119 protein-coding genes, 1 tRNA gene and 1 pseudogene (2 of these 121 cut by a window edge) are annotated in these 111,903 nt (G+C 70.4%); 93 read left to right on the forward strand and 28 right to left on the reverse strand.

Annotated features, from left to right (window positions below):
• Both ACFW47_RS06240 and ACFW47_RS06245 read left to right on the forward strand, forming a co-directional pair.
• A protein-coding gene (locus ACFW47_RS06240) for a DHA2 family efflux MFS transporter permease subunit (RefSeq protein WP_386281637.1) crosses the window boundary here: on the forward strand, positions 1-456 show its 3' end. 1,020 nt of this gene lie to the left of the window's left edge; only the last 456 of its 1,476 coding nucleotides appear in the window; its start codon lies off the left edge, out of view; the stop codon is at positions 454-456.
• A 109-nt stretch (positions 457-565) separates the two neighbouring features.
• On the forward strand, positions 566-1,621 hold the full coding sequence (locus tag ACFW47_RS06245) for a UDP-N-acetylmuramate dehydrogenase (RefSeq protein WP_386304999.1): 1,056 nt from the start codon (positions 566-568) through the stop codon (positions 1,619-1,621).
• Between the two features lie 4 nt (positions 1,622-1,625).
• Here the strand turns inward: ACFW47_RS06245 and ACFW47_RS06250 are convergent, their stop codons facing one another.
• Positions 1,626-2,258 (reverse strand): NAD(P)-dependent oxidoreductase, encoded by a 633-nt coding sequence (locus ACFW47_RS06250; RefSeq protein ID WP_386281631.1) that lies wholly within the window; start codon positions 2,256-2,258, stop codon positions 1,626-1,628.
• A gap of 104 nt (positions 2,259-2,362) precedes the next feature.
• Here ACFW47_RS06250 and ACFW47_RS06255 point away from each other — a divergent pair, with 104 nt between their 5' ends.
• The gene (locus tag ACFW47_RS06255) at positions 2,363-2,968 is read left to right on the forward strand and encodes a TetR/AcrR family transcriptional regulator (protein WP_386281629.1); all 606 of its coding nucleotides are present in this window, start codon (positions 2,363-2,365) and stop codon (positions 2,966-2,968) included.
• Between the two features lie 147 nt (positions 2,969-3,115).
• Here ACFW47_RS06255 and ACFW47_RS06260 read toward each other — a convergent pair whose 3' ends face one another.
• Positions 3,116-4,147, reverse strand: a complete 1,032-nt coding sequence (locus ACFW47_RS06260; protein WP_386281627.1) for an adenosine deaminase — start codon at positions 4,145-4,147, stop codon at positions 3,116-3,118.
• A 121-nt stretch (positions 4,148-4,268) separates the two neighbouring features.
• The gene (locus tag ACFW47_RS06265; RefSeq protein WP_386281625.1) at positions 4,269-5,495 is read right to left on the reverse strand and encodes a pyridoxal phosphate-dependent aminotransferase; all 1,227 of its coding nucleotides are present in this window, start codon (positions 5,493-5,495) and stop codon (positions 4,269-4,271) included.
• A gap of 248 nt (positions 5,496-5,743) precedes the next feature.
• On the opposite strand from ACFW47_RS06265, the gene ACFW47_RS06270 reads away from it, so the two are divergent.
• From ACFW47_RS06270 to ACFW47_RS06345, 16 genes are all read left to right on the forward strand, one after another.
• A tRNA-Trp gene (locus ACFW47_RS06270) sits at positions 5,744-5,816 on the forward strand.
• Positions 5,817-5,924: 108 nt separating this feature from the next.
• Entirely contained in the window at positions 5,925-6,212 is a 288-nt protein-coding gene (gene secE, locus ACFW47_RS06275; protein WP_043381098.1) for a preprotein translocase subunit SecE, read from the forward strand.
• 80 nt (positions 6,213-6,292) lie between these two features.
• Positions 6,293-7,168 carry a transcription termination/antitermination protein NusG gene (nusG, locus tag ACFW47_RS06280; protein WP_386281623.1) on the forward strand — a complete coding sequence of 292 codons (876 nt, stop codon included), beginning with the start codon at positions 6,293-6,295 and terminating at the stop codon, positions 7,166-7,168.
• Positions 7,169-7,337: 169 nt separating this feature from the next.
• Entirely contained in the window at positions 7,338-7,772 is a 435-nt protein-coding gene (gene rplK, locus ACFW47_RS06285) for a 50S ribosomal protein L11 (RefSeq protein ID WP_073725164.1), read from the forward strand.
• Positions 7,773-7,853: 81 nt separating this feature from the next.
• Positions 7,854-8,579, forward strand: coding sequence for a 50S ribosomal protein L1 (rplA, locus tag ACFW47_RS06290; protein ID WP_272587077.1), 726 nt, complete (start codon positions 7,854-7,856; stop codon positions 8,577-8,579).
• A 117-nt stretch (positions 8,580-8,696) separates the two neighbouring features.
• Positions 8,697-9,500, forward strand: a complete 804-nt coding sequence (locus ACFW47_RS06295) for a hypothetical protein (RefSeq protein ID WP_386305001.1) — start codon at positions 8,697-8,699, stop codon at positions 9,498-9,500.
• Positions 9,501-9,661: 161 nt separating this feature from the next.
• Entirely contained in the window at positions 9,662-10,510 is an 849-nt protein-coding gene (locus ACFW47_RS06300; protein ID WP_386281616.1) for a DUF1396 domain-containing protein, read from the forward strand.
• A 292-nt stretch (positions 10,511-10,802) separates the two neighbouring features.
• Positions 10,803-11,333: a 50S ribosomal protein L10 gene (gene rplJ / locus ACFW47_RS06305; RefSeq protein WP_052839547.1), complete on the forward strand. Its 531-nt coding sequence runs from the start codon at positions 10,803-10,805 to the stop codon at positions 11,331-11,333.
• A gap of 115 nt (positions 11,334-11,448) precedes the next feature.
• Positions 11,449-11,838 carry a 50S ribosomal protein L7/L12 gene (gene rplL, locus ACFW47_RS06310; RefSeq protein ID WP_386281614.1) on the forward strand — a complete coding sequence of 130 codons (390 nt, stop codon included), beginning with the start codon at positions 11,449-11,451 and terminating at the stop codon, positions 11,836-11,838.
• A 588-nt stretch (positions 11,839-12,426) separates the two neighbouring features.
• Positions 12,427-15,912 carry a DNA-directed RNA polymerase subunit beta gene (gene rpoB, locus ACFW47_RS06315; RefSeq protein ID WP_386281611.1) on the forward strand — a complete coding sequence of 1,162 codons (3,486 nt, stop codon included), beginning with the start codon at positions 12,427-12,429 and terminating at the stop codon, positions 15,910-15,912.
• Between the two features lie 97 nt (positions 15,913-16,009).
• Complete coding sequence (locus tag ACFW47_RS06320; RefSeq protein ID WP_386281609.1) at positions 16,010-19,909, forward strand: DNA-directed RNA polymerase subunit beta'; 3,900 nt, start codon at positions 16,010-16,012, stop codon at positions 19,907-19,909.
• Between the two features lie 378 nt (positions 19,910-20,287).
• On the forward strand, positions 20,288-20,659 hold the full coding sequence (gene rpsL, locus ACFW47_RS06325) for a 30S ribosomal protein S12 (protein WP_003948652.1): 372 nt from the start codon (positions 20,288-20,290) through the stop codon (positions 20,657-20,659).
• 2 nt (positions 20,660-20,661) lie between these two features.
• On the forward strand, positions 20,662-21,132 hold the full coding sequence (gene rpsG / locus ACFW47_RS06330) for a 30S ribosomal protein S7 (RefSeq protein WP_003974303.1): 471 nt from the start codon (positions 20,662-20,664) through the stop codon (positions 21,130-21,132).
• A gap of 39 nt (positions 21,133-21,171) precedes the next feature.
• A complete protein-coding gene (fusA, locus tag ACFW47_RS06335; RefSeq protein ID WP_386281605.1) occupies positions 21,172-23,298 on the forward strand; it encodes an elongation factor G in 2,127 nt (708 codons plus the stop codon).
• A gap of 173 nt (positions 23,299-23,471) precedes the next feature.
• Complete coding sequence (tuf, locus tag ACFW47_RS06340) at positions 23,472-24,665, forward strand: elongation factor Tu (protein WP_073725144.1); 1,194 nt, start codon at positions 23,472-23,474, stop codon at positions 24,663-24,665.
• A gap of 198 nt (positions 24,666-24,863) precedes the next feature.
• A complete protein-coding gene (locus ACFW47_RS06345; RefSeq protein WP_386305002.1) occupies positions 24,864-25,787 on the forward strand; it encodes a hypothetical protein in 924 nt (307 codons plus the stop codon).
• Positions 25,788-25,809: 22 nt separating this feature from the next.
• Here ACFW47_RS06345 and ACFW47_RS06350 read toward each other — a convergent pair whose 3' ends face one another.
• Complete coding sequence (locus ACFW47_RS06350) at positions 25,810-26,145, reverse strand: FtsX-like permease family protein (RefSeq protein WP_386305003.1); 336 nt, start codon at positions 26,143-26,145, stop codon at positions 25,810-25,812.
• Here ACFW47_RS06350 and ACFW47_RS06355 point away from each other — a divergent pair.
• Positions 26,123-26,401: pseudogene (locus ACFW47_RS06355) on the forward strand (response regulator transcription factor); the annotation flags it as partial. The gene ACFW47_RS06350 and the pseudogene ACFW47_RS06355 sit on opposite strands and share 23 nt — an antisense overlap.
• 137 nt (positions 26,402-26,538) lie before the next feature.
• Positions 26,539-27,726, forward strand: coding sequence for a hypothetical protein (locus ACFW47_RS06360; protein ID WP_386281598.1), 1,188 nt, complete (start codon positions 26,539-26,541; stop codon positions 27,724-27,726).
• Between the two features lie 128 nt (positions 27,727-27,854).
• Here ACFW47_RS06360 and ACFW47_RS06365 read toward each other — a convergent pair whose 3' ends face one another.
• The 6 genes from ACFW47_RS06365 to ACFW47_RS06390 all read right to left on the reverse strand — a co-directional run bounded on the left by ACFW47_RS06365 (position 27,855) and on the right by ACFW47_RS06390 (position 34,608).
• A complete protein-coding gene (locus tag ACFW47_RS06365) occupies positions 27,855-29,231 on the reverse strand; it encodes a carbohydrate-binding protein (RefSeq protein ID WP_386305004.1) in 1,377 nt (458 codons plus the stop codon).
• A gap of 135 nt (positions 29,232-29,366) precedes the next feature.
• A complete protein-coding gene (locus ACFW47_RS06370; protein ID WP_386281593.1) occupies positions 29,367-30,314 on the reverse strand; it encodes a LysR family transcriptional regulator in 948 nt (315 codons plus the stop codon).
• Between the two features lie 86 nt (positions 30,315-30,400).
• Positions 30,401-32,161: an NlpC/P60 family protein gene (locus tag ACFW47_RS06375; RefSeq protein ID WP_386281591.1), complete on the reverse strand. Its 1,761-nt coding sequence runs from the start codon at positions 32,159-32,161 to the stop codon at positions 30,401-30,403.
• Between the two features lie 67 nt (positions 32,162-32,228).
• Entirely contained in the window at positions 32,229-33,026 is a 798-nt protein-coding gene (locus tag ACFW47_RS06380) for a hypothetical protein (RefSeq protein WP_386281589.1), read from the reverse strand.
• A gap of 35 nt (positions 33,027-33,061) precedes the next feature.
• Positions 33,062-33,934, reverse strand: a complete 873-nt coding sequence (locus ACFW47_RS06385; protein WP_386305006.1) for a helix-turn-helix domain-containing protein — start codon at positions 33,932-33,934, stop codon at positions 33,062-33,064.
• 242 nt (positions 33,935-34,176) lie between these two features.
• Positions 34,177-34,608 carry an ATP-binding protein gene (locus tag ACFW47_RS06390; RefSeq protein WP_386281585.1) on the reverse strand — a complete coding sequence of 144 codons (432 nt, stop codon included), beginning with the start codon at positions 34,606-34,608 and terminating at the stop codon, positions 34,177-34,179.
• A gap of 156 nt (positions 34,609-34,764) precedes the next feature.
• Here ACFW47_RS06390 and ACFW47_RS06395 point away from each other — a divergent pair, with 156 nt between their 5' ends.
• Both ACFW47_RS06395 and ACFW47_RS06400 read left to right on the forward strand, forming a co-directional pair.
• Positions 34,765-35,613, forward strand: coding sequence for a helix-turn-helix domain-containing protein (locus ACFW47_RS06395; protein WP_386305007.1), 849 nt, complete (start codon positions 34,765-34,767; stop codon positions 35,611-35,613).
• Positions 35,610-35,801 (forward strand): DUF397 domain-containing protein, encoded by a 192-nt coding sequence (locus ACFW47_RS06400; protein WP_386305008.1) that lies wholly within the window; start codon positions 35,610-35,612, stop codon positions 35,799-35,801. The genes ACFW47_RS06395 and ACFW47_RS06400 overlap by 4 nt, the downstream gene beginning before the upstream one ends.
• Here ACFW47_RS06400 and ACFW47_RS06405 read toward each other — a convergent pair.
• Positions 35,770-36,651: a helix-turn-helix transcriptional regulator gene (locus tag ACFW47_RS06405; protein ID WP_386305010.1), complete on the reverse strand. Its 882-nt coding sequence runs from the start codon at positions 36,649-36,651 to the stop codon at positions 35,770-35,772. The genes ACFW47_RS06400 and ACFW47_RS06405 overlap by 32 nt on opposite strands.
• Before the next feature lie 77 nt (positions 36,652-36,728).
• On the opposite strand from ACFW47_RS06405, the gene ACFW47_RS06410 reads away from it, so the two are divergent.
• From ACFW47_RS06410 to gdhA, 3 genes are all read left to right on the forward strand, one after another.
• A complete protein-coding gene (locus ACFW47_RS06410; RefSeq protein ID WP_386305011.1) occupies positions 36,729-37,502 on the forward strand; it encodes an SDR family oxidoreductase in 774 nt (257 codons plus the stop codon).
• A 1-nt stretch (position 37,503) separates the two neighbouring features.
• Complete coding sequence (locus ACFW47_RS06415; protein WP_386305012.1) at positions 37,504-37,713, forward strand: 4-oxalocrotonate tautomerase family protein; 210 nt, start codon at positions 37,504-37,506, stop codon at positions 37,711-37,713.
• 268 nt (positions 37,714-37,981) lie between these two features.
• Complete coding sequence (gene gdhA / locus ACFW47_RS06420; protein WP_386305014.1) at positions 37,982-39,340, forward strand: NADP-specific glutamate dehydrogenase; 1,359 nt, start codon at positions 37,982-37,984, stop codon at positions 39,338-39,340.
• Between the two features lie 116 nt (positions 39,341-39,456).
• Here gdhA and ACFW47_RS06425 read toward each other — a convergent pair whose 3' ends face one another.
• Positions 39,457-39,894, reverse strand: coding sequence for a hypothetical protein (locus tag ACFW47_RS06425; RefSeq protein WP_386305015.1), 438 nt, complete (start codon positions 39,892-39,894; stop codon positions 39,457-39,459).
• Positions 39,895-40,409: 515 nt separating this feature from the next.
• Here ACFW47_RS06425 and rpsJ point away from each other — a divergent pair.
• The 32 genes from rpsJ to ACFW47_RS06585 all read left to right on the forward strand — a co-directional run bounded on the left by rpsJ (position 40,410) and on the right by ACFW47_RS06585 (position 59,704).
• On the forward strand, positions 40,410-40,718 hold the full coding sequence (gene rpsJ / locus ACFW47_RS06430; protein WP_003948644.1) for a 30S ribosomal protein S10: 309 nt from the start codon (positions 40,410-40,412) through the stop codon (positions 40,716-40,718).
• A gap of 16 nt (positions 40,719-40,734) precedes the next feature.
• A complete protein-coding gene (rplC, locus tag ACFW47_RS06435; protein WP_219184289.1) occupies positions 40,735-41,379 on the forward strand; it encodes a 50S ribosomal protein L3 in 645 nt (214 codons plus the stop codon).
• An 8-nt stretch (positions 41,380-41,387) separates the two neighbouring features.
• Entirely contained in the window at positions 41,388-42,044 is a 657-nt protein-coding gene (gene rplD / locus ACFW47_RS06440; protein ID WP_043381026.1) for a 50S ribosomal protein L4, read from the forward strand.
• The gene (gene rplW, locus ACFW47_RS06445; RefSeq protein ID WP_073725079.1) at positions 42,044-42,463 is read left to right on the forward strand and encodes a 50S ribosomal protein L23; all 420 of its coding nucleotides are present in this window, start codon (positions 42,044-42,046) and stop codon (positions 42,461-42,463) included. Before rplD ends, rplW begins: the two co-directional genes overlap by 1 nt.
• A 41-nt stretch (positions 42,464-42,504) precedes the next feature.
• Positions 42,505-43,341 carry a 50S ribosomal protein L2 gene (rplB, locus tag ACFW47_RS06450; RefSeq protein WP_019329639.1) on the forward strand — a complete coding sequence of 279 codons (837 nt, stop codon included), beginning with the start codon at positions 42,505-42,507 and terminating at the stop codon, positions 43,339-43,341.
• Between the two features lie 12 nt (positions 43,342-43,353).
• On the forward strand, positions 43,354-43,635 hold the full coding sequence (gene rpsS, locus ACFW47_RS06455) for a 30S ribosomal protein S19 (RefSeq protein WP_003974263.1): 282 nt from the start codon (positions 43,354-43,356) through the stop codon (positions 43,633-43,635).
• A 44-nt stretch (positions 43,636-43,679) separates the two neighbouring features.
• Positions 43,680-44,027, forward strand: a complete 348-nt coding sequence (gene rplV, locus ACFW47_RS06460; RefSeq protein WP_019329637.1) for a 50S ribosomal protein L22 — start codon at positions 43,680-43,682, stop codon at positions 44,025-44,027.
• Positions 44,027-44,857: a 30S ribosomal protein S3 gene (gene rpsC, locus ACFW47_RS06465; RefSeq protein ID WP_382717252.1), complete on the forward strand. Its 831-nt coding sequence runs from the start codon at positions 44,027-44,029 to the stop codon at positions 44,855-44,857. Before rplV ends, rpsC begins: the two co-directional genes overlap by 1 nt.
• Before the next feature lie 5 nt (positions 44,858-44,862).
• Positions 44,863-45,282, forward strand: a complete 420-nt coding sequence (gene rplP, locus ACFW47_RS06470) for a 50S ribosomal protein L16 (RefSeq protein WP_019329635.1) — start codon at positions 44,863-44,865, stop codon at positions 45,280-45,282.
• Complete coding sequence (rpmC, locus tag ACFW47_RS06475; RefSeq protein WP_003974259.1) at positions 45,282-45,506, forward strand: 50S ribosomal protein L29; 225 nt, start codon at positions 45,282-45,284, stop codon at positions 45,504-45,506. The genes rplP and rpmC overlap by 1 nt, the downstream gene beginning before the upstream one ends.
• The gene (gene rpsQ / locus ACFW47_RS06480) at positions 45,506-45,793 is read left to right on the forward strand and encodes a 30S ribosomal protein S17 (RefSeq protein ID WP_019329634.1); all 288 of its coding nucleotides are present in this window, start codon (positions 45,506-45,508) and stop codon (positions 45,791-45,793) included. The genes rpmC and rpsQ overlap by 1 nt, the downstream gene beginning before the upstream one ends.
• A gap of 101 nt (positions 45,794-45,894) precedes the next feature.
• A complete protein-coding gene (gene rplN, locus ACFW47_RS06485; RefSeq protein ID WP_003998823.1) occupies positions 45,895-46,263 on the forward strand; it encodes a 50S ribosomal protein L14 in 369 nt (122 codons plus the stop codon).
• A gap of 2 nt (positions 46,264-46,265) precedes the next feature.
• Complete coding sequence (rplX, locus tag ACFW47_RS06490) at positions 46,266-46,589, forward strand: 50S ribosomal protein L24 (RefSeq protein ID WP_003992365.1); 324 nt, start codon at positions 46,266-46,268, stop codon at positions 46,587-46,589.
• Positions 46,589-47,146 carry a 50S ribosomal protein L5 gene (gene rplE, locus ACFW47_RS06495; protein ID WP_019329632.1) on the forward strand — a complete coding sequence of 186 codons (558 nt, stop codon included), beginning with the start codon at positions 46,589-46,591 and terminating at the stop codon, positions 47,144-47,146. The genes rplX and rplE overlap by 1 nt, the downstream gene beginning before the upstream one ends.
• Before the next feature lie 5 nt (positions 47,147-47,151).
• Positions 47,152-47,337, forward strand: a complete 186-nt coding sequence (locus ACFW47_RS06500; protein ID WP_003948630.1) for a type Z 30S ribosomal protein S14 — start codon at positions 47,152-47,154, stop codon at positions 47,335-47,337.
• 209 nt (positions 47,338-47,546) lie between these two features.
• Entirely contained in the window at positions 47,547-47,945 is a 399-nt protein-coding gene (rpsH, locus tag ACFW47_RS06505; RefSeq protein WP_026248232.1) for a 30S ribosomal protein S8, read from the forward strand.
• A gap of 24 nt (positions 47,946-47,969) precedes the next feature.
• Positions 47,970-48,509 (forward strand): 50S ribosomal protein L6, encoded by a 540-nt coding sequence (gene rplF, locus ACFW47_RS06510; protein ID WP_073725075.1) that lies wholly within the window; start codon positions 47,970-47,972, stop codon positions 48,507-48,509.
• A 3-nt stretch (positions 48,510-48,512) separates the two neighbouring features.
• Positions 48,513-48,896 carry a 50S ribosomal protein L18 gene (rplR, locus tag ACFW47_RS06515; protein WP_043381015.1) on the forward strand — a complete coding sequence of 128 codons (384 nt, stop codon included), beginning with the start codon at positions 48,513-48,515 and terminating at the stop codon, positions 48,894-48,896.
• Positions 48,897-48,937: 41 nt separating this feature from the next.
• Entirely contained in the window at positions 48,938-49,543 is a 606-nt protein-coding gene (gene rpsE, locus ACFW47_RS06520) for a 30S ribosomal protein S5 (protein ID WP_004927232.1), read from the forward strand.
• A gap of 2 nt (positions 49,544-49,545) precedes the next feature.
• A complete protein-coding gene (rpmD, locus tag ACFW47_RS06525; RefSeq protein ID WP_003974250.1) occupies positions 49,546-49,728 on the forward strand; it encodes a 50S ribosomal protein L30 in 183 nt (60 codons plus the stop codon).
• 2 nt (positions 49,729-49,730) lie between these two features.
• Positions 49,731-50,186, forward strand: coding sequence for a 50S ribosomal protein L15 (rplO, locus tag ACFW47_RS06530; protein ID WP_023547373.1), 456 nt, complete (start codon positions 49,731-49,733; stop codon positions 50,184-50,186).
• A gap of 241 nt (positions 50,187-50,427) precedes the next feature.
• Positions 50,428-51,741 (forward strand): preprotein translocase subunit SecY, encoded by a 1,314-nt coding sequence (gene secY / locus ACFW47_RS06535; RefSeq protein WP_386281558.1) that lies wholly within the window; start codon positions 50,428-50,430, stop codon positions 51,739-51,741.
• Positions 51,741-52,394 carry an adenylate kinase gene (locus ACFW47_RS06540; RefSeq protein WP_217245477.1) on the forward strand — a complete coding sequence of 218 codons (654 nt, stop codon included), beginning with the start codon at positions 51,741-51,743 and terminating at the stop codon, positions 52,392-52,394. Before secY ends, ACFW47_RS06540 begins: the two co-directional genes overlap by 1 nt.
• A 155-nt stretch (positions 52,395-52,549) precedes the next feature.
• Positions 52,550-53,386, forward strand: a complete 837-nt coding sequence (gene map / locus ACFW47_RS06545) for a type I methionyl aminopeptidase (protein ID WP_386281555.1) — start codon at positions 52,550-52,552, stop codon at positions 53,384-53,386.
• Positions 53,387-53,668: 282 nt separating this feature from the next.
• Entirely contained in the window at positions 53,669-53,890 is a 222-nt protein-coding gene (infA, locus tag ACFW47_RS06550; protein WP_003948620.1) for a translation initiation factor IF-1, read from the forward strand.
• Positions 53,891-53,958: 68 nt separating this feature from the next.
• Complete coding sequence (gene rpmJ / locus ACFW47_RS06555; protein ID WP_003974245.1) at positions 53,959-54,072, forward strand: 50S ribosomal protein L36; 114 nt, start codon at positions 53,959-53,961, stop codon at positions 54,070-54,072.
• 204 nt (positions 54,073-54,276) lie between these two features.
• Positions 54,277-54,657 carry a 30S ribosomal protein S13 gene (gene rpsM, locus ACFW47_RS06560; protein WP_004984507.1) on the forward strand — a complete coding sequence of 127 codons (381 nt, stop codon included), beginning with the start codon at positions 54,277-54,279 and terminating at the stop codon, positions 54,655-54,657.
• Between the two features lie 66 nt (positions 54,658-54,723).
• The gene (gene rpsK / locus ACFW47_RS06565; protein ID WP_007443997.1) at positions 54,724-55,128 is read left to right on the forward strand and encodes a 30S ribosomal protein S11; all 405 of its coding nucleotides are present in this window, start codon (positions 54,724-54,726) and stop codon (positions 55,126-55,128) included.
• Positions 55,129-55,251: 123 nt separating this feature from the next.
• Positions 55,252-56,274 (forward strand): DNA-directed RNA polymerase subunit alpha, encoded by a 1,023-nt coding sequence (locus ACFW47_RS06570; protein ID WP_003966937.1) that lies wholly within the window; start codon positions 55,252-55,254, stop codon positions 56,272-56,274.
• A gap of 200 nt (positions 56,275-56,474) precedes the next feature.
• On the forward strand, positions 56,475-56,975 hold the full coding sequence (gene rplQ, locus ACFW47_RS06575) for a 50S ribosomal protein L17 (protein ID WP_386281551.1): 501 nt from the start codon (positions 56,475-56,477) through the stop codon (positions 56,973-56,975).
• Between the two features lie 140 nt (positions 56,976-57,115).
• On the forward strand, positions 57,116-57,970 hold the full coding sequence (gene truA, locus ACFW47_RS06580; protein WP_386281549.1) for a tRNA pseudouridine(38-40) synthase TruA: 855 nt from the start codon (positions 57,116-57,118) through the stop codon (positions 57,968-57,970).
• A gap of 225 nt (positions 57,971-58,195) precedes the next feature.
• A complete protein-coding gene (locus ACFW47_RS06585) occupies positions 58,196-59,704 on the forward strand; it encodes a polysaccharide deacetylase family protein (RefSeq protein WP_386281547.1) in 1,509 nt (502 codons plus the stop codon).
• 68 nt (positions 59,705-59,772) lie between these two features.
• Here the strand turns inward: ACFW47_RS06585 and ACFW47_RS06590 are convergent, their stop codons facing one another.
• Entirely contained in the window at positions 59,773-59,979 is a 207-nt protein-coding gene (locus ACFW47_RS06590) for a hypothetical protein (RefSeq protein ID WP_386281544.1), read from the reverse strand.
• A gap of 4 nt (positions 59,980-59,983) precedes the next feature.
• Positions 59,984-61,066: a glycosyltransferase family 2 protein gene (locus ACFW47_RS06595; protein WP_386281541.1), complete on the reverse strand. Its 1,083-nt coding sequence runs from the start codon at positions 61,064-61,066 to the stop codon at positions 59,984-59,986.
• Positions 61,067-61,574: 508 nt separating this feature from the next.
• Between ACFW47_RS06595 and ACFW47_RS06600 the strand changes: the two genes are divergently transcribed.
• A complete protein-coding gene (locus tag ACFW47_RS06600; RefSeq protein WP_386305018.1) occupies positions 61,575-62,948 on the forward strand; it encodes a cellulose binding domain-containing protein in 1,374 nt (457 codons plus the stop codon).
• An 11-nt stretch (positions 62,949-62,959) separates the two neighbouring features.
• On the opposite strand, the gene ACFW47_RS06605 is transcribed toward ACFW47_RS06600, so the two are convergent.
• Positions 62,960-63,856: a hypothetical protein gene (locus tag ACFW47_RS06605; protein WP_386281536.1), complete on the reverse strand. Its 897-nt coding sequence runs from the start codon at positions 63,854-63,856 to the stop codon at positions 62,960-62,962.
• 74 nt (positions 63,857-63,930) lie between these two features.
• Between ACFW47_RS06605 and ACFW47_RS06610 the strand changes: the two genes are divergently transcribed.
• The 4 genes from ACFW47_RS06610 (at position 63,931) to glmM (ending at position 67,913) form a co-directional block, all read left to right on the forward strand.
• A complete protein-coding gene (locus tag ACFW47_RS06610) occupies positions 63,931-65,136 on the forward strand; it encodes a glycosyltransferase family 87 protein (RefSeq protein WP_386281534.1) in 1,206 nt (401 codons plus the stop codon).
• A 207-nt stretch (positions 65,137-65,343) separates the two neighbouring features.
• On the forward strand, positions 65,344-65,787 hold the full coding sequence (gene rplM / locus ACFW47_RS06615) for a 50S ribosomal protein L13 (protein ID WP_043380986.1): 444 nt from the start codon (positions 65,344-65,346) through the stop codon (positions 65,785-65,787).
• 42 nt (positions 65,788-65,829) lie between these two features.
• Positions 65,830-66,342, forward strand: a complete 513-nt coding sequence (gene rpsI / locus ACFW47_RS06620; RefSeq protein WP_043380984.1) for a 30S ribosomal protein S9 — start codon at positions 65,830-65,832, stop codon at positions 66,340-66,342.
• A 212-nt stretch (positions 66,343-66,554) separates the two neighbouring features.
• The gene (gene glmM, locus ACFW47_RS06625) at positions 66,555-67,913 is read left to right on the forward strand and encodes a phosphoglucosamine mutase (RefSeq protein ID WP_386281529.1); all 1,359 of its coding nucleotides are present in this window, start codon (positions 66,555-66,557) and stop codon (positions 67,911-67,913) included.
• A gap of 10 nt (positions 67,914-67,923) precedes the next feature.
• On the opposite strand, the gene ACFW47_RS06630 is transcribed toward glmM, so the two are convergent.
• Complete coding sequence (locus ACFW47_RS06630; protein ID WP_386281527.1) at positions 67,924-68,865, reverse strand: DUF389 domain-containing protein; 942 nt, start codon at positions 68,863-68,865, stop codon at positions 67,924-67,926.
• A 31-nt stretch (positions 68,866-68,896) separates the two neighbouring features.
• The gene (gene coaA, locus ACFW47_RS06635) at positions 68,897-69,865 is read right to left on the reverse strand and encodes a type I pantothenate kinase (protein WP_386305019.1); all 969 of its coding nucleotides are present in this window, start codon (positions 69,863-69,865) and stop codon (positions 68,897-68,899) included.
• A gap of 274 nt (positions 69,866-70,139) precedes the next feature.
• Between coaA and ACFW47_RS06640 the strand changes: the two genes are divergently transcribed.
• Both ACFW47_RS06640 and glmS read left to right on the forward strand, forming a co-directional pair.
• Complete coding sequence (locus ACFW47_RS06640; protein WP_386281525.1) at positions 70,140-70,952, forward strand: hypothetical protein; 813 nt, start codon at positions 70,140-70,142, stop codon at positions 70,950-70,952.
• 99 nt (positions 70,953-71,051) lie between these two features.
• Positions 71,052-72,899 carry a glutamine--fructose-6-phosphate transaminase (isomerizing) gene (glmS, locus tag ACFW47_RS06645; protein WP_386281523.1) on the forward strand — a complete coding sequence of 616 codons (1,848 nt, stop codon included), beginning with the start codon at positions 71,052-71,054 and terminating at the stop codon, positions 72,897-72,899.
• 307 nt (positions 72,900-73,206) lie between these two features.
• Here the strand turns inward: glmS and ACFW47_RS06650 are convergent, their stop codons facing one another.
• Positions 73,207-74,658, reverse strand: a complete 1,452-nt coding sequence (locus ACFW47_RS06650) for an NAD(P)H-hydrate dehydratase (RefSeq protein WP_386281521.1) — start codon at positions 74,656-74,658, stop codon at positions 73,207-73,209.
• 69 nt (positions 74,659-74,727) lie between these two features.
• On the opposite strand from ACFW47_RS06650, the gene ACFW47_RS06655 reads away from it, so the two are divergent.
• A complete protein-coding gene (locus tag ACFW47_RS06655; RefSeq protein WP_386305020.1) occupies positions 74,728-75,366 on the forward strand; it encodes a helix-turn-helix domain-containing protein in 639 nt (212 codons plus the stop codon).
• Between the two features lie 15 nt (positions 75,367-75,381).
• On the opposite strand, the gene ACFW47_RS06660 is transcribed toward ACFW47_RS06655, so the two are convergent.
• Complete coding sequence (locus ACFW47_RS06660) at positions 75,382-75,753, reverse strand: holo-ACP synthase (protein ID WP_386281516.1); 372 nt, start codon at positions 75,751-75,753, stop codon at positions 75,382-75,384.
• Between the two features lie 81 nt (positions 75,754-75,834).
• On the opposite strand from ACFW47_RS06660, the gene alr reads away from it, so the two are divergent.
• From alr to ACFW47_RS06680, 4 genes are all read left to right on the forward strand, one after another.
• On the forward strand, positions 75,835-77,001 hold the full coding sequence (alr, locus tag ACFW47_RS06665) for an alanine racemase (protein WP_386281514.1): 1,167 nt from the start codon (positions 75,835-75,837) through the stop codon (positions 76,999-77,001).
• 87 nt (positions 77,002-77,088) lie between these two features.
• Positions 77,089-78,348, forward strand: coding sequence for an alpha/beta fold hydrolase (locus ACFW47_RS06670; RefSeq protein ID WP_386281512.1), 1,260 nt, complete (start codon positions 77,089-77,091; stop codon positions 78,346-78,348).
• On the forward strand, positions 78,314-78,856 hold the full coding sequence (gene tsaE / locus ACFW47_RS06675) for a tRNA (adenosine(37)-N6)-threonylcarbamoyltransferase complex ATPase subunit type 1 TsaE (RefSeq protein WP_386281510.1): 543 nt from the start codon (positions 78,314-78,316) through the stop codon (positions 78,854-78,856). The genes ACFW47_RS06670 and tsaE overlap by 35 nt, the downstream gene beginning before the upstream one ends.
• A 126-nt stretch (positions 78,857-78,982) precedes the next feature.
• The gene (locus ACFW47_RS06680) at positions 78,983-79,144 is read left to right on the forward strand and encodes a hypothetical protein (protein WP_386281508.1); all 162 of its coding nucleotides are present in this window, start codon (positions 78,983-78,985) and stop codon (positions 79,142-79,144) included.
• A gap of 23 nt (positions 79,145-79,167) precedes the next feature.
• Here ACFW47_RS06680 and ACFW47_RS06685 read toward each other — a convergent pair whose 3' ends face one another.
• Positions 79,168-79,722 carry a hypothetical protein gene (locus tag ACFW47_RS06685; protein ID WP_386281505.1) on the reverse strand — a complete coding sequence of 185 codons (555 nt, stop codon included), beginning with the start codon at positions 79,720-79,722 and terminating at the stop codon, positions 79,168-79,170.
• Positions 79,723-79,982: 260 nt separating this feature from the next.
• Here ACFW47_RS06685 and tsaB point away from each other — a divergent pair, with 260 nt between their 5' ends.
• The 9 genes from tsaB (at position 79,983) to ACFW47_RS06730 (ending at position 86,689) form a co-directional block, all read left to right on the forward strand.
• On the forward strand, positions 79,983-80,636 hold the full coding sequence (tsaB, locus tag ACFW47_RS06690) for a tRNA (adenosine(37)-N6)-threonylcarbamoyltransferase complex dimerization subunit type 1 TsaB (protein ID WP_386281503.1): 654 nt from the start codon (positions 79,983-79,985) through the stop codon (positions 80,634-80,636).
• A gap of 47 nt (positions 80,637-80,683) precedes the next feature.
• Positions 80,684-81,169, forward strand: a complete 486-nt coding sequence (gene rimI, locus ACFW47_RS06695) for a ribosomal protein S18-alanine N-acetyltransferase (RefSeq protein ID WP_386282138.1) — start codon at positions 80,684-80,686, stop codon at positions 81,167-81,169.
• Positions 81,162-82,271 (forward strand): tRNA (adenosine(37)-N6)-threonylcarbamoyltransferase complex transferase subunit TsaD, encoded by a 1,110-nt coding sequence (tsaD, locus tag ACFW47_RS06700; RefSeq protein WP_386281500.1) that lies wholly within the window; start codon positions 81,162-81,164, stop codon positions 82,269-82,271. The genes rimI and tsaD overlap by 8 nt, the downstream gene beginning before the upstream one ends.
• Positions 82,268-82,525, forward strand: coding sequence for a hypothetical protein (locus ACFW47_RS06705; protein WP_386281497.1), 258 nt, complete (start codon positions 82,268-82,270; stop codon positions 82,523-82,525). Before tsaD ends, ACFW47_RS06705 begins: the two co-directional genes overlap by 4 nt.
• A gap of 112 nt (positions 82,526-82,637) precedes the next feature.
• The gene (locus ACFW47_RS06710; RefSeq protein WP_386305022.1) at positions 82,638-83,690 is read left to right on the forward strand and encodes a LacI family DNA-binding transcriptional regulator; all 1,053 of its coding nucleotides are present in this window, start codon (positions 82,638-82,640) and stop codon (positions 83,688-83,690) included.
• Between the two features lie 183 nt (positions 83,691-83,873).
• Positions 83,874-84,908: an LCP family protein gene (locus ACFW47_RS06715; RefSeq protein WP_386282136.1), complete on the forward strand. Its 1,035-nt coding sequence runs from the start codon at positions 83,874-83,876 to the stop codon at positions 84,906-84,908.
• Positions 84,890-84,985, forward strand: a complete 96-nt coding sequence (locus tag ACFW47_RS06720) for a hypothetical protein (RefSeq protein ID WP_386281493.1) — start codon at positions 84,890-84,892, stop codon at positions 84,983-84,985. The genes ACFW47_RS06715 and ACFW47_RS06720 overlap by 19 nt, the downstream gene beginning before the upstream one ends.
• A gap of 43 nt (positions 84,986-85,028) precedes the next feature.
• On the forward strand, positions 85,029-85,385 hold the full coding sequence (locus tag ACFW47_RS06725) for a YciI family protein (protein WP_386281491.1): 357 nt from the start codon (positions 85,029-85,031) through the stop codon (positions 85,383-85,385).
• A gap of 44 nt (positions 85,386-85,429) precedes the next feature.
• Complete coding sequence (locus tag ACFW47_RS06730) at positions 85,430-86,689, forward strand: RNA polymerase sigma factor (RefSeq protein ID WP_386281489.1); 1,260 nt, start codon at positions 85,430-85,432, stop codon at positions 86,687-86,689.
• Here ACFW47_RS06730 and ACFW47_RS06735 read toward each other — a convergent pair.
• A complete protein-coding gene (locus tag ACFW47_RS06735; protein ID WP_386305023.1) occupies positions 86,686-87,969 on the reverse strand; it encodes a methyltransferase domain-containing protein in 1,284 nt (427 codons plus the stop codon). The two genes, ACFW47_RS06730 and ACFW47_RS06735, sit on opposite strands and share 4 nt — an antisense overlap.
• Before the next feature lie 54 nt (positions 87,970-88,023).
• Between ACFW47_RS06735 and ACFW47_RS06740 the strand changes: the two genes are divergently transcribed.
• The 6 genes from ACFW47_RS06740 (at position 88,024) to ACFW47_RS06765 (ending at position 93,015) form a co-directional block, all read left to right on the forward strand.
• The gene (locus ACFW47_RS06740) at positions 88,024-88,893 is read left to right on the forward strand and encodes a polysaccharide deacetylase family protein (RefSeq protein WP_386281485.1); all 870 of its coding nucleotides are present in this window, start codon (positions 88,024-88,026) and stop codon (positions 88,891-88,893) included.
• Positions 88,890-89,609, forward strand: a complete 720-nt coding sequence (locus ACFW47_RS06745; protein ID WP_386305025.1) for a polysaccharide deacetylase family protein — start codon at positions 88,890-88,892, stop codon at positions 89,607-89,609. The genes ACFW47_RS06740 and ACFW47_RS06745 overlap by 4 nt, the downstream gene beginning before the upstream one ends.
• Positions 89,610-89,847: 238 nt before the next feature.
• Complete coding sequence (groES, locus tag ACFW47_RS06750) at positions 89,848-90,156, forward strand: co-chaperone GroES (protein WP_019329594.1); 309 nt, start codon at positions 89,848-89,850, stop codon at positions 90,154-90,156.
• Positions 90,157-90,274: 118 nt separating this feature from the next.
• A complete protein-coding gene (groL, locus tag ACFW47_RS06755; RefSeq protein ID WP_073724986.1) occupies positions 90,275-91,900 on the forward strand; it encodes a chaperonin GroEL in 1,626 nt (541 codons plus the stop codon).
• A 148-nt stretch (positions 91,901-92,048) separates the two neighbouring features.
• The gene (locus tag ACFW47_RS06760; protein ID WP_386281479.1) at positions 92,049-92,360 is read left to right on the forward strand and encodes a cold-shock protein; all 312 of its coding nucleotides are present in this window, start codon (positions 92,049-92,051) and stop codon (positions 92,358-92,360) included.
• Positions 92,361-92,451: 91 nt separating this feature from the next.
• Positions 92,452-93,015 (forward strand): hypothetical protein, encoded by a 564-nt coding sequence (locus ACFW47_RS06765; protein ID WP_386281477.1) that lies wholly within the window; start codon positions 92,452-92,454, stop codon positions 93,013-93,015.
• A gap of 270 nt (positions 93,016-93,285) precedes the next feature.
• On the opposite strand, the gene ACFW47_RS06770 is transcribed toward ACFW47_RS06765, so the two are convergent.
• The 5 genes from ACFW47_RS06770 to ACFW47_RS06790 all read right to left on the reverse strand — a co-directional run bounded on the left by ACFW47_RS06770 (position 93,286) and on the right by ACFW47_RS06790 (position 99,047).
• Positions 93,286-94,527 (reverse strand): hypothetical protein, encoded by a 1,242-nt coding sequence (locus ACFW47_RS06770; protein WP_386305027.1) that lies wholly within the window; start codon positions 94,525-94,527, stop codon positions 93,286-93,288.
• 154 nt (positions 94,528-94,681) lie between these two features.
• A complete protein-coding gene (locus ACFW47_RS06775; RefSeq protein WP_386281473.1) occupies positions 94,682-95,746 on the reverse strand; it encodes a hypothetical protein in 1,065 nt (354 codons plus the stop codon).
• 51 nt (positions 95,747-95,797) lie between these two features.
• Entirely contained in the window at positions 95,798-97,366 is a 1,569-nt protein-coding gene (locus ACFW47_RS06780) for a hypothetical protein (RefSeq protein ID WP_386305029.1), read from the reverse strand.
• Between the two features lie 141 nt (positions 97,367-97,507).
• Entirely contained in the window at positions 97,508-98,281 is a 774-nt protein-coding gene (locus ACFW47_RS06785) for an SDR family NAD(P)-dependent oxidoreductase (RefSeq protein ID WP_386281469.1), read from the reverse strand.
• Positions 98,282-98,378: 97 nt separating this feature from the next.
• Positions 98,379-99,047: an MOSC domain-containing protein gene (locus ACFW47_RS06790; RefSeq protein ID WP_386305030.1), complete on the reverse strand. Its 669-nt coding sequence runs from the start codon at positions 99,045-99,047 to the stop codon at positions 98,379-98,381.
• An 81-nt stretch (positions 99,048-99,128) separates the two neighbouring features.
• Between ACFW47_RS06790 and ACFW47_RS06795 the strand changes: the two genes are divergently transcribed.
• Positions 99,129-100,049: a LysR family transcriptional regulator gene (locus ACFW47_RS06795; protein ID WP_386281465.1), complete on the forward strand. Its 921-nt coding sequence runs from the start codon at positions 99,129-99,131 to the stop codon at positions 100,047-100,049.
• A 50-nt stretch (positions 100,050-100,099) separates the two neighbouring features.
• On the opposite strand, the gene ACFW47_RS06800 is transcribed toward ACFW47_RS06795, so the two are convergent.
• On the reverse strand, positions 100,100-100,438 hold the full coding sequence (locus ACFW47_RS06800; RefSeq protein WP_272587148.1) for a WhiB family transcriptional regulator: 339 nt from the start codon (positions 100,436-100,438) through the stop codon (positions 100,100-100,102).
• A gap of 388 nt (positions 100,439-100,826) precedes the next feature.
• On the opposite strand from ACFW47_RS06800, the gene ACFW47_RS06805 reads away from it, so the two are divergent.
• The 4 genes from ACFW47_RS06805 (at position 100,827) to ACFW47_RS06820 (ending at position 105,186) form a co-directional block, all read left to right on the forward strand.
• Positions 100,827-101,438: a response regulator transcription factor gene (locus ACFW47_RS06805; protein WP_003948568.1), complete on the forward strand. Its 612-nt coding sequence runs from the start codon at positions 100,827-100,829 to the stop codon at positions 101,436-101,438.
• A gap of 275 nt (positions 101,439-101,713) precedes the next feature.
• Positions 101,714-102,301, forward strand: a complete 588-nt coding sequence (locus tag ACFW47_RS06810; protein ID WP_019329587.1) for a sigma-70 family RNA polymerase sigma factor — start codon at positions 101,714-101,716, stop codon at positions 102,299-102,301.
• A gap of 139 nt (positions 102,302-102,440) precedes the next feature.
• A complete protein-coding gene (gene guaB, locus ACFW47_RS06815) occupies positions 102,441-103,946 on the forward strand; it encodes an IMP dehydrogenase (protein WP_386281461.1) in 1,506 nt (501 codons plus the stop codon).
• Positions 103,947-104,061: 115 nt separating this feature from the next.
• Positions 104,062-105,186, forward strand: a complete 1,125-nt coding sequence (locus ACFW47_RS06820; protein ID WP_161327658.1) for a GuaB3 family IMP dehydrogenase-related protein — start codon at positions 104,062-104,064, stop codon at positions 105,184-105,186.
• Positions 105,187-105,254: 68 nt separating this feature from the next.
• On the opposite strand, the gene ACFW47_RS06825 is transcribed toward ACFW47_RS06820, so the two are convergent.
• Positions 105,255-106,463 (reverse strand): nucleotide sugar dehydrogenase, encoded by a 1,209-nt coding sequence (locus tag ACFW47_RS06825; RefSeq protein ID WP_386281458.1) that lies wholly within the window; start codon positions 106,461-106,463, stop codon positions 105,255-105,257.
• Between the two features lie 303 nt (positions 106,464-106,766).
• Between ACFW47_RS06825 and ACFW47_RS06830 the strand changes: the two genes are divergently transcribed.
• From ACFW47_RS06830 to ACFW47_RS06840, 3 genes are all read left to right on the forward strand, one after another.
• A complete protein-coding gene (locus tag ACFW47_RS06830) occupies positions 106,767-108,473 on the forward strand; it encodes a glycerol-3-phosphate dehydrogenase/oxidase (protein ID WP_386281456.1) in 1,707 nt (568 codons plus the stop codon).
• Between the two features lie 148 nt (positions 108,474-108,621).
• The gene (locus tag ACFW47_RS06835) at positions 108,622-110,709 is read left to right on the forward strand and encodes a serine/threonine-protein kinase (protein WP_386305233.1); all 2,088 of its coding nucleotides are present in this window, start codon (positions 108,622-108,624) and stop codon (positions 110,707-110,709) included.
• A gap of 152 nt (positions 110,710-110,861) precedes the next feature.
• Positions 110,862-111,903, forward strand: partial view of a protein kinase gene (locus ACFW47_RS06840; RefSeq protein WP_386305032.1) — the 5' end (the start) only. 1,733 nt of this gene lie beyond the right edge of the window; the window shows 1,042 of its 2,775 coding nt (coding positions 1-1,042); it begins with the start codon at positions 110,862-110,864; its stop codon lies off the right edge, out of view.

The raw sequence follows: 111,903 nt of genomic DNA on the forward strand, positions 1-111,903 counted from the left end.
CTCTTCCTCCAGGCGGCCGGACTCGGTTACCTCGCCTCCGTGGTCACCGCCGACGTCACGTACGCCGCCCAGCTGCCCGGCCTGATCCTCAGCGGCATCGGCATGGCGCTCTTCTTCGCCCCGGCCTCCGCCCTGGTGATGTCCAGCGTCGTCCCGAGGGAACAGGGCATCGCCTCGGGCGCCAACAACGCCCTGCGCGAGGTGGGCGGCGCGCTCGGCATCGCCGTGATGTCGTCGATCTTCGCGGCCCAGGGCGGCTACGGGTCCGCACAGTCCTTCGTCGACGGGCTGCGGCCCGCGATCGCGGTGGGCGCCGCGGTCGTCGCCCTCGCGGGCGTCGCGGCCCTGCTGATCCCGGCCCGCCGCGGGAACGGCGCGGCACCCAAGGACCATCGCCGGACCCAGGCACCCACCGACCCGGCGCTCCTCCCGCCCGCCGAAGCGGCCACCCGCTGACCACCGGAGCACGAGAACGCCCGACCCGAACCGAGGAACGCCCCGGCCGACCGGCCGGGGCGTTTCCCGCTGCCCGGCCCTGTCACCACCGTCTCGTACTCTTGACCGCGTGCAGGAACTCCACGACGCCCCCCTCGCCCCGCTGACCACCTTCCGGCTGGGCGGCCCCGCGACCCGCCTGATCACGGCCACCACCGACGCCGACGTCATCGCCGCCGTCCGCGAGGCCGACGACACCGGCACGCCCCTGCTGCTCGTCGGCGGCGGGTCCAACCTGGTCATCGGCGACAAGGGCTTCGACGGCACCGCCCTGCACATCGCCACGCGCGGCCTCTCCCTCGACGGTACGACGCTCGTCGTCGCGGCCGGCGAGATCTGGACCGACGCCGTCGCCCGCACCGTCGAGGCCGGCCTCGCCGGCGTCGAGTGCCTGGCCGGCATCCCCGGATCGGCGGGCGCCACCCCGATCCAGAACGTCGGCGCGTACGGCCAGGAGGTCTCCTCGACGATCACCGAGGTCACCGCCTACGACCGCAGGAACCGCGAGAAGGTCACCCTCACCAACGCCGACTGCGCCTTCTCCTACCGCCACAGCCGCTTCAAGGCGGAGCCCGAGCGGTACGTGGTCCTGCGCGTCCGCTTCGAGCTGGAGGACGCCGGGGGGCTCTCGGCACCCCTCCGCTACGCCGAGACAGCCCGCGCCCTGGGCGTCGAGGCCGGCGACCGGGTACCGCTGACCGCCGCCCGTGACACCGTGCTGAAGCTCCGCGCGGGCAAGGGCATGGTCCTCGACCCCGAAGACCACGACACCTGGTCGGCCGGCTCGTTCTTCACCAACCCGATCCTCACGGACGACGAGTTCGCCGCCTTCCGCTCCCGCGTGGCCGAACGCCTCGGCGACGCCGTGGAACCGCCCGCCTTCCCCGCGGGCGAGGGCCGGATCAAGACCTCCGCCGCCTGGCTGATCGACAAGGCGGGCTTCACCAAGGGCTACGGCACCGGCCCCGCCCGCATCTCCACCAAGCACACCCTGGCCCTCACCAACCGCGGCGAGGCGACCACGGAGGACCTGCTCGCGCTGGCCCGCGAGGTCGTCGCCGGCGTCCGGGACGCCTTCGGCGTCACGCTGGTCAACGAACCGGTGACGGTCGGCGTCAGCCTTTAGGGGCTCAGTAGGCCACACCCACCCCCTGCTTCACGGTCGCCGCGTCCTCGGTCAACGCCAGCATCGCGTGTGCGACGTCGGCGCGGCCGACGAAACGCCCCTTGGCCGGGAAGCCGCCGACCACCGTCCGGTACCGGCCGGAGAGCGGCTTGTCCTGCAGCCGCGGCGGCCGGACGACCGTCCAGTCCATGCCGCTGCGCGCCAGCTCCTCCTCCATGGCACGCAGGTCGGCGTACACGTCCTTCAGCACGGCGGAGACGATGCCGCGCACCGTCCGGTCCAGGGGGCCGTCGTCCTGCGGCGGCGGCCCCACCGGGGCCGCGCTGACCACCAGCACCCGGCGCACGTCCTGCGCCCGCATCGCGCCGAGCACCGTCCGGGTCAGCCGGGTCGCGACGCCCGCGTCCTTCCGGCTGCGGGCGCCGAGCCCGGACAGCACGGCGTCCCGCCCGGCCACCGCCGGACGCACCGACGCCGGGTCGCTCAGATCCGCGCGGAACACGTCCAGGCGCTCCCCGCTCACGGACAGCCGCGCGGGGTCCCGGACGACGGCGGTGACGTGGTGCCCCGCGCCGAGCGCCTGGCGTACGACTTCCTGGCCGATGCCTCCGGTGGCACCGAAGACGGTGAGTTTCATGGCGTACCCCATCCGACGGTCCGGTGGGTGAGTGCTCACTCACCCCGGTCTCTTCTATAGTGAGTAAGCACTCACCCACCGGTCAAGCCCCGACTGGAGCAGCCATGCCGCCCACCAAGCCGGCCCGGGAACGCCTCCTGGACGCCGCACACGAACTGATGCTCACCGTCGGGCTCGCCCGTACCACGACCAAGGAGATCGCCAAGGGGGCGGACTGCTCCGAGGCGGCGCTGTACAAGCACTTCACGAGCAAGGAGGAGCTGTTCATCCGCGTCCTCTCCGAGCGGCTGCCCCGGCTGGCGCCCCTGCTGCACAGCCTGGCCGCCGAGCCGGAGCGGAGCTCACTCGAGGAGAACCTCACGGAGATCGCCCACCGCGCGGCGCTCTTCTACGAACAGAGCTTCCCGATCGCCGCGTCGCTGTACGCCCAGACGGAACTGAAGCGACGGCACGACGAGGCGATGCGGGAGCTGGGCACCGGCCCGCACCTGCCCATCGAGGGCCTGGACGCCTACCTGCGCGCCGAGCAGGCCGCGGGGCGGGTGCGGGGGGACGCGGACACGTTCGCGGCGGCGTCGCTGTTGCTGGGTGCTTGTGCGCAGCGGGCGTTCGCGTACGACGCGGTGGGAGAGGGCGGGATGCCGCCGGCCGACGCCTTCGCGCGGCGGCTGGTGCGGACGGTGCTGGTGGGGATCGGCGAGGGTGGGTGACGGCACCCGGGTTTCCCTCTCACCCGGCGTGAGCATGTGAGCGATTCCGCGTCGTTCCGAGGACGGACAACGCAACCGGCGCGGCCCGGCCCGCCCACCACGCACCGCGCTACCCGCACCCCCACCGCCGCAGGCACCCCGCCGCCCCTATCCCACCAGCCACTCATCCACCCCCGCCAGCAACTTCTCCTTCTCCGGCTCCGGCGCAGCCGACCCCCGCACCGACTGCCGCGCCAGTTCCGCCAGTTCCTCGTCCGTGAACCCGTGGTGCTCGCGCGCGATCTCGTACTGCGCCGCCAGCCGCGCCCCGAACAGCAGCGGATCGTCCGCGCCCAGCGCCATCGGCACCCCCGCCTCGAACAGCGTCCGCAGCGGCACGTCCTCCGGCTTCTCGTACACGCCCAGCGCGACGTTCGACGCCGGACACACCTCGCACGTCACCTGCCGGTCGGCCAGCCGCTTCAGCAGCCGCGGATCCTCCGCCGCCCGCACCCCGTGCCCGACCCGGTCGGCCTCCAGGTCGTCCAGACAGTCCCGCACCGACGCCGGCCCGGTCAGCTCACCCCCGTGCGGTGCGCTCAGCAGCCCCCCGTCCCGCGCGATAGCGAACGCCCGGTCGAAGTCCCGCGCCATCCCCCGCCGCTCGTCGTTCGACAGCCCGAACCCGACGACACCCCGGTCCGCGTACCGCACCGCCAGCCGTGCCAGCGTCCGCGCGTCCAGAGGATGCTTCATCCGGTTCGCCGCCACCAGCACCCGCATCCCGATCCCGGTGTCCCGCACGGTCGTCTCGACCGCGTCGAGGATGATCTCCAACGCCGGGATCAGCCCGCCCAGCCGCGGCGCGTACGACGTCGGGTCCACCTGGATCTCCAGCCACCGCGACCCGTCCCGCAGATCCTCCTCCGCGGCCTCCCGCACCAGCCGCTGGATGTCCTCCGGCTCCTGCAGACACGACCGCGCCGCGTCGTACAGCCGCTGGAAGCGGAACCACCCCCGCTCGTCCGTCGCCCGCAGCTTCGGCGACTCCCCGCGGCCCAGGGCCTCGGTCAGCGTCTCGGGCAGCCGCACACCGTGCTTGTCGGCCAGTTCCAGCAGGGTCGTGGGCCGCATCGACCCGGTGAAGTGCAGGTGCAGATGGGCCTTCGGCAGTTCAGAGAGATCACGTACACGCTCCATTCCGTGATCCTGCCGCACGGCACGCCCGACCCGACAGCACTTTCCCCGTACGTGGTCTTGCTCGCACAAACAAACAGGGCACCCCGTAACGTCACGGGGTGCCCTGTCGCGGTGGGCGGGATCAGTCCCGCGCCTCCGCCAGCAGCTTCTGGATCCGGCTCACGCCCTCCACGAGGTCCTCGTCCCCGAGCGCGTACGACAGCCGCAGGTACCCGGGCGTGCCGAACGCCTCACCCGGCACCACCGCGACCTCGGCCTCCTCCAGGATCAGTGCGGCCAGCTCCACCGTGTCCTGCGGACGCTTGCCGCGGATCTCCTTGCCGAGCAGTCCCTTCACCGACGGGTAGGCGTAGAACGCCCCCTCCGGCTCCGGGCACAGCACGCCGTCGATCTCGTTGAGCATCCGCACGATCGTCCTGCGGCGCCGGTCGAAGGCCTCCCGCATCTTCGCCACGGCGTCCAGGTCACCGGAGACCGCGGCCAGCGCCGCCGCCTGGGCGACGTTGGACACGTTGGACGTGGCGTGCGACTGGAGGTTCGTCGCGGCCTTGACCACGTCCTTCGGGCCGATGACCCACCCGACCCGCCAGCCGGTCATCGCGTACGTCTTGGCGACGCCGTTGACCACGACGCACTTGTCGCGCAGCTCGGGCAGGACCGCCGGCATGGACACCGAGGAGGCGTCGCCGTAGACGAGGTGCTCGTAGATCTCGTCCGTCAGCACCCACAGCCCGTGCTCGACGGCCCACTTGCCGATCGCCTCGGTCTCGGCCTCGCTGTACACCGCGCCCGTCGGGTTCGACGGCGACACGAAGAGGACGACCTTCGTCTTCTCGGTGCGCGCGGCCTCCAGCTGCTCCACGCTCACCCGGTAGCCGGTCGTCTCGTCGGCGACGACCTCGACCGGGACACCGCCGGCCAGCCGGATCGACTCGGGGTACGTCGTCCAGTACGGCGCCGGGACGATGACCTCGTCGCCCGGGTCGAGGATCGCGGCGAACGCCTCGTAGATGGCCTGCTTGCCGCCGTTGGTGACCAGGATCTGCGACGGGTCGACCTCGTAGCCGGAGTCGCGCAGCGTCTTCGCGGCGATCGCGGCCTTCAGCTCGGGCAGGCCGCCGGCCGGCGTGTAGCGGTGGAACTTCGGGTTCTTGCAGGCCTCGATCGCGGCCTCGACGATGTAGTCCGGCGTCGGGAAGTCGGGCTCACCGGCGCCGAAGCCGATCACCGGTCGCCCGGCGGCCTTGAGGGCCTTGGCCTTGGCGTCCACGGCGAGGGTGGCGGACTCGGAGATCGCACCGACTCGGGCGGAGACCCGGCGCTCGGTGGGAGGGGTTGCAGCGCTCATGGCCCCATCGTTCCAGACCGGAAACCACCCGGGCACAGGGGTTTCACGGACTGAACAGAACCGGACCGGGCCCCGCACGGGGTCCGGCACCGGGCCGGGCGGAGCCCTGAACATCAGTCCGGACGTCCTTTCTGTTCGACGCCCGGCCGTTGAGCACGTACACTCTCACCTCGTTGGCCTTCAGCGGCCCGCACTCATCCGGTGCACACCGAGCATCCGGGCGGATGCGGTACGTTGGGGACACACAAAGGGTCGTAGCTCAATTGGTAGAGCACTGGTCTCCAAAACCAGCGGTTGGGGGTTCAAGTCCCTCCGGCCCTGCTACACACACCTTCGCCAGGATGTGTGCGCATGTACGTACAGCAATGCACCGCCGTGCGGCTCAGACCGGGCGCGGCACGGCCACGACCCGGAATCAGGTGAGGACGAGTGACGGACGCCGTGGGCTCCATCGACATGCCTGATGCCGAGGACGAGGCTCCGGACTCCAAGAAGAAGTCCCGCAAGGGCGGCAAGCGCGCCAAGAAGGGCCCGCTGAAGCGGCTGGCGCTCTTCTACCGCCAGATCGTCGCGGAACTGCGCAAGGTTGTCTGGCCCACTCGGAACCAGCTGTCGACGTACACCACCGTGGTGATCATCTTCGTGGTCATCATGATCGGCCTGGTGACTCTGATTGACTATGGCTTCTCTCACGCCGCCAAGTACGTCTTCGGCTGAGTCGAGAGCGAAGGGCGCCGAGGTACCCGGCGCCCCTTTCGCGTGTTCCACCCCTATGTATCCAGGAAGAAGCAGCCACCGTGTCTGACCCGAACGTGAACGACGCCATCGAGCCGGTCGAGTCCGTCGAGGACGAGCTCGGCACCATCGAGGGCGCCGACAACGAGGACACCCAGGTCTCCGCCGAGACCGAGGCTGCCGACGACGCCGCCGCGGACGCGGACGGAACCGCCGAGGCCCAGGACGAGGCCCCCGGGACCGGCACCGCGGACGCCGGCGAAGCCGAGACGGACGAGGCCGGGACCGACGAGGCCGAGGCCGCGCCCGAGGAGCCCGAGCTCGACCCGATCGAGGCGCTCCGCCGCGAGCTGCGCGTCCTCCCCGGCGAGTGGTACGTCATCCACACGTACGCCGGTTACGAGAACCGCGTGAAGACCAACCTCGAGCAGCGCGCGGTCTCCCTCAACGTCGAGGACTACATCTTCCAGGCCGAGGTGCCGCAGGAAGAGGTCGTCCAGATCAAGAACGGCGACCGCAAGACGATCCGCCAGAACAAGCTGCCCGGTTACGTCCTCGTCCGCATGGACCTGACCAACGAGTCCTGGGGGGTCGTCCGCAACACCCCCGGCGTCACCGGCTTCGTCGGCAACGCCTACGACCCGTACCCGCTGACGCTGGACGAGATCGTCAAGATGCTCGCCCCGGAGGCCGAGGAGAAGGCCGCCCGCGAGGCCGCCGAGGCCGAGGGCAAGCCGGCTCCGCAGCGCAAGGTCGAGGTCCAGGTCCTGGACTTCGAGGTCGGCGACTCGGTCACCGTCACCGACGGCCCGTTCGCCACGCTGCAGGCCACGATCAACGAGATCAACGCCGACTCGAAGAAGGTCAAGGGCCTCGTCGAGATCTTCGGCCGCGAGACCCCGGTCGAGCTGAGCTTCGACCAGATCCAGAAGAACTAGCGGTTCTCTGGACGCACCGCTTCCGACCAGGTCAGGCGAACGCTCAGGCGTCGTCTGACCTGCTCGGTTTTTGGCCGCGCATCTATACCCGTTATCGTTGTGCGGTATGCCTGTGTCCCGGTCGCTCCGGTACGCGGGCAGGACCCGAATCGAAAGGACCCGGAGAGCTATGCCTCCCAAGAAGAAGAAGGTCACGGGGCTCATCAAGCTCCAGATCCAGGCCGGTGCCGCCAACCCGGCTCCGCCGGTCGGCCCCGCGCTGGGTCAGCACGGCGTGAACATCATGGAGTTCTGCAAGGCCTACAACGCCGCGACCGAGTCGCAGCGTGGCTGGGTCATCCCGGTGGAGATCACGGTCTACGAGGACCGCTCCTTCACCTTCATCACCAAGACGCCGCCGGCCGCCAAGATGATCCTCAAGGCCGCGGGCGTGGAGAAGGGCTCCGGCGAGCCGCACAAGACCAAGGTCGCGAAGATCACGCGCGAGCAGGTCCGTGAGATCGCCACCACCAAGATGCCCGACCTCAACGCCAACGACCTGGACCAGGCGGAGAAGATCATCGCCGGTACCGCGCGTTCCATGGGCGTCACGGTCGAGGGCTGACCTCCACCCCCGTAACCAAGCAGAAGTGGCAGGGCCTGCTCGGCCCGGACCACGACTCCTAAGAAGCCAACAGGAGCAGTAGTGAGCAAGCGCAGCAAGTCTCTCCGCGCTGCGGACGCCAAGATCGACCGGGAGAAGCTCTACGCCCCGCTCGAGGCCGTCCGTCTCGCCAAGGAGACCTCCACGACCAAGTTCGACGGCACCGTCGAGGTCGCCTTCCGCCTGGGTGTCGACCCGCGCAAGGCCGACCAGATGGTCCGTGGCACCGTGAACCTCCCGCACGGCACCGGCAAGACCGCCCGGGTCCTGGTCTTCGCGACCGGTGACCGTGCCGAGGCCGCGCGTGCCGCGGGCGCCGACATCGTCGGCGCCGACGAGCTGATCGACGAGGTGTCGAAGGGCCGCCTGGACTTCGACGCCGTCGTCGCCACCCCTGACCTCATGGGCAAGGTCGGCCGCCTCGGCCGCGTGCTCGGTCCCCGTGGTCTGATGCCGAACCCGAAGACCGGCACCGTGACCCCGGACGTCGCCAAGGCTGTCAACGACATCAAGGGCGGCAAGATCGAGTTCCGCGTCGACAAGCACTCGAACCTGCACTTCATCATCGGCAAGACGTCGTTCGACGACACCAAGCTGGTGGAGAACTACGCCGCGGCGCTGGAGGAAGTCCTCCGTCTGAAGCCGTCGGCCGCCAAGGGCCGGTACATCAAGAAGGCCGCCATCAGCACCACGATGGGCCCCGGCATTCCGCTGGACTCCAACCGCACCCGCAACCTCCTCGTCGAGGAGGACCCGGCCGCGGTCTGAGCCAACGGCTCGCCCCACCGGTTCACGGGCCCCGCACCTTCCGAGGTGCGGGGCCCGTTCCGTTTTCCGTACGGGTGTCGCAGCCCTGCGTTAACGTGCGGGGCAGGGGGTGGGCGGATGACGGGCACGAACAGCACCAGTTCACGTCGTACGGTCGTGTCGATCGCGGTGGCGGTGGCGCTGGGGTGCGTCACGGCCTGCACCTCCTCCGGGGGATCTCCCGGCTCCACGGCGTCCGCCGACCCGTCGACCGAGCCCCTGCGCTCGGTGGAACGGGCAACCGCGCGGGCGGGCTCCGCGCGGGTCGAGTCCACGACCGTCATGGGCGGCGAGCTCTCCCTGGAGGCCACGGGGGCCCTCGGCTGGGACGACGGTCTCACCGGCACCCTGAAGATCACCTACACGGGCGGTACGACCGCCGAGACCATGCGCGAGCTGGGTACCACCGCCATGGAGGCCCGGTACCTGCCCGACGCGTACTACGCCCGGATGGGTGACGAGTTCGCCGACCGGGTGGGCGGCCGGCACTGGATCAAGTACGGCTACGCCGACCTGGAGGACCTCTCAAGCGGCGCGGCCGGTGTCGCGGACGGGATGCGCGGGACCACGCCGGACCGGACGGTGAAGCGGCTCCTGGCCTCCGACGACGTGCGCAGGGTGGGGGAGGAGACGACCCGCGGCCGGCGCACCACGCACTGGACCGGCACCGTGGGCGGCACGGCCGGGCAGACCGTCGACATCTGGGTGGACGACCGGGACCTGCTGGTCAAGAAGGTCGAGCGGGGGCGGACGGAGAAGGGGGAGCTGACCCAGACCGCTTACTACAGCGACTACGGCGTCGCGGTGGCCGCCGAGCGCCCGCCGGCCTCCGACACGGCGGACTTCACGGAGCTGCTGCGGCAGACACGGGACGACGGCTGAGCCCCGGAAGGCACAAGACGGTTCGCAAATCACAAGATCGTTCGAACCATTCCGGATAAGCTCACGTCCTTGCTGATGAGAAGCGGCTGTGGAGAAGCGATCTCCGTGCTGTGGAGAAGCCGTCTGTCTCCCGTGCTCACTGATTCCCGTGGGGGGAAAGCATGAAGACTTCCGTACGTGTGCCCGTCGGTGCCGGACTGGCCGCGCTGTTGCTCGCCGCCGGTGCGGTGGGCTGCTCCAAGGGGGACGAGGCCGGTCAGTCCCCGAAGATGACGCCGGCGGCGGCCGTCGCCAAGGCGGCGAAGAACACGGAGGAGATCGACTCCCTCCGCTACCGCATGACCGGGCGGGCCCCCGAGGAGGGCCGGGTCGAGGCCGAGGCCCAGATGCAGATCAAGCCCACGCTCGCGATGAGCATGAAGATGTCGGCGCTCGACCAGGGCGCCGACGCCAAGGCGGAGATCCGGATCGTCGACAAGGCCATGTACCTCGGCGGTGGAGCCGCGGCGGCCAAGGAGATGGACGGCAAGAGCTGGATCAAGTTCGACCTGGCCGCGATGGGCGCCGGCGACGAGCTGAACCAGCTGGGCGGCGCCTCCCAGGCCGACAAGAACCCGGCGACCGAGTCCACCTTCCTCACCGGCGCCAAGGACGTGGAGAAGGTCGGCACCGAGACCGTCGAGGGCGTCGAGACCACCCACTACAAGGGCACCGTCACCCTCGCCGACCTGGAGAAGTCCCTCGCGGACGAGGACAAGGCCACCCAGGAGAAGCGGCAGAAGAGCATCGAGCAGTACGAGAAGATGGGCATCGACAAGCTCACGATGGACATGTGGGTCGACGGCGACGACCAGACCAAGCAGTTCCGGATGCGCGGCGACGCCGACAAGGGCCCGCTGGACATGACCATCACCTTCCTCGGCATCAACGAGCCCGTGAAGGTCACCGCCCCGCCGGCCAAGGACACGGTCGACCTGGCGGAGATGATGGAGGAAGCCCAGCAGGGCTGAGTCGCCGTACGGGTGGATTTGCTTGACACTGCCCCGTTCACGTACGCTCTTCGACGAAGCCAAAGACCGCTGGTCGTTGCCGTGTGCTCGCGAGAGTAACGGTGGCCGAAGGATCCGCTGAACTGCGGACGACCCGCGCAGGTGACTGTGGATGAGCTCCCGGAATGCCCGCCCCGTGCGGTAGCCGACCGGTCGAGTCACGCCCCGTGCGCCTGCGCCGGGGCGTTTCGTTTTCCCCAGTCCTCCTTCGGGTCCGCGCGGTCCGAATCACCCGGAAGGAGGCCGAGGCTCTATGGCGACGCCCGAAAAGGCTGCCGCGGTTGCCGAGCTGACGGACAAGTTCCGCAGCTCCAACGCCGCCGTGCTGACCGAGTACCGCGGTCTCACCGTGGCGCAGCTCAAGACGCTGCGCCGGTCGCTCGGTGAGAACGCCCAGTACGCCGTGGTGAAGAACACGCTGACCAAGATTGCGGCCAACGAGGCCGGGATCACGCTCGACGACCAGCTCTTCGCTGGTCCGACGGCCGTCGCCTTCGTCACCGGTGACCCGGTGGAGTCGGCGAAGGGTCTGCGCGACTTCGCCAAGGACAACCCGAACCTCGTCATCAAGGGCGGTGTCCTTGACGGCAAGGCGATGTCCGCCGACGAGATCAAGAAGCTTGCGGACCTCGAGTCCCGCGAGGTTCTGCTCTCCAAGCTGGCCGGTGCCTTCAAGGCGAAGCAGTCCCAGGCTGCCTCCGTCTTCCAGGCGCTGCCCTCGAAGCTCGTCCGCACCGTGGACGCGCTCCGTGCCAAGCAGGACGAGCAGGGCGGTGCCGAGTAATTCGGCTCGCTTTCTGACCCACGCCGCCTAGCGGCACGGGTCGCAGCGGGCCCGACGTACGCCCGCCTCACCCCGTACATCCGGCACCTGCCGAATTAGTGGAAGGACCGCCATCATGGCGAAGCTCAGCCAGGACGACCTGCTCGCCCAGTTCGAGGAGATGACCCTCATCGAGCTCTCCGAGTTCGTGAAGGCCTTCGAGGAGAAGTTCGACGTCACCGCCGCCGCGGCCGCCCCGGTCGTCGTGGCCGGTGGCGGTGCCGCCGCCGGTGGCGCCGAGCAGGCCGAGGAGAAGGACGAGTTCGACGTCATCCTCACCGGCGCCGGCGACAAGAAGATCCAGGTCATCAAGGTCGTGCGCGAGCTGACCTCCCTGGGTCTGAAGGAGGCCAAGGACCTCGTGGACGGCACCCCGAAGCCGGTCCTCGAGAAGGTCAACAAGGAGGCCGCTGACAAGGCCGCCGAGTCCCTCAAGGGCGCCGGCGCCTCCGTCGAGGTCAAGTAAGACCGCACCGGCGCCACGGATCCGTCAGGGTCTGTAACGCCGTAGCACCGAAGAGCGATCATCCATCCGGGTGGTCGCTCTTCGGCGTACCGGGGGTTGGGCGGCGGCTGCCTTGCACGTGCGACGGCGAAGAGTATGGTGATCTTCGTCGTGCCGTCTCCGGGGCCCTGAGAGCCGCTGGAGGCAACCGGTTCGGGCCAAGGGGGGCCTTGACGAACCGCACGCAGCGCGCAATTCTCAGGGCGTCGTCAAAGGATCCGAATCCGAGGCATGGATCGACGGCGAAGAGGGCAGTATCTGGGTGCGTTGAGGGCGAGGCCTTGCCGCACAGGTGGTGAGAACAACGAGGAGTGAACACGGTCCCCGAGAACCGCACTGGACATCAGTGTGCCAAGTGGCTACACTGACCCTTTGCGCTGCCTGTTAGCTGCCCCCTGCCCGTCACCAGGGGTCTGCCCTCGCCCGAGCACTGACGACCAGAGCATGTCTGACCTGGCATTTCAGCCACATCAGACACCCCCTGTCTCCGTGTGAGGAAGAGGGGCCGGTACGCGCGTAGTGAGTCCGAGCCCTCGGAAGGACCCCCTCTTGGCCGCCTCGCGCAATGCCTCGACCGCGAATACGAACAACGCTGCCAGCACCGCCCCGCTGCGCATCTCCTTTGCAAAGATCAAGGAGCCCCTCGAGGTTCCGAACCTTCTCGCGCTGCAAACCGAGAGCTTCGACTGGCTCCTCGGCAACGACGCCTGGAAGGCTCGCGTCGAGTCGGCTCTGGAGTCCGGTCAGGACGTCCCCACCAAGTCCGGTCTGGAAGAGATCTTCGAGGAGATCTCGCCGATCGAGGACTTCTCCGGGTCGATGTCGCTGACGTTCCGCGACCACCGCTTCGAGCCCCCCAAGAACAGCATCGACGAGTGCAAGGACCGTGACTTCACGTACGCGGCCCCGCTCTTCGTCACCGCCGAGTTCACCAACAACGAGACCGGCGAGATCAAGTCCCAGACGGTCTTCATGGGCGACTTCCCGCTCATGACCAACAAGGGCACCTTCGTCATCAACGGCACCGAGCGTGTCGTCGTGTCGCAGCTGGTCCGTTCGCCGGGCGTCTACTTCGACTCCTCCATCGACAAGACGTCCGACAAGGACATCTTCTCCGCCAAGATCATCCCGTCCCGGGGCGCCTGGCTGGAGATGGAGATCGACAAGCGCGACATGGTCGGTGTGCGCATCGACCGCAAGCGCAAGCAGTCCGTGACCGTCCTCCTCAAGGCGCTCGGCTGGACCACCGAGCAGATCCTCGAGGAGTTCGGCGAGTACGAGTCCATGCGCGCCACCCTGGAGAAGGACCACACCCAGGGCCAGGACGACGCGCTGCTCGACATCTACCGCAAGCTGCGTCCGGGCGAGCCCCCCACGCGTGAGGCCGCGCAGACGCTCCTGGAGAACCTGTACTTCAACCCGAAGCGCTACGACCTCGCCAAGGTCGGCCGCTACAAGGTCAACAAGAAGCTCGGCGCGGACGAGCCGCTGGACGCCGGCGTGCTCACCACCGACGACGTCATCGCCACCATCAAGTACCTGGTGAAGCTGCACGCCGGTGAGACCGAGACGGTCGGCGAGTCGGGCCGGGAGATCGTCGTCGAGACCGACGACATCGACCACTTCGGCAACCGCCGCATCCGCAACGTCGGCGAGCTGATCCAGAACCAGGTCCGTACGGGTCTCGCCCGTATGGAGCGCGTCGTGCGCGAGCGCATGACCACCCAGGACGTCGAGGCGATCACGCCGCAGACCCTGATCAACATCCGGCCGGTCGTCGCCTCCATCAAGGAGTTCTTCGGCACCAGCCAGCTGTCCCAGTTCATGGACCAGAACAACCCGCTGTCGGGGCTGACGCACAAGCGTCGTCTGAACGCCCTCGGCCCGGGTGGTCTCTCCCGTGAGCGGGCCGGCTTCGAGGTCCGTGACGTTCACCCGTCGCACTACGGCCGCATGTGCCCGATCGAGACGCCCGAAGGCCCGAACATCGGTCTGATCGGCTCGCTCGCCTCGTACGGCCGGATCAACCCGTTCGGTTTCATCGAGACGCCCTACCGCAAGGTCGTCGACGGCCAGGTCACGGACGACGTGGACTACCTGACCGCCGACGAGGAGGACCGCTTCGTCATCGCGCAGGCCAACGCCACGCTCAACGACGACATGCGCTTCTCCGAGGCCCGCGTCCTGGTCCGCCGTCGTGGCGGCGAGGTCGACTACGTCCCCGGTGACGACGTCGACTACATGGATGTCTCGCCGCGCCAGATGGTGTCGGTCGCGACCGCCATGATCCCGTTCCTCGAGCACGACGACGCCAACCGTGCCCTCATGGGCGCGAACATGATGCGTCAGGCGGTGCCGCTCATCAAGAGCGAGTCCCCGCTGGTCGGCACCGGCATGGAGTACCGCTCCGCCGCCGACGCCGGCGACGTGGTCAAGGCCGAGAAGGCGGGTGTGGTCCAGGAGGTCTCCGCGGACTACATCACCACCACCAACGACGACGGCACGTACATCACGTACCGCCTGGCCAAGTTCTCCCGGTCCAACCAGGGAACCTCGGTCAACCAGAAGGTCATCGTCGCCGAGGGCGACCGGGTCATCGAGGGCCAGGTCCTGGCCGACGGTCCGGCCACCGAGAACGGCGAGATGGCGCTCGGCAAGAACCTGCTGGTCGCGTTCATGCCGTGGGAGGGTCACAACTACGAGGACGCGATCATCCTGTCGCAGCGCCTCGTGCAGGACGACGTCCTCTCCTCGATCCACATCGAGGAGCACGAGGTCGACGCCCGTGACACCAAGCTCGGCCCCGAGGAGATCACCCGGGACATCCCGAACGTCTCCGAGGAGGTCCTCGCCGACCTCGACGAGCGCGGCATCATCCGCATCGGTGCCGAGGTCGTCGCCGGTGACATCCTCGTCGGCAAGGTCACGCCCAAGGGTGAGACCGAGCTGACCCCGGAGGAGCGTCTGCTCCGCGCGATCTTCGGTGAGAAGGCCCGCGAGGTCCGCGACACCTCCCTGAAGGTGCCGCACGGCGAGATCGGCAAGGTCATCGGCGTCCGCGTCTTCGACCGCGAGGAGGGCGACGAGCTGCCGCCCGGCGTGAACCAGTTGGTCCGCGTCTACGTCGCGCAGAAGCGCAAGATCACCGACGGTGACAAGCTCGCCGGCCGTCACGGCAACAAGGGCGTCATCTCCAAGATCAACCCGATCGAGGACATGCCGTTCCTGGAGGACGGCACGCCCGTCGACATCATCCTGAACCCGCTGGGTGTCCCGTCCCGGATGAACCCGGGACAGGTCCTGGAGATCCACCTCGGCTGGCTCGCCAGCCGCGGCTGGGACGTCTCCGGCCTCGCGGACGAGTGGGCGCAGCGCCTCCAGGCGATCGGCGCCGACAAGGTCGAGCCCGGCACCAACGTCGCCACCCCGGTGTTCGACGGTGCGCGCGAGGACGAGCTGGCCGGCCTGCTCCAGCACACCATCCCGAACCGGGACGGCGAGCGCATGGTGCTGCCCTCCGGCAAGGCGCGGCTGTTCGACGGCCGCAGTGGTGAGCCGTTCCCGGACCCGATCTCGGTCGGGTACATGTACATCCTCAAGCTCCACCACCTGGTCGACGACAAGCTGCACGCCCGGTCGACCGGCCCGTACTCGATGATCACCCAGCAGCCGCTGGGTGGTAAGGCCCAGTTCGGTGGCCAGCGCTTCGGTGAGATGGAGGTGTGGGCGCTGGAGGCTTACGGCGCCGCGTACGCCCTCCAGGAGCTGCTGACCATCAAGTCCGACGACGTCACCGGCCGCGTGAAGGTCTACGAGGCCATCGTCAAGGGCGAGAACATCCCTGAGCCCGGCATCCCCGAGTCCTTCAAGGTGCTCATCAAGGAGATGCAGTCCCTGTGCCTCAACGTGGAGGTGCTGTCCTCGGACGGCATGTCCATCGAGATGCGTGACACCGACGAGGACGTCTTCCGCGCTGCGGAGGAGCTCGGCATCGACCTGTCCCGGCGCGAGCCGAGCAGCGTCGAAGAGGTCTGACGGGAGTCAGGCGGGGCCTCTCCCGCAGAGGCCCCGCCGATCCCGCGACCCCCGTTTCAGACCACAGACTTACAACCCTGAGAGGGATTGACGCATAGTGCTCGACGTCAACTTCTTCGACGAGCTCCGGATCGGTCTGGCCACCGCTGACGACATCCGTCAGTGGAGCCACGGCGAGGTCAAGAAGCCCGAGACCATCAACTACCGCACCCTCAAGCCCGAGAAGGACGGACTCTTCTGCGAGAAGATCTTCGGTCCGACCCGGGACTGGGAGTGCTACTGCGGCAAGTACAAGCGCGTCCGCTTCAAGGGCATCATCTGCGAGCGCTGTGGCGTCGAGGTCACGCGCGCCAAGGTGCGCCGTGAGCGGATGGGCCACATCGAGCTGGCCGCCCCCGTCACCCACATCTGGTACTTCAAGGGCGTTCCGTCGCGGCTGGGCTACCTGCTCGACCTTGCCCCGAAGGACCTGGAGAAGGTCATCTACTTCGCCGCGTACATGATCACGTACGTGGACGAGGAGCGCCGCACCCGCGACCTGCCCTCGCTGGAGGCCCACGTCTCCGTCGAGCGCCAGCAGATCGAGAACCGTCGCGACGCCGACCTCGAGGCCCGCGCCAAGAAGCTCGAGACGGACCTCGCCGAGCTGGAGGCCGAGGGCGCCAAGGCCGACGTGCGCCGCAAGGTGCGCGAGGGTGCCGAGCGTGAGATGAAGCAGCTGCGCGACCGTGCGCAGCGCGAGATCGACCGCCTCGACGAGGTGTGGAACCGGTTCAAGAACCTCAAGGTCCAGGACCTGGAGGGCGACGAGCTGCTCTACCGCGAGCTGCGCGACCGCTTCGGCACCTACTTCGACGGCTCGATGGGCGCCGCCGCGCTGCAGAAGCGCCTGGAGTCCTTCGACCTCGACGAGGAGGCCGAGCGCCTCCGCGAGATCATCCGCACCGGCAAGGGCCAGAAGAAGACCCGTGCGCTCAAGCGCCTCAAGGTCGTCTCCGCGTTCCTGCAGACCAGCAACAGCCCCAAGGGCATGGTGCTGGACTGCGTGCCGGTCATCCCGCCGGACCTGCGTCCGATGGTGCAGCTGGACGGTGGCCGCTTCGCGACCTCCGACCTGAACGACCTGTACCGCCGCGTCATCAACCGCAACAACCGCCTGAAGCGGCTTCTCGACCTCGGCGCGCCCGAGATCATCGTGAACAACGAGAAGCGCATGCTCCAGGAGGCCGTGGACGCCCTCTTCGACAACGGCCGTCGTGGCCGCCCGGTGACCGGTCCGGGTAACCGCCCGCTGAAGTCCCTGAGCGACATGCTCAAGGGCAAGCAGGGTCGTTTCCGTCAGAACCTGCTCGGTAAGCGTGTGGACTACTCCGCGCGTTCCGTCATCGTCGTCGGCCCGCAGCTGAAGCTGCACCAGTGCGGTCTGCCCAAGGCCATGGCGCTGGAGCTCTTCAAGCCGTTCGTGATGAAGCGCCTGGTCGACCTGAACCACGCGCAGAACATCAAGAGCGCCAAGCGCATGGTCGAGCGCGGCCGCACGGTCGTGTACGACGTGCTCGAAGAGGTCATCGCGGAGCACCCGGTTCTGCTGAACCGCGCGCCCACGCTGCACCGCCTCGGCATCCAGGCCTTCGAGCCGCAGCTGGTCGAGGGCAAGGCCATCCAGATCCACCCGCTCGTCTGCACCGCGTTCAACGCGGACTTCGACGGTGACCAGATGGCCGTCCACCTGCCGCTCTCCGCGGAGGCGCAGGCCGAGGCCCGCATCCTGATGCTGTCCTCGAACAACATCCTCAAGCCGGCCGACGGCCGTCCGGTGACGATGCCGACCCAGGACATGGTCCTCGGTCTGTTCTTCCTCACCACCGACGGCGAGGGCCGCGACCTCAAGGGCGAGGGCCGTGCCTTCGGTTCCGCCGCCGAGGCGATCATGGCGTTCGACGCGGGCGACCTGTCGCTCCAGTCGAAGGTCGACATCCGCTTCCCGGTGGGCACCATCCCGCCCCGCGGCTGGGAGCCCCCGGCCCGTGAGGAGGGTGAGCCGGAGTGGCAGCAGGGTGACACCTTCACGCTGAGGACCACGCTGGGCCGCGCGCTCTTCAACGAGCTGCTGCCCGAGGACTACCCCTTCGTCGACTACGAGGTCGGCAAGAAGCAGCTCTCGGAGATCGTCAACGACCTCGCCGAGCGCTACCCGAAGGTCATCGTGGCGGCGACGCTCGACAACCTGAAGGCGGCCGGTTTCTTCTGGGCCACCCGTTCCGGCGTGACCGTGGCCATCTCCGACGTCGTCGTTCCCGAGGCGAAGAAGGAGATCGTCCGCGGCTACGAGGCGCAGGACGAGAAGGTCCAGAAGCAGTACGAGCGCGGTCTGATCACCAAGGACGAGCGCACGCAGGAGCTCATCGCGATCTGGACCAAGGCGACCAACGAGGTCGCCGAGGCGATGAACGACAACTTCCCGAAGACCAACCCGATCTTCATGATGGTGAACTCGGGTGCACGAGGCAACATGATGCAGATGCGTCAGATCGCCGGTATGCGTGGTCTGGTGTCGAACGCGAAGAACGAGACGATCCCGCGTCCCATCAAGGCTTCCTTCCGTGAGGGCCTGTCCGTGCTGGAGTACTTCATCTCCACGCACGGTGCCCGTAAGGGTCTGGCGGACACCGCTCTGCGTACCGCCGACTCGGGTTACCTCACGCGTCGTCTGGTCGACGTCTCCCAGGACGTCATCATTCGCGAGGAGGACTGCGGCACCGAGCGCGGCCTCAAGCTGCCGATCGCCACGCGCGACGCGGACGGCACGCTGCGCAAGGCCGAGGACGTCGAGACCAGCGTGTACGCCCGCATGCTCGCCGAGGACGTCGTCATCGACGGCAAGGTGATCGCGCCGGCCAACGTCGACCTCGGTGACGTGCTCATCGACCAGCTCGTGCGCCACGGTGTGGAGGAGGTCAAGACCCGCTCGATCCTGACCTGTGAGTCCCAGGTCGGCACCTGCGCCATGTGCTACGGCCGCTCGCTGGCCACCGGCAAGCTGGTCGACATCGGTGAGGCGGTCGGCATCATCGCCGCCCAGTCCATCGGTGAGCCCGGTACCCAGCTGACGATGCGTACCTTCCACACCGGTGGTGTGGCCGGTGACGACATCACCCAGGGTCTGCCGCGTGTCGTCGAGCTCTTCGAGGCCCGTACCCCGAAGGGTGTCGCCCCGATCTCCGAGGCCTCCGGCCGCGTCCGGATCGAGGAGACCGAGAAGACCAAGAAGATCGTCGTCACCCCGGACGACGGCAGCGACGAGACGGCGTTCCCGATCTCGAAGCGCGCCCGTCTGCTCGTGGGCGAGGGCGACCACGTCGAGGTGGGCCAGAAGCTCACCGTGGGTGCCACCAACCCGCACGACGTGCTGCGCATCCTGGGTCAGCGTGCCGTCCAGGTCCACCTGGTCGGCGAGGTCCAGAAGGTCTACAACTCGCAGGGCGTGTCGATCCACGACAAGCACATCGAGATCATCATCCGGCAGATGCTGCGCCGTGTGACGATCATCGAGTCCGGCGACGCCGAGCTGCTGCCCGGCGAGCTGGTGGAGCGCTCGAAGTTCGAGACCGAGAACCGTCGTGTGGTCCAGGAGGGCGGTCACCCGGCCTCCGGTCGTCCGCAGCTGATGGGTATCACCAAGGCCTCGCTGGCGACGGAATCCTGGCTGTCGGCCGCCTCCTTCCAGGAGACGACCCGAGTCCTGACGGACGCGGCGATCAACGCCAAGTCCGACAGCCTCATCGGCCTCAAGGAGAACGTCATCATCGGTAAGCTCATCCCGGCCGGTACGGGTCTGTCCCGCTACCGCAACATCCGGGTCGAGCCGACCGAAGAGGCCAAGGCCGCGATGTACTCGGCCGTCGGCTACGACGACATCGACTACTCGCCGTTCGGCACGGGCTCCGGCCAGGCCGTTCCGCTGGAGGACTACGACTACGGTCCGTACAACCAGTAAGCGAGTCGCCTGACAAGGCAGCCAAAGCCGTAGGGCGGCCACCCGCGTGGGTGGCCGCCCTACGGCGTGCCATGCCCGTAGGGGGCCGGATACGGGCCGGCACGGGCGTGCGCAAGGCGGGGCGAAACCGGCGTCGCCGTCGGTCCCGCCCATTTGTTTTGACCGCAGCGAATGCGATAGGTACGCTCAGACCTTGTGCCTGGGGTGTGCCCTGGCCCTCGTGCGTGCCTACGACCGCACCGGGGCGTGCGTGGCCACCGCAAATCGCGTCTTCTTCCGCCTTGCGGCCGGAGCTCGCGGCTTCGACACACCCGACCGCGTGGGTCGGCGATGTTCCAGGTTAGCTTTACCATTCGGCACACAGAAACCGGAGAAGTAGTGCCTACGATCCAGCAGCTGGTCCGCAAGGGCCGGCAGGACAAGGTCGAGAAGAACAAGACGCCCGCACTCGAGGGTTCCCCTCAGCGTCGCGGCGTCTGCACGCGTGTGTTCACGACCACCCCGAAGAAGCCGAACTCGGCCCTGCGTAAGGTCGCGCGTGTGCGTCTGACCAGCGGGATCGAGGTCACCGCTTACATTCCGGGTGAGGGGCACAACCTGCAGGAGCACTCCATCGTGCTCGTGCGCGGCGGCCGTGTGAAGGACCTGCCGGGTGTTCGCTACAAGATCATCCGCGGTTCGCTTGACACCCAGGGTGTGAAGAACCGCAAGCAGGCCCGCAGCCGCTACGGCGCCAAGAAGGAGAAGTAAGAATGCCTCGTAAGGGCCCCGCCCCGAAGCGCCCGGTCATCATCGACCCGGTCTACGGTTCTCCTCTGGTGACCTCCCTGATCAACAAGGTGCTGCTGAACGGCAAGCGCTCCACCGCCGAGCGCATCGTCTACGGTGCCATGGAGGGTCTGCGCGAGAAGACCGGCAACGACCCGGTCATCACGCTCAAGCGCGCTCTCGAGAACATCAAGCCGACCCTCGAGGTCAAGTCCCGCCGTGTCGGTGGTGCGACGTACCAGGTGCCGATCGAGGTCAAGCCCGGTCGCGCCAACACCCTCGCGCTGCGCTGGCTGGTCGGTTACTCCCGCGCCCGTCGCGAGAAGACCATGACCGAGCGGCTGCTCAACGAGCTCCTCGACGCCTCCAACGGCCTCGGTGCCGCTGTGAAGAAGCGCGAGGACACGCACAAGATGGCCGAGTCCAACAAGGCCTTCGCGCACTACCGCTGGTAGTCGCTACCCACATCGAGACCGAGAGAAGACTGAAGCCTTATGGCTACCACTTCACTTGACCTGGCCAAGGTCCGCAACATCGGGATCATGGCCCACATCGACGCGGGCAAGACGACCACCACCGAGCGGATCCTGTTCTACACGGGTGTGTCGTACAAGATCGGTGAGGTCCACGACGGCGCCGCCACGATGGACTGGATGGAGCAGGAGCAGGAGCGTGGCATCACGATCACGTCTGCTGCGACCACCTGCCACTGGCCGCTCGAGGACAACGACTACACGATCAACATCATCGACACCCCGGGGCACGTCGACTTCACCGTCGAGGTGGAGCGTTCCCTGCGTGTGCTCGACGGTGCCGTGACCGTGTTCGACGGTGTCGCCGGTGTCGAGCCGCAGTCCGAGACGGTGTGGCGTCAGGCCGACCGCTACGGCGTGCCGCGCATCTGCTTCGTCAACAAGCTGGACCGTACCGGCGCCGAGTTCCACCGCTGCGTGGAGATGATCTCGGACCGCCTGGGTGCCCAGCCGCTCGTCATGCAGCTCCCGATCGGTGCCGAGGCCGACTTCAAGGGCGTCGTGGACCTGGTCCGCATGAAGGCGCTCGTGTGGTCCGCCGAGGCGGCCAAGGGCGAGATGTACGAGACCGTCGACATCCCGGCCACGCACACCGAGGCCGCCGAGGAGTGGCGCGGCAAGCTGGTCGAGGCCGTCGCGGAGAACGACGAAGAGATCATGGAGCTGTTCCTGGAGGGCCAGGAGCCCACCGAGGAGCAGCTGTACGCCGCGATCCGTCGCATCACCATCGCGTCCGGCAAGTCCGACGAGACCACCGTCACCCCGGTGTTCTGCGGCACCGCGTTCAAGAACAAGGGCGTTCAGCCCCTGCTCGACGCGGTCGTGCGCTACCTGCCGACCCCGCTCGACGTCGAGGCCATCGAGGGCCAGGACGTCAAGGACCCCGAGGTCGTCATCAAGCGCAAGCCGTCCGAGGACGAGCCGCTGGCCGCTCTTGCGTTCAAGATCATGAGCGACCCGCACCTCGGCAAGCTCACCTTCGTCCGGGTCTACTCGGGCCGCCTGGAGTCCGGCACCGCGGTGCTGAACTCCGTCAAGGGCAAGAAGGAGCGCATCGGCAAGATCTACCGCATGCACGCCAACAAGCGTGAGGAGATCGAGTCGGTGGGCGCCGGCGACATCGTCGCCGTCATGGGCCTGAAGCAGACCACCACCGGTGAGACGCTGTCCGACGACAAGAACCCGGTCATCCTGGAGTCCATGGACTTCCCGGCGCCGGTCATCGAGGTCGCGATCGAGCCCAAGTCCAAGGGCGACCAGGAGAAGCTGGGTGTCGCCATCCAGCGTCTCGCGGAGGAGGACCCCTCCTTCCAGGTGCACACCAACGAGGAGACCGGCCAGACCGTCATCGGCGGTATGGGCGAGCTTCACCTCGAGGTGCTGGTCGACCGGATGAAGCGCGAGTTCAAGGTCGAGGCCAACGTCGGCAAGCCGCAGGTCGCGTACCGTGAGACGATCCGCAAGACCGTCGAGCGCGTGGACTACACCCACAAGAAGCAGACCGGTGGTACCGGTCAGTTCGCCAAGGTGCAGATCGCGATCGAGCCGATCGAGGGCGGCGACGCCTCGTACGAGTTCGTGAACAAGGTCACCGGTGGCCGCATCCCGAAGGAGTACATCCCTTCGGTGGACGCCGGTGCGCAGGAGGCCATGCAGTTCGGCATCCTGGCCGGCTACGAGATGACGGGCGTCCGCGTCACGCTCATCGACGGTGGCTACCACGAGGTCGACTCCTCCGAGCTCGCCTTCAAGATCGCCGGTTCGCAGGCCTTCAAGGAGGCCGCGCGCAAGGCTTCGCCCGTGCTCCTGGAGCCGATGATGGCCGTCGAGGTCACCACGCCCGAGGACTACATGGGTGAGGTCATCGGCGACATCAACTCCCGCCGTGGCCAGATCCAGGCCATGGAGGAGCGTGCGGGTGCCCGCGTCGTCAAGGGCCTCGTGCCCCTGTCGGAGATGTTCGGCTACGTCGGAGACCTCCGCAGCAAGACGTCGGGTCGCGCAAGCTACTCGATGCAGTTCGACTCCTACGCCGAGGTTCCCCGGAACGTCGCCGAGGAGATCATCGCGAAGGCCAAGGGCGAGTAACGGACTACTCCGTTTAACGGACCCCGTAAACACGCTTTAGGCTTGACCCCGGAGCCTGCATGGGGCATTCCGTCGTGAACCCGGCGGAATGCCCCCGGCACCCGGGCTTTCCAGCAAAGATCACCTGGCGCCGATGAGTAAGGCGTACAGAACCACTCCACAGGAGGACCCCAGTGGCGAAGGCGAAGTTCGAGCGGACTAAGCCGCACGTCAACATCGGCACCATCGGTCACATCGACCACGGTAAGACGACCCTCACGGCCGCCATTACCAAGGTGCTGCACGACGCGTACCCGGACCTGAATGAGGCCTCGGCCTTCGACATGATCGACAAGGCGCCCGAGGAGCGCCAGCGCGGTATCACCATCTCCATCGCGCACGTCGAGTACCAGACCGAGACGCGTCACTACGCCCACGTCGACTGCCCCGGTCACGCGGACTACATCAAGAACATGATCACGGGTGCCGCGCAGATGGACGGCGCCATCCTCGTGGTCGCCGCCACCGACGGCCCGATGCCGCAGACCAAGGAGCACGTGCTCCTGGCCCGCCAGGTCGGCGTTCCGTACATCGTCGTCGCCCTGAACAAGGCCGACATGGTGGACGACGAGGAGATCCTGGAGCTCGTCGAGCTCGAGGTGCGTGAGCTCCTCTCCGAGTACGAGTTCCCGGGCGACGACGTTCCGGTCGTCAAGGTCTCCGCTCTGAAGGCCCTCGAGGGCGACAAGGAGTGGGGCAACTCGGTCCTCGAGCTCATGAAGGCCGTGGACGAGGCCATCCCGGAGCCCGAGCGCGACGTCGACAAGCCGTTCCTGATGCCGATCGAGGACGTCTTCACCATCACCGGTCGCGGTACGGTCGTCACCGGCCGCATCGAGCGTGGTGTCCTCAAGGTCAACGAGACCGTCGACATCATCGGCATCAAGACCGAGAAGACCACCACCACGGTCACCGGCATCGAGATGTTCCGCAAGCTGCTCGACGAGGGCCAGGCCGGTGAGAACGTCGGTCTGCTGCTCCGCGGCATCAAGCGCGAGGACGTCGAGCGCGGCCAGGTCATCATCAAGCCGGGCTCGGTCACCCCGCACACCGAGTTCGAGGCCCAGGCCTACATCCTGTCCAAGGACGAGGGTGGCCGCCACACGCCGTTCTTCAACAACTACCGTCCGCAGTTCTACTTCCGTACGACGGACGTGACCGGCGTCGTGACCCTCCCCGAGGGCACCGAGATGGTCATGCCGGGTGACAACACCGAGATGAAGGTGGAGCTCATCCAGCCCGTCGCCATGGAAGAGGGCCTGAAGTTCGCCATCCGTGAGGGTGGCCGGACGGTCGGCGCCGGCCAGGTCACCAAGATCAACAAGTAAGTTCCGCTTGCTTGTCGGTCAACTGACCTGACATGGGCTGATGCCTGAGAAGGGGCCCGTACGACTTCGGTCGTGCGGGCCCCTTCTGCGTGGCCGGCACCCTTGGCGCGTCAACGGTGGCGGCGTGGTTGTCACTCGTCCGCGGCAATCGTCGACATATGCGTCTGGCACTGTCCGGCGTTCGCCTACGTTCGCCGCATGGTCAGTTCATCCCACGAGGCGCTGCACCGGATCTTCCAGGAGGATCCGGCGCTCTTCGCCCGTGCCGTCAAGGCGCTCGGCGTCTCCTTCGCCGAACCGGTCTCCGCGGTCCCGCTCACCACCGACCTCACCGAGAACCGGCCGGTGGAACGGCGCGTGGACACGCTGCTGCGCATGGAGACCGGCGACAACGGCAGCTTCCTGCTCGCCGTCGAGTCACAGGGCAAGCAGGACCGCGACAAGCCCGCGAGCTGGGCGTACTACATGTCGCACCTGCACGCCAAGTACCGGCTGCCACCGGTCCTGCTGGTGGTCTGCGCCGACCGGCGTACGGCTGCCTGGGCGGCCCGGGAGGTCGACATCGGCCCACCGCAGTGGCCCTCGCTCACCGTGCGGCCACTGGTCCTCGGGCCGGACCAGCTGCCCGTCATCGACAGCCCCGACGAGGCGGCGCGTGACATCCCGCTGACCGTGCTGTCCGCGGCGCTGCACCGCCGGGACCCGGACGCCGATGCCATACTGAAAGCGCTGGCGTCGGCACTGAAGGTCCTGTCGGCCGACGACGAGAACACGGCAAGCATCTTCATCGAGCTCACGGAACAAGGCCTCGGCAAGACGCCGGCCGCGGACCTCTGGAGGCAGATCATGGCCGCCGACCTTTCCTTCTTCCAGTCGGAGACTGCGCAGAATCTCAGGGCTGAGGGGCGTGAAGAGGGCCGGGCCGAAGGCTGGGCCAAGGGCCGGGCTGAAGGGCGGGCCGAAGACATTCTGCTGTTGTTGGAGCGGCGGGGTGTTGTGGTGTCCGAGGGTGAGCGGGCGAGGATCGTCGGGTGCCGGGATGTGGATGTTCTGGGGGTTTGGTTCTCGCGAGCCATCACGGCCTCCTCGGCGGCGGAGGTGTTCGGGGACGCAGGGGACTGAGTCGTCCTGCGGGAGTGCGAGGTCACTCCCGTACTCCCGCCAGTTCCACCGCGCGGCGCCGCAGTGAGGTGGCCGCCGGCAGCACCGACCTGATCACCGCCAGTACCGCGCAGGTGCCGACGACCCCGGCGAGGGCCGTCCACGGCAGGTCGGTGGCGCTGGGCACGGACAGCAGGCGCAGTGCCCACCGCATCCCGGCGAGATCGAGGCCGGCCACGACCAGGCCCAGTACCGCCCCGACCACGACCACCGTCAGCGACTCCGCGCCGATCAGCCGCAGTACCTGCCACCTGGTGGCGCCCGCCAGTCGCAGCACCGCCGGGTCGCGCACCCGGTCGGAGGTGGCGGGCGGCGGCACGGTCGTCGACCCGGAAGTGGTACGCCGGTTGCTCCGTCGCCGCCGGGATCCCCTGGAGCGGCTCAGCCCGCGCGAGCGGGAGGTGCTGGCCCTGATCGCCGAGGGCAAGTCGAACGGCGCGATCGCCCGCCAGCTCGTCGTCTCCGAGGCGGCCGTGGGAAAGCACATCGGCAGCATCCTCACCAAGCTCGACCTGCCCCCGGCCGGCGACACGCACCGCAGGGTGCTGGCGGCACTGCCGTATCTGCGCGCGTGACGCCGCGGGCGGCGCGCACATGTACTGGTTCGGTCACGAACCCCACACGGCTCTGCACTTTTCCTTCAAGTGGCGGCACGATTGACCGCCGCAAGTCTCTGTCCCGCGCCGTCACTCGTCAGCCGGAAAGTGAGTCCGTGAGTACCGTCCCGCCTCCCGACCGCCCCGACGACGACCCGGTCCCGTCCTCCCTCTCGGACGAGCAACTGGAGTCCTTCCTGCGGGATGCCGCGGAAGGCGGTGGCGCCGCCGCGCCCAAGGAGCCCTCCGCCCGCGCGCGGATGGTGGCCCGGCGCCTGCGGGAGGAGGACGAGGCCGCGCGGCGTGCCCGCGGCGGCCGCAAGCGGGGAGACCAGAGCCCGCCCGCCCCGCCGGGATGGCGTACGGGACCGCCGACGCGGCTCGGCGACGGCGGCTCCCGCCGGCGCCGCGTGGGCGCGGTCGTCGCGGTGCTGGCACTCGCGCTCTTCGCGGTCGTCGCCGTACGCCCTTCACTGGTGACGGACCTGTTCCCCGGCGGTGACGACGGCGCGGAGATGCCGCTGGCCGCCGAGACCGCGCGGCCGACCGGCGCTCCCGCGGACCCCGCCCAGTCGGGGCGGGCGACGCGCGAGCACCCCTTCCGGGGTTCGCCGGCCGAACGGTGGGCCGAGGGCGCCGACGCCATAGAGCTGCCGCAGGCGAAGGCGCTGGGCGGCATGAGCGAGGAAGACGTGGCGTTCGCACTGCGCCGCACCAAGGAACTCCTGGTCGCCGCCAACCTGGACCCGGCCGTACTGCGCGGCGCCCACCCGGACGCGGCGCTGTCCGTCCTCGACCCCAAGCAGCCGGAGCTGCTGCCGAAGCTGCGCCGGTCACTGCGGCAGCCGGACGAGGAGAACGACCCGCTCCTCCTCTTCACCCGCTTCGATCCGGACGAGACCCGCCTCGCCGGTGACGTGGTCAAGGTGCGGGGCCGCATGACGGTGACCGCCGGTGAGCCGGGCGTCGTGAAGGTCGACGCCGACTACACCTTCGTCTACCCGCTGGTGCGGGCGGACGGGGACGACGGGCAGGTGGCGCGCACGATCGTCCGCCGCGCACTCACCCTGACGCTGAACGACCCGGCCAGGTGGGAGGTGACCGAGGGCAGGCTCCTGATGGAGAAGTACTTCTCGGAGTTCGGCAACACCAGCTGCGCCGTCCACGACGGCTACCTGCACCCCGACTTCGGCGACGGACCGTCCGGGGAGCGTCCCACCGGCCCCTTGACGGACCCCTACGACCGCAGCCGCCCCCTCACCGATACCGACTCGGGAGACTGCGGACGGGTCACCCGCACCTGACGGGTTCCCGACGCGGCCGGACCCGGGCGCTCTCCCTTCGCGCGCCCGGGCCCGTCCCCGTCGTCCCCGTGGGCCGTACCCCCCGCGGGCCGTCCCAGGGGACCGTCCCCCGTGGGTCAATCAGCCGTTCACACGCGCTGCCACAGCGCCGGAACGTTCGGCGGCTCCCAGCCCGCGTAGGCCTGGTGCCCCTGGATGCAGCGGTAGGTGGCACCGCCGTACGTCACCGTGTCGCCCGGCTGGTAGACCGTGCCGGCCGCCCAGGTGCCGCCCTCGCCGGGAGGCGGCTCCTCGCCGCCGTCGTCACCGGTCGTCTTCAGGGTCAGCCCGTAGTTCTGCAGGAGCGGGTTGATCGGCTGGAAGAACGTCGTGCCACCGCTGCGGCAGTCGCCGGAGCCGCCCGAAGTGACGCCCTGCGCCTGGCTGCCGGAGATGTACGAGCCGCCCGAGTCACCGGGCTCCGCGCACACCGTGGTGCGGGTGACGCCGCTGATGGTGCCCTCGGGGTAGGTCACGCTGGTGTTGTGCTGCTGGATGGTGCCGCAGTGCCAGCCGGTGGTGGAACCGGAACGGCACACGGACGCCCCGACCGGCGCCTGGGTCGACCCGGTCACCTGGACGTTCTGGCCGCCGGCGCCGCTGACGTACGGGGTCGCCCGCCAGTTGGAGTTGACCGCCACCCACGCCATGTCCCGGCCCGGGAAGACCGACCCCTGGAAGGTGCCCTGCGCCACCCGGTTGTACCCGGTGGTGCTCGCCCCGGTCCGACCGCAGTGGCCGGCCGTGGCGAAGCCCTCCTGGCCGCCCTTGGTGACGGGGAAGCCGATCGAGCAGCGCCCGCTGTTGTTGATGTAGTACGCCTCGCCGCCCCGCAGGTCGTACAGCGGACGCGGCTTCTCGGCCGCCTTCTCGACACGCACGGCTCCGGCGTCGACCCCGGCCGCGTCGACGAGGGCACGGGCGGCGGAGGGCCGGGTGGCCTGCACGGTGACGGTGTTCGTCCGTACGTCGACGTACCGGACGGCCGCCTCGCCGGCGTCCCCGCCCCGCTGGGCGGCGGCCCGGTCGATGCGGGCCTTGGCCGCGTCCAGGTCGGCGAGCGAGTGCCGTACGACCTTCGCCACGGCGCCCTGGGCCTCGATCGCCGCGACGTCGGCCGCGTCGGTCGTCGCCACGGTCAGCGTGCCGGACTCGGCGCCCCGCACCCACGCGCCCGCGAAGTCGGCGCCGAGCGCGGCACGGAGCCGGCCCGCGGTGGCGCCCGCGTCGGCCTCGTTGGCGAGCCGGCGCTCTGCCTGTCGCCGGTCGAGGCCGAGGTCGCGCTCCATGGCCCGGAGCAGGGCGGGCGGCGCGGCGTCGGTGCGCAGGGTCTCGGCCGCGGTGGGGGCGGAGTCGGCGGGTGCCGTCCCGGCGCTCGCGGAGCCGCTGAGCCCGGCCACGAGCAGGGCGGCCGTCGCCGCGGCGGCGGCACCCACGGCTCTGGTGTGTCGGTGACGGTGGGGCATGGGGGATCTCCTCGGTTTCGGTGGGGAGGTGCCGAAACCGTAGGGAGGGCCGACCGGGCGCCGTAAGACGTCGGTCGGCCCTCTCCCCGGCGTTATGGAAGGCGGACGAGGGGTGCCAGGGGGTGCCGGGGGCGGTCAGGGCACCCGGTGCGCCGCCATCCACTCGGTGTAGCTGTCGCTGCTCGCCGCCACCCCCGCGTGCGCCATGCGGGCCTGCGCCAGCACGGTCGCGGCGGTGTCCTGCCGCCCGGTGACCGCGTGCCAGCCCAGCAGGTGCCGCCAGGCCAGCGGCGTCCCGCTGAGCGGCCGGGTGACGATGCCGGGCGTCGTCGGAAAGGTCGCCCGGCACAGGCCCACCGCCCGCCCCACCTTCACCAGGTGCACCAGCGAGGCGGTGTCCGTCTCGTACATGCGGCGCGGCGTGAACCCGGCACGGGCGCACGACGCGGTGAAGCAGTCGCCGAAGCAGCCGTCACCGGGCACGCAGGCCCACTCCTCGCCCGCCAGCTCGGTCAGGCCGACCTCGGCGCGCGAGGCGAGCGGATGCCTCTCCGGGACCATCACGAACACCGGATCGACGGCGACCTCCCGCCACACCAGCCCCGCCGCGCCGGGCGGCTCGGCGGAGCCGCAGGTCCCGGCGAGCGCGAAGTCCAGCCGCCCCTGGGCCAGTTGCTCGGCCAGCTCCCGCTCCGACCACGACGTGCAGGTCGTCATCCGGGCCTCCGGCGCCACGTCCGCCAGCCGGTCCACCAGCGCCCCCAACAAGGGCCCGTGCGTCCCGCCCAGCCGCAGGTGCCGTGCCGTCCGCGGCGCCCGCGCGAACCGCGCCGCCTCCTGCTGCAACTCGGTCACCGCGGGCAGCACGATCCGGCTCCGCTCCAGCACCAGTTCCCCCAGCGCGGTCGCCCGCACCCCGTGCCGACCCCGCTCGAACAGAGCCCCGCCCAGGGCCCGTTCGATCCGCTTGAGCTGTGCGCTCAACGCGGGCTGCGCGAGCCCGAGCACCGTCGCCGCCCTGGTGAGGCTGCCGGCGTCGGCGATGGCCCGGACCGTCTTGAGATGCCGCAACTCCAGCTCCATACGGGGAGCTTGCGACGCCTCGTCAACGAGGGCAAGAGGCTGGTACAGACCAGTCCGGGTCGGATTTCCCCGGCGCGGGGGCCGTGTCAGATCCGGTGCACCGTGTGCAGCGTCCTCGCGTACGTCCCGGTGCCGTCGAGCAGCGAGTTGCCGCCCAGGTCGGACATGGTCGGCCCGTTGGCCGTCTTGCGGCTGGACAGGAAGCGGCGCCCGCCGGCGGTGTCCTCGCCGAGGTAGACGCCGACGTGGTCGGTGGTGGCCACCTCGTTGTCGTCGCCCGAGTCGGCGTTGAACAGGACGAGGTCACCGGGCTGGAGCTGCTCGGCCGCGGGCGGCTTCGTGCCGTCGGTGCGGGCGACGCGTACACCGGGGGAGTGGTCGGCCATGTCCCGGGACCTGCGCGGGAGCCGGGTACCGGAGGTGTCCTGGCCGGCGGCCATCGGCACACCCATGTGGTAGCCGTAGACCATGCGGGTGTAACCGGAGCAGTCGAGGTTGCCGGCCTGCTTGCTGGACGGGCCGGTGTGGGCGCCGTCCGGGAAGGTCCAGCCGGTGTTCATGTACTCGTGGAAGTCGGCGCCCTCGTAGCGGTAGCCGTGCGGGTCCAGGTAGCCGTACCCCGCCTCCCCCATGACCTGCTTGCCCTCGGCCGGTCCGGCACCGGCCGTCACGGGGGCCGCTCCGGCGAGGAACATGGCGGCGTGGGCCAGGACGTCCGGGGCCGTGGAGCCGGACCAGCCGCGGACCACACGCTCCAGCTCAGGCGTCCAGACGCCGTCGAAGGGCTCGGGCAGCACCCGTACCCAGTCGGAGTGGGTGACGGTCGGCGGCTGGGCCCAGTTCGCGGCGTCCACCTGGAACCGGCTGACGCTCAGGGTGACCGGCAGGTTCGTACAACCGCGGTTGGCGAGCACGCGCAGGCCTACGCGGCCCTTGCCGAAGGTGGCGTCGGTGACGTCGAAGGACCACGCGGACGGCTCGGTGCCGGCGGCGGGCCACGCCTTGGCCCGGATACGGGTGCCCTCCCTGCGGACCCGTATCGTCCAGTCGGTGCCCGCCGGGACACCGGAGGCGAGGGCCACCGCGGGGGCGAGCTGGGTGACCGCGTCGTCGACCTCCTTCTCCACCCGGAGCTGCACCGCGCCGGAGGTGGTGAAGGACAGCCGGGCCCGGTAGTTGTTCTGGGTGTTCTGGTACCCGAACGAGAGGGCGTACGAGCAGGCGTCGCCGGTCGGCACCTTGTCGAACCGCGCGACGGACCGTACGTCCACGTCGGTGATCTCGCCGTCCCGGAGGCTGGCGTGGCGGCTGGCGTAGTCGGTGGTCAGGGAGATGATCCCGGTGCCCGGCACCACCGAGTAGTCGGTGTCCACCGGCCCGAGGGTGGACCAGCTCCCCCCGCCCGGCGAGGTGCCCCAGTACGCGCGGTCGCCGACCGGCAGCGACGTGTCCGGCAGCGTCCGCGTGAAGTCGTCCACGAAGGGCTTCTTGTTCTCGGTGAACGTCCGCTCCGGTCCCGGCAGCAGCACGGTGCGGGCACCGTGGGTCAGCAGCGCGACGCGTCTGCCGCCGGAGGTGACCTCGGTACGGGCCGGGGTGCCGGGCAGCACGGTGGCGGTCAGGGAGGACGCCAGCGTGAGGCCGCTGAAGTACGAGGGGTTCAGCGGCGGGAGCGTCACCGAGGAGCGGGCCGCGGTCGACGTGGCCCGCGCGGCGAGCGGAGCGACCGGCGAGGCCGTCGGCGCGGCGGCGCGAGAGGGGGAGGCGGCGGCCGTGCCGCCGAGCGGCACCGTGGCGGCCGAGGCCGCGAGGGCTGCCAGTACGTTGCGCCGTGAGGTGTGTGTCATACGGCCATGATCGGGCCGGGCGGCGACGTGCCCGTTGCCGGGGCGGGGGAGTTCGCGGCCTCCCGGCTCACTCCTCTTCGAAGATCTCCTCGGCCTTCGGCACGGTGACGGCGCGGGTGAGCCAGTGGCGCAGGACCTGGGGATCGTCGCACTCCGTGACGCGCCTGCGGACTTCGTCGGAGACGTCGATCCGGCGTTGCTCCAGGACGAGCAGCACGTCCTCGGCGCGGCCCTGGGCGCGGCCTTCGTCGCGGATTTCTTCGGAGATGTAGGACTTGTAGAAGGAGAGGTCCACGGCCACCAGGTTCCTCCAGAGGTATCGGGCCGGGCGGTTTCCCAGGCCCTGGGCGGTGAATTCGACGAGAGGGTCTGCGACGTGTTCCGGGACGTCCCGCAGCGCGGTAGACAGGGCTTTCAGTATGGCACCGATATCCGGGTTCGCGGCGTGCGTGATGGCTGCCAGGGCGGTCAGGGCCAGGTCGGTACGCGCCTCGTCGGGGTCGGTGATCACCGGCATGTTGTGGGGTCCGGCGACGATCGGCCGCACGGTCAGCGAGGGCCAGGAACAGAATCCGATGGGCTCCGGCCGGGTCGCCCACTCGGCCGTGCCACGGTCCTGGCAGACCACGAGCAGGAGCGGTGGCAGTCGGTATTTGCTGCGCAGATACGCCAGGTAGTAGCCCCAGCTGGCCGGCTTCTCCGGGTCCTTCTTCTTCTGCGCCTCGACCGCGAGCAGAAAGGGACCGTGCTCCTCCGTGTCGATCTGCAGCAGGGTGTCGATCCGGCGGTCCACCGGTTTTGTCTCGGTGACGTCGTTGGGTAGCACGGTGACCGCGGTGGCCTGGGGAAACGGGATGCATAGCACCTCGGAGACGCGGGAGAAGAGCCCCGGCTAGTCCTTCAGATGTGCGTTCGGGCCGACGTCCGGCAGTCGCGGCAGCGGTCCTCTGTTCCGGTGGCGCGGAAGCCGCGGTCGCAGCCGTCGCAGTTGCGCATCTCGTGGCGCGGCGGCGCAGGCGGGGCTGCAGAGGGCGCGCGGAACGGCGCCGGTGGCGGGAGCCGGTCCGTGAGGCGGTGGGCCAGGAGGGCGGCCGGGCGGCGCAGGGGCTCGGCCGGGAGGCCGACGGTCAGGGTGCGGCGTACGGCGCCGGGGAGGACGTCCCTTTCCAGCCAGGCGGCGACGCCGGGCGCCAGGTGCGCGGTCTCGTTGGCGGAGAGCACCAGGCGGGAGTCGTGCCGGCGCAGGTCGGCGAGGAGATCGGTGGCCGCCCGGAAGAGCGCGGGGACCTTGCAGGCGGGCTGCGGTACGGCGGGGAGCGCCTTGCGGGCGCGGGGTTCGCGGGGGTGTGAGGGGCGGTCCGGGCAGGTCGTGGGGGACTCCGCCCGGCGGGCGGCCTTCGGCTGGTTGCAGGAGACGGTACGGGTGACGATCCGGCCGGTGGACGTGCGTACGCGCTCGCGCCGCAGATAACCGTGGGTCTCCAGCTCGCGCAGGGCGGCGGCGATGCGGGTGGCGCCCTCGGGGAAGCGCGCGGTGAGGGACTTGATGTCGGCGCCCGCACCCGTGGGCAGCGACTGGAGGTGGCAGCTGAGACCGATCGCCAGCAGCGACAGCTCCTTGTGCTGGGCCAGGTGATTGCCGATCACCACGAAGCGGGTGGTGTGACGGGTGTTGTCGTGGGTGATGCCGCCGCCGTGGTGACGCGTACGGGTTGGGTTGTCGGCAGGGGCTGACTGGGCGCGCGAGGGCGCGTTAGGGTTTTGGGTACCCATCGGGAAGGTTCTCTCTTCCTTGGTGGTAGGCCCTCGCATTGGGATGGCAGTCCCGGCGGGGGCCGTTGTATGTCTGCGGTCGTTTGCGCTGAGCGTAGGGGAGTTGGGGGTTCGGAAAACCAGCCCAGGCGGTGATGTTCACCCGCCCGGGTGATTACGCGCCTCGGGTGGAAAGGCGGGGCTTGGTGGGGTGCTTTCTCCCCGGGTTCTTTCCTTGGTAGGGCACCGGCGGCACCGCAGCCTCAGAACGCGGGTTCCGGTGGCGTGCAGGGCAGTTCCGCCCACACGGTCTTGCGCGGGAAGCGTTCCTCGGTCACTCCCCAGCGGTGCGCCAGCGCCTCGACGAGCAGCAGGCCGCGGCCGGATTCGGCGTCGGGGGCGGGTGTCTGCGGGTGGGGGAGTTCGTCGCCCCGGGTGTCGGTGACCTCGATACGGAGGGTCGCGCCGACGACGTAGAGCGTGAGCCGGAAGTCGCGGCCGGGGACGCGTCCGTGGACCGCCGCGTTGCCCGCCAGTTCGGCGACGAGGTGGCGGGCCGGGTCGAGAGGGAGGCCCCAGGTGCGGAGCTGCTCGGTGGCCAGCAGACGGGCGAGGCGGGCGCCGCGTGGCGTGGGGGAGAGCTGCACGCTGAAGTTGCGGACGGACGTGGAGAGTTCGGCGGAGTTCGGGTTCACGTCACTCAGAGTGGCGGTGCGTGCGCACGGTGAAAAGTGACTCAGCGGGTACGTACGGTGACTGTCCGGTTGTTGTCCGGTGGTGTCGGTGCTGTCGGGAGGGGCCTGCGGGTAGGGCGCTGGGGCAACGCTGCGAGTACGACGAAGGGGCGCGGGATGACAGTCGAGACGGATCAGCCGGGGTGGGAGGTGGATCCCGATGACGAGTGGGGCGTCGCGGTCATCGCCACGGTGGGGCGGCAGTTGAAGCTGCGTCGGGAGGCCGTGGGGATGCGGGCAGCCGAATTCGGCGTGGCGGTCGGCTACGGGGAAGACCTCGTCTACAAGGTAGAGGGCGGCAAGCGGATTCCCCGGCAGGAGTATCTGGACAGAGCCGATGAGGTGCTGGGCGCTGGCGGGCTCATCGCGGCGACCTGGGAGGACGTGAAGAAGGTCCGGTACCCGAAGAGGGTCCGGGAGCTGGGGAAGCTGGAGGGGAAGGCGGCCGAGATCGGCATCTACGAGTGCAACAGCGTTCACGGGCTCTTGCAGACGCCGGAGCATGCTCGCGCGCTGATGGAAGCGGCCCAGCCGCCGTACTCCGCAGACGACGTTCAGCGGATGGTGGCTGCCCGCATGGCTCGGCAGTCGGTCTTCGAGCGCGAACCGACCCCGTCGATCCACTTCGTCCTGGAAGAGGCGCCGTTGCGACGGCCGGTAGGGGGCAGAATGGTGCGGCAACAGCAGCTCGAACGCCTGTTGGAGGTGGGGTCGTTGAATCACGTCTCGCTTCAGGTGATGCCGACAGACACTGATGCCCACCCGGGTGTGGACGGCAAGATCGAGCTGCTGAAGTTCCCGGATGGAACGGCAGTGGGGCGTAGCGATGGTGCGTTCAACGGTCGGCCGACTGCTGAGCCCAGGGATCTGCGCATCCTTGAGCTGCGGTATGGCACCATCCGGGCGCAGGCTCTCCCACCGAGAGAGTCACTTGCCTTCATCGAAGAACTGCTGGGAGAAACATGATCCGCGAGACCGAACTGGTCTGGTTCAAAAGCAGCTACAGCAGCGGTACGGACGGCAACTCCTGCGTGGAACTGGCCCTCACTCCCGCCACCATCCACGTCCGGGACTCCAAGCACACCGACGGCCCCCGCCTGACGCTCACCCCTGCCGCCTGGGCTAGCTTCCTGCCGTACGCGTCGCAGCGCTGACCTCCTGCGTCCCCACCACCGCCAACAACTCCAGCAACCCCGCGCTCTCCGTCCCCACGGCCGGCGTGAACCAGAGCAGTCGTTGCCGTCCGTCCTCGCTGAAGAGATGGAGGCAGTTGACCTCGATCACGCCGAGCGCGGGATGGACGAGGCGTTTGCGGTCCTCCCGTCGGAAGGCCACCTCGTGGTCGGCCCACAGCGCGGCGAACTCGGGGGAGACGGCGAGCAGCGTACGGATCATCGACCCGACCTCGGGGTCCTTCGCGTCTCTCCGCGCCGCCGCGGCCCGCAGGTCGGCGACGAAGGAGCGGGACTGGCCCTCGTGGTCGGCCTCCGGATACAGGCGCCGGGCGTCGGGCTCGGTGAACCACCGGTGGACGAAGCTGGCCCTGGGCCCCCGGAAACCGGAGTGGTCCCCGAGCAGCGCCACCGCCAGCGGATTCTGCACGAGGGTGACGTGCAGGTCGGTGATCACCTGCGCCGGGGTGGAGGGCATCCGCCCGAGCAGGTCGAGCATGCCCGGGTGCACGTGCGAGGCGGCCCCGCCCTGCACGGGCACCGGCCGGTCCGCGAGCCGGTACAGGTAGTCCCGCTCGTCGGCGGAGAGCCGCAGCGCCCTCGCCAGCGCGGCGATCATCTGCTCCGACGGCTGCGACCCGGCCCCGCGCTCCAGCTCGTTGTAGTAGTCCACGGACGCCCCGGCGAGCTGGGCGACCTCCTCACGGCGCAGCCCCGGCACCCGGCGCCGCGGCCCGGCCGGAAGCCCGACGTCGGAAGGCCGGATGCGCTCCCGCCGTGACCGCAGGAACGCTCCCAGCTCGGCGTACTTCACAGCGCTCATGCCCTCCATTCTGCGCCGGGCGGGGCCGGTGACCCATGGGATGGCATCCCCTGGCTGCGCATGCCGACCGGGCTCATCGTGGACGCATGACCACGAACACGACCACGAACACCGATCAGGAACCAGCGGCCGACACCCGCGTAGCGATCGTCACCGGCGGATCGCGCGGCATCGGCCGGGCGGTCTCGCGCAAGCTCGCCGAGGACGGCCTGGCCGTCGTCGTGAACTACGCCCGCGACGCGGCCTCCGCCGAGGAGACGGTGGCGGCGATCACCGGGTCCGGCGGCCGGGCGACCGCCGTACCGGCGGACGTGGCGGAGGAGAAGGAGATCGCCGCGCTGTTCGAGCGGGCGGAGGCGGAGTACGGCGGCGTGGACGTCGTCGTGAACTCGGCCGGCCGGATGACCCTGTCGCCCATCGCCGACCTGGACCTGGACGCCCTGGACGCCATGCACCGCACCAACATCCGCGGCACCTTCGTGGTCGCCCGGGAGGCGGCCCGGCGCCTGCGGGCAGGGGGCTCCTTCGTGGGGTTCTCGACATCCGTCGTCGGCACGCAGTTCCCGGCCTACGGGGCGTACGCGGCGAGCAAGGGCGCGGTGGAGGCGATGACCCTGATCCTCGCCCGTGAGCTGCGCGGACGGGACATCACCGTGAACACGGTCGCCCCCGGCCCCACGGCCACGGACCTGTTCCTCACCGGCAAGACCGAGGAACAGATCGACCAGCTGGCGAAGACGCCGCCCCTGGAGCGGCTGGGCACCCCGGAGGACATCGCCGAGGTGGTCGCCTTCCTCTCCAGCCCCGCCGGTCACTGGGTGAACGGCCAGATCCTGCGCGCCAACGGGGGGATGATCTGAGATGCCCTTCGCCCACTTCAAGGTCCCCGAGGGCACCCTCACCCCGGAGGACAAGCGGAAGATCGTCGAACGCACCACCGACCTCTACGCGGAGATCTACGGGGAGCGCGCCCGCCCCACCACCGTCGTCCTCGTCGAGGAGGTCCCCGACGGTGGCTGGGGCGTCGCCGGAAACGTCCTGACGGCCGCGATGCTGAACGGTGACACGTGACGGGGCAGCCCCGGCCACCCGGATGACCCTGCGGTGACCTTCATCTCATACGTCACGAAAACCCCCAATATGCGAAAGCGCGGTCTCACATAGTGGTCGCGCGGGGCACCGACTGCTGGCCATGACGTTTACATGGGCGTAACACTGAAGTGTCCCGCGCGCGGCAACGGCGCCGAGCGCCCACCACCGGACCGACCGGACCAAGGCCCCAACCCCTCCTCGGGGGCTCACCCGGTCTCCGGTGTCAGCCGTGCCAGAAAGGGCCCCCGTGACGACGCGAAGCGAGACCAGGACCGCGCTCGACCACCTGCTCACCGAGATCGAGCACCGCAACCCGGCCCAGCCCGAGTTCCACCAGGCCGCCCACGAGGTCCTGGAAACGCTCGCGCCGGTGATCGCGGCCCGCCCCGAGTACGGGGAGCCGGGCCTCATCGAGCGGCTCGTCGAGCCGGAGCGCCAGGTGATCTTCCGGGTGCCGTGGCAGGACGACCAGGGCCGCGTTCACGTCAACCGGGGCTTCCGCGTCGAGTTCAACAGCGCGCTGGGCCCGTACAAGGGCGGCCTGCGCTTCCACTCCTCCGTGAACCTGGGCGTCATCAAGTTCCTGGGCTTCGAGCAGATCTTCAAGAACGCCCTGACCGGCCTCGGCATCGGCGGCGGCAAGGGCGGCAGCGACTTCGACCCGCACGGACGCAGCGACGCGGAGGTCATGCGGTTCTGCCAGTCCTTCATGACGGAGCTGTACCGGCACATCGGCGAGCACACGGACGTCCCGGCCGGTGACATCGGCGTCGGCGGCCGCGAGATCGGCTACCTCTTCGGCCAGTACCGCCGCATCACCAACCGCTGGGAGGCCGGCGTCCTCACCGGCAAGGGCCAGGGCTGGGGCGGCTCGCTGATCCGCCCGGAGGCGACGGGCTACGGCAACGTGCTCTTCGCGGCGGCGATGATGCGGGAGCGCGGCGAGGACCTGGAGGGCCAGACCGCGGTCGTCTCGGGCTCCGGCAACGTCGCGATCTACACCATCGAGAAGCTGGCCGCCCTCGGCGCCAACGCCGTCACCTGCTCGGACTCCTCCGGCTACGTCGTCGACGAGAAGGGCATCGACCTCGACCTGCTGAAGCAGATCAAGGAGGTCGAGCGCGGCCGCGTCGACGCGTACGCGGAGCGCCGGGGTGCCTCGGCCCGCTTCGTGCCCGGCGGCCGCGTGTGGGAGGTCCCGGCGGACATCGCGCTCCCGTCGGCCACGCAGAACGAACTGAACGAGGCCGACGCCGAGACCCTGATCCGCAACGGCGTCAAGGCGGTCTCCGAGGGCGCCAACATGCCGGCGACCCCCGAGGCCGTCCACCTCCTCCAGAAGGCCGGCGTCGCCTTCGGCCCCGGCAAGGCGGCCAACGCGGGCGGCGTCGCGGTCAGCGCCCTGGAGATGGCGCAGAACCACGCCCGTACGTCCTGGACGGCGGCGCGCGTCGAGGAGGAGCTGACGCACATCATGAACGACATCCACACGACCTGCCACGAGACCGCCGAGCGCTACGACGCCCCCGGCGACTACGTCACCGGCGCGAACATCGCGGGCTTCGAGCGCGTGGCGGACGCGATGCTGGCCCAGGGCGTGATCTGACCGAGCGAACGGAGGGGGCCGTGGCGCCACGGCCCCCTCACGCAGACAGCTCCGCCCCTCGGCCGAACGTCACCACCGGCCGCCCGTTCGCGCCCGACCAGAATCGTCGCCCCTCTTCAGGAGGGCGGTACGGGCGCGGAGGGCGCGTGCCTGGCCAGCCGCGCCAGCACCCGGGCGTAGACCGTGGTCGCCGCCGCGACCACGGACGCCATGGTCGACAGGGCCAGGATGCCGAGCTGCGCCGGCCACTGACGCAGCTCGCTGTGGCAGTAGTAGTCGTCCTGCTCGAACGGCTCGATCAGCGGCCCCTTGCAACGGGGTTCGCCGTCGTGGAGCTCGGGGCCGTACGAGGCGAGCATGAGGTAGGCGAAGTACGCCCACAGCGCGGCCGCGAGCATGACGAACGCGACGGACCACTTGTCCGCACGGCGCGCGTCCCCGAGTGCCCGCGAAGGCTCGGCCGCCGTCGCCGGGCCTCCGCCGCTCGCCGGCGAGCCGCCCTTGTCGCCCCCGTCGGTGGCACGTCCGTCGGTGGCGCTGTCGTCGGCCGTCAAGTGATCCCCCAGGTGTTCGGTCCCGTCACGATGGACCACGACCCTAGTGCGGTGACCGGTGCGGCACCCCCGAGCCCTGTCGCCCAGTCCGGCCTCGGACGCCGCGAGGTGTACCCCGCGATCACGTGGGGTACAGTCATCCGCTTCGATTGGCCAGCGACACGCCCCGTATGGCAGACTAGCGGGGTTGCTCGGTCGAGTGCCGATGCTGCGCGCCTCCCGCCGGGGGGACCGGAAGCGAGTCCCACAGTACTCGTCGCTCCTGATCAGGGGCGGACGTACGGGAATCTTCCGGGAAGCGTCAGCGGGGTACCGGCCAGGCGCCCGGTGGGCCTCTCGCCCCCGGTCCGCGGTTCCGGTAGGGCCCGCACCTCCCACAGCAGGGATGTTCGAACAAGGGACATCTGTGTCAGCGGGAGTGCGACACGCCCGACCGCGTGGGTCGGAGGGGGAGCGGGACTGCAAGGAACCGCCGGGTACCAGAGCGTTACGAGAGACAGGACTACGAAGTAGCCATGGCGGGACAGAAGATCCGCATCCGGCTCAAGGCCTACGACCACGAGGTCATCGACAGCTCGGCGAAGAAGATCGTCGAGACGGTGACGCGTACTGGTGCGTCGGTCGCGGGCCCGGTGCCGCTGCCCACTGAGAAGAACGTGTACTGCGTCATCAAGTCGCCGCACAAGTACAAGGACTCGCGCGAGCACTTCGAGATGCGCACGCACAAGCGCCTGATCGACATCCTCGACCCGACCCCCAAGACCGTTGACTCTCTGATGCGACTCGACCTCCCGGCCGGTGTCGACATCGAGATCAAGCTCTGAGGCCGGTGATCTGAAGATGAACAAGCAGATCAAGGGCATCCTGGGCGAGAAGCTCGGCATGACGCAGGTGTGGGACGAGAACAACCGTGTTGTTCCGGTCACCGTCGTCAAGGCCGGCCCCAACGTCGTCACCCAGGTCCGCACGAACGACGTCGACGGCTACGAGTCCGTCCAGATCGCGTTCGGCGAGATCGACCCGCGCAAGGTGAACAAGCCCCTCAAGGGCCACTTCGCCAAGGCCGACGTCACCCCCCGCCGTCACCTCGTCGAGATCCGCACGGCCGACGCCTCCGAGTACACGCTCGGCCAGGAAGTCACCGCCGAGGTCTTCGAGGCCGGCATCAAGGTCGACGTGACCGGCAAGAGCAAGGGCAAGGGCTTCGCCGGTGTCATGAAGCGTCACAACTTCAAGGGCCTCGGCGCCGGACACGGCACCCAGCGCAAGCACCGCTCGCCCGGTTCCATCGGTGGCTGCGCCACCCCGGGCCGCGTGTTCAAGGGCCTCCGCATGGCCGGCCGTATGGGCAACGAGCGGGTCACCACCCAGAACCTGACCGTCCACGCCGTTGACGCGGAGAAGGGTCTGCTGCTCATCAAGGGCGCGGTTCCCGGTCCGAACGGCGGCCTCGTCCTGGTCCGCACCGCGGCCAAGGGGGCCTGAGGTAACCGATGAGCACTGTTGACATCCTTTCGCCGGCGGGCGACAAGGCCGGCACCGTCGAGCTCCCCGCGGAGATCTTCGACGTTGAGAAGGTCAGCATCCCGCTGATCCACCAGGTCGTCGTCGCACAGCTGGCCGCTGCCCGCCAGGGCACGCACAAGACCAAGACCCGTGGCGAGGTCCGCGGCGGTGGCAAGAAGCCGTACCGCCAGAAGGGCACCGGCCGCGCCCGTCAGGGCTCGACCCGCGCGCCGCAGTTCGCCGGTGGTGGCGTCGTGCACGGTCCCGTGCCGCGCGACTACTCGCAGCGCACCCCGAAGAAGATGAAGGCTGCCGCCCTGCGTCACGCCCTCACCGACCGGGCCCGCCACAACCGCATCCACGTCGTCTCCGGCGTCGTCGAGGGCGACAGCCCGTCGACGAAGGCCGCCCGGACGCTGTTCGGCAAGATCTCGGAGCGCAAGAACCTGCTCCTGGTCGTCGACCGCGCCGACGAGGCCGCGTGGCTGTCCGCCCGCAACCTGCCCCAGATCCACATCCTGGAGCCGGGCCAGCTGAACACGTACGACGTTCTCGTCTCGGACGACGTGGTCTTCACCCAGGCCGCCTTCGAGTCCTTCGTGTCCGGCCCGAAGGCCAATGACACCGAAGGGAGCGAGGCCTGATGGCCATCCGTCACCCCGCCATCGCCTCCAAGGCCGCGAAGAAGGCCAAGGAAGCGCGCGTCAAGAAGGCGCGTCGGCACGCCGCCGAAGGCAAGAACACCGTCGTCACCCCGGTCAGCAAGTCGTTCACGGACCCCCGTGACGTGCTGCTGAAGCCGGTCGTGTCCGAGAAGAGCTACGCGCTCCTCGACGAGAACAAGTACACGTTCATCGTCGCGCCGGGCTCCAACAAGACCGAGATCAAGGAGGCCGTCCAGGCGGTCTTCTCGGTCAAGGTCACCGGGGTCAACACGATCAACCGCCAGGGCAAGCGCAAGCGGACCCGCACGGGCTTCGGCAAGCGTGCCGACAGCAAGCGCGCGATCGTGACCCTTGCCGAGGGCGACCGTATCGACATCTTCGGCGGTCCGACCTCCTGACGGAGGTCCGGATCGTCCGAATATCGGACGAGGACTGAGAAATGGGAATCCGCAAGTACAAGCCGACGACGCCGGGCCGCCGTGGCTCCTCCGTCGCCGACTTCGTCGAGGTCACGCGGTCCACGCCGGAGAAGTCGCTGGTCCGCCCGCTGCACAGCAAGGGCGGCCGTAACAACGCCGGTCGTGTGACCGTTCGCCACCAGGGTGGCGGACACAAGCGCGCCTACCGCGTGATCGACTTCCGTCGTCACGACAAGGACGGCGTGCCGGCGAAGGTCGCGCACATCGAGTACGACCCCAACCGCACCGCGCGCATCGCGCTGCTGCACTACGCCGACGGCGAGAAGCGCTACATCCTCGCCCCGCGCAACCTGCAGCAGGGTGACCGCGTCGAGAACGGTCCCGGGGCCGACATCAAGCCGGGCAACAACCTGGCCCTCCGCAACATCCCGGTCGGTACCACGATCCACGCGATCGAGCTCCGTCCCGGTGGCGGTGCCAAGTTCGCCCGCTCCGCCGGTGCCTCCGTGCAGCTGCTCGCGAAGGAGGGCCAGATGGCCCACCTGCGCATGCCGTCCGGAGAGATCCGCCTGGTCGACGTGCGCTGCCGCGCCACCGTCGGCGAGGTCGGCAACGCCGAGCAGAGCAACATCAACTGGGGCAAGGCGGGCCGTAAGCGCTGGCTGGGCGTTCGCCCGACCGTGCGTGGTGTGGTCATGAACCCGGTGGACCACCCGCACGGTGGTGGCGAGGGCCGTACCTCGGGTGGTCGCCACCCGGTGTCCCCCTGGGGCAAGAAGGAAGGCCGTACTCGTTCGCCCAAGAAGGCGTCGAACAAGTACATCGTCCGCCGCCGCAAGACGAACAAGAAGCGCTAAGGACGGGTTGAGATGCCTCGTAGCTTGAAGAAGGGACCCTTCGTCGACGACCACCTGATCAAGAAGGTGGACACGCAGAACGAAGCCGGTACCAAGAACGTCATCAAGACCTGGTCCCGTCGCTCGATGATCGTCCCGGCGATGCTCGGCCACACGATCGCGGTGCACAACGGCAAGACCCACATCCCGGTGTTTGTCACCGAGTCCATGGTCGGCCACAAGCTCGGCGAGTTCTCGCCGACGCGCACCTTCCGGGGTCACGTCAAGGACGACCGGAAGTCGAAGCGCCGCTAGTCAGCGGGGTGTGAAAGACCATGACAAACACTGAAGGGACAACCATGGAAGCCAGGGCCCAGGCGCGGTACATCCGCGTCACGCCCATGAAGGCCCGCCGCGTGGTGGACCTCATCCGTGGCATGGATGCCACGGAGGCTCAGGCGGTCCTGCGTTTCGCCCCGCAGGCCGCGAGCGTGCCGGTCGGCAAGGTGCTGGACAGCGCCATTGCCAACGCCGCGCACAACTACGACCACACCGACGCCGACAGCCTCTACATCTCCGAGGCCTACGTCGACGAGGGCCCGACCCTGAAGCGGTTCCGTCCGCGCGCCCAGGGCCGCGCCTACCGGATCCGCAAGCGGACCAGCCACATCACCGTGGTCGTCAGCAGCAAGGAAGGAACCCGGTAATGGGCCAGAAGGTAAACCCGCACGGGTTCCGGCTCGGTGTCACGACCGACTTCAAGTCGCGTTGGTACGCCGACAAGCTGTACAAGGACTACGTCAAGGAAGACGTCGCCATCCGTCGGATGATGACGTCCGGCATGGAGCGCGCCGGCATCTCCAAGGTCGAGATCGAGCGCACCCGTGACCGCGTGCGGGTGGACATCCACACCGCTCGTCCGGGCATCGTCATCGGCCGCCGCGGTGCCGAGGCCGACCGCATCCGCGGTGACCTCGAGAAGCTCACCGGCAAGCAGGTCCAGCTGAACATCCTCGAGGTCAAGAACCCCGAGACCGACGCTCAGCTGGTTGCCCAGGCCGTCGCCGAGCAGCTCTCCTCCCGCGTCTCCTTCCGCCGTGCCATGCGCAAGAGCATGCAGTCGGCGATGAAGGCCGGCGCCAAGGGCATCAAGATCCAGTGCGGTGGCCGCCTCGGTGGCGCCGAGATGTCCCGCTCGGAGTTCTACCGCGAGGGCCGCGTGCCCCTGCACACGCTCCGCGCGAACGTGGACTACGGCTTCTTCGAGGCCAAGACGACCTTCGGCCGCATCGGTGTGAAGGTCTGGATCTACAAGGGCGACGTCAAGAACATCGCCGAGGTCCGCGCCGAGAACGCCGCCGCCCGTGCGGGCAACCGCCCGGCCCGTGGTGGCAACGACCGCCCGGCCCGTGGTGGCCGCGGTGGCGAGCGTCGCGGGCGCAAGCCGCAGCAGCAGCAGGCTCCGGCCGCCGAGGCTCCCAAGGCCGACGCGCCCGCCGCTGCCGCTCCGGCTGAGAGCACCGGAACGGAGGCCTGACCGTCATGCTGATCCCCCGTAGGGTCAAGCACCGCAAGCAGCACCACCCGAAGCGCCGTGGTCTGGCCAAGGGCGGTACGCAGGTTGCGTTCGGCGAGTACGGCATCCAGGCCCTCACGCCGGCGTACGTGACCAACCGCCAGATCGAGGCGGCCCGTATCGCGATGACCCGCCACATCAAGCGTGGCGGCAAGGTCTGGATCAACATCTACCCGGACCGCCCGCTCACGAAGAAGCCGGCCGAGACCCGCATGGGTTCCGGTAAGGGTTCTCCGGAGTGGTGGATCGCGAACGTGCACCCGGGTCGGGTCATGTTCGAGCTGTCCTACCCCAACGAGAAGATCGCCCGTGAGGCGCTGACTCGTGCGGCCCACAAGCTGCCGATGAAGTGCCGGATCGTCAAGCGCGAGGCAGGTGAAGCGTGATGTCGGCCGGTACCAAGGCGTCCGAGCTGCGCGAGCTGGGCAACGAGGAGCTTCTCGCGAAGCTCCGCGAGGCCAAGGAAGAGCTGTTCAACCTCCGCTTCCAGGCGGCCACGGGTCAGCTCGAGAACCACGGCCGGCTGAAGGCCGTCCGTAAGGACATCGCGCGGATCTACACCCTGATGCGTGAGCGCGAGCTGGGCATCGAGACGGTGGAGAGCGCCTGATGAGCGAGAGCAACGTGACTGAAGAGACGAAGGCCGCACGCGGCTTCCGCAAGACCCGTGAGGGTCTGGTCGTCAGCGACAAGATGGACAAGACCGTCGTCGTCGCCGTCGAGGACCGCGTCAAGCACGCGCTGTACGGCAAGGTCATCCGCCGTACCGAGAAGCTCAAGGCCCACGACGAGCAGAACGCCGCGGGCGTCGGCGACCGCGTCCTCCTCATGGAGACCCGGCCGCTGTCCGCGACGAAGCGCTGGCGCGTCGTCGAGATCCTCGAGAAGGCCAAGTAATTCCTGCGGGGCAAACCCACGCAGGTCAGTTCCGCCAGGCTCGGCAGGGGTGCTCGTACTGAGCCCCCTGCCGGGAACCGGCAGACAATCAGGAGATAGACGTGATCCAGCAGGAGTCGCGACTGCGCGTCGCCGACAACACTGGTGCGAAGGAAATCCTTTGCATCCGTGTGCTCGGTGGCTCCGGTCGCCGCTACGCGGGCATCGGTGACGTCATCGTCGCCACCGTCAAGGACGCGATCCCCGGTGGCAACGTGAAGAAGGGTGACGTCGTCAAGGCGGTCATCGTTCGCACCGTCAAGGAGCGTCGCCGTCCGGATGGCTCGTACATCCGCTTCGACGAGAACGCCGCCGTCATTCTGAAGAACGACGGCGACCCCCGCGGCACCCGTATCTTCGGCCCCGTCGGCCGTGAGCTGCGCGAGAAGAAGTTCATGAAGATCATCTCCCTCGCGCCGGAGGTGCTGTGAGCATGAAGATCAAGAAGGGCGACCTGGTCCAGGTCATCACCGGTAAGGACAAGGGCAAGCAGGGCAAGGTCATCGCGGCCTTCCCCCGCGAGGACCGCGTCCTGGTCGAGGGTGTCAACCGGGTCAAGAAGCACACCAAGGCCGGGCCGACCGCTCGCGGTTCGCAGGCCGGCGGCATCGTGACCACCGAGGCCCCGATCCACGTCTCCAACGTCCAGCTGGTCGTGGAGAAGGACGGCAACAAGGTCGTCACGCGCGTCGGTTACCGCTTCGACGACGAGGGCAACAAGATCCGCGTTGCCAAGCGGACGGGTGAGGACATCTGATGGCTACCACCACCACTCCGCGTCTGAAGACGAAGTACCGCGAGGAGATCGCCGGCAAGCTGCGTGAGGAGTTCTCCTACGAGAACGTCATGCAGGTTCCGGGCCTCGTCAAGATCGTGGTCAACATGGGTGTGGGCGACGCCGCCCGCGACTCCAAGCTGATCGAGGGCGCCATCCGCGACCTCACCACGATCACCGGTCAGAAGCCGGCCGTCACCAAGGCCCGCAAGTCCATCGCGCAGTTCAAGCTGCGCGAGGGTCAGCCGATCGGTGCTCACGTCACGCTCCGTGGCGACCGCATGTGGGAGTTCCTGGACCGCACCCTGTCGCTCGCGCTGCCGCGCATCCGCGACTTCCGCGGCCTGTCCCCCAAGCAGTTCGACGGCCGTGGCAACTACACCTTCGGTCTCACGGAGCAGGTCATGTTCCACGAGATCGACCAGGACAAGATCGACCGCGTCCGGGGTATGGACATCACCGTGGTCACCACGGCGACCAACGACGCTGAGGGCCGCGCGCTCCTTCGTCACCTCGGCTTCCCGTTCAAGGAGGCGTGAGCGAGATGGCGAAGAAGGCTCTGATCGCTAAGGCTGCTCGCAAGCCCAAGTTCGGTGTGCGTGGCTACACCCGCTGCCAGCGCTGCGGCCGCCCGCACTCCGTCTACCGCAAGTTCGGCCTGTGCCGCGTGTGCCTTCGTGAGATGGCTCACCGCGGCGAGCTGCCGGGCGTGACCAAGAGCTCCTGGTAATCCGGTAATCCCGGGTTACTCAGACTCTCGGTAAGCATCTGGGTCGGCAGGGGCCCGCCCGCACATGCCTTAGGCTTGTGGGGTTGGGCGTCTGCCGCCCGTACGACTTACTACGCCGTAGGTCCACCGCGCCGCACCCGTCCCGTCTCGGATCGGGGAGAGGGATGGCGCACCAGGAAACCCCGGCGAGAGAGGCCGAAGGCCAATTCATGACCATGACTGATCCGATCGCAGACATGCTTACGCGTCTGCGGAACGCGAACTCGGCGTACCACGACTCTGTGACGATGCCGGCGTCCAAGATCAAGTCTCACATCGCGGAGATCCTCCAGCAGGAGGGCTTCATCACGGGCTGGAAGACCGAGGACGCCGAGGTCGGCAAGAACCTCGTCCTCGAGCTGAAGTTCGGCCCGAACCGTGAGCGCTCCATCGCGGGCATCAAGCGGATCTCCAAGCCCGGTCTCCGGGTGTACGCGAAGTCCACCAACCTGCCCAAGGTGCTGGGCGGCCTCGGCGTGGCGATCATCTCCACGTCGCACGGGCTCCTCACCGACAAGCAGGCCGGCAAGAAGGGCGTGGGTGGGGAAGTCCTCGCCTACGTCTGGTAGCGGAAGGGAACGGAGGAAACAGCTATGTCGCGCATCGGCAAGCTCCCCATCGCGGTTCCCGCCGGCGTGGACGTCACCATCGACGGCCGTACGGTCGCGGTCAAGGGCCCCAAGGGCACGCTGACCCACACCGTCGTGGCGCCGATCGACATCGCCAAGGGCGAGGACGGCGTGCTGAGCGTCACCCGCCCCAACGACGAGCGTCAGAGCAAGGCCCTGCACGGCCTGTCCCGCACGCTGGTGGCGAACATGATCACCGGCGTGACCCAGGGTTACGTGAAGAAGCTCGAGATCAGCGGTGTCGGTTACCGCGTTGTCGCCAAGGGTTCGAACCTGGAGTTCTCCCTGGGCTACAGCCACCCGATCACCGTCGAGGCCCCCGAGGGCATCACCTTCAAGGTGGAGTCCCCGACCCGCTTCTCGGTCGAGGGCATCGACAAGCAGAAGGTCGGCGAGGTTGCGGCCAACATCCGCAAGCTGCGCAAGCCCGACCCGTACAAGGCCAAGGGCGTCAAGTACGAGGGCGAAGTCATCCGCCGCAAGGTCGGAAAGGCGGGTAAGTAAGCCATGGCATACGGGCAGAAGATCCTCAAGGGCGACGCCTACAAGCGCGCCGCGATCAAGCGCCGTCACATCCGGATTCGCAAGAATCTCTCGGGTACGGCGGAGCGTCCGCGTCTGGTCGTTACTCGCTCGAACCGCCACATCGTGGCCCAGGTGATCGACGACCTCAAGGGTCACACCCTTGCGTCGGCGTCCACCCTGGACAGCTCGATCCGTGGTGGCGAGGCCGACAAGTCCGCGCAGGCCAAGCAGGTCGGCGCCCTGGTCGCCGAGCGCGCCAAGGCCGCGGGTGTCGAGGCCGTCGTGTTCGACCGCGGTGGCAACCAGTACGCCGGGCGCATCGCCGCTCTGGCGGACGCCGCCCGCGAAGCCGGTCTGAAGTTCTGAGCCGGTTCCGTAGCTAGCGGAAACAGAGAGAGGTAATTCCAATGGCTGGACCCCAGCGCCGCGGTGGCGGTGCCGGTGGCGGCGAGCGGCGGGACCGGAAGGGCCGTGACGGCGGCGCAGCTGCCGCCGAGAAGACCGCTTACGTTGAGCGCGTCGTCGCGATCAACCGCGTCGCCAAGGTTGTGAAGGGTGGTCGTCGCTTCAGCTTCACCGCGCTGGTCGTGGTGGGCGACGGTGACGGCACCGTGGGTGTCGGATACGGCAAGGCCAAGGAGGTGCCGGCCGCCATCGCCAAGGGCGTTGAGGAGGCCAAGAAGCACTTCTTCAAGGTCCCCCGCATCCAGGGCACCATCCCGCACCCCATCCAGGGTGAGAAGGCTGCCGGCGTCGTGCTGCTCAAGCCCGCGTCCCCGGGTACCGGTGTTATCGCCGGTGGTCCGGTGCGCGCCGTGCTCGAGTGCGCCGGCATCCACGACGTGCTGTCGAAGTCGCTCGGCTCCGACAACCAGATCAACATCGTGCACGCGACCGTGGAGGCCCTCAAGGGCCTGCAGCGTCCCGAGGAGATCGCGGCCCGCCGTGGTCTGCCGCTCGAGGACGTCGCCCCCGCGGCTCTTCTCCGTGCGCGTGCCGGGGCGGGTGCGTAATCATGGCGCAGCTCAAGATTACGCAGGTCAAGTCCTACATCGGCAGCAAGCAGAACCACCGTGACACCCTGCGTTCCCTTGGTCTCAAGGGGATCAACACGCAGGTCGTCAAGGAGGACCGCCCCGAGTTCCGCGGCATGGTGCACACCGTCCGCCACCTCGTGACGGTCGAGGAGGTCGACTGATCATGGCGGAGCAGAACCCGCTCAAGATCCACAACCTCCGTCCGGCCCCCGGCGCCAAGACCGCCAAGACCCGTGTCGGTCGTGGTGAGGCGTCGAAGGGTAAGACGGCCGGTCGTGGTACGAAGGGTACGAAGGCCCGTTACCAGGTTCCGGAGCGCTTCGAGGGTGGCCAGATGCCCCTCCACATGCGTCTTCCGAAGCTGAAGGGCTTCAAGAACCCGTTCAAGACCGAGTTCCAGGTCGTGAACCTCGACAAGCTGGCCGCGCTGTACCCCGAGGGTGGCGAGGTCACCGTCGAGGGTCTGGTGGCCAAGGGCGCCGTTCGCAAGAACAGCCTCGTCAAGGTCCTCGGCCAGGGCGAGATCTCCGTGGCGCTGCAGGTGACGGTCGACGCCGTCTCCGGCTCCGCCAAGGAGAAGATCACCGCCGCCGGCGGTACCGTCACCGAGCTCGTCTGAACTACTCAGGCGTGTCGATGACATGAGCGATCCCAACCGGGGATGCCCCACAAAAGGGGTATCCCCGGTTGGTCGTTCCAAGGGAAGTGCTCCCGCCGGTAAGGTGGCCTGCGCTGCCCTCTTTCACGGGTGCGTCACATGAGGCACCCTGAGCGGCAGTTGACCGTTACTTACTTTGTCGTCAGTCGAACCTCAAGACCGTCACCCTTGACGCAGTAGCGCGGGGGTCGCAGGAGGCACCGTGCTCACCGCGTTCGCCCGGGCGTTCAAGACGCCCGACCTGCGCAAGAAGCTGCTCTTCACGCTCGGCATCATCGTGGTGTACCGGCTCGGTACCCACATCCCCATTCCAGGCGTCGACTACAAGAACGTCCAGGAGTGCGTGGACCAGGCGTCCGGCAACCAGGGCCTCTTCGGCCTGGTCAACATGTTCAGCGGTGGCGCCCTGCTGCAGATCACGGTCTTCGCGCTCGGCATCATGCCGTACATCACGGCGAGCATCATTCTGCAGCTGCTGACCGTGGTGATCCCGCGCCTGGAAGCCCTGAAGAAGGAGGGCCAGGCGGGCACGGCGAAGATCACGCAGTACACCCGCTACCTGACCATCGCCCTCGCCATCCTCCAGGGCACCGGCCTCGTCGCCACCGCCCGCAGCGGCGCCCTGTTCTCCGGCTGCACCGTCGCCGGGCAGATCGTTCCCGACCAGGCCATCTTCACCACCGTCGTCATGGTCGTCACCATGACCGCCGGTACGGCCGTCGTCATGTGGCTCGGTGAGCTGATCACCGACCGCGGCATCGGCAACGGCATGTCGATCCTGATGTTCATCTCGATCGCCGCGACCTTCCCCTCCGCCCTGTGGGCCATCAAGCAGGAGGGCGACCTGGCGGGCGGCTGGATCGAGTTCGGCATCGTCATGCTGGTCGGCTTCGTCATGGTCGGCCTGGTGGTCTTCGTCGAGCAGGCCCAGCGCCGCATCCCGGTGCAGTACGCGAAGCGCATGATCGGCCGCCGTTCCTACGGCGGTACGTCGACGTACATCCCGCTCAAGGTGAACCAGGCGGGCATCATCCCCGTCATCTTCGCCTCGTCGCTGCTCTACATCCCGGCGTTGATCGTCCAGTTCTCCGGCTCGACCGCGGGCTGGGCCACCTGGATCCAGCAGAACCTCGCCGACCCCGAGGCCGCGCCGCACATCGTGCTGTACTTCCTCCTGATCGTCTTCTTCGCCTTCTTCTACGTGGCCATCTCGTTCAACCCCGAGGAAGTCGCGGACAACATGAAGAAGTATGGTGGGTTCATCCCGGGCATCCGGGCTGGCCGACCGACCGCTGAGTATCTGAGCTACGTACTCAACCGGATCACCTGGCCGGGTTCGCTGTATCTGGGCCTGATCTCTCTCGTACCGACAATGGCGTTGGCCGGTTTCGGGGCAAACCAGAACTTCCCGTTCGGCGGGACCAGCATCCTGATCATCGTGGGTGTCGGTCTCGAGACGGTGAAGCAGATCGAGAGCCAGCTCCAGCAGCGCAATTACGAAGGGTTCCTCCGCTGATGCGAATCGTCCTCGTCGGGCCGCCGGGTGCTGGGAAGGGTACGCAGGCCACCCGCCTTGCCGAGACGCTGCACATCCCGCACATCTCCACGGGCGACCTGTTCCGCGCGAACATCAGCCAGCAGACCGAGCTGGGCAAGCTCGCGAAGTCCTACATGGACGCCGGCAACCTCGTACCCGACGAGGTCACCATCGCCATGGCGAAGGACCGCATGGAGCAGCCCGACGCCGAGGGCGGCTTCCTGCTGGACGGCTTCCCGCGCAACGTGTCGCAGGCCGAGGCGCTGGACGAGCTGCTCGAGACCGAGGACATGAAGCTCGACGCGGTGCTGGACCTCGAGGCTCCCGAGGACGAGGTCGTCAAGCGGATCGCCGGCCGGCGCGTCTGCCGCAACGACTCCGCGCACGTCTTCCACGTGACGTACACGCCGCCGAAGCAGGAAGGCGTCTGCGACGTCTGCGGCGGCGAGCTGTACCAGCGGGACGACGACTCGGAGGAGACGGTCCGCAAGCGGCTGGAGGTCTACCACACGCAGACCGAGCCGATCATCGACTACTACAAGGCGCAGGGCCTGGTCGTCACCATCGCGGCGACGGGACCGGTGAACGAGGTCACGGGCCGCGCGCTGGAGGCGCTCAAGCGCGACCAGTAGTTCGTCACTCCGGCTGCAGCCGCGGTCCCTCGCCCGGGGGCCGCGGCTGAGCTGTGTGGGGTGGGTGGACCCCGCCCCGTATCGTTGGAAGCGTTCCCGGGAACCCTGCCGGAACGTGTGCCCGTCCCCACCGGTCCAGAAAGGCCGCAGTCCCCATGGTGCAGATCAAGAGCCCCGAGCAGATCGCCAAGATGCGTGAGGCGGGGTTGGTCGTCGCCGCCATCCACGCGGCCACGCGCGAGGCCGCCGTGCCCGGCGCCACGACCAGGGACCTGGACCAGGTCGCCCGCAAGGTACTCGCGGACCACGGCGCCAAGCCGAACTTCCTGGGCTACGGCGGCTTCCCCGCGACCATCTGCACGTCCGTGAACGAGGTCGTCGTCCACGGCATCCCCTCCGACGACGTGGTCCTCAAGGACGGCGACGTCATCTCCATCGACTGCGGCGCGATCATCGACGGCTGGCACGGCGACGCCGCCTACACGGCCTTCGTCGGTTCCGGTCACTCCCCGGAGCTGGTGGAGCTTTCCCGGGTGACCGAGGAGTCGATGTGGGCGGGCATCGCGGCGATGAAGCAGGGCAACCGCCTGGTCGACGTCTCCCGGGCCATCGAGACGTACATCCGCCGCCAGCCGAAGCCCGGCGGCGGCAAGTACGGGATCATCGAGGACTACGGCGGCCACGGCATCGGCACCGAGATGCACATGGACCCGCACCTGCTGAACTACGTCGACCGCAAGCGCGGCAAGGGTCCCAAGCTGGTCCCCGGCTTCTGCCTGGCCATCGAGCCGATGGTCTCCCTCGGCACCCCGCGCACGGAGGTCCTCGAGGACGACTGGACCGTCATCACGACGGACGGCACCTGGTCCTCCCACTGGGAGCACTCGGTGGCCCTGACGGAGGAGGGTCCGCTGGTGCTGACGGCGGTCGACGGGGGTCGGGCGAAGCTGGCGGAGCTGGGGATCACGGCGGCGCCGGATCCGCTGGCGTGAGGCCGGTGGGGAGCCGGGACCGCCGGTCGGAGGCCGGCGCAGCCGCTCGAAGCCTGTGAGATACCCCTCGGCGCCGAGCCCGCGGGGGGCGGCGTGCTGCGCGTCACCGCCGCTCCCGGCCCCCTCGCATAGCGATCAGGTATCCGGGGCAGACTTCCCCGTTTCGCCTTTCCGGGTTTGCTGACGTAGACTGACTCGTCGGCTCTGGTGCACCCGCATGTCCGCATGCGAATGCTACAACGCACGGGAGTCGATCAAGGTAGTCGATTCGAAGGGCGAAGCGTGGCCAAGAAGCAAGGTGCCATCGAGATCGAAGGCACTGTCGTCGAGTCTCTTCCGAACGCCATGTTCAAGGTGGAGCTCCAGAACGGCCACCAGGTCCTGGCACACATCAGCGGCAAGATGCGCATGCACTACATCCGCATCCTCCCTGACGACCGGGTCGTGGTGGAGCTGTCTCCGTACGACCTGACGCGTGGCCGGATCGTCTACCGGTACAAGTAGATCTTGCCCACGCCCCGTGCGCCTCGCGCGCGGGTCCGCCGGCAACTGACCCGGAGAACCTCACACCCATGAAGGTCAAGCCGAGCGTCAAGAAGATCTGCGACAAGTGCAGGGTGATCCGCCGTCACGGTCGGGTCATGGTCATCTGCGACAACCCGCGCCACAAGCAGCGCCAGGGCTGACGCCTGACCGTTCCCTCCGCGATTCGCATGACTTCGCGCGACGCGAGCTGAACATGTTCATACGCAGGACCCGGGCGGAAGACGCCTGACACCCCCGGTTCGGAGGCCGGGGACCCGAGCCGTACCAAGCCTTTGAAAGAGAAGGTGCCGGCGGCCGGGATCCGGTTCTGCGGAAGACCTCCGACAATCAACTGGAGCCATTGAATGGCACGCGTTTCCGGTGTTGACATCCCGCGCGAAAAGCGCGTGGAGATCGCCCTCACCTACGTGTTCGGCATCGGCCGGACCCTCTCGCAGCAGACGCTCGCCGCGACCGGCGTGGACCCGAACACCCGTGTTCGGGATCTCTCCGAGGAGCAGCTCGTCGCGATCCGCGAGTACGTCGACAACAACATCAAGACCGAGGGTGACCTCCGTCGCGAGATCCAGGCCGACATCCGCCGCAAGGTCGAGATCGGTACCTACCAGGGTCTCCGTCACCGTCGCGGTCTGCCCGTCCGCGGTCAGCGCACCAGCACGAACGCCCGTACCCGCAAGGGCCCGCGTCGCGCCATCGCCGGCAAGAAGAAGCCGGGCAAGAAGTAGTCCACAGCGGACTCGCCGTCCAGCGGTCTTCGCTGTAGGACCGACCACCTCCCGTAGGAGAACGACATGCCCCCCAAGGGACGTCAGGGCGCGACCAAGAAGGTGCGCCGCAAGGAAAAGAAGAACGTCGCTCACGGCCACGCGCACATCAAGAGCACGTTCAACAACACGATCGTGTCCATCACGGACCCGACCGGCAACGTGATCTCCTGGGCCTCCGCCGGCCACGTCGGCTTCAAGGGCTCCCGGAAGTCCACGCCGTTCGCCGCGCAGATGGCCGCCGAGTCGGCTGCCCGCCGCGCGCAGGAGCACGGCATGCGCAAGGTCGACGTCTTCGTCAAGGGCCCGGGTTCCGGTCGTGAGACCGCCATCCGCTCCCTGCAGGCGACCGGCCTCGAGGTCGGCTCCATCCAGGACGTCACGCCCACCCCGCACAACGGCTGCCGTCCGCCGAAGCGTCGTCGCGTCTGATCTCGCTTCACCTGCTTCACCAGGGTTTTCGGGCGGTACGGCTCTTTCGGGCCGTATCGCCCGTACCCTTGCAGTACTAGTCGGGCGTCAAATAGCGGGCGCCCCTGACTGAAGGATCACCACATGCTGATCGCTCAGCGTCCCTCGTTGACCGAAGAGGTCGTCGACGAGTTCCGCTCCCGGTTCGTCATCGAGCCGCTGGAGCCGGGCTTCGGCTACACCCTCGGCAACTCCCTCCGCCGCACCCTCCTGTCGTCGATCCCCGGCGCTGCTGTCACCAGCATCCGCATCGACGGCGTCCTGCACGAGTTCACCACCGTGCCGGGCGTCAAGGAGGACGTCACCGACCTGATCCTCAACATCAAGCAGCTGGTCGTCTCCTCGGAGCACGACGAGCCGGTCGTGATGTACCTGCGCAAGCAGGGCCCGGGTCTGGTCACCGCCGCCGACATCGCGCCGCCGGCCGGTGTCGAGGTGCACAACCCCGACCTCGTCCTCGCCACGCTCAACGGCAAGGGCAAGCTGGAGATGGAGCTGACCGTCGAGCGCGGTCGCGGCTACGTCTCCGCCGTGCAGAACAAGCAGGTCGGTCAGGAGATCGGGCGCATCCCGGTCGACTCGATCTACTCGCCGGTTCTCAAGGTCACGTACAAGGTCGAGGCCACGCGTGTCGAGCAGCGCACCGACTTCGACAAGCTGATCGTCGACGTCGAGACCAAGCAGGCGATGCGTCCGCGTGACGCCATGGCCTCCGCCGGTAAGACGCTGGTCGAGCTGTTCGGCCTCGCCCGCGAGCTGAACATCGACGCCGAGGGCATCGACATGGGTCCGTCCCCGACGGACGCCGCGCTCGCCGCCGACCTGGCGCTGCCGATCGAGGAGCTGGAGCTCACCGTTCGGTCGTACAACTGCCTCAAGCGCGAGGGCATCCACTCCGTGGGTGAGCTGGTTGCTCGCTCCGAGGCCGACCTCCTGGACATCCGCAACTTCGGTGCGAAGTCCATCGACGAGGTCAAGGCGAAGCTGGCCGGTATGGGCCTGGCCCTGAAGGACAGCCCGCCCGGATTCGACCCGACCGCCGCGGCGGACGCCTTCGGCGCCGACGACGACGCGGACGCCGGTTTCGTGGAGACCGAGCAGTACTGATCGGTTCTCGGCTGCGGTTCGGTTGTGGCTGGTCGCGCCCACGCGACGGAGTCGCATGTCGACACCGCCCCGCGCCCCTCTGGGGCGCGGACGCTCCGGGGCGTGTGAAAAGGCGCCCCGGATCTCCGACAGGCGACCGCCTGCTCGGATACTGACTCCGGTACCTGATACGGCCGGGGCAGACACCTAGGAGAAACACCATGCCGAAGCCCACCAAGGGTGCCCGTCTGGGCGGCAGCGCCGCGCACGAGAAGCTGCTCCTCGCGAACCTCGCGAAGAGCCTCTTCGAGCACGGCCGGATCACCACCACCGAGGCGAAGGCGCGCAAGCTGCGTCCGTACGCCGAGCGTCTGGTCACCAAGGCGAAGAAGGGCGACCTTCACAACCGCCGTCAGGTGCTCCAGGTGATCACGGACAAGAGCGTCGTCCACACGCTCTTCACCGAGATCGGCCCGCGTTACGAGAACCGTCCCGGTGGTTACACCCGGATCACCAAGATCGGTAACCGCCGTGGCGACAACGCGCCCATGGCCGTCATCGAGCTGGTCGAGGCGCTGACCGTGGCGCAGGAGGCCACCGGCGAGGCCGAGGCCGCGACGAAGCGTGCGGCCAAGGACGCCGAGGGCACCGAGGCTGCCGAGGCCAAGGTCGACACGACCAAGGCCGACGAGGCTCCCGCCGAGGAGTCCAAGGACGCGTAAGCGTTCTGCCGGGGACTGTGCGTCGGCGGCCGCGGGTTCGTGGTGGCCGGCCGCGCAGTTCCCCGCGCCCCTTCAGGGCGTTGCGGGTCCGTTCCTTTCGAGGGGCGGGCCCGCTTTCGTGTGGGTGAGAGGATCTTTGGGTGAGTGACGAAGTACAGGCCGGATTCGTGCGGGTGCGGCTGGATCTTTCCTACGACGGGTCCGAGTTCTCCGGGTGGGCCAAGCAGGCCGGTGGGCGGCGGACCGTGCAGGGGGAGATCGAGGAGGCGCTGCGGACGGTCACGCGGTCCGGGCGGACGTACGACCTGACCGTGGCCGGGCGGACCGACGCGGGCGTGCACGCCCGGGGGCAGGTCGCGCACGTCGATCTGGAGCGCGAGGTGTGGGCCGAGCACCACGTGAAGCTGCTCAAGCGGCTCGCCGGGAGGCTGCCACGGGATGTCAGGGTCTGGGCTCTGCGCGAGGCGCCGCCCGGATTCAACGCCCGGTTCTCCGCCGTCTGGCGGCGCTACGCGTACCGCGTCACCGACAACCCCGGTGGTGTCGACCCGCTGCTGCGCGGGCACGTCCTGTGGCACGACTGGCCGCTCGACGTGGAGGCCATGAACGAGGCCGCCCGCGGGCTGCTGGGAGAACACGACTTCGCCGCCTACTGCAAGAGGCGGGAGGGGGCCACGACCATCCGGACCCTCCAGGAGCTGAGCCTGGTCCGCGGCGACGACGGGATCATCACCGCCACCGTCCGTGCCGACGCCTTCTGCCACAACATGGTGCGCTCGCTCATCGGCGCCCTGCTCTTCGTCGGCGACGGCCACCGCACGCCCGACTGGCCGGCCAAGGTGCTCGCGGCGGGCGTACGGGATTCCGCCGTCCACGTGGTCCGGCCGCACGGGCTGACCCTCGAGGAGGTCGGCTATCCCGCCGACGACATGCTGGCGGCACGCAACCTGGAGGCGCGGAACAAGAGGACGCTGCCGGGGAGCGGCTGCTGCTGAACGCGCGGTGCGGGACGGGTGTGCCCCGCTAGACTGCTGTTCGACGACGCCTCGTTCACATCAACCACCGGAATGTCCGCCGGTGGGGTGCTGGGGGACGGCGAGGCCGTCGGGCCGCCACGACTGCCTGTTCCGACACCTGTCCTGCCACCGGACGCGCCCATGGGGAGCGGCCGTCCGGTGTTGTCGTGCGTGGCCGGATCCGCTGTGAGCCGGGGAGCCACTTTGTCCAGAGCCAGAAAGCACTCGGCGTCGGCGTCCGCCGAACGGGATTCCAGGGCGAAGGTGGGCCGGCGTTCGGCGCTCGGCCTGCTGGGGCTCGGCGGTCTGCTGACGGCCGGCGGCGTGGCCGCGGGGGTGGCGGGCAAGGACCTGATCCTGCCCGCGTCGGCGGAGAGCGCCACCGGGGCCGTCGATCTCGGGGTGGGCGGGAGTGCCAAGAACCTGACTCCGCCGACGTACGCCCCGAGCGGACGCCGCCCGCGGTACCGGCGGGCGACCTGGAGCGAGCAGTTCCAGGAAGGGCACGAGTGGTCGGCCGGCGGCGAGGGCACCGCGTCCTCCGACTCCGACGCCGAGGTCTTCACCCGGGGCGACCGCTCATACCGGGTCACCACGCGCGGTGACGGTGTCCAGTCCTTCGTACGCCGTACCGGCATGGAACCGATGAGTCTCAAGGGGAAGATGCTCCGTCTCGTCTTCCAGGTGGAGGACGTCGCCCGTCTGGAGCGGATGGAGTTCTACCTGGGCAGCCGGAAACTGGCGGACAACTTCAGCTGGACCTTCCACTACCACGCGGCCGAGGGCACCAACTACGTGCAGTCGGGGGACTGGGTCACCGTCCACCTGCAGTGGGCGGACGTCGCCGGGGCGGGCGGCGACTACGAGCTGTCGTCGCGCGGTGAGCCGTCGGACCGGTCCGGCTTCACCGACATGTCGTTCGCCGTGTACGACGACGGGAAGGGGCCGGTCACATACCGCCTCCAGGCCGTCGAGGTGGTGCCGGACACCACGGACGTCTTTCCCAAGGGCGTCGTCTCGATCACCTTCGACGACTCGCACGGCTCGGTGCACGATTTCGCCCGACCGGTCATGGACCGGTACCAGATGCCCGGCACGCTCTACAACATCGCCGACGCGATAGACACCGAGCCCTTCATGAGCATCGGGCAGATGCGTTCCCTGCAGGACTCGTCCGGCTGGGAGATGGCCGGACACGCCTACTCGCTCAAGGCCCATGAGGCGAGCTACCCGGAACTGACCGCGGAGGAGGTCGACGACGACTTCCGCAAGCTGCGCGAGTGGCTGGTCGCCCGCGGTTTCACCAGCGAGCACTTCGCCTACCCGCACGGGGCGTTCGGGAAGACCCGCGACGGTGTGCCCGTCGACATGCTGGCCGCCCGGCACTTCACCACCGCGCGTTCCATCATCTCCGAGACGACCGAGAGCTTCGCCCCGGCGATGCCGTACCGGCTCAAGGCGCTGACCGGGATCAACGACGGGAAGAAGATCGGCGGTGAGACGCTGGCCGACGTGATCGAGGCGGGCGGCGCGCTGGACCGCTGTGCGCGCGGCGGCGACTGGCTCATCCTGTGTCTGCACCGGATCGTCCAGGGCGTTCCCACGGTGAACACGGAACTGAGCACCCAGGGCCTCGAACTCCTGATGCGCGAGATCGACAAGCGGGGCATCGAGGTACTGACGGTGCAGGAGGCGATGGCGCACTACACCTGACACGACGCCGGGGGCGCCGCACAGGATCTGTGCGGCGCCCCCGGCGTTCGAAGGTGTGCGGCGTGCGGTCAGGAGCGGCGCGCCCGCCTGCCGCCGCCGGCCGCCCGGCGGTCATGCCGGCTCCGCTTGACGGAGAGTATCCAGCCCAGCACGGTGAGGGTGACGGCCAGGCACGTGAAGCCGATGACGACGATCTCGACCTGGGTGACCTTCGTGACGGTATAGGCGATGCCCGCGAGGACCGCGCAGGCCCCGAGGCCTCTGAGGGTGTTCATTCTTCTACTTCCAGGCGGACACACGCGTCACGTAGGACTTGAGGATGGATGACACGAGCCAGTAGGCGCGTACGACGGTGTAGACCAACTCGGGGATGAGCAGGGCCTCGACGAGCATCGCCTTCCAGCCCAGATTCCGTACCCGCATCGCGGGATAGATGATCCAGAAGGCGAGCAGGGCCCACAGCAGCGGGTGTGTGTTCAGGCTGTACTGGGCCGCGGCGAGGAGCTGGCGGGCCCCCCAGATGAAGATGTACGAGAAGCCGAACAGACCCAGGATCATCGTGATGATGGAGTGCCAGGTGAACTTGGTCCAGCCACGGCGGCGCAGTGCGTCCACGGTGCCCCGGCTCCACCGCTCGCGCTGCTGGACCAGCTCGCGCAGGGTGGGCATGAGGTCGGTGTAGGCGATGCACAGCTGATTGGCCGTGACCTTCCAGCCGGACTCCTTGAGCGCCAGCGTGGTCTCGTAGTCCTCGACGAGGTTGCGGTGGTCCTCCCAGAACACCTCGCCGCGCCAGTCGATCAGGCCCTGCAGGGCCTCGGCGCGGTAGAAGGAGCCGGCGCCCGACATGGTGTGGACGTCCTTGCGGAAGCGCGAGTTGGCCGCCCGGCCGTACTCGATGATCTGCATGCCGAGCAGGAACCGCTGCCAGGGGCTCCGCCACAGGTCGGTACGGCCGAGGCAGGCCGCGCTGACACCGCCGATCTCGGGATCGGACGAGATGACGTTGCGGGCGCGCTCGATGAACCGGGAGTGCAGTTCGGTGTCGGCGTCCATGACGAGGATGTGGCCGACGCGGCCGTTGAGGCGGCCGCCGACGGACTGCCTGAGCCAGCTCAGGCCGTAGTTGAGGGCGCCGGCCTTCTTGTGGGGGTTGTCCGGGAAGTTCAGCACGACGGTCGGCGGCGTGCTCTCGTCTTCGGCGAACTGGAGCGCGTAGTCCTCGGTGCGGTCGGTGGAGTTGTTGACCACCACGACGATCAGGTCGGGCCGGCGGGTCTGCTGGGACAGGGACTCGAGAGAGGTGAAGACCCCGACCTCCTCGTTCCTCGCGGGAACCAGGACGACGGTCTCGTAGACCATGGTGGTCGTGGTGGGGGCGGCGCGGACGTTTCCGCCGCGGCCTCTTCGGTGACGGCTTCGAGCCGCCGGCTGCGAGTCAGCCCGGTCGTGGCCCGTGTCGATGACGGACAAGGCGATCCCCCCACCCTGTTTTCTTTTGAGGCGACAGACCCACTCTCTGTGGGCAGTGCGAATGCGCTTGTGAAGATACCGCAAGCATGTCCGACTCTTGAGTGCTTGAGCAGGTCCCTACTAGTGGGGGTATCCGACGCAAATTGGACACGGGGTTAGTCGCCCGTTATCCGTCATCGGTTTGTGAATCCGATCAATTCAGGCAATCACGGCAGGGGTTGTGCTATTTCGGCGTGAGGAAGGTCACGCATGTGGGGGGATGGGGTTAGTTGTGAGGGCCAAGTGAGCGTGTGCCTAAGATTCGCTCGACAGCCGCCCGTGGAATCTGGGGTATTCCGTGTCCCATCGCAGTAAATCTTCTGGTAAAGGGCGAAAGGCTCTTATCACTATGTTTGCGGTGGTCCTCCTGGCCGCCGCTGGTGCGGCCGCCTATCGATGGTGGCCGTCGGACGGGGAGTCCACAGCCCTGACCGTCCGCTACCGCACCGCCGAAGGCCCGACGGTGACGGACGCCGCCAAACCGTGGCTGGAAGTCATCAACACGTCCGGTGAGGCGGTAGACCTCGCCGACGTCACCGTCCGGTACCACTACACCGCGGACGACGGTGCCCAGTTCGCGGCCAACTGCGTGCAGACGTCCCTCGACTGCTCCAAGGTCACCCTGCACACGGCCGCCGCGCGGAAGGCCGGTCCGAAGGCCGACCGCTATCTGCAGATCGGCTTCACGGGCGAGGCCGGCACCCTGAAGCCCGGTGGGACGACCCAGGCGATCGGGCTCCAGCTGTACCGCGTCGACCACAAGAAGCTGGACCAGTCGGACGACTACTCGTTCGACGCGGAGAAGACGTCGTACCAGGAGTCCGAGCGGGTCACGGCCTACCTGGACGGGGCCCAGGCGTGGGGCGAGGGGCCGCAGGGGGAGACCGCGGGGTCAGGGGAGCGCGCGAACGCCGCAGCCCCCGCCGAAGCGGTGCGGCCGCCCGACGGGCTCCTCTTCGACGACTTCGCCTACACGGGCCCCGACGACCCGGCGCTCGCCGCCAACGGCTGGGAGGTGCGTGACGGTGCGGGCGGCCCGGGCGTCGAGGACTCGTGGTCGGCGAAGGGGGTCACGTTCCCCGCCGGCGAGAACGGTGACGGCGGGCAGGCGCTGCGGCTGGAGGCCCGTACCGACGGCACCGCGAAGGGAACGGTGCAGTCCGAATTCCACACCGTGCGTCCGGTGTTCCGCGAAGGCACATTCGTCGCCCGCGTGTACTTCACCGACGAACCGGTGACCGGCGAGGACGGTGATCACGCTTCCCAGTCCGTCTTCGCCATCTCGCCGGACCACAAGTCGGAGAAGTACAGCGAACTCGACTTCGAGTACATGGCGAACGGCGGCTGGGGCCGCTACGGCCCGCTTCTCGACACCACCAGCTGGCGCAACAGCGAAGAGGGCGACCGGGTCACCGAGCCCCACCAGCTGAAGCTCGGCGGCTGGCACACCCTGGCCATGACCGCGGCCGACGGCAAGGTCACCTACTCGGTGGACGGCGAAACGCTGTTCACCAGTGGGAAGAAGTACCTCCCGCGCGAGCCGATGAGCATCAACTTCAGCAACTGGTTCATCGACCTCCCCTTCAAGGGGGAGCGTTCCTGGGAGATGAAGGTCGACTGGGTCTACCTCATGTCCGGCCAGGTCGTCTCCGCGGACGACGCGGCGAAGGCCGCGGCCGGCTACGCCGCCGCGGGCACGAGTCACGTGAACACCCTCGCGGGGAGTGACTGACCGGGCGGCGGTCAGCCCGCCTGGGCCGCCGCCGACGCCTGGGCCTCGCCGCGGCGGTGGATCTGGCGGAAGGCGAACTCGGCCAGGTCGTCGCCGGCCTTGAACACCTCGGTGGTCTTCTCCGTCACGTCCTTGCCGTCGGTGAAGCCGGCGACGGTGAAGTAGGCGTAGCGGCCGTAGGAGTTGGTCGTGGAGCGGCAGACGGCGCCGGTGCAGAAGGACTTCACGCCGCCGCCGGACAGGGAGCGGATGATGCTCTTCTTGTCGGCCTGCTGCTTGGCCCTGACGGCCTGCGCCTCGGTGTCGAAGACGGCCACGCCGACCGTCACCGCCACGTCGCCCTGGGTGTAGGTGACCCGCATCATGCGGGTGCAGTCGTTGTCGGTGAGGACCTTCGGCAGCGTCTTCTGGGCGGCGGAGCCGCAGGTGCGGGTGTCCGCCGTCGGGCCCTTCCTGTAGACCGTCCCGCTCATGGTGAGCTGGGTGCCGGGAAAGAGCGCGTCGGGGCTGAGCGGGGCCTTGTCCTTCTTGACGCTGGAGATGAAGTCCTTGGGGTCCAGCGGGGGCGGGGCGCTGGTCGGCGCGAACGAGGGGGCGGTGGCCGACGCGCTGGGTATGTCCGCCGTGGCGGGCAGCCGCGAGGAGGGGGCGTCCGACGCCTGCCCGGAGCCGTTCGCCGAGACCACGGCCACGGCGACGGCGCTGGCGATCGCCACGGTGGCCAGGGCGCCGCCGCCGATGAAGAGCAGCCGGCGGCGCTTGGCGCGGGCCTCGGAGGCCTCGGCGAGGGCGGCCCAGTCAGGGGTGTTGTCGCCCTGACCGCTGTTCCAGGGCTGCTGGGACGGCTGCTGCGATTGCGGTTTCCAGGGATCCCACTGCGACTGAGGTCCCCCCTGCCCAAAGCTCATGGGCGGCATCTTAGACGGGCCGTGCGGCGTGCTGGTGCGGCTCCTGAGGCCCCGCAAGCCCTAGCGTTCCGTCCATGCGGACGGGCAAAAGCGACATCTCCGGGTGGTTGGTGCGACCGGCGGGCGGGCCGCTGTGGGCGGTGCTCCTGGCGGTGCTGGCGGCGTGCGCGGGGCACGCGGCACGGGCGACCTCGGGCGGGGGGATGGACAACGCGATCGTCGTGCGGGCCGCCCGGACCTGGCTGGCCGGCGGCTCCCCGTACGACGATCCGCACTTCCTCTACCTCCCGAGCGCGGTCCTGGCCGCCGCACCGCAGGCGATGCTGCCCGGTGCGGTACTGCGGTGGCTGGTGCCGTGCGCGGTGACCGCCCTGCTGGCGGTGGGCTGGGCGTGCGCGCTGCGGCTGCACCGGGTGCCGCTCGGCAGCAGGCTCGCGGTACTCGGGCTCACCGGGCTCGCGGCGGGCTTCGCACCGTTCGGGCACCTGGTGCGGCTCGGCAACTGGACGGTGACGGCGGCCGTGGCCCTGCCGCTGTCCCTGCTGCTGGCGAGCCGGGGGCGGTGGACGGCGGCCGGGGTGGTGATCGGCGCGGCGGTGGCGCTCAAGCCGCTGCTCGCGCCCGTGGTCCTGCTCTTCGTGTTCGCCGGGCGGTGGCGGGCGCTGGCGACGGCCGTGGCCCTGCCCGCGCTCGCCTCCGGCGCGGCGGCGCTGCTGATGCCCGACCCGGCCGGCTTCTTCACCCGCACCCTGCCCTTCCTCCTGCACGGCGACGACGGCTTCGTCCGGCTGTACGAGGCGTCCCCGGCGGCCGTACTGCCCCGGCTCGGAGTGCCGGAGGCGCTCGCCCAGGCGGTGGGGGTGGCGGCGGCCGGGGCCGGGGTGCTGTGCGCGTACGTCCGCTGGCGCCGCGCCGATCCCGGGCCGCTGCGGCTCGCGGAGACCGGCGCGGGCCTGATGCTCGCGGCCTTCCTCGTCTCCCGGCCCTCCTACGACCACTACCTCCTGGTCGTCCTGCCGCTGCTGCTCGCCGGACTGCCGTACGCCGGCTCGGCGGCCCGCGTGGTCTGGTTCTGGATCTCCCTGGTGCCCCAGGTGCCCGGGGTGACCTGGCCCTGGCTGGAGTCGGAGAAGCGGCGGGCCTTCCGGGACGCGTTCACGCTGTGTGTGCTGGCGGTGACGGTCGCCCGGCAGGCGAACCCGGGGCGGGAGGCCGAGGACGACGAGGTGCGCCCCGGGGCCGGGGCGAGGAGGGCGCAGGCCGCCGCGGCTCCGTTTTGACCAGGCTGTGCCACCCCGGGTACTCTGCACAGTCGTATGTGTATTGGCTTGCTCATTCTCACGTGAGGGGCCCTTACACCGGTCCACCGGGACCGATGACCAGCGACCAGCACGCGGTTTGCGTCACCGCGGTGCGGTCAGGGCTGTCGTGATCGTCTTCGGTGACCTTGTCAGGACCATTCACTGAAGAAGCGAAGGCTACGAACCGTGCGTACGTACAGCCCCAAGCCCGGCGATGTGACGCGCCAGTGGCACGTCATCGACGCTCAGGACGTCGTCCTGGGTCGTCTCGCCACGACCGCCGCCACCCTGCTGCGTGGCAAGCACAAGCCGATCTACGCGCCGCACGTCGACGCTGGTGACTTCGTCATCATCATCAACGCCGACAAGGTGCACCTCTCCGGCAACAAGCGGACCCAGAAGATGGCGTACCGCCACTCCGGCTACCCGGGCGGCCTGCGCTCGGTGCGCTACGACGAGCTGCTGGACAAGAACCCGGAGAAGGCCGTCGAGAAGGCCATCAAGGGCATGCTCCCCAAGAACTCCCTGGGCCGTCAGATGCTCTCGAAGCTGAAGGTCTACAAGGGTGACCAGCACCCGCACGGCGCGCAGCAGCCGCAGCCGTTCGAGATCACCCAGGTCGCGCAGTAAGTCCGGCCACCCCCTAAGACTGAAGAGAATCTGAGGAGCATCGTGGCCGAGACCACTGCCGAGCAGCCGCTCGAAGAGATCGACATCGACAGCTACACCACCGAGTCCGAGGTCCCCGTCGAGGGCGAGTACACCTCGGAGTCCATGGCCTCCGCCTTCGGCGAGCCCCAGCCGGCCGCCGGCCTGGGCCGTCGCAAGAACGCCATCGCCCGTGTCCGGATCGTCCCGGGCACCGGCAAGTGGAAGATCAACGGCCGCACCCTTGAGGACTACTTCCCCAACAAGGTGCACCAGCAGGAGGTCAACGAGCCCTTCAAGGTGCTCGAGCTGGACGACCGTTACGACGTCATCGCCCGCATCGCCGGTGGCGGTGTCTCCGGCCAGGCCGGTGCGCTCCGTCTCGGTGTCGCCCGCGCCCTGAACGAGGCCGACGTCGACAACAACCGCGGTCCGCTGAAGAAGGCCGGCTTCCTCAAGCGCGACGACCGTGCGGTCGAGCGCAAGAAGGCCGGTCTGAAGAAGGCCCGCAAGGCTCCGCAGTACAGCAAGCGCTAAGCCGCGCCTGCCTGTACTCCGAACGCCCCGGCGGCACGCCACTGTGCTGCCGGGGCGTTCGTTTATCCCAGCCGTTGGGCGTATAACGGCACAAGACGTTCTAAGGCTCATGTGATCGGATGGCCGGGCGGCGCGCGCCCGGGACGACGGGGGCCCGCTGCGTGGGCCGCACCGGCAGCGCTCCCGTCCGTGACGTTTCCTCAGGAGGACAAGTGGGACGACTCTTCGGCACGGACGGCGTGCGCGGTGTCGCCAACGCGGATCTGACGGCCGAGCTGGCGCTCGGTCTCTCCGTCGCCGCGGCGCACGTACTGGCCGAGGCGGGCACCTTCGCCGGACACCGGCCGACCGCCGTGGTCGGACGGGACCCGCGCGCCTCCGGGGAGTTCCTGGAGGCCGCCGTGGTCGCGGGCCTGGCCAGCGCCGGCGTGGACGTGCTGCGCGTCGGCGTGCTGCCGACGCCCGCGGTCGCCCATCTCACCGGCGCACTCGGCGCCGACCTCGGCGTGATGCTCTCCGCGAGCCACAACGCCATGCCCGACAACGGCATCAAGTTCTTCGCCCGCGGCGGCCACAAGCTCGCCGACGAGCTGGAGGACCGTATCGAGTCCGTCTACGCCGACCACCGCACCGGCGCCCCCTGGGACCGCCCGACCGGCGCCGGCGTCGGCCGCGTCCGCGACTACGACCAGGGGCTCGACCAGTACGTCGCCCACCTCGTCGGCGTTCTGCCCAACCGCCTCGACGGGCTGAAGATCGTCCTCGACGAGGCGCACGGCGCCGCCCACCGGGTCTCGCCCGAGGCGTTCGCGCGGGCCGGGGCCGAGGTCGTCACCATCGGTGCCGTGCCGGACGGCCTCAACATCAACGACGGCTGCGGCTCCACCCACCTCGACCTGCTCAAGGCGGCCGTCGTCGAGCACGGCGCCGACCTGGGCATCGCCCACGACGGCGACGCCGACCGCTGCCTGGCCGTGGACCACACCGGCGCGGAGGTGGACGGCGACCAGATCCTCGCCGTGCTGGCGCTGGCGATGCGGGAGCGGGACGCGCTGCGCTCCGACACCGTCGTCGCGACCGTCATGTCCAACCTGGGCTTCAAGCTGGCCATGGAGCGCGAGGGCATCCGGTTCGCGCAGACCGGGGTCGGCGACCGGTACGTCCTGGAGGAGATGAAGGAGCACGGCTACGCGCTCGGCGGCGAGCAGTCCGGCCACGTCATCATCCTCGACCACGCCACGACCGGTGACGGCACGCTGACCGGCCTGATGCTGGCGGCGCGGGTGGCGCAGACCGGGCGTACGCTGCGGGACCTCGCGTCCGTCATGGAGCGGCTCCCGCAGGTGCTGATCAATGTGCCGGACGTGGACAAGTCGCGGGTGACGAGCTCTGCCGAGCTGGCCACGGCGGTCTCCGAGGCCGAGCGGGAGCTGGGGAGCACCGGGCGGGTGCTGCTGCGTCCCTCCGGGACCGAGCCGCTCGTGCGGGTGATGGTCGAGGCGGCGGACATCGAGCAGGCTCGGGCTGTGGCGGGGCGGCTGGCGGATTCCGTCAAGTCGGCGCTGGGATAGTTCCTCGCCCCTAGGCGGGTTTCGTCATCCGGCGTCGTTGGGTCGCCCACAGGGCCTTCTGGGCCAGCAGGGTCAGGGTGCCGGCCAGAATGATGCCGCCCAGGTTCAGCAGGAGCTGTTCGCTGGAGCCCACCGTCTGGCCGGTGTCGCCGAAGCTCAGGGCCACGGCCGCGTTCGCGGCGGCCGGGACCGTGGTGACGGAGATGGCGACGCCCACCAGGGCACCCGACTTGGCAGAGGTCAGCGACAGCGTGCCCGCCACTCCGGCGATGAGGGCCACGACGAACGAGAACCAGTCCGGGGCGTAGACGAAACCGGTATTGGGACGGTCGGCGTCCAGCTTGCTCTCGCTGAAGAGGCCGAAGCCGTCCATGACCCAGCTGAAACCCACCGTCACGGCCATCGCCACCGCGAACCCCGCCAGCAGGGCGATCAGTGAGCGCAGTGCCAGCCGCGGGGCCCGCTGGACGATCGCCGTGCAGATGCCGGCCAGCGGGCCGAACTCCGGGCCGACGGCCATCGCGCCCACGATCAGGACCGCGTTGTCGAGCACCACACCGCAGGCCGCGATCATCGTGGCCAGCGTGATGAAGGCGATGTAGGTGATGGAGAGGGTCGACTCCTCGTGCGTCGCCTCCTCCAACTGCTCCCACAGCACCGCGTCGGCGGGCTCGCCCGGCGCGTCCCGCTCCGCCCGCTCGGCACGCTCGGACAACGACAGGTCGATGTTCTCGGCCGTGATGGCGCCGCGGCTGTCGATGCCCAGGGAACGGAGCCGGTTGATGAGCTCGTCGCCGGCCTCGCGGGCCACGTCGCACATGACCACGTCGCCCACCGGGTCGCGGGCGGCGCCCGGCAGGACGACCAGGTGCGCGGTGCCGACCGTCCGGTCGATCAGGTGGACGACCTCGTCGGTGCGGTCGGCCGGGGTGATCAGGCGCAGATGCAGCATCCGGCATTTCTACCGGCTGGGACGGGCGCCGTCACAGTTTGCGCAGGCTCAGCCGCTGCACCTTGTGGTCGGGCCCCTTCCGAAGGATGAGGGTGGCCCGGCCGCGGGTCGGCGCCACGTTCTCCACCAGGTTGGGCTTGTTGATGGTGCGCCAGGTGGTGCGTGCGTAGTCGAGGGCCTCCTCCTCCGACACCTGGGTGTACTTGCGGAAGTACGAGGACGGGTTCTGGAAGGCGGTCTCGCGCAGCTTGCGGAAGCGGCTGAGGTACCAGCGCTCGATGTCCTCGGTGCGGGCGTCGACGTACACGCTGAAGTCGAAGTAGTCGGCCAGGCCGACCCTGGTGCGGCCGTCCTTGCCGGGCAGCGCGGGCTGGAGGACGTTCAGGCCCTCGACGATCAGGATGTCCGGGCGGCGGACGGAGAGCTTCTGGCCGGGGACGATGTCGTAGATGAGGTGGGAGTAGACGGGCGCGGTCACCTCCGCCTTGCCCGCCTTGACGTCCGCGACGAAACGGGTCAGGGCCCGGCGGTCGTAGGACTCGGGGAAACCTTTCCGCGACATCAGGCCCCGGGCCTCCAGCTCCTTCGTGGGCAGCAGGAAGCCGTCGGTGGTGACCAGCTCCACGCGCGGGTGTTCGGGCCAGCGGGAGAGCAGTGCCTGGAGCAGGCGGGCGACGGTGGACTTGCCGACGGCGACAGAGCCGGCGACCCCTATGACGAACGGGGTGCCGGACTGGGAGCCCTGTTCGCCGAGGAAGGTGTTCAGCGCGCCGCGCAGGCCGTCGGTGGCGCCGACGTAGAGGTTGAGGAGCCGGGACAGCGGGAGGTAGATGTCGCGGACCTCGTCGAGGTCGATGACGTCACCGAGGCCGCGCAGCTTCTCGACCTCCTCGGCGGTCAGCGGCAGCGGCGTCTTGTCGCGCAGCGCGCTCCACTCGGGGCGGGTGAGGTCGACGTAGGGAGTCGCCTCCGGCCGTTGCCGGTGGGCGCTCCGGGGCATCGAGGAGACCGGAGAGATCACAGTCCATTGTTAACGGAGTTCGAACGGGGCGGCAGGTGGGGTGTGTCACGTCGGCCGGTCCGCCGCTGATCGACGCCTCCACCGAGGTTACGGGCGGGTACGGATGGCTAGTTATCGATCACAAGTGCGATTGCCGTCTGTATCGTGCACAAATTCGAGCGGAACCCGTCTGCCTCGTCCGGCAGATCTCGACGTGGTTCCGACGCGTGTTCCGACGCGTGATCGGACATCACCCCGATGAAAGAGTGCCGACGTGAGAACGACCGCTGTTCGCCGCACCGCCCTCGCGGCCTCGGCCGCCGCCCTGACCCTGCTCGTCACCGCCTGCGGCGGGTCGTCCGGCGAAGGTGGCGATGGCTCCAGGGCCACGTCGGACCAGTCCCCTCCGGCGGGCGACGGCAAGGCGGAGCCGGACCGGGCCGCCCCGGCGGGCGACGCCCTGAGCGCCGCGGAACTGGAGAAGGCCGCTCTCGCCCAGGCCGACGTCAAGAGCGGCGAAGTCGCCACCGGGATCCCGGCCGAGGAGGATGTCGCCAGGGACAAGGTCTCCACGGACGACAAGGCCTGTCTGCCGGTCGCGCTCGCCGTCGCCGCGGTGGCCCAGGGTGAGCCGGGTGCCGAGGTGAAGCGCTCCTGGGAGGGGCAGACGGACACGCTCTCCGAGGGTTCGGGCCCGGACGGTCAGGACATGACCGAGATCCAGGTGAACATGATCAGGCTGAACGTCGCCTCGTACGCGGGCGGCGGCGCCGAGCAGGCGCTGACGGAGCTGAAGACGGCCGGCGAGAAGTGTGCCGGCGGCTTCACCGCGAGCATGGGCAGCGACAGGATGCGGGTCGCCGAAGTCGCCGCGACCGACGCCCCCGAGGGCGGTGACGAGGGCTTCGCCGCCACCCTCGGCGTGGACATCGGCAAGGACGCCAACGCGCCCATGAAGGTCATCGTGGTCCGCAAGGGCGACACGCTCGCCACCTTCAGCGCCACCAACCTCTCGTCCATGATGAGCGGCGCGGACTTCGAGGTCCCCATGGACGTCGTGGACGCGCAGGTCGCCAAGCTCGGCTGACGCCGGGTCCGGTGATGGCGTTCGTACCCCGGTGGGAATTTCCGATTTCGGGCACGGGAAGGCCGGTTCGCGATCGAATCTGATCGTAGGCTGCCGGTCATGTGCGGAATCGTGGGATACGTGGGGTCACAGTCGGCGCTCGACGTCGTGATGGCCGGGCTGAAGCGACTCGAGTACCGGGGATACGACTCGGCGGGTGTGGCCGTGCTCGCGGACGGCGGCCTCGCCACCGCCAAGCGCGCCGGGAAGCTGGTCAACCTGGACAAGGAACTGGCCGAGCGGCCGCTGCCGAGCGCCGTGACCGGCATCGGCCACACCCGCTGGGCCACGCACGGCGCGCCGACCGACGCCAACGCCCATCCGCACCTGGACAACGCGGGCCGGGTGGCCGTCGTCCACAACGGCATCATCGAGAACTTCGCGCCGCTGCGGGCCGAGCTGGAGGAGCGCGGCCACGCGCTGGCCTCCGAGACCGACACCGAGGTCGTCGCCCACCTGCTCGCCGAGGAGTTCTCCGCCTGCGCCGACCTCGCCGAGGCGATGCGGCTGGTGTGCCGGCGTCTGGAGGGCGCGTTCACGCTGGTCGCGGTGCACGCGGACCAGCCGGACGTGGTCGTCGGCGCGCGCCGGAACTCGCCGCTCGTGGTGGGCGTGGGGGAGGGCGAGGCCTTCCTCGCCTCGGACGTGGCGGCCTTCATCGCTCACACCCGGGACGCCATCGAGCTGGGCCAGGACCAGGTGGTGGAGCTGCGTCCCGGCGGCGTGACGGTCACCGGCTTCGACGGCAGCCCGGCCGACGTCCGCTCCTACCACGTCGACTGGGACGCCTCGGCCGCCGAGAAGGGCGGCTACGCCTCCTTCATGCTCAAGGAGATCGCCGAGCAGCCGCAGGCGATCGCCGACACCCTCCTGGGCCGCATCGACGGCTCCGGCACGCTGAGCCTGGACGAGGTGCGCATCCCCGCGGACGTGCTCCGGGAGGTCGGCAAGGTCGTCGTCGTCGCGTGCGGTACGGCCTTCCACGCCGGGCTGATCGCCAAGTACGCCATCGAGCACTGGACGCGGATCCCCTGCGAGGTGGAGCTGGCCAGCGAGTTCCGCTACCGGGACCCGATCCTCGACCAGCAGACCCTGGTCGTCGCGATCTCCCAGTCCGGCGAGACCATGGACACCCTCATGGCCCTGCGCCACGCCCGCGAACAGGGCGCCAAGGTGCTGGCCATCTGCAACACCAACGGCTCGACGATCCCCCGCGAGTCCGACGCCGTCCTCTACACGCACGCCGGCCCCGAGGTCGCCGTGGCCTCCACCAAGGCCTTCCTCACCCAGCTGGTGGCCTGCTACCTGGTCGCCCTGTACCTCGGCCAGGTGCGGGGGACGAAGTACGGCGACGAGATCCGCGACGTCGTGCGCGACCTGTCCCGGATCTCCGCCGCCGTCGAACAGGTCCTGGAGACCATGACGCCCGTGCGGGAACTGGCCCGCTCCCTCGCCCACAAGAACACGGTGCTGTTCCTGGGCCGGCACGTCGGCCACCCCGTCGCCCTCGAAGGCGCCCTGAAGCTCAAGGAGCTGGCGTACATGCACGCCGAGGGCTTCGCGGCCGGCGAGCTGAAGCACGGGCCGATCGCGCTGATCGAGGAGGACCTGCCGGTCGTCGTGGTCGTGCCGTCCCCGCGCGGGCGCTCGGTCCTCCACGACAAGATCGTGTCCAACATCCAGGAGATCCGCGCCCGCGGCGCCCGCACCATCGTCGTCGCCGAGGAGGGCGACGAGGCGGTCGTTCCCTACGCCGACCACCTCGTCCGCATCCCGGCCACCCCGACCCTGCTCCAGCCGCTGGTGGCCACGGTGCCGTTGCAGGTCTTCGCGTGCGAGCTGGCGACGGCGCGGGGCAACGAGGTCGACCAGCCCCGAAACCTGGCGAAGTCGGTAACGGTGGAGTGACGCCCCCCGGCTGCGGGCAGTGCCGCCGGCCGCGTAGCCGCGGACAGTCGTGCCCCCAGTGCCTGAACGGCCTGGGAGGTACCCCCATGGGGCGGCACCCGGGGCGGTGGGGGGCACCTCCCGCTCATGGGCCCCTCCCGCGCGAGCGAAGCCGGCCGTGTGGGAGAAGCCGAGCGTGGGGGAGGCCCCCCGCCCCGCCGGGCTGTGCAGCCACCCGCACACCGACGCCGGGAACCCCCGCAGCCCACGCCCCCCCCCCGCCCCGGCCCCACGGCTCCCGCAGAACGCCGCCCTGCGAAGCGCCGCCCTACAAAGCCCCCCGCACATCCCGCCAGGCCCGCCCCACCGCCCCCGCCACCTCATGCGCCCCCACGGGCGCCCCCTCCGCCGCGAACCGCCCCGCCAGCCCGTGCAGATACGCCCCCACACTCCCCGCGTCCCGCGCCGACAGCCCCGCCGCCAGCAGCGACCCCGCCAGCCCGGACAGCACGTCCCCGCTGCCCGCCGTGGCGAGCCAGGACGTTCCCGTCGAGTTGACCCGCACGGGCCCGCCCCCCGCCCCGGCCACCACCGTCGTCGAGCCCTTCAGCAGCACCGTCGCCCCGTACCGCCCCGCCAGCTCCCGCGCCGAGGCCAGCCGCGCCCCCTCGACCTCCTCGCGCCCCACCCCGAGCAGCGCCGCCGCCTCCCCGGCATGCGGCGTCATCAGCGTCGGCGCCGTGCGCGCCCGCACCGCCCCCGCGTCCGCCAGCCGCAGCCCGTCCGCGTCGACCAGCACCGGCACCTCGGCCGCCAGCACCTGAGCCACGGTCCCGGCGTCGTCACCGGCCCCCGGCCCGACCACCCACGCCTGCACCCGCCCCGCCCGCTTCGGCCCCTGGTCCGACACGAGCGTCTCCGGGTACCGCGCGATCACCGCGTCCCCGGCCGGACCGACGTAGCGCACCGCCCCCGCGCCGCCCCGCAGCGCCCCGGCGACGGCGAGCACGGCCGCACCCGGATAGCGCGCCGACCCGGCGGCGATGCCCACGACCCCCCGCCGGTACTTGTCGCTCTCCGCCCCCGGCACCGGCAGCAGCCGCGCCACGTCCGCGTGCTGCAACGCCTCCAGTTCGGCCGCGTCGTCCGGCAGCGGCAGCCCGATGTCCACCAGCCGCACCGACCCCGCGTACTCCCGCGCCGGATCCACCAGCAGCCCCGGCTTGTGCGCCCCGAACGTCACCGTCAGGTCGGCCCGTACGGCCGCCCCGTGCACCTGCCCCGTGTCCGCGTCGACCCCGCTCGGCAGGTCCACGGCGACGACGGAGGCCCGCGACCGCGCCGCCGCGTCCGCGAGCGGCACCGCCTCCTCACGCAGCCCGCCCTTGCCGCCGATCCCGACGATGCCGTCGACGATCAGGTCCGCCCGCTCGATCGGGACCCGGGCACCGGCGCTCTCCGCGACCCGGCCGCCCGCCCGGCGCAGCGCCGCCAGCCCTCCGCCGTGCGCCCGCTTTGGGGAGAGCAGCACAGCCGTCACCCCCGCCCCCCGCCGGGCCAGTCGCGCCCCGGCGTACAGGGCGTCGCCCCCGTTGTCCCCGCTGCCGACCAGCAGCACCACCCGGCCGCCGTAGACCCGGCCGGCCACGCGGCCGAGCACCTGGGCGCAGGCGGCGGCCAGTCCGGCCGCCGCCCGTTGCATCAACGCCCCCTCGGGAAGCCGTGCCATCAGCTCCCGTTCGGCGTTCCTGACCGTCTCCACGCTGTACGCAGTCCGCATGGCGTCGAGTCTTCCCCGTGCACCGTCATCACGCACGGCCCGCCGTCCGCGATGGTGGACAGTAGTTCCATGGGTGACACGGGTGACACGGGTGGCATGGGTGACATCCGCGACGAGGAGACGGCACAGGTCATGACCTCGCTGGGGTCCCGCCTGCGTGCCATCCGGCAGGCCCGCGGCCTCACGCTGGCCCAGCTCGGCGCCGCCACCGGCATCTCCGTGTCCACCCTGTCCCGGCTGGAGTCGGGGCGGCGCGAGCCGGGGCTGCGGCACCTGCTGCCGCTGGCCAGGGCGCACCGGCTGCCCCTGGACGAACTGGTCGGCTCCAGCACCGGCGACCCCCGCGTCCACCCGCGCCCCTTCACCCGGCACGGCCAGACCTGGATCCCCCTCACCCGCAACCCCAACGACGGGCTGCACGCGTACAAGCAGATCCTGCCCGCCCCCGCGACCGCCCGCACCGAGTGGACCCCGCGTCCCGAACAGGGCTCCCACGAGGGCCACGAATGGATCTACGTCCTCTCCGGCCGCCTGCTCCTCGCCCTCGGCGACCACGACCTCGTCCTGGCGGCCGGTGAGACGGCGGAGTTCGACACCCGTGTCCCGCACGGGATCGCCAACGCGGGGGACCGGCCCGTCGAATGGATCGCCCTGTACGGAGCACAGGGCGAGCGCATGCACATCCGCGTCCAGCCGACGGGGAACTGACCCCACCGGCCCGGATCACCCCTCCGCGATCACCACCGCCGACGCCACCCCCGCGTCATGGCTGAGGGACACGTGCCACGACGCCACCCCCAGCTCCGCCGCCCGCGCCGCCACCGTCCCCGTCACCCGCAGGCGCGGCTGCCCGCTGTCCTCGACGTACACCTCCGCGTCCGTCCAGTGCAGCCCGCCCGGCGCGCCCAGCGCCTTGGCCAGCGCCTCCTTCGCCGCGAAGCGGGCGGCGAGCGAGGCGACGCCCCGGCGCTCCCCGCTGGGCAGCAGCAACTCGCTCTCCAGGAAGAGCCGCCGTGCCAAGGCCGGCGTACGTTCCAGCGACGCGCCGAACCGCTCGATCTCGGCCACGTCGATCCCGACCCCGATGATGCTCATGCCGGGCACCCTAGCGAGTGAGGCCGGGTCGCGGTCCGTGGCGGAAGCGGGGGCCGGGTGCTCTGAGAGACTGGGGCCACGATGAGTGAGACAGCTGCTCGGCGGGACGCGGGGACGCGGGCCCGTGCCGAGATCGACCTGGCCGCCCTGCGGGCCAATGTCCGCGCACTGCGCGAACGGGCCCCCGGGGCGGCTCTCATGGCCGTGGTCAAGGCCGACGCCTACGGTCACGGCGCGCTTCCGTGCGCCCGCGCGGCCGTCGCGGCGGGCGCGACCTGGCTCGGCACCGCCACCCCGCAGGAGGCCCTCGCCCTGCGCGCGGACCCGGCACTGCCGCACGACGTGCGGATCATGTGCTGGCTGTGGACGCCGGGCGGGCCCTGGCGGGAGGCCGTCGAGGCCGGACTCGACGTGTCCGTCAGCGGGATGTGGGCCCTCGAGGAGGTCGTCGCGGCGGCCCGGCGGGCCGCGGTGCCCGCGCGGGTGCAGCTCAAGGCCGACACCGGGCTCGGCCGAGGCGGCTGCCAGCCGGGCGGGGACTGGGAGGAACTGGTCCGCGAGGCCCTGCGCGCCGAGAGCGAGGGGCTGCTCCGCGTCACCGGCCTCTGGTCGCACTTCGCCTGCGCCGACGAACCCGGCCACCCCTCCATCGCCGCGCAGCTCACCCGCTTCCGGGAGATGACGGCGTACGCGGAGCGCGAGGGCGTACGCCCGGAGGTGCGGCACATCGCCAACTCGCCGGCCACGCTCACCCTCCCCGAGACCCACTTCGACCTCGTACGCCCAGGCATCGCGATGTACGGCGTCTCGCCCAGCCCCGAGATCGGCGCCCCCGCCGACTTCGGACTGCGCCCGGTGATGACGCTGTCCGCCTCGCTGGCCCTGGTCAAGCAGGTCCCCGGCGGCCACGGCGTCAGCTACGGGCACCACTACACCACCCCCGGCGAGACCACCCTGGGCCTCGTCCCCCTCGGCTACGCGGACGGCGTTCCGCGCCACGCCTCGTCCGCCGGTCCGGTCCTGGTCGGCGGCAAGTGGCGCACGGTCGCGGGGCGGATCGCGATGGACCAGTTCGTCGTCGACCTGGGCGGGGAGCGGCCGGAGCCGGGCGCCGAGGCGGTGCTCTTCGGCCCCGGCGACCGCGGCGAGCCCACCGCCGAGGACTGGGCGCAGGCGGCCGGCACCATCGCGTACGAGATCGTCACCCGGATCGGAACACGCGTTCCGCGCGTCTACGTGAACGAGTGACGCGCACGGTCCGCGCGTTCAGGTGAGTCAACGACCAGCGGGTGTCCGCGCGGCAGTCCGCGGGCCCGGCGAAGAGGAGCGGTGTACGTGAGCGAGAGCAACGCGGAGGCCGTCGCGTCGGCCGTCGCCTCCGCCACGGAGGCCGCCACCGAGGCCGCCGCCGGCGGCTGGCGCCGGGCGACCGGCATCGCCGGCGTCGCGATAGGCGTGGTCGCGGCGGGCGCCGCGGCCGGCGTGGCGATAGAGCGGCTGACCGTCGGCCGCGGCATGCGCCACAAGGCCCGGGTCGCCCTCGACTCGGCGGGACCGTACGGCGGGCTGCGCGGCACCCCCGGCAGGGCGTACGCCGACGACGGCACCGAGCTGTACTACGAGGTCGACGACGTCGAGCCGGAGACGGAGACCGCGCTCACCCGGCGGCGCCGGCGGCTGTTCGGCCGCAAGGCACCCGCCCCCGTGACCGTCGTCTTCAGCCACGGCTACTGCCTCAACCAGGATTCCTGGCACTTCCAGCGGGCGGCCCTGAGGGGCGTCGTCCGCACCGTCCACTGGGACCAGCGCAGCCACGGCCGGTCGGGGCGGGGCGTGGCCCAGGTGCGGGACGACCGGCCGGTCACCATCGACGAGCTGGGCCGCGACCTGAAGACCGTGATCGACGCTGCCGCCCCCGAGGGCCCGATCGTGCTGGTCGGGCACTCCATGGGCGGCATGACCGTGATGGCCCTGGCCGACGCGTACCCCGACCTGTTCCGCGAGCGGGTGGTCGGCGTCGCCCTCGTCGGCACCTCCTCGGGGCGGCTCGGCGAGGTGAACTTCGGGCTGCCCGTGGCCGGGGTCAACGCGGTGCGGCGGGTGCTGCCGGGCGTGCTGAGGGCGCTGGGGCAGCGGGCCGAGCTGGTGGAGAAGGGGCGGCGGGCGACGGCGGACCTGTTCGCCGGGATCATCAAGCGATACTCGTTCGCGTCCCGGGACGTCGACCCGGCCGTGGCGCGGTTCGCCGAGCGGATGATCGAGTCGACGCCGATCGACGTGGTCGCCGAGTACTACCCGGCCTTCAACGACCACGACAAGACCGACGCCCTCGCCCACTTCGCGGATCTTCCGGTGCTCGTGCTGGCCGGTGTGCGGGACCTGGTGACGCCGAGCGAGCACAGCGAGGCCATCGCCGGCCTGCTGCCGGACGCGGAGCTGGTGCTCGTGCCCGACGCGGGCCACCTGGTCATGCTGGAGCATCCGGAGCTGGTCACCGACCGGCTCGCCGACCTGCTCGCCCGCGCGGGTGCCGTCCCGGCAGCCGCTACCGTAAATGGCTATGGAAGCACCAGCAGCTCACCAGGACCCGGCTGACCCCTCCGGATCCTCGGACTCCGCCCCCGCCGTCGAGATCACCGTCACCTCCCCGGAGCAGATGCGGGAACTTGGCCGCAGGCTCGCCAAGGTGCTGCGCGCCGGTGACCTGCTGATGCTCAGCGGGGAGCTGGGCGCGGGCAAGACGACGCTGACCCGGGGACTCGGCGAGGGCATGGGCGTGCGCGGCGCCGTCACCTCCCCGACCTTCGTGATCGCCCGCGTCCACCCCTCGCTCGGCGACGGCCCGCCGCTCGTCCACGTGGACGCCTACCGGCTTTCCGGCGGCCTGGACGAGATGGAGGACCTCGACCTCGACGTCTCGCTGCCGGAGTCGGTGATCGTCGTGGAGTGGGGCGAGGGCAAGGTCGAGGAGCTGACCGACGACCGGCTCCAGCTCCGGATCGAGCGGGCCGTCGGCGACACCACCGACGAGGTGCGGCACGTGACGCTGGCCGGGATCGGTGAGCGGTGGACCTCGGCGGACCTGGGCGCGCTGGCCGTCTGAGCCGCCGGTGTTCCGACAGGACGTCGGCAAGATATTGCGTTCCGGGTCTTGCGCGTGGTCACATGGTATCCAGCTCGTAGTTAGGCATGCCTAACTACGCCCGCCCCCGACCATCAGGAGGCGTCCATGCCGGAGACCAAGCCGCAGCCGGGGCCCGCGCCCACCGCTGTGTCCATGCAGGCCCTGCTCGCGTCCTGCGCCGCCGCCGCGGCGGTCTCGACGCCGCCGCGCGCACCTGAGCCGGAGGCCCTGCGGGCGCCCGTACCGGAGCACCGCGAGGCCGCCTGACCCCGCGGTGCATGGCGGAGGGCTCAGCGGACGACGACGACCCGCTGCCCGATCGTCGCGAACTCCCACATCGCGTCGCCGTCCGCGCGCGTCTCCCGGATCCCGCCGGTGCGCTCGCCCGGGTCGGGTTTCGCCGTCGAGCCGTCCACGGCCGCGCTGAACCCGATGACCACGCCGTCGACGCTGGTGAAGCGCACGACGTGCTCGACCGGGATGCCGTCGGAGCCGGTGACCCGGTTGGACCGGGAGGTGACCGCGTAGGTGCCCGGGGCCGGGTCGACCGTGCTGGGTGTGACCTTGAAGGTGCGCCGGACCCGGTTGTCCGCGCCGACCAGCCACACGCGGTCGTCGTCCACCGAGTACACCACCCGTTCACCCCTTCCGGTGCCCGCGGGCAGCGCTTCCGGGTGGTGCCGGTCGCGGGGCGCCTTGGAGGCGCCGGGGGCGGGCGTGCTGCTCGCGTGGGCCCGGCCGAGGTCGTGCGGGGCGGCGACCGAGGCCTGGTGGGCGAGGAAGCCGATCGTCGCGAGCGCCGCCGCCGTGAGGCCGGCGACGAAACCGGCGCTGCTGCTTGCCACTGGCGACCACCTCGTCGTCGTACGTCGTACGTCGTGCGTTGTCGTGCGCTGGGTGCGGGCGCGTGCGTGTCCGTACGCGCCCGTGCGTCCGTCTCCGGCGAAGGTAGCAGTACGTGACCGTGTGACCGCGGTACGCGACACGGGGGGAGGGGCGGTCGGTGTCGACCCGCTGGTGCGACCCGGGCGCCTGCCCCCGCCGTCCGCCGGGCACCGCCCGCCGGGCGTCCGACACGGGCCCCGCGGCGCCGTAGGCTGTTTGCGTGCTCTTGCTCGCTCTGGATACCGCCACCCCCGCCGTGACCGTCGCGCTGCACGACGGTACGGACGTCATCGCCTCGTCGAGCCAGGTCGACGCCCGCCGCCACGGTGAGCTGCTGCTGCCCGCCGTCGACCGGGTGCTCGCCGAGGCCGGACTGCGCCTCGACGCCGTCACCGGCGTCGTCGCCGGCACCGGCCCCGGCCCGTACACCGGGCTGCGCGTCGGCCTGATGACCGCGGACACCTTCGGGCTCGCGCTCGGCGTCCCCGTGCACGGCGTGTGCACACTGGACGGTCTCGCCTGGGCCGCCGATCTGGAGGGCCCCTTCGTGGTGGCGACCGACGCCCGCCGCAAGGAGGTCTACTGGGCCCGCTACGCCGACTCCCGCACCCGCCTCACCGACCCGGCGGTCGACCGTCCCGCCGACATCGCGGAGCAGGTCGCCGGACTCCCGGCCGTCGGCGCGGGCGCGCTGCTGTACCCGGAGACCTTCCCGAAGGCCCACGAGCCCGAGCACGTGTCCGCCGCCGCCCTCGCGTGCCTGGCCGCGGAGAAGCTCGCGGCGGGCGAGGAGCTGCCCGCGCCCCGGCCGCTCTACCTGCGCCGGCCCGACGCCCAGGTCCCCAAGAACTACAAGGTGGTCACCCCCAAGTGACCGAGTCAGCCACCGCCGCCGGGTCCTCCACCGCCGTACTGCGCGAGATGCGCTGGTGGGACATCGACCCCGTCCTGCTGATGGAACGGGAGCTGTTCCCGGAGGACGCCTGGTCCCGCGGCATGTTCTGGTCCGAGCTGGCCCACGCGCGCGGGCCCGGCGCGACCCGGCGGTACCTGGTCGCCGAGACGGACGGGCGGGTCGTCGGCTACGCGGGCCTGGTCACCTCCGGCGAGCAGGCCGACGTGCAGACCATCGCCGTCGCCCGCGACCAGTGGGGCACCGGCCTCGGCGCGCGGCTCCTGACCGAACTGCTGCGGGCGGCGACCGCCTTCGAGTGCACCGAGGTGCTGCTGGAGTGCCGGGTCGACAACACCCGCGCCCAGCGCCTCTACGAGCGCTTCGGCTTCGAGCCCATCGGCTTCAGACGCGGCTACTACCAGCCGGGGAACGTGGACGCCCTGGTGATGCGCCTGACCGACCCTTCCACCTCCGTACCGGGAACCGAACGAGGAACCGACAACCATGCCTGACGAACCTCTGGTCCTGGGGATCGAGACCTCCTGCGACGAGACCGGTGTCGGTGTCGTCCGGGGCACCACCCTGCTGGCCGACGCCGTCGCGTCCAGCGTCGACGAGCACGCCCGCTTCGGCGGCGTCGTCCCCGAGGTGGCCAGCCGCGCCCACCTGGAGGCGATGGTCCCCACCATCGACCGCGCCCTGAAGGAAGCGGGGGTGAGCGCCCGCGACCTCGACGGCATCGCCGTCACCGCCGGACCCGGTCTCGCCGGCGCCCTGCTGGTCGGCGTCTCGGCGGCGAAGGCGTACGCCTACGCCCTCGGCAAGCCCCTCTACGGCGTCAACCACCTCGCCTCGCACATCTGCGTCGACCAGCTGGAGCACGGCCCGCTGCCCGAGCCGACGATGGCCCTGCTGGTCTCCGGCGGCCACTCCTCCCTCCTGCTCTCCTCGGACATCACCTCCGACGTCCGCCCGATGGGCGCCACCATCGACGACGCGGCCGGCGAGGCCTTCGACAAGATCGCCCGCGTGCTGAACCTGGGCTTCCCCGGCGGTCCGGTCATCGACCGGTACGCGCGCGAGGGCGACCCCGACGCCATCGCCTTCCCGCGCGGCCTGACCGGTCCGCGCGACCCGGCGTACGACTTCTCCTTCTCCGGGCTGAAGACGGCCGTGGCCCGCTGGATCGAGGCCAAGCGGGCGGCGGGGGAGGAGGTGCCGGTGCGGGACGTGTCGGCGTCCTTCCAGGAGGCGGTCGTGGACGTGCTGACCCGCAAGGCGGTGCGGGCCTGCAAGGACCAGGGCGTCGACCACCTGATGATCGGCGGCGGCGTGGCCGCCAACTCCCGGCTGCGGGCCCTGGCCCAGGAGCGCTGCGAGGCGGCCGGCATCCGGCTGCGCGTGCCGCGCCCCAAGCTGTGCACGGACAACGGCGCGATGGTGGCCGCCCTCGGCGCCGAGATGGTCGCCCGCAATCGGGCCGCCTCCGACTGGGACCTGTCGGCCGACTCCTCGCTGCCGGTGACCGACCCGCACGTGCCCGGGCACGGGCACACGCACGGCCACGGCCACGACCACGTCCACGAGGTCAGCAAGGAGAACCTGTACTCGTGACGGTCGCGCTGATGTGGGAGGCGCGGGCGGTGCCCGGCCGGGGCGAGGAGCTGCTCGCCTGGGCGCGGGCGCAGCCGCTCGCCGCCGCCCCGGTCCGCCGCGAGACCCTGCGGGCCCCGCAGGACCGGGTCCTCGTCATCACCTGGTGGGACGCCGCGTACGACGCCGAACTGCCGGAACTGCCGGAACCGGACGCCGGTCTGGTCACGCGGGCGGTGCACCGGTGGCGGTTCGAGTCGGTGGCCGCTGACTGACGACTGCCCTCCTTGAATGGCAGAATGTTTCGGGTCGTATGGCGAATGTGCCGATGCTCCATCGCTGTCCGAGGGCTACGTCAAGAGGGCCCGCAGGGTTACGATCGCCGCCATGACATCCCCGCAGCCCGCTGAAACCCGGACGCAAAGGCGTTCCGCGCAGACCGCGACCCTCGCCGAGATCGCGCGTGAGGCCGGCGTGTCGGCGCCGACTGTTTCGAAGGTCCTCAACGGCCGCGCCGACGTCGCGCCCGCGACCCGGTCCCGGGTCGAGGAGCTGCTGCGGACCCACGGGTACCGGCGCAGGCGGGCCGAGGCGACCCGCTCGCCCCTGATCGACCTGGTCTTCCACGAACTGGAGAGCGCCTGGGCGATGGAGGTCATCCGCGGCGTGGAGAACGTGGCGCGGGACACGGGGCTCAGCGTCGTGCTCTCCGAGAGCGCGGGACGCCTCACTCCCGGCCGGAGCTGGGCCGACCAGGTCGCCGCCCGCCGCCCGCACGGCGTGATCCTCGTGCTGTCCGGCCTCGACGAGTCCCAGCGGGCCCTGCTCACCAGCCGCTCGATCCCGTTCGTGGTGATGGACCCGGCGGGCGACCCGGGCGCCGACGTGCCGTCCATCGGCGCCACCAACTGGCAGGGCGGACTCGCCGCCACCCGGCACCTGGTCGACCTCGGTCACACCCGCATCGGCGCGATCAGCGGACCCACCCGGATGATGTGCAGCCGCGCCCGCGTCGACGGTTACCGGGCCGCCCTGGAGACGGCGGGGCTGCCGGTGGACCCCGGCCTGATCGTCACCGGCGACTTCCACCACGAGGCCGGCTACCGCCAGGGACTGGAGCTGCTGCGCCGCCCCGACCGGCCGACCGCCGTCTTCGCCGGCAACGACCTCCAGGCGCTCGGACTGTACGAGGCCGCGCGCGAACTGGGGCTGCGCATCCCGCAGGACCTGAGCGTGGTCGGGTTCGACGACCTGCCGGTGGCGCGCTGGGTGGGCCCGCCGCTGACGACCGTACGGCAGCCGCTGATGGAGATGGCCGAGGCGGCGGCCCGGCTGGTCCTGGACCTCGGGCGCGACGACGGCTCGGCGGCGGCGACCCGGGTGGAACTGGCCACCAGCCTGGAAGTGCGCAGCAGCACGGCGGCGCCTTCGACGGACTGACGCCCAGCCGGGCCCGCCTCCCCCGAAACATTCGGCGGGCTGAGAAGTCTGAGAATTCCCGCAGAATGCCGTCCCGCATGTTCCTGATTTCAACAATTCAGACGTATGTTCCTGAGGACGGGGCATTCGGGTGGGGACGCGAACGGAACCGGGAACGGCACCGGCACGAGCGGGGGCGGACGCATGGCGGGGCGGGACGCGCAGGACGCGCGGCAGAGGCCGAGCGGGCGCTCGAAAGGGCTGCGGGCCGCCGGTCTCGCCCTGGCCGGCGCCCTGCTGCTCGGGGCCGGCGCGGCGGGCTGGGCCTACTGGCACCTCAACGACAACATCACAAGCGTCGACATCAACGGCGCGCTCGGCGACGACCGCCCCGCGAGGCCGGTCACCGTCCCCTCCGCGTCCCCGGTGCCCACCGGCGCCCTCAACATCCTGGTCCTCGGCTCCGACTCGCGCAGCGGCGAGGAGAACCGGGAGCTGGGCGGCGGCGACAGCGAGGGCGCCCGCTCCGACACGGCGATGGTCGTCCACCTCGACGCCGGCCGGACCGCCGCCACCGTCGTCAGCATCCCCCGCGACACGCTCGTCGACCGCCCCTCCTGCCCTCTGCCGTCCGGCGGTTCGACCCCGGAGGCGAGCGGCGCGATGTTCAACACCGCCTACGCCGTGGGCGGGCCGGTCTGCGCGGTCAAGACCGTCGAGTCGGTCACCGGTGTCCGCATGGACCACTACATGGAGATCGACTTCTCCGGCTTCGCCGACCTGGTCGACGCGCTCGGCGGGGTCACGGTCACCACGGACGTGGACATCGACGACGACAAGAGCCACCTGCACCTGGACTCCGGCACCCACCACCTCGACGGCACCGAGGCCCTGGGCCTCGCCCGCACCCGGTACGGCCTGGCGGGCGGCAGTGACCTCGCCCGCATAGAGCTCCAGCACAAGCTGGTGAAGGCGCTGCTGGAGCAGATCTCCACCACCGACCTGCTCACCGACCCCACCCGCCTCTACCAGGTCGCCGACGCGGTCACCGGCAGCCTCACCACCGACACCGGCCTGGACTCGCTGAGCGAGCTGATGGGCCTCGGCCGCAGCCTGGGCGGCCTGTCGGCGGACGACGTACGCACCGTGACGATGCCCGTCGTACCGGCCCCCTGGGACGCCAACCGGGTGGTGGCCCTGGAGCCGGACGCCGGTGAGCTGTGGGAATCGCTCCGCTGAGAGAAGCCCCGAAGAAAACCGGCGAAAATCCCGGGACGCCTGTCGATCCACGCCCCGCCCGTTCGACGCACGGGTGAGAGGCCGGGACGGACCCGGCCCCGGACCACCCGAGGAGTCACCATGCCCCGCTTCCTGTCGCTGATCCGCATCGAGGAGAACGACGCCCTCTCCGGCGGCCCCAGCCCCGAGCTGGTGCGGCGCATGGAGAAGCTGATGGAGGAGATGACCAAGGCCGGCGTGCTGCTCGACACCGCAGGGCTGACCCCGACCGCCCAGGGCACCCGCGTCCACTACGAGGGCGGGCGGCTGTCCGTCACCGACGGGCCGTTCACCGAGTCCAAGGAGGTCATCGGCGGCTACTCGCTCCTCCAGGCCAAGGACAAGGCCGAGGCCGTCGAGTGGACCAAGCGCTTCCTCAAGGTGCACGAGGAGCACTGGACGGTGACCTGCGAGGTGCGGGAGCTGATGGAGGGCTGAGCCCGGTTTTGCCCCGACGGCCCGGGGGTGTTGCATGGTGGGCTGTGGAACAACAGCCTACCGAGGCCGTCGAGACGGTCTTCCGCCTGGAGTCCCCGCGCGTCATCGCCGGCGTCGCCCGCCTGGTCCGGGACGTCGGCATCGCCGAGGAACTCACGCAGGACGCGATGGTCGCGGCCCTGGAGCAGTGGCCGAGGGACGGCGTGCCCGACAACCCGGGCGCCTGGCTCATGGCCACCGCCCGGCGCCGCGCCGTCGACCTGATCCGGCGCCGTGAGACCTACGCCCGCAAGCTGGCGGAGATCGGCCGCGACCTGCCCACGGCGACACCGCCGCCCGAGGAGCCCGCCGACCCGGAGGACATCGACGACGACCTGCTGCGCCTGGTCTTCACCGCCTGCCACCCGGTGCTGTCCGCCGAGGCCCGCATCGCCCTCACCCTGCGGCTGCTCGGCGGCCTCACCACCCCCGAGATCGCCCGCGCCTTCCTCGTCCCGGAACCGACGGTGGCGCAGCGCATCGTGCGCGCCAAGCGCACCCTGGCCCGCAAGAACGTCGCCTTCGAGGTGCCCTGCGGCCCGGACCGCGCCGCCCGCCTCGGTTCGGTCCTGGAGGTCATCTACCTGATCTTCAACGAGGGCTACGCCGCCACCGCCGGCGACCACTGGCTGCGCCCGGCCCTGTGCGAGGACGCCCTGCGCCTGGCCCGCGTACTCTCCGCGCTGATGCCGAAGGAGCCCGAGGTCCACGGCCTGACCGCCCTGCTGGAGTTCCAGGCCTCCCGCACCGCCGCCCGCACCGGCCCCGACGGGGAACCGGTCCTCCTGAAGGACCAGAACCGACGCCGCTGGAACCGCATGCTCATCGCCCGCGGCGTCACCGCCCTCGACCACGCCCACGCGACCGGGGACGCCGGGCTCCCCGGCCCGTACACCCTCCAGGCCGCGATCGCCGCCTGCCACGCGATGGCGCACACCTACGAGGAGACCGACTGGCCGCGCATCGCCGCGCTCTACGGCCTGCTCGCGGCCCGCGCCCCGTCACCGGTCGTCGAACTCAACCGCGCGGTCGCCGTGTCGATGGCCGAGGGCCCGGCCCCCGCCCTCGCCCTCGTCGACGCCCTCGCCGCCGAACCGGCCCTGCGCGACTACCACCTGCTCCCCAGCGTCCGCGGCGACCTCCTGCTCCGCCTGGGCCGCAGGGCCGAGGCCCGCACGGAGTTCGAACGCGCCGCGTCCCTCGCCCGCAACGAACGCGAACGCGCGCTCCTGTCGCACCGGGCAAAGGAGGCGGACACCGCCTAGCGGACCGGGCGCCCGATCAGCATCGTCGGCGCCCCCGCCACCCGGGTCATGAACACCGTCGCCGCGTTCGGCCCCTGCGGCTTGACCTTCCTGCGCAGCTCCTCCGGCTCGACCGCCGAGCCCCGCTTCTTCACCATGAGCGTGCCGACCTGGCGCTCCCGCAGCAGCGCCTTCAGCTTCTTGACGTTGAAGGGCATCCGGTCGGTGATCTCGTACGCGGTGGCGTAGGGCGTCGGCCGCAGTTCGTCCGCAGTGACGTACGCGATCGTCGCGTCCAGGAGCCCGCCGCCGACCTGCTCGGCGACCTCGGCGACCAGATGGGCGCGGATGACGGCGCCGTCCGGCTCGTACAGGTACCGGCCGGGCGTGCGGACCTCCGGGTCGGGCAGGCCGGTGCCGAGCAGGGTGCGGGGCCCCGGCAGCAGCGTGGCCCGCACCGCCCCCGGCACGGTGCCGAACCAGAGCACCGCCTCCTTCACGTCCCCGCCGTCGGAGATCCACTCGGCCTCGGCGTCCTCGGGCACCGCCTCGTGCGGGATGCCCGGCGCGACCTTCAGCGCGGCGGCGAGCGGAGCCCTGCGGGCGGCGTCGACGGCCCAGGACAGCGGCGGTGAGTAGGCCTCCGGGTCGAAGATCCGGCCGCGCCCGCCACGCCGCGCGGGATCGACGAACACGGCGTCGTACGGGGCGGTGTCCACCTCCGTCACATCGGCCTCGCGCACCTCGATCAGGTCGCCCAGCCCCAGTGCCTCGGCGTTGGCACGGGCCGCCGCGGCCGTGGCCGGGTCCCGGTCGACCGCCAGCACCCGGATGCCCGCGCGCGCCAGCGCCACCGCGTCGCCGCCGATCCCGCAGCACAGGTCGGCGACGGACCGTACCCCGACCGCGCGGAGGCACTCCGCCCGGTACGCCGCGACGCTCGCCCGCGTCGACTGCTCGACCCCGTTGGGCGTGAAGAACATCCGCCCGGCGTCCTCCGCGCCGAACTTCGCCACCGCCCGCTGCCGCAGCCGCGCCTGTCCGAGCGCCGCCGACACCAGCTCCGCGGGGTGCGCGCGCCGCAACCGGGTCGCGACCGCCAGCTCCCGTGCCGGTTCGGTGTCGCGCACCTCGTCGAGGAGGGCGCGGCCCTCCGGGGTGAGCAGGGCGAGGAGGGCGTCGAGGTCGTTCACCGGAACATTGTGGGCCAGTCGGTGGATGGTGTGCGCCCGGTGCGGTGTCGGGCCGGGTTCGGGGTCCGGGGACTGCGAGGATCCCGCACCATGCGAGCAGTCGTACAAAATGATAAGAGCCGGGTGTTCAGGGCGTATCGGGCGCCGTCCGCGAGGCGCCGGATGCGCGGCGCCGCCGCGGCCCTCGCCGTCGCCGCCCTCGCCTCCGGCTGTGCGCAGGATGCCTCCGAGGCGCGCGGCGCCTCCGGCCAGCAGCCCCTCCAGGCGCCCCCGGCCCGCGCGCTGGACGCCTACGCGTCCAAACTGGGCGCGGCGCACGCCGCCCGGGTCGCCGCCGCCAAGCGCTGGAAGCTGAAGAAGGTCCCGCTGGCCGCCCCGCCGCCCCCCGCGAAGAAGCCGGAGATCAAGGCCCGCAAGGGCTTCGAGGTGGACGGGCAGGAGAACCTGCCGCCGGTCTTCACCTCGATCCCCACCAAGGAGAAGATCGTCTTCCTCACCATCGACGACGGCGCCGAGAAGGACCCGGCGTTCCTGCGGATGATGAGCGAGCTGAAGATCCCGTACACCGCCTTCCTCAGCGACTACCTGGTCAAGGAGGACTACGGCTACTTCAAGGAGATGCAGGACCGCGGCGTCACCCTCAACAACCACACCCTCAACCACCCCTACCTGCCCGGCCTCTCCTACGCCGAGCAGAAGCGCGAGATCTGCGGCATGCAGGACGTGATCGAGAAGCGCTACGGCAAGCGCCCCACCCTCTTCCGCCCGCCCTACGGCAACTACAACCGCGACACCCTGCGCGCCGCCAAGGCCTGCGGCATCGAGTACGCCCCCATCTGGAACGAGGAGGTCTTCGCCGACCACTGGGACTACCGCGAGTGGGACCGGGAGATCCATCCCGGCGACATCGTCCTCACCCACTTCCGGGGCGAGGGCGACTGGGACGGCACCATGCGCGACATGGTCCGCGAGTTCCTCGACAAGGTCACCGCCGAGGGATACGCCGTGGCCCGGCTGGAGGACTACCTGTGAGGCGCGGGCGGTTCCGGCCGGCCGGGGCCGCCCTGGCCGCCGTACTGCTCACCGGCTGCGCCCAGTTCGCCGGACCCGCGCAGCCCCCGGCGGGCGCGGAGCCCGCCCAGGGCAGCGACCGGGGACAGCGTCTGCCGCCCGTCGTGGACCACGTCCGCACCGCCGACCCGGTCGTCTTCCTGACCTTCGACGACAGCGCCGAGCGCGACCCGCACTTCGCCGACACGGTCCGCGAGCACCGGCTCCCGGTCACGCTCTTCCTCACCGACACCGTCGCCGGACCCGCCTACGGCCACTTCGCCCGGCTGCGCTCGGTCGGCGCCAGCCTGCAGAACCACACCCTCGACCACCGCTCCCTGCGCGGCCTGCCCTACGCCGGCCAGCGCGCGGAGATCTGCGGCCAGCAGACCAAGCTCCGCTCCCGCTTCGGCGTCCGCCCCCACCTGTTCCGCCCGCCCTACGGCCGGTACGACACCACGACCCTCCGCGCCGCCGCCGACTGCGGCATCGCGGCCGTCGTCCTGTGGCGGGTGGCCCTGAACGCCGACGGCGGCCTCACCTACGCCCGCGGCGAACACCGCCTGCACCCCGGCGACATCGTGGCCGTCGACCCGGACCACCCGTCGGGCACCGGCCTGAGCGCCCGCACGGAAGCTCTGCTGGAGGCGATCGAGGAGCAGGGGCTGAGGGTGGCGGACCTGAGGGACTACCTCTGATCCCTCCGACGCGGGCCACCCACCTGGACCGGCGTCCACGAAAATCCGCCGACGCGCCGCCGGCATTGGCACTCCGCTTGACCGAGTGCTAATCGCGGTCATAGTCTCGGCTCTGGCACTCCCCACCGGAGAGTGCCAACACAGCGACGGGCAGGTCCGGCACCCGCGACGACGGATCGACCTGGTCGCCACCTCAGACAGTTAACCCCGTGAGATCTCCGAAGGGGGAGGTCGGATCGTGACGACCGCCAGCTCCAAGGTTGCCATCAAGCCGCTCGAGGACCGCATCGTGGTCCAGCCGCTCGACGCCGAGCAGACCACGGCTTCGGGCCTGGTCATTCCGGACACCGCCAAGGAGAAGCCCCAGGAGGGCGTCGTCCTGGCCGTGGGCCCGGGCCGCTTCGAGGACGGCAACCGTCTTCCGCTCGACGTCAGCGTCGGCGACGTCGTGCTCTACAGCAAGTACGGCGGCACCGAGGTGAAGTACAACGGCGAGGAGTACCTCGTCCTCTCGGCCCGCGACGTGCTCGCGATCGTCGAGAAGTAATTCACCGAAGCACCCAGCAGTTCAGCTGCGCCCCTGGCTCCCGCGAGCATAAAAAGCCGGGCGCCCGGGGCGCAGTGCCGTATAACCCCAAGATTTCCGGAAGAGGGCTCACGCTCCCATGGCGAAGATCCTGAAGTTCGACGAGGACGCCCGTCGCGCCCTCGAGCGCGGCGTCAACAAGCTCGCCGACACGGTGAAGGTGACGATCGGCCCCAAGGGCCGCAACGTCGTCATCGACAAGAAGTTCGGCGCCCCGACCATCACCAACGACGGCGTCACCATCGCCCGTGAGGTCGAGATCGAGGACGCCTACGAGAACCTCGGCGCCCAGCTGGTGAAGGAGGTGGCGACCAAGACCAACGACATCGCGGGTGACGGCACCACCACCGCCACCGTCCTGGCCCAGGCGCTGGTCCGCGAGGGCCTGAAGAACGTCGCCGCCGGCGCCTCCCCGGCGCTGCTGAAGAAGGGCATCGACGCGGCCGTCGCCGCCGTGTCCGAGGACCTCCTCGCCACCGCCCGGCCGATCGACGAGAAGTCCGACATCGCCGCCGTGGCCGCGCTGTCCGCCCAGGACCAGCAGGTCGGCGAGCTGATCGCCGAGGCGATGGACAAGGTCGGCAAGGACGGTGTCATCACCGTCGAGGAGTCCAACACCTTCGGTCTGGAGCTGGACTTCACCGAGGGCATGGCCTTCGACAAGGGTTACCTGTCGCCGTACTTCGTGACGGACCAGGAGCGCATGGAGGCCGTCCTGGAGGACCCGTACGTCCTCATCAACCAGGGCAAGATCTCCTCCATCACCGACCTGCTGCCGCTGCTGGAGAAGGTCATCCAGACCAACTCCTCCAAGCCGCTGCTGATCATCGCCGAGGACGTCGAGGGCGAGGCCCTGTCGACCCTCGTCGTCAACAAGATCCGCGGCACCTTCAACGCGGTGGCCGTCAAGGCCCCCGGCTTCGGCGACCGCCGCAAGGCGATGCTGCAGGACATGGCCGTCCTCACCGGCGCCACCGTCATCTCCGAGGAGGTCGGTCTCAAGCTCGACCAGGTCGGCCTCGAGGTGCTCGGCACCGCCCGCCGCATCACCGTCACCAAGGACGACACCACGATCGTCGACGGTGCCGGCAAGCGCGACGAGGTCGAGGGCCGCGTCAACCAGATCAAGGCCGAGATCGAGTCCACCGACTCCGACTGGGACCGCGAGAAGCTCCAGGAGCGCCTCGCGAAGCTGGCCGGCGGCGTGTGCGTGATCAAGGTCGGCGCCGCCACCGAGGTGGAGCTGAAGGAGCGCAAGCACCGTCTGGAGGACGCCATCTCCGCGACCCGCGCCGCGGTCGAGGAGGGCATCGTCTCCGGTGGTGGCTCCGCGCTGGTCCACGCCGTCAAGGTCCTCGAGGGCAACCTCGGCAAGACCGGCGACGAGGCCACCGGTGTCGCGGTCGTCCGCAAGGCCGCCGTCGAGCCGCTGCGCTGGATCGCCGAGAACGCCGGCCTGGAGGGCTACGTCATCACCTCCAAGGTCGCCGAGCTCGACAAGGGCCAGGGCTTCAACGCCGCCACCGGCGAGTACGGCGACCTGGTCAAGGCCGGCGTCATCGACCCGGTCAAGGTCACCCGCTCCGCCCTGGAGAACGCCGCCTCCATCGCCTCCCTCCTCCTGACGACCGAGACCCTGGTCGTCGAGAAGAAGGAAGAGGAAGAGCCGGCCGCCGCGGGCCACGGCCACGGCCACGCCCACTGAGCGACACGCTCGTAGAAGTCCCGGCACCCATCAGGGTGCCGGGACTTTTCGTTGGCGCGTCTGTTAGCGTCATGATCGATTCGGCTGAGCGCTGCTGACCACAGCGTGTGCCGAACGGCGATGCGCCAGTGAGCAAGGGGGAAGAAGAATGCCCGAGAACCCGCCCGGTGACGTGTTCACCGGCCGCGTGCTGGAATGGCACAGCGAAGAGGGCTGGGGCGTACTCGCGTCCGATGCCCTTCCGGAACGGGTATGGGCGCACTTCTCGGTCGTCGAGGCCGAGGGTTTCCGCGAACTGACCGCAGGCCAGTGCGTCGTGTTCACGGCCGAACCGGCCGAGCAGGACGAGTACCACTGGCGCGCCGTGTGCGTCTGGCCGAAGACCGGCACGCACCGCCGTCCGGACGATGAGAACGGGCCGGGCTACTCGTCGGGCCTGGACATCGACTTCGACTCCTGACGCGCGTCGGCCACAGCCGAATCGGTCCCATCATCCGCGCACGGCAGCCGGGTGGTCCCTGCCGCCGTGCGCGTCAGCAGACAGGATTCCTGTGTTCTCCATAACCACCAGGCGGGCAGCGGTCGTCGGCTCCTCAGCCCTCGCCGCCGTTCTCGCCGTCGGTGCCGTGCCGGCCCAGGCGGGGGTCACCCAGGCCAAGCACACCTTCAAGATGTCCGCCCCGTCCTACAAGCGGACGGACTCCAACGGGACGTTCACCGGACAGGTGAACATGGCCGGCACCGTCGGCAAGCCCGCCCACATGGCGTGGTCCTTCCGCACCTCACCGAAGGTCCAGGCCATCGCCACGGGGAGGATGACGTGCACGGCAGGGCACATGCAGCTGCCGTACCACGACAAGCACACGAACGTGGCCGTCAACTACTTCTGGCACTCGTCCGTCCCCGGCAACCGGCGCAACAAGGACTACACGCTCTACGGGAACTGCACCTTCCGGGTGAAGGTGGGCGGTAAGACGGGGACCGCCAATCTCGGATTCCGGTTCAACTACTCGCTGTTCGACGGCATCAGCAAGTCGGCCGAGGCTCGGGACGGGTCCGCCGTCGCGGAGAACGCCGCCTACGCGAGCGACCTCGACATCGCCTACGACTCCTGACGCGTCGGGCCGGCTCTCCTCGCGTGTACCGCGCGTGGAGAGCCGGCCCGCTCGTCCCCGTGTCCCTCCCGCACCTGAGCCGGATTCACCTCCGCCCGTCCTCCGTGCGCCCCAGCCCGTGAGTGACGGCGTTGGCCGCCGGTTCGCCCACGAAACAGCTCCACGGCGTCATGGACCGGCGCGCGGTACGGCCACCCCCGGCGGTCCAGCCGACGTGAGGCCAGGCGCCGGGCCGGGCGGGCGCCGCGCGGGATGGTCACCGAGGAACCGTCACGCCAGCCCGCTCAGCGGCAGCACCCGCTCGGCGAGCCGCCCCCGCAGCCTTCCCCCCGTGGTATCGGCCTCCACCAGCCAGTCCGCGGTGACCAGCAGCGCGACGTGCCCGGCGACGTCCTCGGGCCGCACAGCGCAGAACGAGGCGACCGTGTCCAGCAGGAGCCCGCCGTCGTCCCCGCCGCCTCCGAGGCGGCCGTCGGGACGGCTGTGAGCGGCGGTGTACACGGCCAGGAGCCGGGCGGCGGCGTCCGCCTTCTTCTTCCGCAGCTTCCGGTCGCCCACCACCTTCTGCGCCCACCCCGACAGCCGTGCGCGGGTGACCTTGCCGAAGCGGTACGGGCGGGGCGCGGCGGGCAGCAGCGTCGGGACCGTGACCCGGGTGGGCTCCTCGGGCCGGGAAGTCAGCGCGTCGCCGGCGGTGACGTCCTCCGGCAGCCGCAGCCAGCCGACGTCGACCAGTTGCTGGAGCACCCTCTCGGCGTCCCCCTGCAACCAGCCGCTGAGGTCCTGCCCGGTGACGTTCCCGGTGCCGGCGCGGGCGGCCCGCAGGGTGAGCATGAGCACCGCGAGCCGCTCCTGGGCGCCGGGGAGCGGTGCATGCGTCCTGATGTGCTCCAGCACGCCGCGGGCGTGGGCGCCCTGACCCCGGGTCAGCAACCGATCCACCACCGGCCCGGCCCCGTCGGCCGGGACTCCGAGGCGGTTGGCGTTCATCTCGCGTGTCGTCCGCGCGGCCGTCTCCGCCCGCTCCGCCTCCTCGCGCAGGGCCGCGTCGTCGGTGACGGTGGCCCACACCGCGAAGGCGCGGGCCTTGCGGTCGTGGAGTTCGGCGAGGAGGGCGAGATCGGGTGCGGGCCGCCGCTGATACGCGCGGAACGCGTCCCCGAGCTCGATCAGCTCCGCCCGCAGCACGTCGGGCTGGAGGTCGTCCGGCACGATCCGCTGCGCGATCGTCGGGGGTCGCTGCTTCGCACGCCGCGACGGCCCGCCACGCTGGGCGGCGGTACGGGGGCGGGGCAGCGGTGCGGGCCGGGGGGCCGGGGAGGGGGAGCCGGAAGGAGGTGCGGGAGGGGTGGCGGGAGACGAGGCGAGGCCGGGAGGAGCGGGGTCCAGGTCGGAGAACATCACCGCACCACCGCCGTTGACCGCCCCCCGTCCCGTTGTCACCCCGTCCGTACGCCCCCCGTCGGTGCCGTCGGCGAACAGTCCGTCCCGGCCACCCGTGCCCGCGCTCACCCGATGCCACCTTCTCCCTTGCCGGCCTGCGGCCTCCCGCCCGCTGCGGGCGCAGCCACCTGACGCTACGTCCTCCCGGCGCCCCACCAGGGGGAGACCGGAATGGACCACACGTTCGGGTGACGATCCCGTGCGTGCACCCGAAGCCGGCCGCTCAGCCGCGCGGCCGGCTCATGACGATGGTGGCGGTGCTCAGGGCAGCGGAGCCGATCACGGCGAGGAGGATGCGCAGGGGGAGGGAGGAGCCCGGGCCGAGAATGGCCGGCGTGGCGACGAGGATCGCCCCCAGCGCGCTGATCACGACCCGGGAGAGCAGACGCACGCGGGAATGCTTGACGACGACCGGCAGGCGGACGTCCGCGACGGGCGTGGTCCCGGGTTCCCCGGGTCCGAGCCGGACCGTGACGTGGGTGAGGGAGTCGAAGGAGGACGCGTCGGGCTGGAGCCAGAACTCGGTGGAGTCGTAGCGGGACGCGACATCGTGGGAGGCGTCGGACGAGACCCGCAGGAATCGGCCGTCCGTCTCGCAGTCCAGGCTGATCTTGGGCGTCTCGGCGTAGCGTTCGGCGTGGAAACTGACCGGCAGCCGTGCGGGCTGCATGTCGCCCAGGACCAGACGGCCGTCCGGGTCGAAGGTGAAGGCCGTCGCGCTCTTCAGGTGCACCGGCGGGTCCACGCGCATGAAGTAGGAGCTCTCGAAGGTGGGGTGCAGGGCCAGCCGGCGCGCGACACCGATCCAGAGCTGCGCCTCGTCACTGCCGGTCCGGATCGGGAACGGCGGGAACTTGAGGACGGCGGGATAGTACGTGGCGTTGTTTCCCTCTTTGATCTTGTCGATGGCCCTGCGGCTCGCCGCCTTGATCTCGCCCCCGTTCAGCGGGTACTCGTCGAGGTCGACGTGCTCGGTGACGCGCAACTGGAAGCGGAAGATGTCCGCCGCGCACTCCGCGGACACGACCTCGGCGAATCTGACGGGCAGCAGGAAGGCGTCGGTGGGGGAGTCCTCGTCGGCGACGAAACCGATGAGCGTCCGCACACCGAGGACGCTGCCGTTGGCGACCTTCTGCTGGAGCGGCGGGGCCACGTACCGTGCTTCGTAGCGGAACCTGATGATCGCGCCCCGGGGAAGTGCCAGGGCGGTGAGTATGTCCTCGGAATAGCGACGGCGCCGGTTCGACGACAACAGCAGTACTTCCGGACGCTCCACCTGAGCACTCAATGGCCGCTCCCCCCCGCTTTCCCGGCGAGAGCCCGAACGCCTCCGCCGGGCTCAGACCGAGTCGTACAGAGTCTCGATGCCCCATTTCTGGCGCATGGACTCCTCGAGGCGGGTGTAGCGCGACCAGACCCGGTCGTTCGGGAGATCGTCGACGGACAGCCGGGTCGTGGGGCGGTAGTGGATGCCGTCGCGGGTGAGCTCGTCGAAGCGCCGGCAGATCACCTTCTCGTCGAATCCGTCGGCCTGGTCGACGGTGAGGTCGACGACCAGACGGGCGGGATCGTGGGGAGAACCGATCTCGATCCAGCAGTGGTGGTCGACGGACGAGATCGTCCGGTCGTCGAAGCGCAGACTGCCGTAGCAGTAGGTCGCTTCGATCTCCTGCTGCCGCAACCTGCGTGCCAGCCACACCGAGCTGACCCCGCACTGCCCCTTCGAGGACAGGGGCTCAAGGGCGTAACTGGGATGTGTGGTCTTGACGGACCACACGGCTTCGAGCCGGGACCGGTAGCGCCACAGGTCGTCGAGGTCGAGCGACGGGTGCGGGCCGGTCGGCTGGTCGGTCGCCGGCGCTGCCAGGTGTTCGAGGGTTTTCACTTTCCGGATTTCTCTTCTTGTCGTGCTGTCCGTGCCGAGCGCCACCAGGAGGTTCCGGTAGCTCTCCGCTCGGCGGTCCGTCTTCTTCGATGCGGATTGCCGTCGCGTAAGGTAATTGCCGAAGCTGTCGTAGCAGTATGCCACCGGCGCTGTGGCGAAAAGTTTGAAATTGGTTGCATGCAATGCCGAGCCGGAGAACCCGAGTAACGGATTGAACGCTGTCACGACATATTTGCAGCCGATGGTCCGCAGATACTTCACGGCCTGGCCGATGGTGAAGCTCATCAGATTCCGCGCCGCGTCCGACAAGCCTAGGGCGCGGGTCAGGACGAGCAAGTTGGAGCGCTCCGCCGGGACGCCCCGTGTCCGCAGGGCGTCGACGATGCCGGGCCGGTCGCAGACCGAGAAGGCCAGGTAGGTAAAGGGGTGTGAGGCCCCTTGCAGGTAGCAGCCGACTTCCACGAAAGTGTCGGCCCGCGGGCTGAGCAAGTAGTGCACCTTCGACTGGTACCGATGGCCGACGCCGGGCCGGACCAGGCCGAAAGTCACTCCGACGGATGAACCGTCGGTGCGCTGGATGGTGAAGTCCCGACGCGCTTTGCTGCCCCCGATCAGAAGGGAGCTGTTGGCGAGAAGATCGACGTCCTCGGTGTAACCGGCGATTCGACTGCAGCGCGCGACGAGCTGCGGCCGTAATGCGCCGTAAAGGGCGGGAAAAGAGCGCCCGGAGCATCCCTCGCCGAGGACTGAAGGGGCGTACAAACGCAGCTGGATGTCGAAGTCGCGGGTGCTGATCCCGCAGAGTGCCGCATCAGCGGCCACCAGTTCCCGGCAACCGGCGGAGAACTGCTCGACGAGCGGATCCCGTAGCGCCGCCACCAGCGCGGACCACGTGGGGCCCGGCTGCGGCGGGAGCACGGGACGGGGCTGCGACGGTACGGCGGATGCGCGGCGCCGCGGATGGGGTGCCGGCGCCCGTAAGGCGCGGCCGGACTGGGCGGAACTGACGACGGTGCTGGCCACCAGTCACCCCCGCTGCGGGTAGCCGACAGGACTGAACATGGTAGGGGGACCGCGGTGGGCCTGTCAGCCGTAGTGATGCCAACCACGCCGCACCAGCGGCAGGTTGGCGCCCGGGGATGTGCTCCGTTGGGCGAACCGCGACTACCGCGGCCCGTACTTCCGCCCCGTCCGCGAGGTGATCCCGCCCAGCACCCCCCGCGGCACCAGCTTCGCCGCTCCCATCAGGGCCTTGTAGCGGGGGTCGGGGATCGACAGGGACTTCCCGCGCGCCAGGTCGCCCAGCGCCGCCGCGACGACCTTGTCCGCGTCGAGCCACATCCAGCCCGGGATGTTGTCCGTGCCCATGCCCGCCCGCGCATGGAACTCCGTGCGCACGAAACCGGGGCACAGGGCCATCAGGCGCACCCCGCTGCCGGCCAGGTCCTTCGCCACGCCCTGAGTGAACTGCACGACCCACGCCTTGGAGGCGCCGTACGTGCCGCGCGGGACGAAGGCCGCGACCGAGGCGACGTTGACGACCCCGCCGCGCCCCCGCTCCCGCATCGCCTCCGTCGCCGCCGAGGTCAGCCGCAGCACCGCCTCGCAGTGCACCTTGAGCATGGTCAGCTCGTCCGCCGTCGAGACCTCGAGGAAGCGGCCCTTGTTGCCGAAGCCGGCGTTGTTGACCAGCAGGTCGACGGGGTTCCGGCGCTCGCCCAGCCGGGCGGCCACCGCGTCGATGCCGGTGTCCGTCGCCAGGTCGGCCGTCAGCACCTCCGCCTCGATGCCGTGCCGGTCGTGCAGCTCGGTGGCCTGTACGCGCAGCCGCTCGGTGTCGCGGGCCACCAGCACCAGGTCGTGCCCGTCGGCCGCCAGCCGCCGCGCGAACGCGGCGCCGATGCCCGCCGTCGATCCCGTAATCAATGCCGTTGTCATGGCGCAAGGTTATGGGGCCGGACCGGGCACGTCCGCTTCGCTCACATGGTGATCGCGGATCGTGAGGAACCGGTGACCAGCGCCTGGTGAAACGAGGTCAGGAGGTGCGTTCCGCCACGTACTTCCGCGCGGTCGCCAGCGCCTCCGGGTGCAGCGCACCGCCCGCCGCGAGCAGCCGGGGCAGCAGCTCCCGCTCGGTCGTCACCGCCCGGAACTGAAGGGCCACGGACACCTCGTGGCCGGGCCGGTGGACGATCTCGACCGGGTCGCCCTGGCGTATCTCCCCGGGCTCGATCACCCGCAGGTACGCGCCCGGCGTCCCCTTCTCCGTGAAGCGCCTCACCCACCGCTCCTCACCCAGATGGCCCTGGAAGGTGCGGCAGGGAATGCGGCCGGAGGTGACCTCCAGGACCAGGTCGGTGCCCACGCGCCAGCGCTCGCCGATCCGGGCGCCGCAGACGTCCACGCCCGTCGTGGTGAGGTTCTCGCCGAAGGAGCCGTTCGGCAGCGGGCGGCCCAGCTCGCGCTCCCAGTCGTCCAGGTCCTCGCGCGCCATCGCGTAGACCGCCTGGTCGGGGCCGCCGTGATGACGGGTGTCGCAGACCGTGTCCCCGGCCAGTCCGCTCGCCCCGACGCCCTTCGGCCCGGGAGCGGTCACCCGTACGGCCCCGTCGGCCGGCCGCTTGTCGATACCCGTGACGCCTTCGGGGTGGTCCGTGTACGGCACCGCCTTCGCGCGGCCCAGATTGACAGACAGAAGCTTCATGGCCGAACGGTAGGACAGCCCTCATCAAAGCGTCGACGCATTATTCGCCGTTCGGTCAAAGGCTCGCTTATCCTCAGTGGCGTGATCGAGGCTCGTCATCTCCGCGTGCTGCGCGCCGTGGCATCGACCGGTTCCTTCTCCGCCGCCGGGCGCGAGCTGGGCTGCACCCAGCCCGCCGTCAGCCAGCAGATGAAGGCCCTGGAGGCCTCCGTCGGCACCCCGCTGCTCGTCCGCACCGGCCGCGAGATGCGGCTGACCCAGGCCGGAGAGGCGCTGGTGCGGCACGCCGCCGGGATCATCGCCGGGCTGACCGCCGCCGAGGAGGAGGTCGCCGCCATCGCGGGGCTGCGCGCCGGACGGGTCCGCCTGGTCTCCTTCCCCAGCGGCAGCTCCACCCTCGTGCCGACGGCGCTGGCCGCACTGCGCGCCGCGCACCCCGGCACCCGGGTCTCCCTGGAGGAGGCGGAGCCGCCGAGGTCCGTCGAGCTGCTGCGCGAGGGCGACTGCGACGTGGCGCTGGCCTTCCGCTATGAGGGGGCGGCGGGTGCCGAGGAGTGGGACGACCTGGTCGTACGGCCGCTGCTGACCGACCGGCTGGTGGCGCTGGTGCCGGAGGGCCACCGGCTCGCGCGGACGGAACCCACCGGCTCGGTGGCCATCGGGGAGCTGGCCCGGGAGCCCTGGATCGCCGGCTGCCCGCGCTGCCGGGGCCAGCTGGTCGAGGTCTGCGAGGGCGCCGGCTTCACGCCCCGCATCGACTTCGCCACCGACGACTACCCGGCGGTCGTCGGGCTGGTCGGGGCCGGCCTGGGCGTGGCCGTGCTGCCCCAGCTCGCCGTCGAGTCCGTACGGCCCCGGGGTGTGCGCGCGGTGACGCTGGAGCCGGCGGTGCGGCGGGAGATCGTCGCGCTCACCCTGCCCGACCTGGCGCAGGTGCCCGCGGTGACGGCGACGCTCGACGAGCTGGCGCGGGCGGGGGCGCGCCAGTCGGCGGCGCGCTGAGAGCGGCGCGCACCTCGCCTGCGTGCCCGCCCCTGTAGAGAAACGTTCCTTCAGTGGTGCGCGGCCGCCTCCCCGCCGGCCGACGCCGACGCCGTCGCCGCCACCAGGCGGTGGCGGGCCCGGCCCATGAGCTCCTCGCGCTCGTCCTCGGTCAGTCCGCCCCACACGCCGTACGGCTCGCGCACCGCCAGCGCGTGCGCCGCGCACTCGGCGCGGACCGGGCACCTCATGCAGACCTCCTTGGCCGAGTTCTCGCGAGCACTCCGCGCCGCTCCCCGTTCGCCCTCCGGATGGAAGAAGAGCGAGCTGTCCACCCCGCGGCACGCAGCCAGGAGCTGCCAGTCCCACAGGTCCGCGTTCGGTCCTGGAAGGCGGGAGAAATCTGCCATTGCGTGACCCCTTGTAGCCGATATGGGTAGATGCGGGATACAGCGTCCGCAACCGTACAACTACGATCTAAGGAGATGAAAATATGACTCATTGCGAATCTAGCCGCAGACACCAGCGAAGCGGAAGAAAAGCGGCTAAATGGGGCATGGGATGTGATGAAACGGGGCGGGTCCGACGCGCATGTCTGCTGCGTGGCCGCCCCCTCACGTAGAGTGCCGAAGACGACACACAGCCCCGTAACTCTTTCGAGTGACCGTCGTTGAGAGTGCGGAGGCGGTTGAAGGAACAAGTGCTCGGGCGGGCGTCCGGGACGGTCGACCGCACAGGTGACGATTTCGTACCAGCCTGGAGGCTCAACGTGACGCGCATCAGCTGCGGAGGACGGTCATGACTTCCGTCCTCGTCTGCGACGACTCCCCGCTTGCCCGAGAGGCGCTCCGCCGCGCGGTCGCGACCGTGCCCGGCGTCGAGCGCGTGACGACGGCCGCCAACGGCGAGGAAGTCCTCCGCCGCTGGGGTGCCGACCGCTCGGACCTGATTCTGATGGACGTGCGCATGCCCGGCCTGGGCGGCGTAGAGACCGTCCGGCGGTTGCTGTCCGCCGACCCCGGCGCGCGCATCATCATGCTCACCGTCGCCGAGGACCTGGACGGCGTGGCCCTCGCGGTCGCCGCCGGTGCCCGCGGCTACCTGCACAAGGACGCCTCGCGCGCCGAGCTGCGCGCCACGGTCACGCAGGCCCTCGCCGACCCGACCTGGCGGCTCGCCCCGCGCCGGCTGCGCTCGGCCGAGATGGGCGCCGCGCCCACCCTCACCGCGCGTGAGATCCAGGTGCTGGAGGGCATGAGCCACGGCCGCTCCAACGCGGAGATCGGCCGCGAGCTGTTCCTCTCCGAGGACACCGTCAAGACCCACGCCCGGCGGCTCTTCAAGAAGCTCGGCGCCTCGGACCGAGCACACGCGGTGGCGCTCGGCTTCCGGTGGGGCCTGGTCCGCTGAGGCCGTGCGACGGAGTCCGAAAGGGCCCGTCGGGGGAGCGGCGGTCCCCGCTTATCGCGAGGTGAGCGGGGGTGACAAGGCGACCCGCCGGGTGCCCGCTGCTCGTTTCGGCGCGGATGACGCATCCTTGAGGTGTGGAGTTCCTCGGGGACGAGTCGGTCGAGCGGAAGGGGAGGGCGCAGGGGATGAGTTCCGGCGCACCTGCTCATAACGCTTCGGTGCACAACAACGGGCACGAAGCCACGGATCGGACGGCCGCAAGGCACCATGGACCGATGCGTGACGACGAGGCGGCCCCTGATCAAGGGACGGTCGGCGGGCTCGTGCACCGCGCCGTCGACGGGGACGAGCAGGCCACGCACGACCTGCTCGCCCATGTCCACCCCTTGGCCCTGCGCTACTGCCGCACGCGGCTGTCCCGCCTGCCCGGCGACGCCCGGCACTTCGTCGAGGATCTCGCCCAGGAGGTCTGTGTGGCGGTGCTGCTCGCGCTGCCCCGCTACAAGGACACCGGCCGCCCCTTCGAGGCGTTCGTCTTCGCCATCGCCGCCCACAAGGTCGCCGACCTCCAGCGCGCCGCGATGCGGCACCCGGGCTCGACGGCCGTCCCGTCCGACGAGATGCCCGAACGCCCCGACGACTCCCTCGGCCCCGAGGAGCGCGCGCTGCTCAACAGCGACGCCGCCTGGGCCAAGAAACTGCTGGCCAACCTGCCGGAGAACCAGCGCGAGCTGCTCCTGCTCCGCATCGCGGTGGGCCTCACGGCCGAGGAGACCGGCCAGATGTTGGGAATGTCACCCGGCGCCGTCCGGGTCGCCCAGCACCGGGCGCTGAGCCGGCTGCGGGCCCTGGCGGAGCAGTAGCACCGGGGGATGAACGGGCGGCGCGTTCTGGTCGTAGGAAGATATGAACGCCGGTGGGATGCTTGATCGTGGAATGAGACACCTCCGCTTCCCGTTAGCATGGACATCCGCACCGAGCAAGGCCATTGGGGAAGGTGTCATGACTGCCAACGTCGACGGAGTGCCCGAAAAGTTCGCGACACTCGGGCTGACCTACGACGACGTGCTGCTGCTGCCGGGTGCATCCGAGGTGCTCCCCAACGCGGTCGACACCTCGTCCCGCATTTCCCGCAACGTCCGGGTGAACATCCCGCTGCTCTCGGCGGCGATGGACAAGGTGACCGAGTCCCGCATGGCCATCGCCATGGCCCGCCAGGGCGGTGTCGGCGTGCTCCACCGCAACCTGTCGGTCGAGGACCAGGTCAACCAGGTCGACCTGGTCAAGCGCTCCGAGTCCGGCATGGTGACCGACCCGATCACGGTCCACCCAGAGGCCACGCTCGCCGAGGCGGACGCCCTGTGCGCCAAGTTCCGCATCAGCGGCGTCCCGGTCACCGACCCGGCCGGCAAGCTGCTCGGCATCGTCACCAACCGCGACATGGCCTTCGAGTCCGACCGCACCCGCCAGGTGCGCGAGGTGATGACGCCGATGCCGCTGGTCACCGGCAAGGTGGGCATCTCCGGCGTGGACGCCATGGAGCTGCTGCGCCGCCACAAGATCGAGAAGCTTCCGCTGGTCGACGACGCCGGTGTGCTCAAGGGCCTGATCACGGTCAAGGACTTCGTCAAGGCCGAGCAGTACCCCCACGCCGCCAAGGACGCGGAGGGCCGGCTGCTGGTCGGCGCCGCCGTCGGCGCCAGCCCCGAGGCCCTGGAGCGCGCCCAGGCCCTGGCCGCGGCCGGCGTGGACTTCCTGGTCGTCGACACCTCGCACGGCCACAACAGCAACGCGCTCAGCTGGATGGCGAAGATCAAGTCGAGCGTCGGCGTGGACGTCATCGGCGGCAACGTCGCCACCCGCGACGGCGCCCAGGCCCTGATCGACGCAGGCGTCGACGGCATCAAGGTCGGTGTCGGCCCCGGCTCCATCTGCACCACCCGCGTCGTCGCCGGCATCGGCGTCCCGCAGGTCACCGCCATCTATGAGGCGTCCCTGGCGGCCCGCGCCGCGGGCGTCCCGCTGATCGGCGACGGCGGCCTGCAGTACTCGGGCGACATCGGCAAGGCGCTGGCCGCAGGCGCCGACACGGTGATGCTGGGCAGCCTCCTCGCGGGCTGCGAGGAGTCGCCGGGCGAGCTGCAGTTCATCAACGGCAAGCAGTTCAAGTCGTACCGCGGCATGGGCTCGCTGGGCGCCATGCAGTCCCGCGGCCAGGGCAAGTCGTTCTCGAAGGACCGCTACTTCCAGGCCGAGGTGGCCTCCGACGACAAGCTCGTGCCCGAGGGCATCGAGGGCCAGGTGCCCTACCGCGGCCCGCTGGCCAACGTGCTGCACCAGCTCGTCGGCGGTCTGCGCCAGACCATGGGGTACGTGGGCGCCGCCACCATCGCGGAGATGGAGTCGAAGGGCCGCTTCGTGCGGATCACCTCCGCGGGCCTCAAGGAGAGCCACCCGCACGACATCCAGATGACGGTCGAGGCACCGAACTACAGCCGCAGCAAGTAAGAGGCAGCCTTCCGAGGGCGGTCCCGGACCATCCGGGGCCGCCCTCTGCGGTGCCCCGCCGTGCCCGTCGGGGATACTGGAAGGCGCTGCAACGCATCAGGGAAAGGCCACAGACGTGACTGAGATCGAGATCGGGCGCGGCAAGCGCGGCCGCCGGGCGTACGCCTTCGACGACATCGCCGTCGTCCCCAGCCGCCGTACGCGGGACCCGAAGGAGGTCTCGATCGCCTGGCAGATCGACGCCTACCGCTTCGAGCTGCCGTTCCTGGCCGCTCCCATGGACTCGGTCGTCTCCCCGGCCACCGCCATCCGCATCGGCGAGCTCGGCGGCCTCGGCGTCCTGAACCTGGAAGGGCTCTGGACCCGGCACGAGGACCCGCAGCCGCTGCTCGACGAGATCGCCGGCCTCGACGCGGACACCGCGACCCGCCGCCTCCAGGAGATCTACGCCGCTCCCATCAAGGAGGAGCTGATCGGGCAGCGCATCAAGGAGGTGCGTGACTCCGGCGTCGTCACCGCCGCCGCGCTCTCCCCGCAGCGCACCGCCCAGTTCTCCAAGGCCGTCGTGGACGCGGGCGTCGACATCTTCGTCATCCGCGGCACCACGGTCTCCGCGGAGCACGTCTCCGGTTCGCACGAGCCGCTGAACCTGAAGCAGTTCATCTACGAGCTGGACGTCCCGGTGATCGTCGGCGGCTGCGCCACCTACACCGCCGCCCTGCACCTGATGCGCACCGGCGCCGCGGGCGTCCTCGTCGGCTTCGGCGGCGGCGCCGCCCACACCACGCGCAACGTGCTGGGCATCCAGGTCCCCATGGCGACGGCGGTCGCCGACGTGGCCGCCGCCCGCCGCGACTACATGGACGAGTCCGGCGGCCGGTACGTGCACGTCATCGCCGACGGCGGCGTCGGCTGGTCCGGCGACCTGCCCAAGGCGATCGCCTGCGGCGCCGACTCCGTGATGATGGGCTCCCCGCTGGCCCGCGCCACCGACGCGCCGGGCAAGGGCAACCACTGGGGCATGGAGGCCGTCAACGAGGAGCTGCCCCGCGGCAAGAAGGTCGACCTCGGCACGGTCGGCACCATCGAGGAGATCCTCACCGGCCCGTCCCACACCCCCGACGGCTCGATGAACTTCTTCGGCGCCCTGCGCCGCGCGATGGCCACCACCGGCTACAGCGAGCTGAAGGAGTTCCAGCGCGTCGAGGTGACGGTGGCGGACTCGCAGCACCGGCGGTAGTCACCCGTACGCAGTACTGAGGGGCCCGGGGCGATCGCTCCGGGCCCCTCGGCGTGTCCGGGCGCAGGTCAGAGCCGGTGCGCCGCCCCGGTGGGCGTGGCGCCCCGCGTGTCCAGCAGCAGCTGGGCCTTGACCGACAGGCCCTGGAGGTCGTACGTGCGGTGCTGCTGGAGGAGGATCGTGAGGTCGGCGTCGGCGGCGGCCTCGTAGAGGGAGTCGGCGCGGGGGACGGGGCGGTCGGCGACGTTCCAGGACGGGATGTGCGGGTCGTGGTAGCTGACGGCGGCGCCCATCGACATCAGGCGGGTCGCGATCTCCTCGGCCGGGGCGGCCTGCTGGTCGGCGAGGTCGGCCTTGTAGGTGACGCCGAGGAGGAGGACGCGGGCGCCGCGCGCGGACTTGCCGTGCTCGTTGAGGAGGGCGGCGGCGCGCTGGACGACGTAGCGGGGCATCTGGCCGTTGACCTGCTGCGCCAGTTCCACCATGCGCAGGCTGTGCGGGGCCCGGCCGGTCAGGTCCTGGGGGACGGAGTGGCCGCCGACGCCGGGGCCGGGGCGGAAGGCGTGGAAACCGAACGGCTTGGTCTCCGCGCAGCGCAGCACGTCCCACAGGTCGACGCCGAGGTCGTCGCAGAGGACGGCCATCTCGTTGACGAGGGCGATGTTGACGTGCCGGAAGTTGGTCTCCAGGAGCTGCACGGTCTCCGCCTCGCGGGGGCCGCGGGCGCGGACCACCTTGTCGGTGAGGCGGCCGTAGAAGGTGGCGGCGGACTCGGTGCAGGCGGGGGTGAGGCCGCCGATGACCTTCGGGGTGTTGGCCGGGGTGTGCTCGCGATTGCCGGGGTCGACGCGGCTGGGGGAGTAGGCGAGGTGGAAGTCGCGGCCGGCGCGCAGTCCGGAGCCCTGCTCGAGGAGCGGGCGCAGGAACTCCTCCGTCGTCCCCGGCCCCACCGGCGACTCCAGGATGACCGTGGTGTGCGGGCGCATGTGGGCGGCGAGGGTGCGGGCGGCGGCCTCCACCTGGGTGAGGTCCAGGCCGCCGTCCGGGGAGGGCGGGGTGGGCGCGCAGATGACGGCGGTGCGGACCCGGCCCAGCTCGGCCGGGGTGGCGGGGGTGCGGAAGCCCGTCGCGAGCATCCGGCGGACCTCGGCGGGCGTGAGCGGGTCGGCCTCGGGGCCGGTGCGGTAGCCGAGGGTGGGGATGCCTGCGGCGACGGCGGCCTGGGCCAGGGGCAGGCCGTACGGGCCGAGTCCGATGACGGCGAGGTCTGCGGGCATGGCGTAAGCCGTCCTTCCCAGTAGCCGAAGCGGGACAGGTGCGCAAGCCCGGTGGACAGGATGGGCGAGCACACCGTCAGACTAGGAGTAAATATGACCGATTTGCGGGATTGGTCGGCCTGGTTTCGGTGAGTGTCGACGGGGATCCGCGAGGAGGTTGTCCACAGGCTGGGGCCGTGCGACGGCCGATGTCGGGCGAGCGGGTCAGAATCTGGGCATGGTGGGTACCAGGAACCGGGCTTCGCCCGACGGGTGTGTTCGCCCGGCGGGCGCGGCCGACGCGACCGACAGCGGGAGGCAGCAGTGAGGACAGCGACCCTGGGGCCGGCGCAGCGCGCCGAGTCGCTCGCGGCCATGGCCGAGCGCGAGCTGGACGTTCTGGTGGTGGGCGCGGGCGTGGTCGGCGCGGGCACGGCCCTCGACGCGGTCACGCGCGGCCTCTCCACCGGCCTGGTCGAGGCGCGGGACTGGGCGTCGGGCACCTCCAGCCGCTCCAGCAAGCTGATCCACGGCGGCCTGCGCTACCTGGAGATGCTCGACTTCGCCCTCGTGCGGGAGGCGCTGAAGGAGCGCGGGCTGCTGCTGGAGCGGCTCGCACCGCACCTCGTGAAGCCGGTGCCGTTCCTGTACCCGTTGCGGCACAAGGGCTGGGAGCGGTTCTACGCCGGCTCGGGCGTCGCCCTCTACGACGCGATGTCGATGGCCCGCGGACACGGCCGGGGCCTGCCGATGCACCGCCACCTGAGCCGCCGTCACGCCCTGCGCGTGGCCCCCGCCTTGAAGAAGGACGCGCTGGTCGGCGCGCTCCAGTACTACGACGCTCAGATGGACGACGCCCGGTTCGTGACGACCCTGGTGCGCACGGCGGCGGCGTACGGCGCCCAGGTCGCCAACCGCGCGCGCGTCACCTCCTTCCTCCGCGAGGGCGAGCGCGTGGTCGGCGCGCGCGTGCAGGACGTCGAGGCGGGCGGCGAGTACGAGATCCGCGCCAAGCAGGTCGTGAACGCGACCGGCGTGTGGACCGACGACACCCAGTCGATGGTGGGCGAGCGCGGCCAGTTCCACGTCCGGGCCTCCAAGGGCATCCACCTGGTCGTCCCCAAGGACCGCATCCACTCCACCACCGGGCTCATCCTGCGCACCGAGAAGTCCGTGCTGTTCGTCATCCCCTGGGGCCGCCACTGGATCATCGGCACCACCGACACCGACTGGGACCTGGACAAGGCGCACCCGGCCGCGTCCAGCGCGGACATCGACTACCTCCTGGAGCACGTCAACTCGGTGCTCCACGTGCCGCTCACGCGCGACGACGTCGAGGGCGTCTACGCCGGGCTGCGCCCGCTGCTGGCCGGCGAGTCCGACGCCACCAGCAAGCTCTCGCGCGAGCACACCGTCGCGCACCCGGTGCCCGGCCTGGTCGTCGTGGCCGGCGGCAAGTACACGACGTACCGGGTGATGGCCAAGGACGCCGTGGACGAGACGGTGCACGGGCTGGACATGCGGGTCGCCGACTGCGTCACCGAGGACACGCCGCTGCTCGGCGCCGAGGGGTACCGGGCCATGTGGAACGCGCGGGCCAGGGTCGCCGCGCGCACCGGCCTGCACGTCGTACGCGTCGAGCACCTGCTGAACCGATACGGCGCCATGACGGAGGAAGTGCTGGAACTGATCGCCGCCGACCCCTCCCTGGGCGAACCGCTGCACGCCGCCGACGACTACCTGCGCGCCGAGATCGTCTACGCGGCCTCGCACGAGGGCGCGCGCCACCTGGACGACGTACTGACCCGGCGCACCCGCATCTCCATCGAGACCTTCGACCGGGGCACCCGCAGCGCCCGCGAGGCCGCCGAGCTGATGGCTCCGGTGCTCGGCTGGGACAAGGACCAGGTCGAACGGGAGGTCCAGCACTACGAGAAGCGGGTCGAGGCCGAGCGGGAGTCGCAGCGCCAGCCCGACGACCTGACGGCCGACGCGGCCCGGCTGGGGGCGCCGGACATCGTGCCACGGTAGGGGCCGCCGGGGCGGGTGTGACGCAGGGTCACCCCGCCGTGCTCCCCGCCCGCTCGCCCGGTCGGCGCCAGGGGCACCCTGGGCGTCGAGCACTTGTCGGGTGAGGGACAATGAAGGCTCTGTCAGGGCGGGTTGCATGAGGGGACGCATGTCGGAGGCGGAGCGGGCGGGGACACCCCGTACGGACAAGAGCGCACGTCTCCTCGCCGGGCGGTACCGGCTGGGAGACGTGCTCGGCCGCGGCGGCATGGGGACGGTGTGGCGGGCGGAGGACGAGACCCTCGGACGCACGGTCGCCGTCAAGGAGCTGCGGTTCCCTGGGAACATCGACGAGGAGGAGAAGCGGCGCCTGATCACGCGGACCCTGCGTGAGGCCAAGGCGATCGCGCGGATCCGCAACAACAGCGCCGTCACGGTCTACGACGTCGTCGAGGAGGACGACCGCCCGTGGATCGTGATGGAACTCGTCGAGGGCAAGTCGCTCGCCGAGGCCATCCGTGAGGACGGCCTGCTGGAGCCGAGGCGCGCCGCCGAGGTGGGTCTCGCCATCCTCGACGTGCTGCGCTCGGCGCACCGCGAGGGCATCCTGCACCGCGACGTGAAACCGTCCAACGTGCTGATCGCCGAGGACGGCCGGGTCGTGCTCACCGACTTCGGCATCGCCCAGGTCGAGGGCGACCCGTCCATCACCTCCACCGGCATGCTCGTCGGCGCCCCCTCCTACATCTCCCCGGAGCGTGCCCGCGGCCACAAGCCCGGCCCGGCCGCCGACCTGTGGTCGCTCGGCGGACTGCTGTACGCGGCGGTCGAGGGGGCGCCGCCCTACGACAAGGGTTCCGCCATCGCCACGCTCACCGCGGTGATGACGGAGAACCTGGAGGAGCCGAAGAACGCCGGCCCGCTGCGGGACGTCATCTACGGCCTGCTCAACAAGGACCCCGCCCAGCGGCTCGACGACGCGGGCGCCCGTGCGCTGCTCAACAAGGTCATCCACGCCCCGGACCCGGCGGACGAGCCGGCCGACGCCACCAAGGTCGTGCCGCTGCCCGCCCAGCCGGACGAGCGGTCCGCCAGGGGCGGTGCGGCGGGCGCCGGGGGCAGGCGCGGCGAGGAGGCCGGGGAGCGGCTGCGCGGCGCGCTGCGTTCCGTGCGCAAGGCCGCCGTCGGGGCGGGTGCGGCCGGTGCCGCGGCCGCCTCCCGCGCCAAGCAGGGCGGTGCCGGCCGGGACGCCTCGGGTGCCGCCGGCGCGGCCACCGCTTCGGCGTCCGCCGGGACGGCCGCGAGCACGCCGGCGCGGACCGGTGGGCCGGGCACCGGCGTCCGTGGCGGCTCGGGTGCCGGTACGGCTGCGGCGTCCGGTGCTCGCCCGGGTGCGGGCGCCGGTGCCGGTTCCGGGGTGGCGAACGCGCCCGCGGGCGCCCGCAGCTCCGGCTGGCCCGTCGTGCCGCCCCCGGACCTGCCGCCCCGGCCCGCGCCCCGGGCGCCGCTCACCGACGTGGTCCCGCGCCGGACGCTGGTCGTCATCGCGGTGGTTGTGGCGCTCGCCGTGCTCGGCACCGTGCTGGCCCTCACGCTCGGCGGCGACGACGACAAGGGCGCCCAGGGCGGAAACGGTGACAAGTCCGTCGCCACCGCGGGCGCGAGCGGCGACACCAAGCAGGACGACGAGGGCGGGGCCCGCACCGACGGTTCCGCCTCCCAGGAGACGGCGGACGGGGGCGCGCCGGACTCCGGCGCGAGCGCGTCCGGCGACACCGGGGCGGACGGCGCCGGTACGGGTGACGAGGGCAAGTCCGACGACGAGGGCGCGGCGGCCACCCACGAGGGCGCCCAGGGCTACTCCATCGGGCTGCCCGAGGGCTGGAAATACCAGTCCAAGAGCTCGGCGGGGGACCGTTTCACCGGTCCGAACGGGCAGAAGCTGCTCGTCGCCTGGACGTCCGCGCCCAAGGGCGATCCGGTCGCCGACTGGAAGAACCAGGAGCGGTACATGGTCCGCTCGCAGTACGAGAAGATCCGCATAGAGAAGGTGGGCTACCGCGGCTGGAACGCGGCCGACTGGGAGTTCACCTACACGGACGACGGCACCAAGTACCGCACCGTGGACCGGGGTTTCGTCGTCAACGACCACCAGGGCTACGCGCTGATGTACACCGCGAAGGCCGACGGCTGGGACAGCGACCTGCGCCGGGACACCTGGCGGACGCTGACGCAGTCGTTCCAGCCCAAGTCCTGAACCGGGCGGGCCGGGTTTGAGCGGTCCGATATCTGGCATCCCCTCTTTGCGGGTTGCCTCCGGCACGTATCGTGAGTGCTTGCGGACCGTGCGCAGCCGGAACGGCCCGCCGGGCGAACGGAATTGACCGACGGGCTGCCGGGGGTGGCGACGTGGACGACTATGCGGGACGGGTGCTCGCCGACCGCTACCGCCTGCCGCTGCCGCCGTCCGAGGAGTACGAACTCACCGAGACCCGGGCCTTCGACACCTACAGCGGCCAGGAAGTCCTGGTCAGGCAGGTGCCGTTGCCCGAGGTCGTTGAGGCCGAGGTGCTCGACGCGGACGGTCTGCCCGACGGGTTCACGGCCCGCGACGGCGGCCTCGGGCACGCCGGCGGCCGGTCGGCGGCCGCGCGCGGCGCTTCCCGGAAGCCCGCCGACCCGGTGGTACGCCGAGCCGTCGAGGCGGCGCAGGCCGCGGCGGCCGTACCCGACCACCCGCGCCTCGACCAGGTCTTCGACGTGTTCGCCGAGGGCGGTTCCCTGTGGATCGTGAGCGAGCTGGTGGCCGCGAGGCCGCTGGCCGCCCTGCTCGCCGAGCAGCCGCTGACGCCCTACCGGGCGGCCGAGGTGGCCTCCGACATCCTCCTGGCCCTGCGGGTGCTGCACACGTACGGCTGGGTGCACCGCAACATCACCGCGCGCACGGTGCTCGTCTGCGACGACGGGCGCGTGGTGCTGACCGGCCTGGCGGTCGGGGCGGCGGAGGAGGCGCTGTGCGGGTACGACCCGGTGCCGGCCCCCGACGCCGAGGAGGGCGGCGGCACCGCGGTCGCTCCTGACGGAACCTTCGGGCGGGGCGGTGGGGGAGCGGGGGCCGGGGCACGGGGTGCCGGGACCGGCGGTGGCGGAGGCCGGGGTGCCGGTTCCGACGCTGCCGGAGCCAGGGCCGCCGGCTCCGGCGGTTTCGTGCCCGGTGTCCGTGGCGTCGGCGGTGCCGAGGTGCACGGCGTCGGCCCGGAGGGTGCGCGGTCCGGGATCTTCGGGTCCGGCGGCGGCGATCCCGAGGCCGACCGGCGGGCCGCCATCGAGGCCCGGGACGTGGGCGGGCTGCCCGTCCCCCAGGGCACCGCGGGCACCGCCCCCGCGCCGCTGGAGACCAGCGGGGACGTCCGCGCCGCGCGCGCCGGAGCCATCGCCGCCTACCGCGCCG

It is taken from the genome of Streptomyces sp. NPDC058796, assembly GCF_042745235.1.
GTDB lineage: Bacteria > Actinomycetota > Actinomycetes > Streptomycetales > Streptomycetaceae > Streptomyces.

Coding starts and splice junctions, on each gene's coding strand:
- ACFW47_RS06250 (WP_386281631.1), bottom strand. CDS start 2,258: ATGAAACTCACCGTCTTCGGTGCCACCGGAGGCATCGGCCAGGAAGTC.
- ACFW47_RS06255 (WP_386281629.1), top strand. CDS start 2,363: ATGCCGCCCACCAAGCCGGCCCGGGAACGCCTCCTGGACGCCGCACAC.
- ACFW47_RS06260 (WP_386281627.1), bottom strand. CDS start 4,147: ATGGAGCGTGTACGTGATCTCTCTGAACTGCCGAAGGCCCATCTGCAC.
- ACFW47_RS06265 (WP_386281625.1), bottom strand. CDS start 5,495: ATGAGCGCTGCAACCCCTCCCACCGAGCGCCGGGTCTCCGCCCGAGTC.
- rplK (WP_073725164.1), top strand. CDS start 7,338: ATGCCTCCCAAGAAGAAGAAGGTCACGGGGCTCATCAAGCTCCAGATC.
- ACFW47_RS06295 (WP_386305001.1), top strand. CDS start 8,697: ATGACGGGCACGAACAGCACCAGTTCACGTCGTACGGTCGTGTCGATC.
- ACFW47_RS06300 (WP_386281616.1), top strand. CDS start 9,662: ATGAAGACTTCCGTACGTGTGCCCGTCGGTGCCGGACTGGCCGCGCTG.
- rplJ (WP_052839547.1), top strand. CDS start 10,803: ATGGCGACGCCCGAAAAGGCTGCCGCGGTTGCCGAGCTGACGGACAAG.
- rplL (WP_386281614.1), top strand. CDS start 11,449: ATGGCGAAGCTCAGCCAGGACGACCTGCTCGCCCAGTTCGAGGAGATG.
- rpsG (WP_003974303.1), top strand. CDS start 20,662: ATGCCTCGTAAGGGCCCCGCCCCGAAGCGCCCGGTCATCATCGACCCG.
- fusA (WP_386281605.1), top strand. CDS start 21,172: ATGGCTACCACTTCACTTGACCTGGCCAAGGTCCGCAACATCGGGATC.
- ACFW47_RS06345 (WP_386305002.1), top strand. CDS start 24,864: ATGGTCAGTTCATCCCACGAGGCGCTGCACCGGATCTTCCAGGAGGAT.
- ACFW47_RS06365 (WP_386305004.1), bottom strand. CDS start 29,231: ATGCCCCACCGTCACCGACACACCAGAGCCGTGGGTGCCGCCGCCGCG.
- ACFW47_RS06370 (WP_386281593.1), bottom strand. CDS start 30,314: ATGGAGCTGGAGTTGCGGCATCTCAAGACGGTCCGGGCCATCGCCGAC.
- ACFW47_RS06375 (WP_386281591.1), bottom strand. CDS start 32,161: ATGACACACACCTCACGGCGCAACGTACTGGCAGCCCTCGCGGCCTCG.
- ACFW47_RS06385 (WP_386305006.1), bottom strand. CDS start 33,934: ATGGGTACCCAAAACCCTAACGCGCCCTCGCGCGCCCAGTCAGCCCCT.
- ACFW47_RS06395 (WP_386305007.1), top strand. CDS start 34,765: ATGACAGTCGAGACGGATCAGCCGGGGTGGGAGGTGGATCCCGATGAC.
- ACFW47_RS06400 (WP_386305008.1), top strand. CDS start 35,610: ATGATCCGCGAGACCGAACTGGTCTGGTTCAAAAGCAGCTACAGCAGC.
- ACFW47_RS06405 (WP_386305010.1), bottom strand. CDS start 36,651: ATGGAGGGCATGAGCGCTGTGAAGTACGCCGAGCTGGGAGCGTTCCTG.
- ACFW47_RS06410 (WP_386305011.1), top strand. CDS start 36,729: ATGACCACGAACACGACCACGAACACCGATCAGGAACCAGCGGCCGAC.
- ACFW47_RS06415 (WP_386305012.1), top strand. CDS start 37,504: ATGCCCTTCGCCCACTTCAAGGTCCCCGAGGGCACCCTCACCCCGGAG.
- rpsJ (WP_003948644.1), top strand. CDS start 40,410: ATGGCGGGACAGAAGATCCGCATCCGGCTCAAGGCCTACGACCACGAG.
- rplC (WP_219184289.1), top strand. CDS start 40,735: ATGAACAAGCAGATCAAGGGCATCCTGGGCGAGAAGCTCGGCATGACG.
- rplD (WP_043381026.1), top strand. CDS start 41,388: ATGAGCACTGTTGACATCCTTTCGCCGGCGGGCGACAAGGCCGGCACC.
- rplW (WP_073725079.1), top strand. CDS start 42,044: ATGGCCATCCGTCACCCCGCCATCGCCTCCAAGGCCGCGAAGAAGGCC.
- rplB (WP_019329639.1), top strand. CDS start 42,505: ATGGGAATCCGCAAGTACAAGCCGACGACGCCGGGCCGCCGTGGCTCC.
- rpsS (WP_003974263.1), top strand. CDS start 43,354: ATGCCTCGTAGCTTGAAGAAGGGACCCTTCGTCGACGACCACCTGATC.
- rplV (WP_019329637.1), top strand. CDS start 43,680: ATGGAAGCCAGGGCCCAGGCGCGGTACATCCGCGTCACGCCCATGAAG.
- rpsC (WP_382717252.1), top strand. CDS start 44,027: ATGGGCCAGAAGGTAAACCCGCACGGGTTCCGGCTCGGTGTCACGACC.
- rplP (WP_019329635.1), top strand. CDS start 44,863: ATGCTGATCCCCCGTAGGGTCAAGCACCGCAAGCAGCACCACCCGAAG.
- rpmC (WP_003974259.1), top strand. CDS start 45,282: ATGTCGGCCGGTACCAAGGCGTCCGAGCTGCGCGAGCTGGGCAACGAG.
- rpsQ (WP_019329634.1), top strand. CDS start 45,506: ATGAGCGAGAGCAACGTGACTGAAGAGACGAAGGCCGCACGCGGCTTC.
- rplX (WP_003992365.1), top strand. CDS start 46,266: ATGAAGATCAAGAAGGGCGACCTGGTCCAGGTCATCACCGGTAAGGAC.
- rplE (WP_019329632.1), top strand. CDS start 46,589: ATGGCTACCACCACCACTCCGCGTCTGAAGACGAAGTACCGCGAGGAG.
- ACFW47_RS06500 (WP_003948630.1), top strand. CDS start 47,152: ATGGCGAAGAAGGCTCTGATCGCTAAGGCTGCTCGCAAGCCCAAGTTC.
- rpsH (WP_026248232.1), top strand. CDS start 47,547: ATGACCATGACTGATCCGATCGCAGACATGCTTACGCGTCTGCGGAAC.
- rplF (WP_073725075.1), top strand. CDS start 47,970: ATGTCGCGCATCGGCAAGCTCCCCATCGCGGTTCCCGCCGGCGTGGAC.
- rplR (WP_043381015.1), top strand. CDS start 48,513: ATGGCATACGGGCAGAAGATCCTCAAGGGCGACGCCTACAAGCGCGCC.
- rpsE (WP_004927232.1), top strand. CDS start 48,938: ATGGCTGGACCCCAGCGCCGCGGTGGCGGTGCCGGTGGCGGCGAGCGG.
- rpmD (WP_003974250.1), top strand. CDS start 49,546: ATGGCGCAGCTCAAGATTACGCAGGTCAAGTCCTACATCGGCAGCAAG.
- rplO (WP_023547373.1), top strand. CDS start 49,731: ATGGCGGAGCAGAACCCGCTCAAGATCCACAACCTCCGTCCGGCCCCC.
- ACFW47_RS06540 (WP_217245477.1), top strand. CDS start 51,741: ATGCGAATCGTCCTCGTCGGGCCGCCGGGTGCTGGGAAGGGTACGCAG.
- map (WP_386281555.1), top strand. CDS start 52,550: ATGGTGCAGATCAAGAGCCCCGAGCAGATCGCCAAGATGCGTGAGGCG.
- rpmJ (WP_003974245.1), top strand. CDS start 53,959: ATGAAGGTCAAGCCGAGCGTCAAGAAGATCTGCGACAAGTGCAGGGTG.
- rpsM (WP_004984507.1), top strand. CDS start 54,277: ATGGCACGCGTTTCCGGTGTTGACATCCCGCGCGAAAAGCGCGTGGAG.
- rpsK (WP_007443997.1), top strand. CDS start 54,724: ATGCCCCCCAAGGGACGTCAGGGCGCGACCAAGAAGGTGCGCCGCAAG.
- ACFW47_RS06570 (WP_003966937.1), top strand. CDS start 55,252: ATGCTGATCGCTCAGCGTCCCTCGTTGACCGAAGAGGTCGTCGACGAG.
- rplQ (WP_386281551.1), top strand. CDS start 56,475: ATGCCGAAGCCCACCAAGGGTGCCCGTCTGGGCGGCAGCGCCGCGCAC.
- ACFW47_RS06590 (WP_386281544.1), bottom strand. CDS start 59,979: ATGAACACCCTCAGAGGCCTCGGGGCCTGCGCGGTCCTCGCGGGCATC.
- ACFW47_RS06595 (WP_386281541.1), bottom strand. CDS start 61,066: ATGGTCTACGAGACCGTCGTCCTGGTTCCCGCGAGGAACGAGGAGGTC.
- ACFW47_RS06605 (WP_386281536.1), bottom strand. CDS start 63,856: ATGAGCTTTGGGCAGGGGGGACCTCAGTCGCAGTGGGATCCCTGGAAA.
- ACFW47_RS06610 (WP_386281534.1), top strand. CDS start 63,931: ATGCGGACGGGCAAAAGCGACATCTCCGGGTGGTTGGTGCGACCGGCG.
- ACFW47_RS06630 (WP_386281527.1), bottom strand. CDS start 68,865: ATGCTGCATCTGCGCCTGATCACCCCGGCCGACCGCACCGACGAGGTC.
- coaA (WP_386305019.1), bottom strand. CDS start 69,865: ATGCCCCGGAGCGCCCACCGGCAACGGCCGGAGGCGACTCCCTACGTC.
- glmS (WP_386281523.1), top strand. CDS start 71,052: ATGTGCGGAATCGTGGGATACGTGGGGTCACAGTCGGCGCTCGACGTC.
- ACFW47_RS06650 (WP_386281521.1), bottom strand. CDS start 74,658: ATGCGGACTGCGTACAGCGTGGAGACGGTCAGGAACGCCGAACGGGAG.
- ACFW47_RS06655 (WP_386305020.1), top strand. CDS start 74,728: ATGGGTGACACGGGTGACACGGGTGGCATGGGTGACATCCGCGACGAG.
- ACFW47_RS06660 (WP_386281516.1), bottom strand. CDS start 75,753: ATGAGCATCATCGGGGTCGGGATCGACGTGGCCGAGATCGAGCGGTTC.
- alr (WP_386281514.1), top strand. CDS start 75,835: ATGAGTGAGACAGCTGCTCGGCGGGACGCGGGGACGCGGGCCCGTGCC.
- tsaE (WP_386281510.1), top strand. CDS start 78,314: ATGGAAGCACCAGCAGCTCACCAGGACCCGGCTGACCCCTCCGGATCC.
- ACFW47_RS06680 (WP_386281508.1), top strand. CDS start 78,983: ATGCCGGAGACCAAGCCGCAGCCGGGGCCCGCGCCCACCGCTGTGTCC.
- rimI (WP_386282138.1), top strand. CDS start 80,684: ATGCGCTGGTGGGACATCGACCCCGTCCTGCTGATGGAACGGGAGCTG.
- tsaD (WP_386281500.1), top strand. CDS start 81,162: ATGCCTGACGAACCTCTGGTCCTGGGGATCGAGACCTCCTGCGACGAG.
- ACFW47_RS06710 (WP_386305022.1), top strand. CDS start 82,638: ATGACATCCCCGCAGCCCGCTGAAACCCGGACGCAAAGGCGTTCCGCG.
- ACFW47_RS06715 (WP_386282136.1), top strand. CDS start 83,874: ATGGCGGGGCGGGACGCGCAGGACGCGCGGCAGAGGCCGAGCGGGCGC.
- ACFW47_RS06725 (WP_386281491.1), top strand. CDS start 85,029: ATGCCCCGCTTCCTGTCGCTGATCCGCATCGAGGAGAACGACGCCCTC.
- ACFW47_RS06740 (WP_386281485.1), top strand. CDS start 88,024: ATGCGCGGCGCCGCCGCGGCCCTCGCCGTCGCCGCCCTCGCCTCCGGC.
- groL (WP_073724986.1), top strand. CDS start 90,275: ATGGCGAAGATCCTGAAGTTCGACGAGGACGCCCGTCGCGCCCTCGAG.
- ACFW47_RS06760 (WP_386281479.1), top strand. CDS start 92,049: ATGCCCGAGAACCCGCCCGGTGACGTGTTCACCGGCCGCGTGCTGGAA.
- ACFW47_RS06785 (WP_386281469.1), bottom strand. CDS start 98,281: ATGACAACGGCATTGATTACGGGATCGACGGCGGGCATCGGCGCCGCG.
- ACFW47_RS06790 (WP_386305030.1), bottom strand. CDS start 99,047: ATGAAGCTTCTGTCTGTCAATCTGGGCCGCGCGAAGGCGGTGCCGTAC.
- ACFW47_RS06800 (WP_272587148.1), bottom strand. CDS start 100,438: ATGGCAGATTTCTCCCGCCTTCCAGGACCGAACGCGGACCTGTGGGAC.
- ACFW47_RS06805 (WP_003948568.1), top strand. CDS start 100,827: ATGACTTCCGTCCTCGTCTGCGACGACTCCCCGCTTGCCCGAGAGGCG.
- ACFW47_RS06810 (WP_019329587.1), top strand. CDS start 101,714: ATGCGTGACGACGAGGCGGCCCCTGATCAAGGGACGGTCGGCGGGCTC.
- guaB (WP_386281461.1), top strand. CDS start 102,441: ATGACTGCCAACGTCGACGGAGTGCCCGAAAAGTTCGCGACACTCGGG.
- ACFW47_RS06825 (WP_386281458.1), bottom strand. CDS start 106,463: ATGCCCGCAGACCTCGCCGTCATCGGACTCGGCCCGTACGGCCTGCCC.
- ACFW47_RS06835 (WP_386305233.1), top strand. CDS start 108,622: ATGTCGGAGGCGGAGCGGGCGGGGACACCCCGTACGGACAAGAGCGCA.